Here is a 113,552-nt window from a genome sequence, read left to right on the forward strand (position 1 = left end):
TTGCCCTGACGGATGAAGACGCAGCGCGTCAGATCCAGTCCGTGGGCACGAGCAACCGCTTCGCAGGCCTCGCGTGTTTGCCGTGCCGGAAACTGGCCTCGCCAGTGCTCACCGGCTTCACGGCCATAGACAAATATCTCGACGCCCGGCCCGCCATGATCGGCACACAGCCGCACGTGATTGGCTGCGCCCTCATCAGCGAATGTTGACTGTGCGGGAAGCGGCGGATGCACCGCAAAGCGTTCGCCTGAGAAAACTCTCGACAACGCGCGCTGCGTCGCAGGCCCCTCGATGGATCGATGCAGCGTGGTCACCAGATTGGCGGGCGTCAGATGCAGCCGCCCGTCCGCCGTATCCGCCGATGGCGAGACCGTGGCCGCATTGGCGGCCCACATCGGCGAGGCCGAATACACATTCCGCAACAGCCCCGGCGCAGCCCGCGCGGCCGTTTCGACAATTTGCCTGTCAGAGCCGGAAAACCCCGCCTGCCTCAAAAGGCAACATCGGGCCGCTCCTGTGGCGGCAGTACACCTTGCACCAGTCCGGCATCGGCCAGTTGCTTCGCCTTCTTCAATCCTTCCAGCACAGCGGCCCGCGGGGCCGATGCTTCACCGCGATTTTTATCAGACGCAATATTGCCGAAAGAGAGCCCGCCATAATTGTGCGTCGGCCCGATAATACCGTCGAAATTGGCTTCTACAGCGCTCATTCAACGCCTCGAATGGCCAGACGTTCCGGCCTGGGTGCCAGCTGACTGGCCACCGGATAGGCACAATAATCGGCTGCATAATACGCCGAGGGCCGCAGATTGCCCGACTGGCCGGGACCACCGAAGGGCATGGAGCTGGCCGCGCCCGGCGTGGGCCGGTTCCAGTTGACAATGCCCGCACACGATTCAATCCGGAAGCGATCCCACAATTCTGCGTCATCACTGACCAGACCGGAAGACAGGCCATAAGCGGTATTGTTGACTTCTTTCAGGGCCGCCTCGAAACTGTCAGCCCGGATGATTTTCACCAGCGGACCGAAGACTTCGGCATCGGGGTGATCGGTACCGGTGACATCGACAATGCCCGGCGAAACAAAGGCTGAACCACGATCCATGATACGCGCTTCAAGGAGGCTCTTTCCGCCGCCATCGACAAGCTTCGCCTGTGCCTTGATGACCTGATCGGCAGCCGCCTCCGTCACCAATGGCCCCATGAAGGGTTCCGGGTCATCATTCCAGGCCCCGACAGGATACGCTTCGCGAGATCGACCAGCCGCGCCACGACGGCATCTCCGGCAGGTCCGGCGGGCAGTATGATCCGGCGCGCGCAGGAACAGCGCTGACCTGAAGTCACGAAAGCCGAAAACGCCGCAATGCGGGCCGCCGCCTCGGCGTCCGCGGCATCCCAGATAACCAGCGGATTATTGCCGCCCATTTCCAGCGCCAGCTGAACGCCGGTGCGGCCGGCGAATTTCTTGTGAATGAACTGGCCGGTATTGTGTGACCCGGTGAACAAGACACCGTCCAGCTCTGCATGATCCAGCGCCGCCGCCCCCGTCTCTCTCGCGCCCGGGATCAAATTCAACACGCCGGCAGGCAAACCGGCCTTTTCCCAGACACGAACCATCCATTCGCCCACGGCAGGCGTCAGCTCGGAAGGCTTGAATACGCAGGTATTGCCGGCAATCAGCGCCGGCACAATATGCCCGTTCGGCAAATGACCGGGGAAGTTATACGGCCCCAGTACAAACATCACCCCAAGCGGTTTGTGGCGGAGCTCTGCAGACCCGAAATCCATCTCGCCTGCGTCTCGCCGGTCCGGTCATGATAGGCCTTGATGGAGATGGTGATTTTGCCCGCCATCGCTGCGCCCTCGCCCAGACAGTCCCAGAGCGGCTTGCCGGTTTCCCGGGCGATGAGCTTGGCCACCTCATCCTTGCGCGCAACCAGCAATTCGCCAAAACGTTCCACCACCGCAACTCGGTCGGCCAGGGGCGTGCGGGCCCAGCCGGAAAATGCGGTCCGCGCGGCATTGAAGGCAGCATCGACATCGCCCTCAGATGCCGCCATTCCGGTCCAGACCGTTCGCCGCTGGCCGGGTCAACGGATCGAAGCGCTCGCCTCCTCCGTTCGTCCATCTTCCATCGATAAAACACTGGCCGGTGGTCATGATTGCGGTCTCCATACGCGGACGGTTTCGCCTTCGCCCAGTTCGAGCGCGGCCTGGGCCTCAGCCGGGATCAAAACCTTGTCATCCTTGACGGTGACCGGGGTCCGGATGCTGCGGAAATTCTGAAAATTATCGGTCGAGACGATCCTTCGACCTCACCCTTTCCCGTTGCGATCTCGAAGCGGTCACTTTCCCCTGGCGGTGCGCGCCTGACGCGTCGGAACCGACATCAACGGACCGCCATCAAAAATGTCGATATAGCCGTTATAGGTAAAGCCTTCCCATTCCAGCAAGCGTCGGGCACCGACACCATGTTCATGGGTCTGGCCGATCACCTCGCGCGCAGCTTCGGGAAGAATGTCCAGATAGATCATATGCTTGGGCATCAAATCCAGAATGAACTGATTATCCGAGGCGGCGCTCAAGCGATCCGCCTCGTCGAACGTCATCCGGAAAAACGGCTTCGACACATGATCAAAGAAGGGCGATGAGCCATCGTCGCGCACAACACCGCGCAGCTCTGCCAGCACATGCGGGCCGAAGCGATCATAATCCGCCGCGATCAACAGATAGCGCGTTTGCGCTACCAGACGGCCCGCGCCATTGCCGCGCGCCGCATCGCTCACGAACAATGTGCCAACCTCTGAACATCCGGCAAAATCATTGACCAGTATCATCGCTTTCATATCAAAGCGCCGGTCCGCTTCGGCCGATGACTGGGCCAGTGTAATGATCTTGAAATCATAATAGGGCTTGAGATGCCAACAGCGTCCTTGACCGCTGAACAGCCGAGAATTCTGCCGCTTTCGGTATCTTCCAGCATCATCTGATAGGTCGATTCAGACGGCTTTCCCGCGCTGGAAGCAAAGGCAGCTTGAGATGCCTCCAGCCTTGCCGCGAGCACATCCGGCGTGACCGAAAGGCTGGTAAAACCGGTTCCCGCCGCATCGGAGAGCGCCACGAAGGCATCAATGTCATCGCGGCGTGCCGCCCGAACTCTCAGCATCTAGGCTTCCTCCTCGCCAGTTTGCGTGCGGTTTTGGCATCAAATTCGCCCGAGGCAAACTTCATCAACATGATCGCGGACAGCTTGGCCCGTTCGGTCAGGCTGTCGAGCAGAACAATTTCGTCGTGCGAGTGAATATCCCCGCCGCAAACCCCCAGAGTGTCAACATTCGGGCATCCTGCCGCCCAGAGATTATTGCCCTCACAAACCCGCCGGTGGCATTCCATCTGATCTCGAGGCCCAGAGCCGAACCGGCCGCCTTCGTCCACTCGAACATCTGCGCATTGGCGGGCGTCATGGGTTTGGCCGGACGTGTGAAACCACCAAACAGGTCTGCAGAAATTCTCCCTACGGGCCGTTTCTGCGGTCAGACGCTCAAGATTGGCCAGCACCCAAGCCTGATCCTCCCCATCATTGACGCGGACATTGAACCGAACAACGGCGTTGGCCGGCACCACATTCGGCGGACCACCGCCGTCAATACGTGCCACGTTGAATGTCACGCCATCCTGTTGCCCGTTGAGCGCATCGAGCCCGAGCGCAAACTGGCTCGCCGCGACAATCGCATTGCGTCCCAGATGATGTTCACGGCCTGCATGCGCCGCCTTGCCGGAGACCTTCAGCGACCAGTTTCCCGACCCCCTTGCGCGCACCGGCCAGGGATCCGTCTGCGAGCGCAGGTTCATAGGTCATCCCGATATCAGCCTTTGCGCCGAGGGCATGAAGAATGGGGCCCGACCCCAGCGAACCGGTTTCCTCGTCCGGGCTGATCAGAATGTCATAGCCGATCCGGTCCTTGAGCGGGCTCCGCTCGAGCGCCAGCAGCGCATGCAGCATGACCAGCAGCCCGCCTTTCATGTCGGCCGCGCCCGGACCATTCATGATGTTATCATCGCGCATTTTCCAGCTCTGGAAGCTGTCATCGGCAGGAAAGACCGTGTCGTGATGCCCTGTCAGAACAATCCTGATCGGCGCATCGGGTCGCTGGATCAGATGAAAGGATGGCGTGAAGCCCTGCTGTTGACTTCGCCATTTTTCGACCATCGTCGTCGGCTTCAACTCCTGGGCCCGGATCTCTCCGCCCAGCTCGGTAAATGCCTCATTCAGCTTGCCACGCATGACTTCCAGGCCATCAGCATTATGGCTGCCGGAATTGGTATTCACCCAGTCGCGCAGGGTCGCGACCATATGATCCTGGCGCGTCTCGATCCAGTCGAGCGCGCTGCGCTCGTCCGGCTTCAGCTCGACTTTGTGGGTCATGCTGTTGTCCTTCTGGATTTGCCTTGCCTAGGGCTTAGACGTTTGCCAGCGCCTGTTCCAGATCGTCTATCAGGTCTTGCGGGTCTTCCAGCCCAACAGATAGCCGGACCATCGCCTCGCTATAGCCGAGCGCTTCGCGTCTGGCCGGATCAACGTTGGAATGGCTGGTCGAGACAGGATGCAGGATCAGGCTCTCGGTCCCCCCAAACTGACGGCCAGCTTGATCAATTTCAGCCCATCCAGAAAGCGGAAAGCCTCGGCACGGCCTTCGCCGACATCAAAGAGAATGTCGACCCGTTCAGGCTGGACTGTTTCCGGTGCAGCCGGCCACGACGCTCACTCACATTCAATAGCCCCGGATAGTTGAGACGGCTGACTTTTGCATGACGCTCGAGAAAGGCGGCAACCCGCTCTGCGCCATCACACGCAGCCCGCATCCGTAGCGTCACTGTCTCCAGAGATCGCGTCAGAAGCCAGGCGGTATGCGGGTCTACGACCCCGCCCAACAGGCTCCGAATACTGTAGATCTTGTCCGTGAGAGCCTTGGCACCGACCACCGCGCCCGCGAGCAAATCACTATGGCCACCGACATACTTCGTAAGCGAATAAACAACCAGATCCACACCGTGCGCCAGGGGTTGCTGGCCGACAGGGCCCAAGAGCGTGTTGTCACAGACCAGGATGGGAGCAAAGCCCTGAATATTGCCAATATGATCGGCAATTTTTCGGCAGAGGGCGAGGTCAACAATTTCGTTATGCGGATTGGTCGGCGTCTCGGTATAGAGAATTCGCACCGGCCCTTTGGCCATCGCCGATGCCGCGGCGGCGAGAAATGCCGGCTCATCGGCTTCTGCCGCAACAGCTTCGATCTGGATATTCTGCCTTGCCAAAATCCGGTTCAGGAAGGCATCCGTTCCGCCATAAAGCGGTACCGTATGCAACACCACATCACCAGCCCCGGCGAAGGCCATCAAGGTCGTGGCGATCGCCGCCATACCGGACCCGAAGGTTAGCGCCGCTTCCCCGCCATCCAGAATCGCCAATCGCGTTTCCAGAAGGTCAATATTGGGTGTCGAAAACCGGGAATACATCAACCCCACTGTATCAGGGTCGCCGGGCAAAGCCTGCTTGTTGTTAATCCGAAGAACGCCGCACCCTGCTCCGCACTTTCAAACAGGAAAGTCGAGCTATGGTATATCGGGGCCTTCACGGCCCCGAATGTGCGGCCGGGTCATAACCCTCATGTATCAGGCGCGTTTGCGCTGCGCGTGGTGTGCCTGAATTTTTACGATGGCCGTGATCCGACGCCATATACGCCTCCGAGTGTCTGGTTCGGAATTACTATCCCGGCGTCTTGGCCGGTCAAGCGATCAGACATCGGCCCAAAGAAAACGGCCCGACCAGAAGGTCGGACCGCTCTTTGGTATTAGCTAACCGTCAGACTAGCGCAGGTCTACGAGGACCTCTGCACGACGGTTAAGCGGCTCACGAACACCATCCGGTGTCTGAACTGCCGGGCGGCTTTCACCCAGAGCCTGAAGCGAGATCGCGCTCGCCGGCACGCCGAGGCGGACCAGTTCGTCACGAACCGCACGAGCACGACGCTCGGACAGGCCGACATTGTAGGCTGCAGCACCCGAGCGGTCAGCGTGACCGTCGATTGAAACGCTGGAAACGCCGCAATCACGAGCCTGATTAACCGCTTGGTTGACTACCGCACGAGCCTGATCGGTCAGGTTCGAACGATCCCACTCGTAGACCACGAAGCCGACGTCTTCACACACAACCACAGGCGGAGGTGGCGGCGGAGGCGGAGGCGGTGGCGGCGGAGGCGGAGGCGGTGGCGGCGGAGGCGGAGGCGGAGGTGCCGCGAACAGATACCGCATCGAAATCCATGCTTCATGACCGCTAACATCGCTGATGCCGGTTTCGCCACCAACAGTCGTGCCCGGGAAGGAGTTGCCGCCCTGACGGATCACGCCCGAACCGCCAACAGCGGTCGGAGTTGCCCCCGTAGTTGGTTTCACCCAGACGTACAAAACGATATTGCGTGTCGATAATGAACTGGTCAGACAGGCGCCAGCCAATACCTGCGATGAGGTTCACGATATAGGTGAGATCATCATCATTGGTCGTGACGTAGCGAGCGCCGGCTGCTGGTGAGATGATCGCCCCCAGGAATTCCGGGTGGGCCAATATCGGGCGTGCGCCCGAATCCCAGCCCGTACCGCTGAAGCTGACTTGCGCCGCACCGATACCACCACCGATGTAAGGCGAGATAAATCCGCTTTCATTGAAGTCACGATAGACATTCAGCATCAGGCTCCAGATGTGAGATCTGAGGCTGAGTCTTCGTGATTTCCGATCGCACCAAAATCATTGAAGCGATGCGCCAGCTCGGCTTCAGCACGCCAGCCATCGGCCCAGTCATAGCCGAATGCTGCATTCTGACGCCAATCACCGGTACCATTAATTTCGGCACCACGACGATAGCCGTCGACTTCCGTATCACCGAAACCGCCGTTACCAACGCCAACGCTTGCATACCAACCTTCGTCAGCGAACGCTGAACCGGTGGACGCCATCGCGATGGCACCGGTTGCGGCCGCTGTGAGTAGCCACTTTTCATTTTACCCTCCGGAGGCAAATGCCTCCATCGCGTGAAACTAAACGCCTGAAAATCTTTCAGACACAGATAAAGCGCAATAACCATACGCGCTATTCCCTTGCTACATGAAAATAATTGGAGAGGCCAGCCCAAAGCGCTTTCTCATTCGCCTTTACCGGCGTCTTTTTCAAGAAAGAAGGCCGCCCTGAAATATCGCCTGACACGCGAAAATCGTTTGTGCAGGCTTGCTATTCTATGCCGCGCTCTCGAATGGGCGTCTTTCAGGCATATTTTTCACCAAAAGTTGGTGTTGCAAATCAGCATCGGTATTTTTGATTTAGCAAATTACCGCGTGGGCCAACGCTTGATCAGCCCCGGATTCGCCAAAGATTTGAACGATGAGAGCTTCGAGCCCGGCTATTCCTGAACCCGAAACAGGGGCCAGCTCGATAGATCGGAGCCTGGCGCCGGCAAGGCCGGTAACAGGTTTGCCTCGCGCCCTCGGGCTCGCCTTGCCCGGAAAATTTCTGCAAGCGTCCGGAAGCGCCGTTTTGCTGCTATTGCCCCCTACCGCTCCAGCCTCCAGCCGCCATTTTGTCCGGCGATCAGTAATAAAAGCGTATCGTTATCATTGGCAGGCAGGTCGAGGAGAGCTGTGTAGCGGCCGGAGGCCCCACAGCTCGAGTGCGTAGCACCCGGCGGACGGCTAACCGGCGAAGTCTGTGATTTTGCCAAAGCCGCTGATCTGGAAGATGTGACAATCATTCCGAAACCGGCGGAAAGCGAAACGCTTCGCGCGGCCCTCGACCGGGCCCTGGAACGCCGGCAGGCAAACTGGATCAGTCCCAAAAGCACAACCTTGTGGCCGCAAGCAGTCCGGGTTCGCACACCGAGGCCTTCGAAAATAGAACGCAAATGCGATTTCACGGTGTTCTCGCTGATATTCAGGGCTTCGGCGATCGCCTTGTTGGTCGCGCCTTCACCCAGCATTTTCAGAACCGCGAGTTGACGCGGGGAAAGATTAGGGCTCCGCAGCCGTATTCCAGAAAACCAACCGGATCTTCAAATGTGGAGACCTCATAGCTGCCTCGGATTCGGCCAGCTATGAGCTGAAACCTTCGGTAAACAACCGGTGATCATCCACCAGAGCGATGCGAAGGATTGAGCTCATATAACCTCTGGTCGGTCCATTCGCGCATTTGCCTCAGGCTGTCTGGCGAGGCCGGAATCAACTTTCCCGGACAACTAAACCAGCCAGAGTTAGTGCAATCACATTCATCACGCATATGGCGACATGAACCCGCAGGGCACGCGCACGCCATGCGGCACTTGTTACCGAGCCGCCGCGCCGGAGGCCGCAACTGAAATACGGGAAAATGGTGAGCCGGCAGGGGTTCGAACCCTGGACCTACTGATTAAAAGTCAGTTGCTCTACCAACTGAGCTACCGGCTCCCGGGCGGGAGCGCCGGACCTATCCGCTTCGCATGGATACGTCAATAAGCAGCCATAATTTTGGGCAGTATACTGGCATGTCTCTATCAGCCGACCGGAGCGCACTCATGAACCTGACTTCGCTTTTACCTTCAATGCCTGTTATTCTGGCAATCGCGGTTTCGCTTTCCGCCTGCGCATCCAATAGCGTCACCGGCACCGGTGTGGACGAGACCCGCAGCGCCGTCAGCGATGCTGTTGGCTTGCCCCGTGATCGACCCGGCGAGATCATGGTCGATGAAGGCGATGAAACAGTCCCGACACCTTATGGCGGCGAAGGCGCGCCGCGTGTTCGACAACGGCCCGGGACATTGCCCGCCTGACCGCAGTGCTCGGGCCCGAAAACATCTATGTCCCCGAAGAATGTGAGAATGAAACCGAGGAGGAACGCAGCTGGCGGGAGCGATCCGCCATGTGGGCCAGCCGTGGCGGCGACGCGATTTCGACCGGAGCCCGCGACCTGTACCGATCCACAATCGTCGGCCTGAATCCGGCACGCCCTGTCTTGCGCTTCGTCGGCCGGGCCGGAGAGATTGAACGCGAAGCCGGGCACAACGCACAACAGCGCTCAATCGGCGCGCTTATCTGCGCGGGCTTTTGACGGCTTCGGCTGTTCAGACAGCTACCTGTCCCGCGCTTTTGACGAATACGGACTGTCGCCGGCACCGAATGGTGATTAGCGGCGCCGCGCTTCGCCTTCGGCCCATCTTGACCGGAAGTCCGTCGCAAACTGATCAAACTCGCCGGCGGCAATGGCGGCCCGCATCCGCGCCATAAGATGCTCGTAATAAGCAATATTATGCCAGCTGAGCAGCATGGCGGCGAGATATTCCCCGGCACGGACGAGGTGATGAATATAGGCTTTCGAATATTCGCGGCTGGCCGGGCAATCAATGGAGGCATCCAGTGGCGATGAATCCTCGGCAAATTCCGCCCGCTTCAGATTGACCGGCCCGTAATCCGACCAGGCCTGTCCATGGCGGCCGGAACGTGTGGGCATGACACAGTCAAACATGTCGACACCGCGCGCTACAGCCTCGACCAAATCAATCGGCTTGCCCACTCCCATAAGATAATGGGGCCGATCTGCCGGAAGCGCCGGCACCGTATAATCCAGCACCGCGCACATGGTCTCCAGCCCTTCACCCACTGCCAGACCACCGATAGCATAGCCATCAAATCCGGTTTCCACGAGACGCTGCGCTGACTCTTGCGCAAATCTTCGTAGACCGAGCCCTGGACAATGCCGAACAGAGCCTGGGTATCGCGTTCACCGAAAGCCGTCTTGCATCGCGCGCCCCAGCGCAGCGACATCTCCATTGAGTGGCGCGCTTCGTCTTCGGTGCAGGAAAATTCGTGCACTCATCCAGCTGCATTGAGATATCCGCGCCCAGCAGGTCCGCTTGGATTTTAATCGCGCGCTCCGGTGTCAAATGATGTTTCGAGCCATCAATGTGGGACTGGAATTCAACACCCTCTTCAGTCAGCTTTCGAAGCCCCGCCAGCGACCAGACCTGGAACCCGCCGGAATCTGTCAGGATCGGCCCGTCCCATTTCATGAATTCATGCAACCCGCCCAGTCGTTTCACCCGTTCGGCCCCGGGCCGCAGCATCAGGTGATAGGTATTGCCAAGAATGATATCGGCCCCGGCCTGCCGGACCTGCTCGGGGTATAGCGCCTTCACGGTGGCGGCGGTCCCGACGGGCATGAAGGCCGGTGTCCGGATATCTCCCGCGGCGTTTTCAGAACACCGGTTCGCGCCTGGCCATCGGTCGCGTGAATCTCGAAAGGAAAAGTGCTCATTTTGCAGCCTCTATCAGACAGGCATCGCCATACGAAAGAAGCGATAGTTTTCGGCTATTGCGTGCGCATAGGCCGCCTGCATCCGGTCCAACCCGGCCAGCGCCGAGACCAGCATGAACAGGGTCGATTTCGGCAAGTGGAAATTCGTCAACAAGGCATCCGTGATCCTGAAACGATAGCCGGGCGTGATGAAGATATCGGTCTCCATCGTACCCGCCCGGACGCCGTCTTTTGTTGCCAGACTTTCAATCGTCCGAAGCGCCGTGGTCCCGACCGGGATCACGCGCCGCCCGTCCAGCTTCGCGCGATGGATCAGGTCCGCGCTTGAATCAGATATTTCACACCATTCCGCATGCATCTGATGTTCCTGCACGTTTTCAGTTTTAACCGGCAAGAATGTTCCCGCGCCGACATGCAGTGTAACCGTCGCGGTCTCGACACCGCGCCACGCCAGGGCGTCCATCAGACGTTCGGTGAAGTGAAGCCCGGCGGTCGGAGCGGCAACGGATCGGGTCTTGTCAGCTGCCGCAAAGCGGGTCTGGTAATCCTCGTCATCGGCCGCATCAACCGCGCGTTTCGAGGCGATATAGGGCGGCAGCGGCAATGACCCGGCCGCCTGAATCGACGCCTCAAGCGCCGCACCGGACCTGTTGAATTGAATCAGGAAATCGCCACCTTCAGACTTTTCTTCAATGATAGCCACAAGTTCGCCAAAGACGATTTCATCGCCCTCGCGCAGGCGCTTGCCAGGCTTGGCAAACACCCGCCAGCGGTCAGCATCGACCTGCTTGTGCAAATTGACCGAGACCGCAACATCGCCACTGTCCGCGTTCCGCGCCGGACGAAAGCCGCTCAGGGCCGCCCGCATGACCCGTGTATCGTTCAGCACCAGGAGGTCGCCCGGCTGCAACAGCGCCGGCAAATCCAGCACGCCATGATCGCCCAGTCTGCCGTCTGACCCGATATGCAGTAATCTGGCAGCATCGCGCGGCCGCGCAGGGCGCAGCGCAATCCGGTCGTCCGGAAGAACAAAATCGAAATCACTTAATTGCATGGTGGCGGGGTCTATCTTTGCCGCATTGCACGGCAAGCTTACCGCTGTTCAGCGAGAGGAGTGGCGTGTGAAATCGAGATTCCGGCGACCGGCACGCCGCCTTCTTCTGGCCGATCTGATCATCCTGCCATTGATCATGGTTGTTGCCTTTCTATGGCTCGCACCTATCTGGAATTTCGCTGACCTTTACCGGCATCTTTGGCCCGTATGGGCGATCTCCGCGATGGTGGCTGTGGCAGTCATGGCCATGCTGAAGCGATGGTCGCACTCGCTATAGCGGCGATTCACCGGCTGGATTTTCGTGGCGGCGGTCACAGAATTGTGGCGCGGTCAGACCGGGCCCGACCTCACCTTTCCCAATGATCCCGTCGTCCTGAGAATTGCCACGCACAATGTGTGGGGCCAGAATTTCGATCCGGAACACACCATCGATGTTCTTCAATCTCTGGATGCCGAGATGATTGGCCTGCAGGAAGCCTTCGGAAATTCGCGCGGCATTGAATCGGCCCTGCTGAAACCCACCCTTTCCGCGCCCGATGCGACCGTCACGCGACTCGGCTGGTCTCCCGTCTGGAAATCGTCGATTCCGGCTGTCTGGAATGGCGCGACACGGATTGGCCCGACAGCCGTTTTGCGCTCTGGCGCTGGGAAGTTCCGCGAACGGTGTGGGCCCGCATCCGCCTCGACAATGGCAGCGACGTCGTCGTTGTCGCAACACACATGACCTGGCCCAACCCGCTATCCGTGCAGAATGAACAACGCCGCAATCTGGCCGACCTCATCGCCCGCAGAGGCTGGGACAGTGTCATTCTCATTGGCGACTTCAACGCCGCCGCACCGTCCGTCGCGCTGACCGGATTGAACGGGAAACCGGCCTGCAACGGCGGACTATCGGCCTTCCAACCTGGCCGTCGTCCAGAACCGTCAGCCGCCGCTTCGGCGTTGCGCTGCCAAATCTGCCGGGTCTGGTAGGTATTGACCATGTCTTCGCCAGCGAGGACTGGAACACGCTCGATACCGAGACGGGCCCCATGACCGGATCCGATCACCGACCGGTCATTGTCACACTCATCCGGTCGGATACAGTCGACTAAGCGTCGACCAGTTTTGCCGAAATGATCTTGCCGGGATTGCGCGGCGGCTCACCTGGGCAGGGCGTCCACATGTTCCATGCCGGAAATGACCTCGCCCCAGACCGTGTACTGGTTATCGAGATAGGGCACTTCATCAAGGCAGATGAAAACTGGCTGTCGGCGGAATTCGGATCGGATGCCCGCGCCATGGACATCGTGCCTCGCACATGCGGCTCCGAATTGAATTCGGCGTCAATATTCTGGCCGGATCCGCCCATGCCATTCCCGTTAGGACACCCGCCCTGGGCGACAAAGCCGTCAATCACCCGGTGAAACGTCAGCCCGTCATAGAAGCCATCAGCTGCCAACTCGGATATCCGGGCGACGTGTTTGGGCGCGAGATCATCGCGTAACTTTATGACGACATCGCCGCCGTCGAGTTGAAAAACCAGATTTTGATCAGCCATTTGAAATTACTCCGTAATACGAACGGGAACGTCGACTTCACACACATCCGGTGCCTCGCCGCCCTCGCCCTGCGCCATCAACCAGTCGGCGAAAGCTTGTGAATTGGTATCCATCACCTTAACGGTGACCTGCCCATCGAAACCGGAATCCGATCCGACACGCATCGAACGAATCGTATCCGTGTAAACCCGATCCTGACCAGCAGTGCCTACGGCAATCGCATCGACAGCATCCTGACCCGCGCGTACCCGGCCCCAAACCGTATATTGCGCATTCAGGTGTTCCGCATCGCCGCGTGTAATGTAGAACTGGCTGCCCGCACTGTTCGGGTCACTCGTCCGCGCCATGGAGGCCGCACCTTCGCAATGAAGGAGCCAGCTTTCCACCCGGCCGTCAGCGGTAATACTAGCCAAGGCTGCGGCTTGCGTGCCTGCGGGAAATCCGTTCCAGAAACCGGCACGGGCCATCGACGGATTGCTCCGCGGATTTATAACGCGATCCTGTGTTTCGAAAATCGGCGTCTCGTTCGGGTCACGGCGCATCGTGAATTCGCCGGGCACCCGGTCCATATCGGTCGAGTGCGCCGGATTGGTCCGGCTGCCACCGCCTTGCGCAACAAAGCCGTCAATCACGCGGTGCCAGACGAGAAAGTCATAGAACCGCTCATTGGCCAGCGTCGTCATGCGCTCGACATGTTGCGGCGCAAATTCCGGTGCCAGCTCCAGCACGATCATGCCGTGTTCGGTCTCGATATAGAGTAGATGATCCTGCTCGACCGTGCGCCAGACATCATCCGGAAAATCATAATCCGGCGCTTCGTCCGCGACAGCCATCGTGTCCGCTTCATCCTGAATCAGCGCCGCAAGCTGTGTTTCGGAACCCGCTTCGGTGGATTGAGAGGACTCTGCGGCCTCGCTCGCTGTCTCCGCGATATCCGCTTCCGCATTTGCAGCATTGTTTTCAGCGCAAGCACTTGCGGCCAATACGAGCGCGATCGCGCTCGACATCCAAACTCGTTTCATCACGCAAACTTCTCCAGCAACATCTTCTTGACCGACGGCGACACAAACGCGCTGACATCGCCGCCCAGCCGGGCAATTTCCTTCACCAGTCGGGAGGCAACCGCCTGGTGCCGCGGGTCCGCCATCAGGAAGACGGTTTCAATTTCCGAATTCAGACGCTGATTCATGCCAACCATCTGAAACTCATATTCGAAATCAGAGACCGCACGCAGACCGCGAACAATACTGCTGGCCCCGATTTCTTCGGCAAAATGCATCAGCAATCCGTCAAAAGGCCGGACCTCAATTTCGGTATCTGTCTTCAGGGCATCGGCGACCGCCTCGACCATGGAGACACGCTCGGACAGCGAAAACAGCGGCCCTTGTCCTCATTGATCGCCACGCCGATCACCAGCTTGTCGACCAGCTTCACCGCCCGGCCGATAATGTCGACATGGCCGTTGGTTATGGGGTCAAACGTCGGGATATAGCGCAATGCGCTTTGTCATGCCTCGCCATCACCTTCAGTTTCGGGGCCACCACCTTCGAGGTTTTCACCCTCGGCCTCGACTTCATCCTCGCCGCTATCGGCCACGCGGACAACCGAGACCACAGACTCCCGGCGCGCGGCGAGCAGCGTCACGCCCTTGGTCGCCCGTCCGGCAATCCGCACCGTATCCAGCGGGAAGCGGATCAATTGACCGCCATCGGTGACCGCCATGATCTGATCGGCATCTTCAACGGTAAAGCTGGCTGCCAGAGGCACGCCGCGTGACAAATCATGTGCGGCAACGCCCTGCCCGCCGCGATTCATCACCCGGTATTCATACCCGGAGGAGCGTTTTCCGAAGCCATCTGATGCAACGGTCAACACGAATTGCTCCGCCCCACCGAGCTCTGCAATCCGCTCGGACGAAAGCGCGGCATCCTCGCCCTCTTCGAGGGAAATTTCATCAATCTCTTCAGATTCATCAGCCCCGGACACGGCGCGCCGCATGGCCGCCGCATGCTCAGGTAAGCCCGCGCTTCTTCGGTCGTGACGCTGACATGGTGCAGCACCGCCATCGAGATCACATGATCATCCTTGCCCAGACGCACACCGCGGACGCCAATGGAATTCCGGCCACGGAAGACGCGAACGTCGGTGGCCGCAAAACGTATGGCCCGGCCTTTCCGCGTGGTCAGCAAGACATCATCTGCCTCCATGCACAGACGCACATCGACGATGCGATCTTCGCCTTCCAGCTTCATCGCGATCTTGCCATTGCGGTTGACCTGGACAAAGTCGGACAGCTTGTTGCGGCGCACGGTGCCCGAAGCGGTCGCAAACATGACGTCCAGTTTTCCCACTCGGACTCGTCTTCAGGCAGCGCCATCACCGAGGTAATGGTGACATCCTCGCCCAGCGGAAGATGTTCACCAGAGCCTTGCCGCGTGTGTTTGGCGCGCCGATCGGCAGGCGCCACGTCTTTGATTTATAAACCATTCCATCGGAGGAGAAGAATAGCAGCGGAGCATGCGTGCTCGCGACAAACAGGGTCGCGACGAAATCCTCGTCCTTCATGGACATTCCGGAGCGCCCTTTGCCACCACGGCGTTGCGCCCGGTAGTCCGACAACGGCGTCCGTTTGACGTAGCCGGCATGCGTGACCGTCACGACCATATCCTCGCGCGCGATCAGATCTTCGTCTTCGACTTCCAGCTCGACGTCCAGAATGGCGGTCCGTCGCGGAACCGCGAACTGGTCCCGGGCTTCCAGCAACTCACTCTTGATGATCTCCTGCACGCGCGAGCGTGAGCTGAGGATGTCAAGAAGATCCTTGATCTTCTCGGCCAGCCCTTGGCTTCATCGCCCAATTCCTCGGCCCAGAGCCGTCAGGCGGGCCAGACGCAGATCCATGATGGCCTGGGCCTGCTCCAGCGTCAGACGAAGCGTCTGACCGTCAGAAAGAACGGACCTTGGGTCGGCCACCAGCGCCACAAGTGACGCCACTTCCTGGGCCGGCCGGTCGCGATCCATCAGCTGTTCGCGAGCCGTCGCCGGGTTCGGGGCCTTGCGGATCGTGGCAATGACTTCGTCGATATTGGCAACGGCAAGCGCAAGACCGACAATAACATGAGCGCGATCCCGCGCCTTCTTCAGATCATGCCGGGCCCGGCGCGCCACGACCTCCTCGCGGGATCGCAGGAAGGTCTCCAGATAGCCCCGCATCCCCATAAGAACAGGACGGCCGCCGACCAGCGACAACATGTTCACGCCAAAATTCTGCTGCATCGGTGACCAGCGGTAGAGCTGGTTCAGGATGACTTCCGCATTGGCGTCCTTTTTCAGCTCGATATAGACGCGCATGCCGGTGCGGTTGGATTCATCACGCAAATCGGAAATGCCTTCGATACGCTTGTCGCGCACCAGCTCGGCAATTTTCTCGATCATGTTGGCCTTGTTCACCTGATAGGAATGGCCGTGACGATGATCGCCTGGCGATCCTTACGCACGTCTTCAATATTCGTGCTGGCCCGCATGATCACTGATCCGCGCCCCGTCGACAGACCCGCGCGCGCGCCTGTCCGGCCCACAATTTGAGCACCGGTCGGAAAATCCGGTCCCGGCACAATGTCCAGAAGCTCGGCGTCCGTGACCTCCGGATTTTCCAGCAGGGTCACGGTGGCATCAATGATTTCGCCCAGATTGTGCGGCGGAATATTGGTCGCCATGCCGACCGCGATACCGCCGCCGCCATTGACCAGCAAATTCGGATAGCGCGAGGGAGCACGACCGGCTCGCTTTCCGAACCGTCATAGTTTTCGGCAAAATCCACGGTGGACTTGTCGATATCCGCCAGCAGCGCTTCGGCCGGCTTGTCCATGCGCACTTCGGTGTAACGCATGGCGGCCGGTGGGTCGCCATCGACCGAGCCGAAATTGCCCTGACCGTCGAGCAGCGGCAGGCCCATCGAGAAGTCCTGCGCCATCCGCGCCAGCGCATCATAGACCGCCTGATCACCATGAGGGTGATACTTACCGATCACGTCACCGACGACACGCGCCGATTTCCGGTATTGCTTGTCGTGCGTATAGCCCTGTTCGTGCATCGACCAGAGAATGCGCCGGTGGACAGGTTTCAACCCGTCGCGCGCATCGGGAATCGCCCGGCTGACGATCACGCTCATCGCGTAATCGAGATAGGAAGATTTCATCTCCTCTTCGATGGAGATGGAGGTCACACCGCTCTCGAAAGGCGGAGTTTCGTCCGAGACGGGCGGTTCGTTTTCGTCGTTCAAAGCGACTTCTCCGGTCTTTCAGACACAACCGCCCGGATGGGCAATCATGGATAGGCACCGGCTCAGGAATCACCGGCAATAGATGTCGGTCAGCCTATCGTCTGCAGGGGTAATTATCAAACATCGAAGGCCGCCCGGACACAGGCAGGGAAATTCAAAATATCACCCTCAACTTGACGCCGGCTGCGCCGGCGCGTCCGCGTGGCTTCGGGTCAGGAACCGGTGAGCGGCACGAATGGACAACAACCACCAGGCAAGCGATCAGCGCGAAAGCCGGGCCGTCTATTCGTCTTCGTTAGCCAGCTGCCGTGTTCCGAGAGTGACGGCCAGCAATGCGCGATTGCGCTCGATGTTCTGCTCGACCTGCCGCTGCGCTTGGCCAGACAATTCGCGGCTTCAGCCATTCGTTCTCGGGCATTGGCGCTTCATTCGACGCTGCGATGAAAACGCTGTCCGATGCAGAGCAGACCCACCACGGAGAATACTCTCCGGAAAAGGTCTCGCCATCCTCCTGCAAGCGGTCCAGCGCGGCTTGCATCCTACTAACGTTTTCGAAAGCGGCACCGTCATCCGAGATATTCATATAGGCGGCAACATCGCCACCCGCCATGTCCGAAATGATCGCCACCGCATTGGTGGCCGACGAATCCAGACAGCGCATCGCATCATAGAGTGTCCGTGCGCGAGCGAGGAAAAACATAGACCGCCTGATCCGGATCGAAAGATGCATAGCGCCGGGCGGCCTCGAACAGATAGGCCGACGGAATGCTGTCCCGCGCCTCATAGAGCTGCTCTGCGATCTCCCGGTCGCGGGTCCGGGCTTCACCGCGTAAAACGCCCATTTCGCCGAGCACTTCGCCCCAGGCCCCATCGCCGACCACAAAATGCGTCGTGCTGCCGTCGGCCAGTTCGACCTGGGTCAGGTGGGGTTACGCGCGCCGCCGATCCCCAGCTGAGCGGAGGCCAGACCGGCAAAGGCTGCGGCGGCCATAAGGCCGCCTATAAACTGGAACACTTGATCAAAACGGTATCTCGTCATCCATGTCATCGTTCCGGAAACTGTCGCGGTTATCGGACACCTGCCCGCCGCCACCGGATTGATTGCTGGCGCGATCATAACCGCCACCGCCGGCATTGTCGCCCCGGCTGTCCAGCATTTGCAACTCGCCGCGGAACCGCTGCAACACAACCTCGGTTGTATATTTGTCATTTCCATCGCGATCCTGCCATTTACGCGTCTGAAGCTGGCCCTCGATATAGACCTTGGAGCCCTTCTTCAGATAATTCTCCGCAACCTTGGACAGGTTCTCATTGAAAATCACCACGTTATGCCATTCGGTTTTTCCTTGCGCTCGCCGGAATTTTTGTCCCGCCAGCTCTCCGACGTCGCGATCCGAAGATTGCAAACCGGGTCTCCGGAATTCAATCGGCGTATTTCCGGATCTGCTCCGAGATTGCCCACAAGTATGACCTTATTGACGCTGCCCGCCATATCCCCATCTTCCTCTGTCTGCTCAAGTCCATCCCAACGGTGGACCGGAGATAAATGTTCACATAATGTTCCCGCAGTCAAATGCGTGATTCCCCGCAGTTGAACGCACCACGAGGCCGAAGTCCATGTCCGATCCCATGAAGTATATCCGCGTTCAGGGCGCGCGCGAACACAATCTCAAGGATGTTTCGCTTGAGATTCCGCGCGACCAGCTGATTGTCTTCACTGGACTTTCCGGGTCTGGCAAATCCTCCCTCGCCTTCGATACCATCTATGCCGAAGGCCAGCGCAGATATGTGGAAAGCCTGTCTGCCTATGCGCGGCAATTCCTCGAATTGATGTCCAAGCCGGATGTGGATTCGATCGAGGGCCTGTCACCGGCCATTTCCATCGAGCAGAAGACAACGTCGAAAAACCCGCGCTCGACGGTCGCCACCGTCACCGAAATATACGACTATATGCGGCTCTTGTGGGCGCGGGTGGGCGTGCCCTACTCGCCCGCCACCGGCCTGCCGATTGAAAGTCAGACCGTCAGCCAGATGGTGGACCGGCTGATGTCGCTCGACGAGGGCACGAGACTCTATCTGCTGGCGCCTGCCGTCCGGGGCCGCAAGGGTGAGTACCGCAAGGAATTTGCGAACTGGCTGAAGGCGGGTTTCCAGCGCGTCAAGGTCAATGGCGAATTCCATTCGCTGGAAGAACCCCCGGTGCTGGACAAGAAATTCAAGCATGACATCGATGTGGTCGTGGACCGCGTCATCATCCGGGAGGGTTCGGAGCAGCGCTTTGCAGAATCGCTTGAAGCCGCTCTGAAGATCGCCGATGGCATTGCCATTGCGGAATTTGCCGACAAGGCCGAGGGCGAAGACGAACCGCGCCGCATCATTTTTTCCGAGAAATTCGCCTGTCCGGAATCCGGCTTTACCATCGAGGAAATCGAACCGCGTCTGTTTTCGTTCAACAATCCGTTCGGGGCCTGTCCGGCCTGCGACGGGCTGGGCCAGTCGCTGAAATTTGACGAGCATCTGGTCGTGCCGGATCGCGGCAAGAGCCTGATGGATGGGGCGATTGCGCCCTGGAGCCGGACCACGTCCCGGCTTTACCAGCAAACCCTCACCGCGCTGGCCGAGCATTTTGGCGCCTCCATGGTGGAGCCATGGCGCGACCTGCTGGAGGATTTCAAGCAGGTCGTACTCTACGGCACGAAGGAGAAGATCAAATTCACGTATGAGGATGGCTTGCGGACGTTCGAAACGACCAAGTCGTTTGAAGGCGTCGTCCCCAATCTGGAACGCCGCTGGCGCGAGACGGACTCCAACTGGGTCCGCGATGACCTGGCCCGCTTCCAGTCGGCTCAACCCTGTGAAACCTGCGGCGGCAAGCGCCTGAAGCCCGAAGCCCTCGCCGTCAAGATCGGCAAGCTCGACATTTCCGAAGCCAGCCACAAATCCATTCGCCTTGCGGCCGACTGGTTTGACTCCGTGGCCGAAAATTTCACGCCACGTGAAAGGGCGATTGCCGAACGCATCCTGAAGGAAATCCGCGAACGCTTGCGGTTTCTCGTCGATGTCGGCCTTGACTATCTCACCCTCGACCGGGCGTCCGGCACGCTGTCCGGCGGTGAAAGTCAGCGTATCCGCCTCGCCTCGCAAATCGGCTCAGGCCTGACTGGCGTGCTCTATGTTCTGGATGAACCGTCCATCGGCCTGCACCAGCGTGACAATTCCCGGCTTCTGGAATCGCTGCGCGGCCTGCGCGATCTCGGCAATACGGTGATTGTCGTCGAACATGACGAGGAAGCCATTCTGACCGCCGATCACGTGGTCGATCTCGGACCGTTCGCCGGCGTTCATGGCGGCGAAATCATTGCCTCGGGCAAGCCTGAAGAGATCAAGGCCAACCCCAAAAGCCTCACCGGACAATACTTGTCCGGGGTGAAGGAAATCGCCATCCCCGACACGCGCCGCAAGCCCAGGAAGGGCCGCAAGATCGTGGTTGAAGGCGCGACCGGCAATAATCTGAAAAACGTCACCGCCGAATTTCCGCTGGGGATATTCGTCTGCGTGACCGGCGTATCCGGCGGCGGCAAGTCCACCCTGACCATCGAGACACTCTACAAGGCCGCAGCCCGCAAGCTGAACAAGGCCCAGAATGTTCCGGCCCCGTATGAACGGATCAAGGGGCTCGAATTTCTCGACAAGATCATTGATATCGACCAGTCGCCGATTGGCCGCACGCCGCGCTCCAATCCGGCCACTTATACCGGGGCTTTCACCCCGATCCGCGAATGGTTTGCCGGCCTGCCGGAATCCAAGGCGCGGGGTTACAAACCCGGACGCTTTTCCTTCAATGTGAAGGGTGGCCGCTGTGAAGCCTGTCAGGGCGACGGGGTCGTGAAGATCGAGATGCACTTCCTGCCGGACGTCTTCGTGCCTTGCGATGTCTGCCACGGCGCACGTTTCAACCGCGAAACGCTGGAAGTCACCTTCAAGGGCAAGTCCATTGCCGATGTGCTGGATATGACGGTTGAGGAAGGCGCAGACTTCTTCAAGGCCGTGCCCGCCGTGCGCGACAAGATGGAGACACTCAAGCGCGTGGGGCTTGGCTATATCAAGATCGGCCAGCCCGCCACCCAGCTGTCCGGCGGCGAGGCGCAGCGTGTGAAATTGTCGAAGGAGCTGTCAAAACGCGCCACCGGCAAGACGCTCTACATCCTCGACGAGCCCACCACGGGTCTTCATTTCGAGGACGTCAACAAACTCCTCGAAGTCCTTCACGAACTGGTGGAGACCGGAAACTCGGTTCTGGTCATCGAGCACAATCTCGACGTCATCAAGACCGCCGACTGGCTGATTGATCTGGGGCCGGAAGGCGGCGATGGCGGCGGCGAAATCGTTGCCGCCGGCACGCCGGAACAGGTCGCCAGCGTCGAGGCCAGCTGGACCGGGCGGTATCTCAAACCGATGCTGGAACGCGATATCGCACGCAAGAAAGACCGCAAGAAGAGCGCCTGATCAGGAGAATGTATCTGATACGGGCCGGTTGCTCTCGTCAATCTGCAGCGCGGCATAGCTGGCGATGCCGCGCATCATGATGGCGGGCAAATGATAGATGACCTGAACAATAACGTAGAAGACAAACAGAAGTGGCCAGCCCGCCGTCTGACCGGATGTCGTCTGGCCCGCCTGATCAAACGGCATGACCCCGATCAGCCCGGCATAAAGTGCGGCAGCCATCAGCGATGCGATCACGGCAACAACAAAACTGCCCAGCAATGGCCAGAAGATCTGCCGCGCACCGCGAATACCGGCACCGATCGATATCCGGCCTTTCAACAGCCCCAGCGCCAGGACCGGCGAGAACAGCACCATAAACGCGCCGGCCATCACAAATGTGACCAGCACGACAAGGCTGCCGGCCAGCATTTCGCCGGCCGCGCCGGATGTCGCAAACAGCACCGTGATGACCACTGCGGCAATCGCAACAATCAGCATGGCACCAAACAGGATCAGGCCGAGCAGTATGCCGGTAAGGGTAAAGACGCCCTCATCCCGGCCGATCCGGAATGGAAAAAAACCGTCATCCTGTCCGCGCACGAATAGCCGCAACCAGGCGCATTCGAACAGAATGCCCAGCACCAGCGCAACGCCCATAAAAGGCAGGAGTCTGGACAAATACGCGCCGGTCACCCGGAGTTGTTCATCCTCCGATCCGATGGTGCCGCCTGCCCCGCTCGCCATTTCAAGATAGGCCGCCATCTCGTCGCCCACGGCTTGCAGCTGAAATGCGCCAAGCACCGCCCCGTACAAGATCGTCCAGACGGCCAGCGTCACGAAGGCTCTGGGGCGCGCCTGCACGACTTCAAATGCAAAGCCCAGCGCTTTTCCAACGTCAAATTTCGGCTTCATGTCCGGCTCCGGTCGGTCTGTTTCTGCGGCACAGTTTCAAACCAGTCCGGGCCCGACTTCAAGCGCGCCGTCAGTCAGATCCTGCCGGTGCCGCCAGCGGCTGGCTCGACAGGGCGGTATAGGCACCCACGCCATGCCAGATGGCGTCCACAAATGACCGGAGGATAACCGACAACAAACCCGCCGCAATCAGCGTTGAAACGGTGCCCGGCGACGTCAGCGTTTCGGTCAGCATGGTCAGGACCTGCTCGGGATTCGGCTCCTGCCCGGCCTGCGCCATGGTGAAAAACTCGCTCAATGTCGGCCACAAAGCACCGAGGAAGGCAAAGTTCAGGATCAACCCGACCACGGAGGACAGAACGAAGATGATGATCCCGGCAACGATATAGCTGCCGAGCACAGGCCAGAACACGCCCTTCGTGGCGCTCCAGCCCGGAAAGGCAATCCGCTTTTGAAGGATCGACAGGGCGGGCGCTGCCGACACCCGGACCGCAATGAACAACGCCAGGATCAGGAAAACGAGCAGGCTGATCCCGACCACCAGCCCTGCTGCAATTGCGGCCCCGGCTTCGCCGCCACCCGAAAAGGCGGCCGCTGCACCGAAAGCGGCGATGACCATCAGAAACGAGAAAGCGAAATAGGCTCCGACACCCATCGCTATCAGGCCGAGATTGGTCACAAACAGATGTAACTCGTCACTGCCGATGCGAAACGGAAAGACCGGCGCGATTTCTTCTCGCACAAGAAGGCGAAGCCAGGCGGCCTGTGCCAACAGCGAGACCACAACACCACCAATCGAAATCAGCGGCATCAACGCCATCGAACTGCCCATCCGGGCGAACAATTCCGCTTCATCAGGTTCGGTGCCGGACGCTGCAAGCTGGAACATCCAGATGTAGAAATCACCCAGCGTCACCCATGCCAGATAGACCAGTCCGCCGGTCAGGAGCGCCTGCCACAAGGCAATCCACAGAACGGCGGCGGGATTTTTCCCGGCAACATGAAAGAAGCGAAAGACAGCGCTGCCGAAATCGTATGATCGGGTGCTCATCGACACCTCCCCTGTTGTCCCACTTTAACAATCGCAGATAACGGTGAGTCTGTCAGCGGGAATGTGGGGTCAGTCGTCCCCGCCCCAGGCGCGGTAGAGCGCCGTGGTCAGCCCGGCAAACAGCGGCGTGGTCAGAAAGGCGGCCAGCCAACCATGCAGGAAGGCCAGCGGCGCATAAACCGTCCAGCCAAGCGTGAACGCGCCCTCTGCAAACAGTCGCGCGGGTTGATGGATAGGTGCATCAAATGCGTATTCGGCCACAACCCCCAGCCCGTGGACCAGCAATCCGGCCGGCACAAAACAGAGTATGGCACCCAGCACGACGGCGAAACCGCGCTTGTGCGTGATGGCCATCACCGACAATGCCTGCACCTTGCGGCGGGCGATGCTGGCCGCCGGCGCGATCAGCAAACGCCCGGCAAATCCGCCGACCAGAAGGGCGAAGACCACACCGAGGCCTATCGCGATTGTCCATTCTGCGGGGCCAAAATAGGCCCACAAATCAGGGATGTTTCCGGTCGTGGCAGGGTCTTCCGGGGTCAGGCCTGCCGCATCGCGGGAGACGATGGAAACCGCCGCCATCAGGGCCGCATATATCACCAGGGCAATACCGGCCGCCACAAATATCAGGAAAAAGATCAGCGCCCAGGAGGCCGCCAGCCTCAATTCATCCGCGCCCAGCTGATAACCCAGAAACCCTGCGGGGCGGCCGCGCACGGAAATGCGAAACATCGCGGCCTGAGCCAATGTGGTCGCGCCATACCAGCCAATGAATGCCAGAAGATAGAGCGACCAGTTGGGAGCAACCGTATCGCTTGTGACGGCACCGGTCTGCCAGGTCAGGGCAATCGCGGCGAGGCCCGGCAGGATCGCCGCCAATGCCGCCCATCCCGCATTATGCCGGAAGAAGCCCAGCGTCCGGACGATGGCCCCCGGCAGGGCGGAGAAGGAGGAAATCCGTGTCATGACCGCGAACCTATCCTGCCCGAACAATTCGGCAATGCGTCATTTGCGGCATGGGCCGGCTGTTCAGTCAGCTTCGGCATTCGCCGGATCATTCAAACAAATGTCAGGCTGGTCAGCGGCGATGAACATTCCCGATAGACAGGGCTCAAAGGTCAAAACCATATAGCCATCCAGATTTATGTAATGGCTACGAATCCGGCTGAGGCGGCGTAGAAATACGTCGCTCGGTCGCCCCGGATAGGTCAACATTGGCCGAATATCGCGTACATCTCCGCGGTGGCCAGTGCGCACATCAAAAACACCCACCACATAATGCGTCAGTGGCGCATCATAACGGATGCGAAACGGAGGAAGATCTCCGCAGCGCTCCGGATCTGTCCGGTAGGGCCGTTCAATATACGGGCTATCAAACGAAAAGATATCGTCTGGTGGATATGTCCCGAAATCAGCGGAATACTCAACGGCAACGAAACGCTGGTTCCGCGTCAGTCCGCCGGCCTCGTCATGAGCCTGCAGAGCAGCATGCATATAAAAACTGTAAGCGCGATCGCCGCGCACCAGACGCGAGAAACCGCTCGTAAACGCGAGCTGCGCCGCAAGCGGTGTCCATGCACAGCCGCGATCCGAAACCAGACGCAACGTACTGGCCGTGAGCAAAGAAACGGTTTCCAGATCGCCTTCATCCCAAGCGGCTTCCGCCGCGAAAATCAGTAAATCTTCATTTCCGGCACAATCACCGACAAGTTCAGCGGCACGAACGACGGCGTCACGTTGGCCGCTGCGGATAGCCCGGCGAACCTCTAACTGATCGACAATTGCTTCGCACTCGGCGGCAGGCGAAGCGGCCTGCAAACTGACCGCGGCAGCAAACAGGACAAGTTCGATCAATTACTTAACTCAAATGCAAATTGTGTATAAATGTTCTCGCGTCGTGTCGGCACACCGTCGACCAACATCGGCGAATATTCCCAACGCTCCAGCGCCTCCAATGCAGCTTCGCCGAATACGGGATGCGGCACAGCGTAAAGAACCTCTCCGTTCGAAACGCTTCCATCGGTTTCAACATCAAACATCACAAGCGCAATCCCCTCAACGCCTGCCCTTTCGGCATCTTCCGGATACTCAGGTGGAGATCGGCGAAGCGGTGTGCCCCCTTCAATAACAGCATCTGGCCCAAATCGGCTGACTACCCCTTGTCCATCAGCTTCCGCGGAGCAACTAAGCAACGCCGTGCCACATCCAGCTGGCTCATAACCGCTTTCCTGCAAACGCCGGATCAGATCAGGCCGGTCTCGCGCCGGAATATTGCCGCGCGCATAGCTTGCCCAAGCATTGGCAATTTCTGCCGTTCGCCCCTCGCTGCCAATGGTTTCATTGATGTAGCCGGACAGTGAAAAGTAATAGCCCGCTTCCTCGGCATTATTCCTGAAGGTCTCCGCAAGGCCGGCGAGAAACGTCAGGCTGGCCGTATCATTATTGGCCACCGGTCCGATCTCGGACAATGCCTCCATCGCTTCGCGGGCAAATCGTCCGGCCCGAATTGAATCGCCCTCATTCATGACAGAGAAGGCTGACAGCAAATTACTTTGATAAAGTCCCGCTGCGCGCGTTTCGCCCTGAGGCAATCGTTCATATCCATTGGTTGCATCCTCCGAAAGGCGATGCGCTCTCGCAAAATCCTGAGCCAAATAATAAGCTTGTGCGGCCATCCGGAGGTAATTGGCGCGTGTTTCTACATCCTCATGACGGCGGCCCATTATCTCCGCCGCGCGCTCATACGCTTCTGCCGCGCCGGCATTATTGCCCACAATCAGCGCGACCTCGCCGTAATTGGCGGCCAGAAGCGTTGTGGTCGCGGCGTCAACATCACCCGTTTCTGCTGCGCGCCAGGCGCGCTCGGAATGATAGGCCGCATCCGCCCAGTTTTCCGCATCCACAGCGGCCTCATAACCTCGATAAGCGTCAGCGACGTCTTGCGGCAAGCCTTGAGCGAGAGCCGCAGACGCCAGGATCACACTGGTCATAAATCCGATCAGAAACCGCATGGAGCTCCCCTGCCCTGAATACCTGAGCGATACCCTACACGCTGCGCTTGAAATTGCGAACAGTGCTTGGGTTGGTGGGCATCACCCGCTATATGCCGCCTCATGACACATCCAGTACACATTATCGGCGGCGGCATGGCCGGTTCGGAAGCCACCTGGCAGCTGGTCAATGCGGGCATTCCCGTCATCCTGCACGAGATGCGCCCGGTCAAAAAAACCGAAGCGCACCAGACCGATGGCCTGGCCGAGCTCGTTTGCTCCAACTCCTTCCGCTCCGACGATGCGCAGAACAATGCCGTCGGCCTGCTGCATGAGGAAATGCGGCGCGCCAACAGCCTGATCATGGCCATTGGCGACAAGGTGCAGGTGCCTGCCGGTGGTGCGATGGCGGTGGATCGCGACGCTTTTTCTCAAGCCGTCACCAAAACCCTGAACGAACACCCGCTGGTCACCATAGAACGTGGCGAGGTTGATGGCCTTCCGCCGGAAGACTGGGACAGTGTGATTGTCGCCACCGGGCCGCTCACCTCGCCGGCGCTGGCCAAGGCGGTTCTGGACTATACGGACGAGGACTCGCTGGCCTTTTTTGATGCCATTGCGCCGATCATCCAGCGCGACAGCATCAATATGGACATTGCCTGGATGCAGTCGCGCTATGACAAGGGCGAGACCGAGGCCGACCGCGCCGCCTATATCAATTGCCCGATGGACAAGGACCAGTATGACGGCTTCATTCAGGCTCTGCTGGACGGCCCCAAGACCGAATTCAAGGACTGGGAAAAGGACACGCCCTATTTCGAGGCCTGCCTGCCGATCGAAGTGATGGCGGAGCGCGGACCTGAAACCCTGCGCCATGGCCCGATGAAGCCGCGCGGCCTGACCAATGCGCATAATCCGGATGTGAAGCCCTATGCCGTGGTTCAGCTGCGCCAGGACAATCAGCTGGGCACGCTGTTCAACATGGTCGGGTTCCAGACCAAGCTGAAATACGGCGCGCAGAGCGATATTTTCCGCTCCATCCCCGGTCTGGAAGTTGCGAAATTCGCCCGCCTCGGCGGCATTCACCGCAATACCTTCCTGAACTCGCCCAGACTTCTGGATGCGCAATTGCGGCTGAAGGCGCGCCCGGCCCTGCGCTTTGCCGGACAGGTCATCGGCGTGGAAGGTTATGTCGAAAGTGCCGCCATGGGCCTGATGGCCGGCCGCTTTGCTGCGGCCCAACGTCTGGGCCAAACTTTGCCACCCCCGCCGGAAACAACCGCCTTCGGGGCCTTGATCCGCCATGTCACCGGCGGTCACATGTCCGGCCCGAAAGCCAGCTTCCAGCCCATGAATGTCAATTTCGGCCTCTTCCCCGATATAGATATCCCGCTGAAGACAGAGGACGGAAAGCGCATTCGCGGCAAGGACAAGTCCGTCGCCCGCAAGCGCGCGATGAGCGCGCGCGCCCTGACCGATATCGACAACTGGTTGCAGGCACAGCCGAAGCCCTAGAGGCGTCCCGTCATCGAAGCCTTGAGCAGGTCGAACTGGCGGGCGATTTGCGGGCGGTGAAAATCGGTCCGATAGAGATCGCTCGCTGACCGGGCGGTTTTCAACGTGGCGCGGGCCAGCCTTGCAGGCGCCAGCGCCGGAAACAGATTCGGCGGACATTTGCCGCCCGCGTCGAGTTCTGCCAGTTCGGCCTCCAGGAGGCCAGTCACGCCGGAAAAGACGGAATGCGCCAATTCGGGTTCGCGCCCGCTGGCGAGGCGATGGATGTTGAACTGCGCGGCTGTCAACGCGGTCTCCGGGATGAGCGGCATCTTGTTGCCGGCCCGGAACGCAAATTCCCGGCACCATTGCGCCAGCCCCGTTGCCCGCGCTGATGCATCCGTCAATGGATTTTCCACACCGCCGCCGCAGATCCGGACAGCGATCTGCATCAACGTGCCCCAGCGCCGGTCCATGATCGAGCGTAAAGCGGCTTCGTCCGTCAAACCCTCCGGCAGTGTGCCGTCTTCAACGGCGTCGATAATACGGGCCAGTTCACCGGCATCGATATCGATATCCCCGTCCAGTAAACTCGCCAGCCCTTCATAGGCCGTGTGGCGGCGGACTTTGCGCGGTGTCGAAAACAGGTCGGCAACCGCCTCTCTATGCCAGGCAAAGCGCATCGCCTGAATGGCCGGCTCGCGCGCCTTGAACGGAATGGATTCGATCTCCTCTGCCCAGGCATAAAGATCCGTCAACGCCCGGCGAACGCCGGCTGGCGCAAACAGCGCTGCCAAAGCGCGGTCCGGGACACTGCCGGGATATCTCGCTGCGTTCGTCATGACTTAATCACTTAAGCTTGCTGGAAATTCGGAACCAATTGCCCATATGCGGGTCGAACAATTAACGCGCTGACCGCGCGAAGTCTTGGAAGTTCATCACAAAGGATAATGATATGGCCCACACCCTCCCCGACCTTCCTTACGAACAAGATGCGCTGGAGCCGCACATTTCATCCGAGACGCTCGGCTTTCACCATGGCAAACACCATGCCGCCTATGTCAGCAAGATGAATGCCGCGATCGAAGGCAACGACAAGGCGGACCTGTCACTTGAAGATCTGATCCGCAAAGCCGCCGCTGATGGCGATCAAGGCCTCTTCAACAATGCGGCGCAAACTTGGAACCACACTTTCTACTGGAACTCGATGGCACCCGATGGCGGCGGCACGCCGTCAGGCGATCTGGGTGAGCGCATCGAACGCGATTTCGGCTCGTTTGACGCCTTCAAAAAAGCGTTCGCAGATGCGGGCGCGACCCAGTTCGGCTCCGGCTGGGCCTGGCTGGTGGTCAAGGACGGCAAGCTGGACGTGCGCAAGACGCTGAACGCCGAAACCCCGCTCACCGAAGACGGCGTCGTGCCGCTTCTGACCATGGATGTCTGGGAACACGCCTATTATCTGGATTTCCAGAACCGCCGTCCCGATTACATCGACACCTTCCTCGACAAGCTGGTGAATTGGGAATTTGCCGCGTCCAACCTGAAATCGTCAGGCCAATAGCAAACCCCGAAACGAGATCGCCCGGACAAGCCGGGCGATGACGCGACTATTTTCGTCATGCCCCGGTTTATTTCCGGGGCATCTCTTTTTGCGCCTCAGCCAAACAGGGTCTGGGCGCCGGCCATTGCCACCAGCATCGGCAGGGACAAGAGCGTATTGGTCCGCGAGAACAGCATGGCCGTCCGCGCAGCTTTCGGTTTGGCGTCGGCCTCGGCCTCGACCATCCCCAACGCGATTTTCTGGTTGGGCCAGATCACGAACCAGACATTAAAGGCCATGATCAGCGCCATCCAGATGCCAATGCCCAGGAATGAGTATTGAGCCGAATAGGTGTCAGAAAGCAGCCCGAACGCCAGCACGTCATGAAATCCGTATGAGCCGGAATACTGGCGAAGGCCGATCACGATCAATCCGGTTAGCACGGTGAACGCCGCACCCCAGCGGAACCAGAACAGGGCTTTGGGCGCAATATGCTTGCCGATGGCCGGTTTCATCTCGTCCGGAATTTCCGGCATTGTCGGGATCTGGACGAAATTGAAATACCACAGCAGGCCAATCCACATGACGCCGGCCACCACATGGCTCCAGCGCGCTGCCGCCATCCAGAAGGCTGCACCAAAACCGATGCTGTCGTATGCGAAGGCGTAGCCGACCAGGAAAATCACGGCCAGTGCCAGCGAAATATGAATAGTTGTACGCAGATTTGTCAGTATTGAAGCCATATTGGAATCCTCCCCGATTCACATGTCGGGGAGGACCATATCAGGCTCGCGCAAAAAGCGAAATCAGGCTTCAGCGCTATCGCGCTTGACCTTTGTCACCAATAGCAACGGGGCCGCCACGAAAATCGACGAATACGTCCCGATCACGATGCCGAAGATCATCGCGAAGGCAAAGCCCTGCAAGGCGGCACCGCCCAGTAGCCAGAGCGAGAACAGGGCCACAAGGGTTGTGAGGGATGTGAGGATCGTGCGCGACAGCGTCTTGTTGATCGCCAGGTTGAGAACCTCGTCCAGATCCTTTTTCTTGAACTTGCGAATTTTTTCGCGGATCCGGTCATAGACGACGACGGTATCATTCATCGAATACCCCACAATCGTCAGAATGGCGGCGATAGTGGAAAGGTTGAACTCGAGCTGCGTCACCGAGAACATGCCGATCGTGATGATCACGTCATGCACCAGAGCCAGCACGGCTCCGACGGAATATTGCCATTCAAACCGGAACCAGATGTAGGCCAGCATCAGCACCAGAGCGACGACGATGGACATGATGCCCGCCTCGACCAGCTCGCCGGAGACTTTCGGGCCCAGCACCTGGACGGAGCGATATTCAATCGTCGGATAAAGCTCGCTCAGCGCGGCCTGCACCGCCAGATTGGCGGCTTGCTGGGCCTGCTCGGCTTCCAGGCCTTCGCCTTCCTGCGGCTGCACCCGGATCAAGGCGCAATGATTGCCGTAGCATTCCGAACCTTCGGTCAATTCCGAGAGGCCCTGCAGTTCGATGGCACCGAGCCCGAGATTGTTCAGCACGCCGCGCATTTCATCAATGCGGCTGGCGTCAATCTCTTCTTCAGTACGCACTTCGAGCGTCACACCGCCGGTGAAATCAATACCGAAATTAAGGCCCATCGACAGGAAAGCCGCGATGGATGCCACAATCATCAGGGCTGAAAAGCCGAAGGCCGCAAAGCGCGCCTTGATGAAGGGAATAGACGTTGCGTCCGGGAAATAATTGATGAGTGCGAGGGACATGGGCCGGCTCCTAAATCGGGAGTTTCTTGGGCTTCAGCCCCTTCACCCACATCGCAATCAGCAAGCGGGAGAAGACGAAAGCGGTGAAAACAGAGGTGATGATGCCGATACCGAGTGTCACGGCAAAACCGCGCACAGGGCCAGCGCCGAGCATATAGAGCACGCCCGCCGCGATCAGCGTGGTGATATTGGCATCAAGAATCGCCGACAGCGCTTCGGAATACCCCTTCTCGATCGCATTGGCCGGAGATCGTCCGTTTCGCGATTCTTCGCGTATGCGCTCGTAAATCAGCACATTTGCATCCACCGCCATGCCGATCGTCAGAATGATGCCCGCAATCCCTGGCAAAGTGAGCGTCGCCTGCAAACCGGAGAGCGCGCCCAGTATGAGCGTCACATTGAGCAACAGGGCGAGATTGGAAAACACACCGAACAGCGAATAGGCCACCAACATGAAAACCATCACGCCAATGAAACCGATCACGACGGCGATGGTGCCGGAATCAATCGAGTCCTGCCCGAGACCCGGACCAACCGAGCGCTGTTCCACCACCGTGAGTTCGGCCGGCAAAGCGCCCGCCTGCAGCAGCACGGCGAGGTCATAGGCACTCTCGAAGGTAAAATTACCCTGGATCACACCAGAGCCACCCAGAATCGGTCCCAGAATCACCGGCGATGAAATCACCACATCATCCAGCACAACGGCAAAGCGGCGACCGACATTCTGCGCCGTGACACGCCCGAATGCCGCCGCGCCAGTGGTGTCAAACCGGAATTCAACGACCGGGCGGCCTTCCTGGAACGTCGATCCGGCATAGGTCAGGTTTTCACCCGACACCATCGCCCGGCGCTCAACGGCAATATATGGTTCGGACAAGTTATCCTGCTGGAGGATCATCACCCCGGGAGGCGTCCGGCCCTGACCATCAGCGCCCACGGGCACATCGGCGCGGACCAGGTGAAAGGTCATGCGCGCTGTCGTGCCGACGAGCTCGATAATGCGTTGCGGATTGCTCTCGCCCGGCACCTGAACCAGAATGCGCTCATCCCCCTGACGGGCAATGGTCGGTTCGGTTGTGCCGGAGGCATCAATCCGGCGGCGGATTACTTCGATGGACTGGGCAATCGTACGGTCGCGAATGTCGACGAGAGCCGCATCGGTCAGCGACATGCGAATCGTGCGTTCCGCATTATCGCGGCTGAACGCCACGGTTCGCGACGCCGCACCCGTCAGGCCCATGCTGCCATCGCCAATCGGCCGGGACAGGCTTTGAAGCCGGTTATAGGCCTCGTCCATATCTTCGGCACGGGCGACGCGGATGACGACTTCCTCGCCGATCACCGCATTGGCGGCCGTCGGAATGGTCGGTTGCTGCCGGAAAAGCACATTGGCTTCCTGCGACAATCCATCCAGACGTTCAGAGCGGACGCCCGGAAGATCGACCTCGAAAACCAGGTGCGAGCCGCCTTGAAGATCAAGACCGAGATTGACGGTCTGTCCTGGCACCGGTGAGAAATTCGGCAGGGCAAACCAGATGCCCAGCAAGGAAACAGCCGCAATCAGCCCGATTTTCCAATTGGCGAAATAGAGCATAAGCTCCTACTCCGAAATGGTTTTATTGGCCGGCTTTTTGTCCGACTTGGTGTCATTTGCCGGCTTCGGCTGGGTGCGGGAGCGGACTTCGGAGACCGTAGCGCGCATGACACGCACCTTCACGCCGGTCGCGATTTCCACTTGCAGCTCGGCGTCATCGACCTTGGCCACCTTGCCGACGATGCCGCCAGCAGTAACAACTTCATCGCCCTTGGACAGCGCCGCGACCATCTCGCGATGCGCCTTCATCCGTTGCTGTTGCGGACGGATCAGCAGGAAATAGAAGACAACGAAGATCAGCAGAAGCGGTGCGAACTGGATAAAGGCCCCTGCCACCCCGCCGGATGCGCCTGCGGTGGATGCGATGGAAATAGCGTCGAACATGAAGAAGCCCCTGTGGCGTGCCGGTTATTGAAAGGTCGCGGGAATATATCGGGACGCGCGTGCCATGCAACAAGGGTTGGCGGTTAACTTCCCTGCAGATGCCCCATCGGGTCTTCCGGAGTCACGCCGCGGCGGATCTCGAAATGCACCTGAGACGTATCAACCGATCCGGTCGACCCGGCTTCAGCGATCAATTGCCCCTGGTCCACCCGGTCGCCCTCGGCCACAAGAAGGCGGGAGTTGTGCGCATAGGCGGTCACCCAGCCCCCATCATGGCGGATCAGGACCAGCTCGCCATAGCCCTGCAATTCACCGCCCGCATACACCACCGTTCCGCCCGCCGCGGCCCGCACACTATCGCCTTCATTGGCCGCGATATTGATACCGTCATTGCGGCGGCCATCGGGTTTGGGACCGAATGTCGAGATGATGTCCCCGCGAATGGGCCACTGGAATGTCACCGGCCCCGCGCTCGCCGGCGGCTCGGTGCGCGCGGGTGGGTCGCGGCGCGGGGGCGGATCTGCACTTTCTACCGTGACCGGTGTTTCGCGGGTTACATTGGTACGGGGCCGGTCAGTCCGGACCGGCGGTGGCTCAAGCGAGACCGTGCGCACGCGCCCGTTTGGAATACGGATTTCCTGGCCGACCTCGATGGCATAGGGCGCGCCGATGCCATTGTGGGAGGCAAGGTCCAGATAGTTGATATTATAGCGCAATCCGATCCGGTAGAGATTCTCGCCGCGCCGCACGGTGTGCGAGGACGGGCGCGGAAATGTCAGCTCCTGACCGGCGAGCAATTCATACGGCGGATACAGCCCGTTGGCATTCGCCAGGTCCGACGTCGAGACGCCACAATCCTCGGCAATTTCCGACAGCGTGTCGCCGGACCGGACCGTATAGCGGGCACCCGGATCGCAGCGCGGGGCCGAATTCAGGACGGACGGCGACGGGCCACTGGTATTCGCGCGCCGGTAATCAATCTGCGCAGGATCCCGCGGCGACGGCGTCGCACAGGCGGCCACAAAGGCCACCAGCCATATAGATAGGATCAGACGAACGAATAACACGGTGCAATTTTCACTCTGGTAAACCGGCTACAGTAAGCCCAAGAGGCGTTAATCAGCCGTTAGCCCTGTTCGCGAATCAGAGCGTTTTTGTTTCACCATCCACCAGCGGGACAAAGCGGACATCCATGATGGCGTCCTCATCAAGCTCGCCGGTTTCGGTTCGGGTGTAGCGAATGAGTGTCTGTGTTCCACTGTCATTATTCACGGGGACCACGGCAATTCCGCCCGGCTTCAACTGCGAAAGCAGCGTATCCGGCCGAATCGGTGCTCCGGCGGTCACGATAATCCGGTCGAACGGTGCCTGCTCCGGCCAGCCCTTTGTCCCGTCACCGATACGCGTGGTGATATTGGTCAGGCGCAAGCTGGCAAACCGGGCCTCGGCTTCCTTAGCCAGGGTCCGGTATCGCTCGATCGTATAAACCCGCCGCGACAGGCGCGACAGGATGGCCGCCTGATATCCCGACCCCGTCCCGATCTCCAGCACCTTGCAGCGATCATCCACCTTCAGAAGCTGGGTCATCAGCCCGACAATCAGCGGCTGGCTGATCGTCTGACCGCAATCAATCGGCAGGGCCCGGTCGTCGAAGGCATGGTCCTGGAACCGTTCCGGCACGAAGATGTTGCGCGGCGTTCGCTCGATGGCGCCCAGAACATGGCGGTCCGTCACGCCGGACCCGCGCAAGCTCATCACAAGCTGGATGACGCGGGGCTCGACGCCGGTCATTTGCGTGGCGGCGCCCCACCCAGAAGCCCCTTCAGGCGATGGTGGGTTTCCATATGCGTGAGATCGACATGCAAGGGCGTGACCGAGATACGCCCGCCCATGACAGCGTGCAGATCATCGCCTTCCGGCGGGCTCTGCGGTGCGCCCCTGAAGCCGATCCAGTAATAATCCACACCGCGCGGATCGGTGCGCTTGTCAGCGTGCACAATCGCCTGATCGCGGCGTCCCTGCTTGGTGACCTCCACTTCCTTCACCTCTGACGGGTCGCGATCCGGGAAGTTGATATTGATCAGCACATCCTCCGCCCAGCCCTCTTCCAGAAGACGGCGGATGATTGGCGCTCCGAAGGTCTCGCAAACCTCCCAGCGCGGCTCGGCATTGGGCAGGAAGGAATAGACCTGGCTCAGCGCGATCGAGGGGATGCCCAGTTGCATACCCTGCATGGCGCCGGCGACCGTCCCCGAAAACGTCACATCTTCGGCAACATTGCCGCCGCGATTGACCCCCGACAGCACCAGATCGGGCTTCTTGTCCGTGATCAGGTCCTGCACGCCCATCAGGACCGCATCCGTCGGCGTGCCCGAAATCGCGAAGGATTTGTCGTCGATTTTGCGCACGCGCAGCGGGTCATGCAGAGTCAGGGACCGCCCGGCCCCGGACTGCTCCTCGGCAGGCGCAGCAATCCAGACATCGTCGGACAATTCCGCCGCGATCTTTTGCAGCGATTTCAGTCCGCGCGCACGAATGCCATCATCATTGGTCAGTAGAATTCGGGGGTTTTTCATGCGCTCAAAACCTCGAGCCCACCCATATAGGGGCGCAGCACGTCCGGGATGGTGATCGAGCCATCTTCATTCTGGTGATTTTCCATCACCGCCAGCATGGCGCGGCCCACGGCGACGCCAGACCCATTCAGCGTGTGCAGGAATTCCGGCTTTTTCTCACCCTCACGACGGAAGCGCGCATTCATGCGGCGCGCCTGGAAGTCTCCGCAATTGGAGCAGGAGGATATCTCGCGATACGTAACCTGGCTCGGCAGCCAGACTTCCAGATCATAGGTCTTGCGCGCGCCGAACCCCATATCGCCGGAGGACAGCAGCATCACCCGGTAGGGCAATTCCAGACGGCGCAGAATTTCCTCGGCGCAATTCGTCATGCGGTCCAGCTCCTCCTCGGAGTCCTCGGGCCGGGTCACACACACCATCTCCACCTTCTGGAACTGGTGCATGCGGATCAGGCCACGCGTATCCCTGCCCGCCGAACCGGCCTCGGACCGGAAACAGGGTGTAAATGCAGTCAAACGCGCCGGAAAATCCGCCTCTTTGTGAATGGTTTCACGGAACAAATTGGTCAGCGGCACTTCCGAGGTTGGAATGAGCCAGTAACCATTGTCGGTATGGAAGGAATCATCGGCGAATTTAGGTAATTGCCCCGTGCCGAACATCGCCTCATCGCGTACCAGATAGGGCGGACTCACCTCGGTGAAACCATGCTCTGAAGTGTGCAAATCCAGCATGAATTGCGCCAGCGCCCGCTCCAGCCGCGCCAGACCACCCTGCAGAACGGCAAAGCGCGCGCCGGACATGGCGGCGGCGCGTTCAAAATCGAGCTGACCCAGCCCCTCGCCCAGATCAACGTGATCCCTTGGCGTGAAGCCGAATTCTTTCGGCGTGCCCCATCCGCGCACCTCTTCATTGTCGGCCTCGTCCTTGCCAACCGGAACGTCGTCCATCGGAATATTCGGCAGGCCGGCGAGATGCTGGTTCAGCGCCTCTTCGAATTTCGCGGCGTCAGCACCGGAGTCCTCCAGAACCGATTTCAGGCGATCGACTTCGGCGCGCAGGCGGTTGAACTCGCCTTCATCGCCCTTGGCCTTCGCCTGGCCGATCTGCTTCGACAGCGCATTGCGTTCGGTCTCGGCTTCCTGCTGGCGGCCCACGGCCTCGCGGCGCTTCCGGTCCAGACGCAGGATTTCATCCGACTGCGGTTCCAGGAATCGCTTTGCCAGACCCTGATCAAAGGCTTCGGGATTGTCGCGGATCAAACGGATATCGTGCATGGCTGGACCTGAATCTCTGTTTCAGCGCGGGTGATAGCGAGCCGTCCTGCGGCTGGCAATGACCGGATCAGGATTCGGCGTCGGCCCCGGCCGGTTTGGGGCGCTTCTCGACCATCCGGACACCGGCAATCGAAATGCCATAGAGGGCCATAAGAACCGAACCGAGAATAAGCTGGCTGATCGGATCCGGCGGCGTCACAAAGGCTGCAAACACGAATATGCCCAATAGTGCGATCTTCCACGATCCCATCAATTGCCTGGAGCTGACAATGCCGGCGCCCCCGAGCAGCATCAGCAGCACAGGCAACTGAAAGCTGAGGCCAAAGGCCAGAATCAGGGTCGTCACCAGGTTGAGATAGTCCGACACCCGCGTCAGAAGCTGGATCGAGACCGAATTCTCGCCGCCTATCTGCTCCTGACTCAGCGCAAAGCGCATCACGAAGGGCAGGACGAAATAGTAGACAAAGGACATGCCCGCCACGAACAGCGCCGGCGCGCCGAGCAGAAAAGGCGCAAAAGCGCCGCGCTCATTCTTGTACAGGCCCGGCGAAACAAAGGCGAAAATTTCATAGGCCAGCCAGGGGAAAGCGAGGACCAGCGCCCCGAACAGGGCCAGTTTGACCTTTACGAAGAAAAATTCGAGCGGTGCCGTAAAGATCAGCTCAAGCGATAAATCCCCGTCGCGTACGCGGGCCGCGGCGTCCTCGAACGGCACCAGTAGGAAATTGTAGATCGGCTCGGCAAAGGCAAAGCAAATCCCGAAACCGATGATCAACGCGATCACCAGACGGATCAGCCGCATCCGCAATTCAACCAGATGCTCCATCAACGGCGCACGGCTGGCTTCGACTTCATCCTCGATATCGGTACCGATTTTCTCGTTCATTCCTCAACCGTCGGCTTGGCCGCCTTACGCTTGGGTTTGGTGTAGGGCTCGACCGTCGGCTGCGACGGCTCCGCCGGCGCGACCCCATCAGGCTGTTTCTTGTCGATTGTGTTATGCTGTTTTTCCGCCGCCGCATATTTGCGCTCGACGATTGTCTCGTGTTCCAGAGAGGCTAGGTCGCGCTGGACATCATCCAGCTCGCGTTTGGCTTTCGCAACCGGGTTGCCGGACTTCAGGGCTTCGATTTCGCGGCGAAGCTCGGACATCTCGGCCTCGCGGCCCATATCATCAAAGCTGCGCTGGAAATCGCGGGCCATCTGCCGCGCCTGCCCCACAAAACGGCCAACCCGCCGAAACAGCATCGGCAGGTCTTTGGGTCCGACCACGATCAGGGCCAGAACCGCCAGGACTATAAGTTCGGGAGCGCCAATGCCGGGATTCATGTCCGGGCCCTAGTTCCGCGTCTTTTCGTCCTCGCGAGAGGCCGTGGTCGTTTCCTCCGACGCAGCATTCTCGCTGATCGAGGCATTACCGCCCTCGTCCTTGTCGGTGCCGTCCTCGCCTTCTTTCAGGCCCTTGCGGAAGCTGGTGATGCCTTTGGCGACTTCACCCATCAGACCCGAAATACGTCCCGCGCCAAAGAGCAAGGCGATAAGAACGACGATAATCAGAATTTGCCAGATGCCCGGTGCCATATTTTCCTCCCGCGGGAATAATTCTCAGACAGGATTAGACGAGCGATCCGCCCGCGTCCATTTGCATGGTCAGGAAATTACGTTTCGCTGTCATCCTCGTCCATGAAATCGACATGGAAGAGATGCGCATCCTCTTCCGGGTCCAGCGGGTCTTCGCCCTCCAGGCCTTCGGACAGGCCGGGATCGGGAATTTCAAAACCGGGCGGCAGGCGCGCATCCAGAAGCCCGGCAGCTTTCAAATCCGCCTGCCCCGGCAAATCGGCAATAGAGGCGAGACCGAAATACTGCAGGAATCCATTTGTCGTGCCATAGGTCACCGGACGCCCCGGCGTACGCCGACGGCCGCGCGGCCGGATCCAGCTGAGCTCGAACAGAAGATCCAGCGTTCCCTTGGACACCGCCACACCGCGAATTTCCTCGATCTCGGCCCGTGTGACCGGCTGATGATAGGCAATGATGGCCAGCGTTTCGAGCCCGGCATCCGACAGTTTGCGCGGCTCTTCGCGAATCTCTTCCAGCAGGCCGCGCAAATCCGGCGCGGTTTCAAAGCGCCAGCGCCCCCCGACCTCTGTCAGTTGAACACCCCGCTCGGCATAATCTTCCTGCAGCTTCGCCAACAAAGCCTCGACATCGCTCTCGGCCGGCAATCGGGTCTGCAGGGTCTCGATATCCAGCGGCTCAACGGCGGCAAACAGCAAGGCCTCCATACGGCGCAATCGGTCCTGCTCGGCATTTACCGCCAGACGCGGGCCCTTTTCATGGCTGCCGGTCTCGGCCTGCCCCTGACGAGACGCGCGCTCGCGAAGCTTTTCAATCGCTTCATTAATGGGATCGGGCTTGTCCGTCATGTCTTGGGCGCGTCCTCCTTGCCTCTGACCTCAATGGGATCATAGGCTTTCGCCTGACGCAATTCCGCATGACCATCCTTGGTCACTTCCAGCGCTGCCAATGTCGAGCTCGCCAGCACAGAGCGGCGCGGCGGCGCATTCTGGCCGAGCTCCATATCGGTCGGCAACAGACTGTCCAGCGTCTTCCAGTGCCTGATCTCCGGCAGAATGCGCTCCAGCCGCGTTCGCGCGGCATCCAGCGCATAGACTTTCGGCAATTCCGGCCGGTAGTTCGTGCGGATGGAAGCCTGCCGGCGTTTGGCATAGGCGCTCAAAAGGTCATAGAGGCTGGCTTCATATTTCGAGGCGCGTAGCGTGCGCACCCCCTCCGGCATGCCGCGGGGAAAAATATCGCGCTTGTACAGCTTGCCGGCAAAGACGGCGCCGCCGGCCGCGCGCATCGCATCGAGACGGCGAAGCCGGAATGCCAGAGCCGCTGCCATCTGTTCCGGCGCGATTTCCTCGTCATCCTTGCTTGGTTTGGGCAAAAGCAGGCGCGATTTGAGATAGGCCAGCCAACTCGCCATGACGAGATATTCCGCGGCAAGATCAAGGCGTTTTCCGGCTGCATGTACAAAGGCCAGATATTGCTCGGCCAGTTCGAGAATGGAGAGCCTGGTGAGGTCGATTTTCTTCTTCCGGGCCAGCGCCAGCAAGAGATGTAGCGGACCCTCATAACCATCAAGATCGACGATCAACGCCTCATGATCGGCGTCTTCGGCGGCTTCAAACGGCAGATCTTCCTCGAACTCCTCGCTCATGTCCTCACCCCGGCCAGAAGCGACTCCAGCTTGATCAGGCCGGACTGAACATCGAATTTTTCCCGCTCTTCGCGGGCGGCCTCCGCTTTAGCCGCGCGCGCCAGCGCCTTGTCCGCCAGTAGCGGCGCGGCATCCGCAATCGCCTCCATCTCGTGACGATCACCGTTGCAATGCAGGACAATATCGCAATCAGCAGCGATGGAACGCCTGGTGCGTTCTGCGAAGGAGCCTGACAGCGCCTTCATCGACAAATCGTCTGTCATCAACAGGCCGTCAAAGTCGATCTCGTTCCGGATATAGCCGATGGCGGTTTCCGACATGGTCGCCGGCGCACTGTCATCCAGCGCGTCGTAGACGATATGCGCTGTCATCCCCATCGGAGCGTGTTTCAGCGCCGCAAAGGGCGCAAAATCAGTCTCGATCAGGAGGTCCAGAGGTTCTTTCACGCGTGGCAGGTGAAAATGGCTGTCTGCATCGGCGCGGCCATGTCCCGGCACATGCTTGATCACCGGCGCCACGCCGCCGGCCATCAAGCCATCCATGGCCGACTGACCCAGCGCCGCAATCACATCGACATCCGAGCCATAGGCCCGGTCACCAATCACGGCATCGGCGCCGTCAATCGCCAGATCGAGACACGGCGCACAATCCGCATCAATGCCGCTTGAGCGCAATTCATGCGCGATCAGGCGATGATTCAGCCAGACGGCTTCTTTCGCGGCCTCGGCATTGTCGGCATAAAGCTGGCCAAAAATCTCAGCAGGCGGCGCATCCCGCCATTGCGGCGCCCGCAGGCGCTGAACCCGCCCGCCTTCCTGATCGATGAAAACCGGCGCTTCCCGGCCCACCACATCGCGTAGCGAGACACACAGGCGGGCGAGTTGTTTGGGGCTCTCCACATTGCGGGCAAAGAGGATGAAACCCCAAGGATCGGACTCGCGGAAAAAGGCGATTTCACTGTCGCGGAGAGTCGGGCCCTTCAGGCCGAAGATTGCGGCGCGCGCACTCATCTGCGTGTGGCGTAGCAATCCTGCCCGCGCGCCTGCAAGGCCGCACAGAAGGCAGAGGCTTCATCACGCCCGGCAAAGGCCGCGATCCGCAGGCGATGATAGGTACCGCGGCCCTCGATTTCAGCAGACTGGATATCCGGCGAGGCCCCGGCAGAAATGTCGGAATAACCGGTAATGAAGTTCACCCATGCACTTTCCGCTTCATCCTCGGTCCGGAAAGAGCCGATCTGCACCACCCAGTTGCCGCTGGAGGTCGGGGCAGGAACCGCCATCGCCGCCGGCGTCTCTTCGGCAGGTTGAGCCGCAGGGGGCGGCGGCGTTGACACCGGCGTTTCGGCAGGCTCGACCGTTCTTTCCGGCTCTGTACGCTGGGGCGGCGATGTATTTGCAGCAACGTCCGTTTCAGTCGAATTGTTGCCGGAGGTATCCGATACAGTCTGATCCGGGGTCGTTTCCTCGAGGCGCAGCGCCGGACGGCCGCTATCTTCCACCGGCTCTTCCGGGCCAGCGCGCGGTGTCGTTCCACCATCGCCTGACGTATCACCGGAGATGCGCTCATAGGCCTCTATATCGAGATCAGGCGTTTCCGTTCCGCCCGGATCCGCTGGGCGCTCGCGATAAGGCGTCGAATCCGCCACAATCCGCGAGGGCTCATCACGGTCACGCACGCCCTGCTGATAAGCGCTCCACACGACGGCGATAAACAGCACAAACACCGCAGCGGCTGTCGTCAGCAGCAGCGGGCCGCGGCGCGAATCCTCGCGCGCGTCGAATGTTTCATCATCCTCGTCATACTCGCCGAGGGGGGATTGGGTATCGCGATCGCTCATAGCGTTCCATTCCTGATCGGCCGAATCACCTGACCTCTTTCAGGATAACACCAACACAAGGTGTTTCCGGGGGTCAGAAGTAGCCCTGAACTGTGAATAACCGCCGATGCTCCTCCAGAGCATACCGGTCGGTCATACCAGCGATATAATCACACACCCGGCGGGCAAGTTCCACACTCCCGGCCTCGCCTGCCCCGGCGCGAAACCGGGTCGGCAACAGTCCGGGGTCGGAGTGAAAACAGGTAAACAGCTCCGTCACCACACGTTCGGCCTGCGCCATGACCCGGTTCACCTTGTAATGCCTGTACATATTGGCAAATAAATGGCGGCGGACTTCGGCGAGACCGATCAGCATGTCATTCGAGAAGGCGGCCGTTTCCCGGCCTGCCATACGAATATCGTTGACGCTGCCCGGATCGAGTTGGTCGAGGCGCGTGCGGGTCTCATTCAGCACATCGGTCACCATCCGCCCGATCAGCTCGCGCACCATCTCGAGGATGAGAGTTTCCTCCGAAGCGTCTGGATAGCGCCGGCGAACCGAACGCAATGTCTCGCCCACCAGCGGCAATTGCGCCAATTCGTCAATATCCAGCAGGCCCGCGCGCAGACCATCGTCAATATCGTGATTGTTGTAGGCAATATCATCCGACACGGCGGCGATCTGGGCCTCCAGCGAAGCGAAAGTGGACAATTCCAGCTCCCGCCAGTGCGGATAATCGGTAATGCCCCAATTGAGCTGGCCTTCGCCCCTGGCTTGCGTCACCAGCGGGCCATTGTGCTTGACGATACCTTCCACCGTCTCCCAGGTCAGGTTCAGGCCTTCGAACTCCGCATATCGCACTTCCGACCGGGTGATTATGCGCAGCGTATGCGCATTGTGATCAAACCCGCCAAAATCCTTCATGCACTCGGCCAGCGCCCGTTCGCCGGCATGACCGAAGGGCGGATGACCCAGATCATGGGCCAGCGCCAGGGCTTCGGTGAGGTCCTCATCGGCATTGAGGGCCCGGGCAATTGTGCGGGCAATCTGCGCCACCTCCAGCGAATGCGTCAGGCGGGTCCGGTAATGATCGCCCTCGTGGGCGACAAAGACCTGTGTTTTCTCTTTCAGCCGCCGGAAGGCCGTTGTGTGGATGATGCGGTCGCGATCCCGCTGGAAGGCGGTGCGGGACGCGCTGTCCGCCTGCGGATAGACCCGCCCACGCGTCTGCGAGGGGTGGCAGGCATATTTCGCCCGGCTGCGATCTGTGGCACCCACACTCATCATCTTGTCCTTAACGGGTTTGCGTTCCGGCCAATGCGGTCCATATATCACGTAACCCGCAAACGAAAGCCGGAGCCGTCCCATGACCGCCCCCCAGATTGAACTGACCGAACGCGCCGCCAAACGCATCAATGCCATTCTCGAATCCGAGAAGGCCGGTGTGATGCGTATCTCCGTGGAGGGCGGCGGATGCTCGGGCTTTTCCTACAAATTCGGCGTTGATCAGGCCGCTTCGGACGATGATACGGTGCTGGAGCTGGACGGCGCGAAGGTCGCCATCGACAGCGCCTCCCTGCCCTTCCTGGCCGATTGCACGATCGATTTTGCCGATGATCTGATCGGCGCGACCTTCAAGATCGAGAACCCTCACGCCACGGCAGCGTGCGGCTGCGGCGTCTCGTTTTCGATCTGATGGACATTCTCGACGCGCTGCGCTCGCGCATTTCCACGCGCGGTTTTCTTGACACGCCCGTCAGCGAAGCCACCGCCCGTGCTATTCTGGAGGATGCCCGCTGGGCCCCGTCCGGCGGCAATCTGCAACCCTGGAAAGTCCATGTCGTCACTGGCGAAGCCCGGCAAGCCATCATTGATGCGGTGAAAGCAAAGCTGGAGGTCGATCCGTTCGGCGATGAGAACGCCTTCCCGGTCTATCCGGAAAAGCTCTGGGACCCTTATCGCGCGCGCCGGTATGCGGTCGGCGAGCAGATGTATGACATTCTCGCCATCCCGCGCGAAGACAAGGCCGGGCGGCTGGGTCAGGTCCTGAGAAATTTCGATTTCTTTGGCGCGCCGGTGGGTATGTTCTTCACCATCGACCCCCGGATGAATCCGAATCAATGGGCCCATCTGGGCATGTTCATCTATGCCGTCACCCTCGCCGCCGAAGGCCGCGGCCTCGCCACCTGCATGCAGGAAGCCTGGACAAGGTTTACGAAGACACTCGGCACAGCGCTGGATCTGCCGGAGGATGAACAGGTCTATTGCGGCCTCGCCCTAGGCTATGCCGATCCGGACGCGCCGCTCAATACGATGCGCACCGAACGCGCGAGCGTGGAAGAGATCGCGAGTTTCCGGGGGTTTTGATTGGCGCACATCGATGCGCTGCTCGCCTTTCTTGCCCCCGTCATCACCCGACTTATTCGGGTGATCTCTTTTCAAATGAGATTGCCCGGAACCGCGCAAGCACGGCCGGGCAATGACGCAATGGTTTGCGATCACCACCATTAACAGACGCAAGCCCTTCTGAGAGGTGATCCTCCGTGCGGACGATGCTATCCATTTGTTGTCCGTGATTTGCTCCCGCCAAAGAAAGACCGCCGATGACCATCACCATCGCCACCTGGAACGTCAACTCCGTCAAGGCACGGCTTGAAAACGTGCTCGACTGGCTGCGTGAAGCCGCGCCGGATATTGCCTGCCTGCAGGAAATCAAATGTATCGACGAGAATTTCCCGCGTCTGGAGATCGAGGACCTCGGCTATAATGTCGAAACCCACGGCCAGAAATCCTATAATGGCGTGGCCATTCTCTCGAAATTCCCGATCGACGAAAGCATTGCCGGACTGCCGGGCGATGATGCGGACGAGCAGGCCCGTTATCTGGAAGCTGTGATCTCGACCGATGACGGCGTGGTGCGCGTGGCGTCCATCTACCTGCCCAATGGCAACCCCGCTCCCGGTCCCAAATTTGATTACAAGCTGGGCTGGATGAAGCGCCTGAAGGCGCGCGCCGAAGAACTCCTCACCTATGAGGAAAATCTCGTGCTCGCGGGTGATTACAATGTCATTCCCGGTGATGCCGATGTCCACGATCCCGCCGCCTGGGAAGGCGACGCCCTCACCCGCCCGGAATCCCGCGAAGCCTTCCGCTCACTTCTGTGGCTGGGCTTTACCAGCGCCTTCGAGCAATGCGATGGCCGCGCCCATCAATACACCTTCTGGGATTATCAGGCCGGGGCCTGGCAAAAGGATCATGGCATCCGCATCGATCATCTGCTGTGTTCGCCACAGGCGGCCGATCATCTGAAATCGGTGGATATCCACAAGGCGACGCGCGGCAAGGCCAAGGCCTCCGATCATGTTCCTGTTGTCGGGACGTTCGCGTTTTAGCTTTCCGCCAGAACATTCTCGCCGAGCTCGGGCGGACGCACCATCAGGTCCAGCATGCCTGTCACCAGTTCGATCTCGCTCAGCAGGGTCCGCACGCGCTTTTCATCATCCAGCGGTTTGAACAGGCTGCCCGGTTCGAACAGGTTCCCAGTCTCGACCGCGATGAGGAGCTCGCCGCCGCCATGCCGCTCGTCAAACGCCGCGCGGACCTTCTTGCCTTTGACAGCCGTTTCAAGGGCCAGCAGGCGTTCCATGAAGGTCGGTGTCAGAAGATAGCGCGACATCACCTGATCGGTGGAATAGACCTCGAAAATCTTTTCAAATTTCGGATCGACCAGACCGACACGTTCGAGCTTGGTATTGCCGAAATTCTTCCGCCCCCAGCCCTCCAGCGCATTGAATATGCCCTGGTCGCGGGTGATGACGGTCACCCCTTCCACTGTCCGCGGAAACTCCACGCGGATCAGCAGGCCGCGAAACACCGTGACCCAGGTGGTTTTCTTGTTGGATCGGCGGCGTTGTTCCAGCTTGGCTTCATAGAGCTCGAAAACGGAGCCATGACGTTCACCGATGAAATGATCCTCGAAACTCTCGCGTTGCGAAGACGGGATCAGCCCGTGCTCGCGGAACACCTGGAAGCGCGCCGGAGCCGCCGGTTTCAGCGCATATTGCATGGCCGAGGCTTCGGCGAGGCGGTTTAAAAGCCCCACCTTCACTTCCTTGCGCAGCGCCATGAATTTGGTGCTGCCCAGATAACTCCCGCCCATGACCGCCACGATAAAGGCGAAGAAGCCCAACGGTTCGGCAGCATTCGATACAAAGAAGATGGCGGCAATGACGCCGATGACGACGCCCCCTCCAACCCCCAGAACGAGGCGCTTTACCGCATCCTTGCGGCGGTCTTCACGCTCGGACAGGAAGGGCGAGAGCTCTTCCTTCCAGATGGTTTCCATTTCGGGTGAAAGGCGTTGGGAATCAGTCATTCGGCAAAGTTAGCGCCAGCATCAGATCACGCAAATGATTTCCGGGGTCCCCGGACTTGATCCGGGGATCAATCAACTCTTGAAAGATGGACCCTCGGGTCAAGCCCGAGGGCCGCGGGGTATGGAAAGTCACCCCAGACGCGCCCGGGCCTCTTCCAGCGCCGCCTTCTGAGCGGCATAATCCGCCATCTTGGCGCGTTCCGCCTCGACCACAGCGGCAGGCGCATTGGCGACAAAGCGCTCATTGCCCAGCTTTTTCTCTAGCCGTGCAATCTCGCCGGCGGTGTTGGCGATTTCCTTGTCCAGCCGTGTCCGCTCGGCGTCGAAATCGATCACCCCTTCCAGCGGCAGCGCATAGGTCGTCTCGCCGACCACGATCTGCGCCGAGCCTTCGGGTGCCGCATCTGCCAGCGCAATACTGTCCAGCCGTGCCAGCTGGCAGATCAGGGCGGAATGGCGCTTCAGGCATTCGGCCAGCGCCACATCGCCGGAAATGGCCAGGCCGGCGGGCCGGGCCTTGGCGGGGATATTCATTTCCGAGCGTAGCTTGCGGATTTCGGTGATCAGGTTGACCAGCCAGTTCATCTCGTCCTGTGCCGCCGCATTGGCGAGGCCTTGCGGTTGCGGCCAGTCCGCAACGATCAGCAGGCTGTCCCGGCCCTCCGGCCCGGCGGTCTTCGCCCACAATTCCTCGGTGATGAAGGGCATGAAAGGGTGCAGCAGCTTCAAAGCGATTTCCAGCACATAGGCGGTTGTCGCGCGCGTCTCGGCTTTCGCGGCCTCGTCCTCGCCATTGAAGAGCGGCTTGGCAAATTCCAGATGCCAGTCGCAGAACACATTCCAGACAAAGCGATAGGCGGCGCTGGCCGCCTCGTTGAAGCGATAGGTTTCAAGGCCTTGCGCCACGGCTTTGGTGGCGGCTTCGGCTTCGCCCAGCAGCCATTGATTGACGGTCTGCTTCACCGCTTTCGGATCGAAATCCGGATCCAGCAGGCAGTCATTCATCAGGCAGAAGCGCGCCGCATTCCACAGTTTCGTGCCGAAATTGCGATAACCCTCAACGCGGTCCTTCGACATGCGGATGTCGCGGCCCTGCGCGGCGAGTGCGGCCAGCGTGAAGCGCACCGCATCGGCCCCAAATTCATCGACCAGCTCCAGGGGGTCGATCACATTGCCCTTGGATTTGGACATTTTCGCGCCGTGCTCGTCGCGCACCAGCGCATGGATATAGATATCCGGGAAAGGCACCTCTTTCATGAAATGGAGGCCCTGCATCATCATCCGGGCAACCCAGAAAAAGATGATGTCGAACGCCGTCACCAGAACGCTCGTCGGATAGAAGCGCTTCAGCTCATCGGTTTCTTCCGGCCAGCCCAGCGTCGAGAACGGCCAAAGCGCAGACGAAAACCAGGTGTCGAGAACGTCTTCGTCCTGCGTCAGCGTTTTACCACCGGCCTTGGCAACGGCTTCTTCCTCGCTATCGGCGACATAGACATTACCGTCCTCATCATACCACGCCGGAATCCGATGCCCCCACCAGAGCTGCCGCGAAATGCACCAGGGCTGGATATTGCGCATCCATTCAAAATAGGTCTTTTCCCAATTCTTGGGATGGAAAGCCGTGCGCCCGTCCTCAACCGCCGCGATGGCGTCCCTGGCCAGCACATCGGCCTTCACGAACCACTGATCCGTCAGGAAGGGTTCCACCACGACGCCGGAGCGGTCGCCAAAGGGCTGTTGCACCTTGCGGTCCTCAATCCCGTCCAGCAGGCCGAGTTCATCCATCCGGGCGACAAGTTTTTCACGTGCCTCGAACCGGTCCAGCCCGCGCCACTCCTCAGGGATACGGTCCAGCCCGTCGACCTTTTCATCGGTGATCTCGGAGATCAGCCGCGCCTCACGGTCAAACAGATTGACCATCGGCAAGCCCTGGCGCTCTCCCACCATGAAGTCATTGAAATCATGCGCCGGTGTAATCTTCACCGCGCCCGAGCCCTGTTCCGGGTCGGCATGCTCATCGGCCACGATCGGGATGTCTACATCGGCAATCGGCAGGCGGATGGTCTTGCCCACGAGGCCGGCATAGCGCTCGTCATCGGGATGCACGGCTACGCCTGTATCGCCGAGAACGGTTTCCGGGCGCGTGGTGGCAACCACGATATAGTTGCGCTCCTCCCACTCCGTGGCCTTGCCGTCCTCATCAAAGGCAATCGGGAATTTGTAGGTCGAGCCGTCGGCCAGCGGATAGCGGAAGCGCCAGAAATGCCCGTCGACTTCGCGATTTTCCACTTCCAGATCGGAAATCGCCGTCTGGAAATGCGGATCCCAGTTCACCAGCCTTTTGTCGCGGTAGATCAGGCCCTGCTGATGAAGCTCCACGAAAACCTTGAGCACGGCTTTCGACAGGCCCTCATCCATGGTGAAGCGTTCGCGGCTCCAGTCACAGGACGCGCCCAGCCGGCGTAGCTGGTTGAGGATGGTCCCGCCGGATTCCTCTTTCCATTCCCAGACGCGCTTGATGAAGGCCTCCCGGCCCATATCACGGCGCGATATATTGCCCTCTGCGGCCAGCTGGCGCTCGACCACCATCTGGGTGGCAATCCCGGCATGATCTGTGCCCGGCTGCCACAGCACGGCCTTGCCCAGCATGCGATGATAGCGAATCAGCACGTCTTGCAGCGTATTGTTCAGCGCATGCCCGATATGCAGGCTGCCGGTCACATTGGGGGGCGGAATGACGATGGAATAGGTTTCCGCTTGCGGATCATCCTTCGGCTGGAAGGTTCCGGCGTTTTCCCATTGCGCATAGAGGCGCGGTTCGGCAGCGTTCGGTTCGAATGTTTTTTCTAGCATGGCGGCGGATACATAAAGGGCGCCGACGATTTCGTCGACGCCCTATTCTTTTCTGTTTCAGTTCAGGGCCTAGCGTCGACGCGAAATGCGTTCAATTTCACCTTCGACTTTTTCTTCCACGATCCGCGGCAGATTTGCGTCGAGCCACTCTTTCAGCATCGGGCGCATCATCTCGCGCACAATCCCTTCAAGGGTCAGGCCGTCGGCGCTGGCAACACGCAGGTTTTCGGCCAGAGCATCGAAGGCGCCGGCGGCGGCCGTCGCGGCAGGCGCTCCGACAAGCGTTTCTTCATCGGCTTCCGGTTCCGGTGCCGGCTTGGGTGCGGCTTCCATCGCAGGCGCGGGTTCCGGCTCCGGCTCGGGCAATTCCACAACGGGATCATCTTCTTCGCGGTCGACAATCATCAGATCATCATCAATCGAGAGCGGATCCGTGCCGCCACCAACCTCTTCAACTTTTTCGGTCAACTCAAGAACGTCGTCTTCAACAGGCGGTTCCGGCTCGGGTGCGGCCTCTACCGCGGGCTCGGGTTCCGGTGCGGGTTCTGGCGCCGCTTCGGCGGCAGGTTCCGGCTCGGCTGCCTGTGCCTCCCCGGCCGGAGCCTCGGCTTCGCCACCGTCCTCATCCTCGTCAATGATCCGCCGGATCGATGCGAGGATTTCTTCCATGGATGGTTCGTTTTCTGCAGCTTCTGTAGGCATGAGCGGGCAATCCCTCTTCCAACGCTTCCCCTGTTGGGCGAATTAAAGCCGGTCTTCGGGCCAACTGTCCACCCGGAAACACCAGTTTTTTACGGTTAATTCCACGGCGTGAAGTCGAAATCACCGCCTGCAGCCTCGGACACATAGGGTTCCGGCTCGCCAACAATGCTCAGTGTATCCGCAGTGAGTAGCCCCATGGCTTGCAACAGCGTCAGGCCCGCGACATAGGAATCACGCTGGGCGCTGGCCAGAGTCAGGCGCGCATCCAGCAATTCCTGCTCCGCATTCAGAACATCCAGCGTTGTGCGCAGGCCGACAAACGCTTCCTGCTGTACCCCTTCCAGGGCGATTTCATTGGCTTCAACCGATTGCTGGCTGGAGGCAATCACCGAGCGGCTGGCCACCAGATTATTGAACGCCGTAGTGACGACTTCGGTAACCTGACGGCGCGCTGCCGTCACCCGCATCCGCGCCTGATCCGCATTGAAAACGGCCTGACGCACGCGCGAGCGATTGAGGCCGCCGGTGAAAAGCGGCACCGACACCTGGGCGGCAACCGATACCCGGTCGGTCTGATCGCCGGATATCTGCTGATCCCGTCCGCGGCTGGCCGATGCCGAGAGCGAAACATCGGGCACATACGCACCGCGCGCGGTCTGAATGGAGGCACGCGCCGAGTCTTCGGTGAAAGCCGCTGCGCGAAGCGTCGGGCTGAAATCGAGCGCGATTTCCAGAGCGTCTTCAAGGGCTTCCGGCAATTCCGGAAGGGGTGGTTCGGCGGCCAGCGTCGCCGGATACTGACCGACCAACGCCGCATACCGCGCGCGGCTGGCGGCCAGTTGCGAAAGTGCGGCGGCAAACTGGGCCCGCGCACTCGAGAGCCGCGCTTCGGCCTGCGAGACATCGGTGCGCGTAATCTCGCCCACTTCGAAGCGATCTTCGGCCGCATCGAGCTGCGCCAGCAGCACTTCGACATTGTTGCGGCGAATTTCCACGATCTCGACATCGCGGCGGACATCCAGATAGGCAGTTGCCGCCTGAAGGAGGATGGTTTGTTCCGAGCCCCGCAATTGCTCGCGCGTCGCTTGCACATTGGCCTCGGCCTGACTGATCGCGCCATTGATCTCGCCGCCGCGCCAGATCGCCTGACTGGCATCAATCCGGTAGGTCTGTGGGGTCACCGTATTGGACTGGTTGAAGAACCCGCCCGAACTTTCCGTCGTCGTATTGCTGATTCCGGCCGAAGCCGAAACATTGGGCAACCATCCGGACCGTGCCTGGGTGATAGATTCTTCTGCGGCCCTGAGGCCAGCGCGTTCTGCCTGCAATGTCGGATTGGAGCGGTAGGTCAGCTCCAGCGTTTCCTCAAACGTTTGGGCTTGCGCCGGAAGCGTGAGCAAGGCAGCGGCGAGCGCGCCGGTGGAGATGATTTTTCTGAACATGTGCAACCCTCGAATTCCACCCCAGTTTATACAGGAATGCGTGCAGGCATAGTGTCGGCTTTGTAAGGTTCGCAAAACCACCGAGCAGTGAACGCTGTTCAAGTAATGAACGCGTCCGGAAATTCAAGTGACGCATTGCCGCATCAAAAGACGAAACCGGCGTCCTTTTCGAAACCCGGAATGATTCGCGGTGTTGAATCGAAAACCACGCGCTGACCAATGCTGTCGCCGGATCGCGTGTAAATCATCGCCTTGCCAATGGATCCCCGGCGAACAATCACCGCCAGACGGCCTCCGTCTTTCAATTGGTCGAACCAGACGCGCGGCGTTTCTTCAACTGCACCTTCGACAAAGATCACATCGTAAGGACCCTGCCCTGGCGCGCCCTTGAGCGGATCGCCTTCCAGCACGGCGGTATTATCGCATCCGGCATCGGCGAGCGCGTCGGAGGATTTCTTCACCAGTGTTGCGTCCGCCTCCACGCAAACAACGGTTTCCGCCATGCGAGACAGCACGGCAGCGGCGTAGCCGCGGCCGCTGGCAATGTTGAGCACCAGCTCGTCCGGCTGCACATGCGCGGCATGAATCAAAAGGCCCAGATCCCGCGGACGCAGCATCCAGCGGCCAGCCGCCGCTTCGACTTCGCAATCGGCATAGGCAATGGCCGCTTTGCTTTTCGGCATGAATTTATGGCGCGGCAAGGTGCGCAGCGCTTTCAGAAGACGGCGATCGGTGACGTCAGCTGTGTGGATCTGGCTGTCGACCATTGCATCGCGTTCACGGGAAAAATCCGGCACGTGGGCCCCCTCTGATTTACCAAGGCGTGGCGCTTATATCGCGCGTTGAAAGCTTGCGGCAACACCTGATGACGGCAATCGTGCGAGAACACGTTGCCGGAACGTTTTGGCTCGGTTACAAACCGCGCTCACCGCAGGGATGGCTCCGTGGCGGAGTGGTGACGCAGCGGATTGCAAATCCGTGTACCCCGGTTCGATTCCGGGCGGAGCCTCCAACACTTTCAGCCGGAAACGAAAGATTACTCGGCCGCCGGCGACGCGACACCGGCGCGCTGCAATTGCGATTCGAGCTTTCCGGTCATGGCCAGAAACAGCATGTGATAATCGCCGCGTAGCGACCAAAGCGGATAAGTGAAGGTCGCCGGCTTGTTCTTTTCAATGAAGGCATGGCTGACCCAGGCGAAGAAATAGCCCGAGAGCGGTACCGCCAGCAAAAGCCACCAATTCATCGTCGCCAGCGCAAAGACCAGCACACCGATAGCCAGAATCGAGCCGATATAATGAAATATCCGCGTTTCCGGCTTGGCGTGTTCTTGTAGGTAGTAGGGAAAGAAATCGCCATATGTTGTGTATTCACGCATGTTTCCGCGCCTCCCGCTAAGACTTCTGCAATCAGGTTGAATCTTTTTCGACCAAAAGGCCAGAGCGTTAACCTCGCATTTACCCTCTTCTGGGAATGTATGTAGGTCTTCCCGTGAAGACACCCCACCATCCACCCAATGCCTTGTCGGGAGCCTCACTGGCTCCCGATTTTTCTTTGTGCATTTGTTGGAGCATCAAGGCTTGCCGCCGGAACAAATCCAGTGGTATAGCCCCGGCCTCATTGCTAAGGCTTTTCCCTGGTAGCTCAGTTGGTAGAGCAGGTGACTGTTAATCACCGGGTCGGCGGTTCGAGCCCGTCCCAGGGAGCCAGCAATGAAACCTCCCGCATCATAAATTGCCGCTCAAAATTGAAAAACACTGATCAATTTTGATGTTCGGTCTGTATTCCGTCGCAAAATCGGCCTATCTCGCACATGCAACATGGCCTGCGGGCGAAACGGACGGATACCCACTATGCGCTTCAATGGCCGCTATATCGCTGCTTTCGCCATCATCATCATTGTCGGATCCTTTTTCCTGTTCGGATCGCTGTTCAATAATCGCGACAGCGGACCGGCCGCAGAAGACGGACAGGCCCCGTCGCGGGCCCCCCGTGTTGTCTATGAAATCTTCCATGCCGACGAACAGCCCGGATATATTTCACTGCGGGGCCGTACCCAGGCGGTCCGCGAAGTATCGGTGCGTGCGGAAACCGGCGGCCGCGTTGTAGAGGCTCCGGCACCGGAAGGCGCACGGGTATCGGAGGGCGATCTGCTATGCCGCCTGGAAGTCGATGCCCGCCAGGCCGCTCTGGACCAGGCCCGGGCCGATCTGCGCGCCGCGCAGCAGGAATATGAAGGCGCTGTCACCCTCAGTGATCGCGGCTATCGCTCGCAGAATTCGGTCTCCGCGCTTGAAGCTGCGCGGGATGGGGCCCGGGCCCGGCTCGAGGCCGCCCAGCAGGAAATGGCGAACATCTTCATCCGCGCGCCCTTCGACGGATGGTTTGACAGCCGCGACGCGGAAATCGGCGATTTCCTGTCACCCGGCCAGCCTTGCGGCACCGTGCTGGAGCTCGACCCGCTGCTGGCGGTAGCTCAGGTCGCCGAGCGCGAGGTCGGCGCGCTGGAGGCCGGCATGGCCGGACAGGTCCGCCTCATCACCGGGGAAATCGAGAATGGCACCATCCGCCGCATTTCGCGCCAGGCGGATCCGGCGACCCGCACTTTCCGGACCGAACTCGCCATTTCGAATCCTGATGGCGAATTGCGATCCGGTATTACCGCCGAGATCATCATTCCATTGCCGCCACGACCCGCCCACCTGGTGCCGACCACAGTTCTGGCGCTGAACGAGGACGGCAATATCGGCGTTCGTATTATTGACGCCAACGACCGCGTCAGCTTCGTCGAGGTTGAATGGCTGTCGGATGAATCCGGCGGCAGCTGGGTGTCCGGTCTGCCCGACCCTGCCCGCGTCATCGTCCAGGGTCAGGATTTTGTCGAGGACGGCGCAGTGGTTGAATCGGTGACGGCACAATGACCGGTATCGTCGATTTTGCCGTCAACCGGGTCCGGATGATCCTCGTCATTTTCGGCGTGTTGCTGATGGCCGGGCTGGTCTCCTATGTGACCGCGCCGAAGGAATCAGACCCCGATGTCCCGATCCCCTTCGTAGGTGTCATCGTCCCGCTGGAAGGGCTGTCCCCGGAAGACGCCGAACGGCTTATCCTGCGGCCGGCAGAGACAGAGCTTCGCGCCATTGAGGGCCTCGAGGAGCTGAACACAACAGGTCAGCTGGGGGCCGGCTCGATGGTGCTCGAATTTGACGTCACCTTTGATGCCGATCAGGCCATCCTGGATGTCCGCGAAGCCATCGATCTGGCGCGCCGCGAATTTCCCGAGGATGCCCGCGAGCCCGTCTTGCGGGAAGTCAATGCCGCGCTGGCCCCGGCAATTGTGGTCCAGCTTTACGGCGATGTCCCCGAGCGCGCGCTCTATCGCCTGGCGCGCGATCTGCAGGACGAGCTGGAAAGCCTGCCTTCCGTTCTGGAAGCCAACCTGGCGGGGGCCCGCGAGGAATTGCTGGAAGTCATTATCGATCCGGCGCGTCTGACATCCTACGGCATTTCGTCCGCACAGGTGATCAACGCCGTCCAGTCCAACAATCAGCTGGTGGCCGCCGGTGCGCTTGATACGGGCGATGCGCGTTTCCAGGTCAAGGTGCCCGGCCTGTTTGAATCCGCCGAGGATGCCCTGTCTCTGGTCGTTGCGCGCAATGGCGATTCTGTTGTCACGCTGGCGGATCTGGCGGATGTGCGCCGGACCTTCAAGGACCGCGACGGCTTCGCCCGCTATAATGGCCGTCCGGCCTTCTCGCTGCAGGTCGTCCGCCGGCCCGGTGCCAATGTCATCGACATGACGTCCGAGGTGCGCGAAGCGGTAGGAATCGCCGCCGGCAACTGGCCGGAATCGGTCGGCCACGCCTTTTCGCTGGATGTGTCGACCTATGTACAGGACAGCCTCAACAGCCTGACCAGCTCGATCACGCTGGCGATTGTTCTGGTGATGATTCTCGTAGTCGCGGCGCTCGGTCTGCGGTCCGCCCTGCTGGTGGGCATCGCCATACCGTCCAGCTTCCTGTTCTCGTTCCTGCTGCTGAGCATTTTCGGCTATTCGGTGAATTTCATGGTGATGTTCGCCATGGTGCTGGCCGTGGGCCTCTTGGTCGATGGTGCCATCGTCGTGGTCGAATATGCCGACCGGAAACTCGCCGAAGGCACGCCGCGCCGCGAAAGCTATGCGCTGGCTGGCAAACGGATGTTCTGGCCGATCGTGTCCTCGACCGGCACCACACTCGCCGCTTTCCTGCCCTTCCTGTTCTGGAACACGATTCCCGGGCAATACATGGCCTACCTGCCGACAACGCTTATCTTCGTTCTGTCGTCGGCCCTGGTGATGGCGCTGGTTTTCCTGCCCGCGCTGGGCTCGGTTATCGGCAAACAGCCGATGAAGGGCGATCCCGGCACGTTGGCCATGTTGTCAGCCGAAAGCGCTTCCAAGCCAACAGAGCTGCCCGGTGTGACCGGCCTGTACGCCCGGACCATCGCCTCGCTCGTGCAGCGGCCGCTCACCGTTGCAGCGGTTACGCTCGCCGTGGTGATCGGGACCGTTTTCTGGTTCGGCGCGACGCCGCACCGGACCGAATTCTTCCTCGATACCGAACCGGAGCAGGTCTATGTTTTCGTGCGGGCGCGCGGCAATCTCTCCCCAGCCGAACAATACGGCCTCGCCGTTCAGGTGGAAGAACGTCTGGATAATATCGACGGTATCCGCGGCTATTTCACCACCGCTGGTTCGGCGGCCCAGTCAGGCAGTTTCAATGATGGGGTGTCCGGCGCACCGTCGGATGCCGTAGCCCGCATTTTCATCGAATTCTTCCCGCATGGGCAACGCCGCGATGGCCGCGACATCCTCGCCGATATCCGCGAGGCTGTCGCCGATATTCCGGGCCTCGTGACCGAGGTGCGGCCGTTCGAGAACGGGCCGCCCGTCGGCAAGGACGTTCAGGTGGAATTGCGGTCCGACAATTTCGAAGCGCTGGATGCCGCCGCCCGGATGGTGCGCGCCCGCCTCGACCAGACTGACGGGCTCGTCGATATCGAGGACACACTGCCCCTTCCGGGCCTCGAATGGCGCTTGCAGGTCGATCGCGAGGAAGCCGGCCGGTTCGGCGCCGACATCGCCCAGATCGGGGCCGCTGTTCAGCTCGTCACCAATGGTGCGCTGGTCGGACGCTATCGTCCCGATGATGCCGATGAGGAAGTCGATATCCGCGTCCGCTTCCCCGCCGAGTATCGGGGCATTGATGCACTGGACCAATTGCGTGTGAATACGCCCGAAGGCTCCGTTCCGTTCAGCAATTTTGTGACCCGCAGCGCGCATCAGCGCGTCGACTCTATCAATCGCCGCGATGGCAAGCGGGTCATCGAGATCCGTGCCAATGCCGATGCGGGTTTTGCCGCCAATCTCCTGCGCGATGAGTTGCGGTCCTGGATCGATGCCGAACAGGCCGCAGGCCGGATTTCAACCGATGTCGACATCCGCTTCAGGGGTGCGGACGAGGAAACGGCAGAGGCCGCCGAATTTTTCGCCGTCGCCATGCTGGCCTCGCTGTTCATGATGGCGGTGATCCTGTTGTGGCAATTCAACAATTTCTGGCACGTCTTCCTGACGCTTCAGGCCGTCGTCCTGTCCGTTGTCGGCGTGATGATCGGTATTCAGCTCTCTTTCTCCTACATTTCCGTGCTGTTTGTGGGGACGGGTGTGGTGACGCTGGCCGGAATTGTTGTGAACAACAATATCGTGCTCATCGACACCTTCCATCGCCTGCGCGAATCCGGTTTCGGCATCGATGACGCCATCGTCCGCACGGCGGCCCAGCGACTGCGCCCGGTGATGCTGACAACCATCACCACGATATTCGGCCTTCTGCCCATGGTCTTCCAGATCAATGCCAATTTCGGGACGGGCGTGATCGGCATTGGCGGACCGTCATCGGAATGGTGGGTGCAGCTGTCCAGCGCCGTGGTCTGGGGGCTGGGCTTTGCCACCCTGCTGACCCTCATCCTGACGCCGGTTTTCCTGGGCGCCCCCTTGCGCATGGGCAATTTCCGCCGCCGCATGGTGGGGCTGGTGCGGGAGCGTCTCGGCCGGGCGTCGCCTTCGCCGGAGACGAAACCCGCCGGTTAAAACTGGTAATTGCGAAAGCGCCATGGCAATCTCCTCAATCTGACTGGGGAGATCACCATGCGTGCAATCATCACAATCCTGCTTCTTGCTCTGTTGCCCACCGCCAGTTTTGCGCAGGATTATGCCATCGAGGCGATGTCGGAAGCCCATATCCGGCAAAGTATCGAGGTCGCATGGACCGCCGCGGATGAAACCGGAAGCATGATTGAAATCCGCCCTCTGGAAGAGGGTGCCCGGCGTGTGGCCTATTCCTACCTTCAGACGAACCCGGAATTCATCGAAGCTCCCGAACAGCCCGGCGACTATCTCCTGGTCTTCACGCATGGTGGCGAGGTCGTCGCCAGTCAGCCCCTGAGCGTGGTCATGGCCGAAGCGACAATTGCGGCTCCGGAAACAGCGGGTGCAGGCGAATCCATTGAAGTCAGCTGGACCGGTCCGATCAGCCGCAGCGACATGATCACATGGGCCGAGCGCGATGGTGAGGCCATTCGCGGGTCATCCTACGGATATGTCGGAAATTCACCGGAAGGCTCCCGCAGTCTGCGCGCACCGGCGGATGCTGGGGAGTATGACGTTGTTTACCGGACGGGCAGCACCATTCTGGCGCGGGCGCCCGTAACAGTGGGCAGCATATCTGCAACCGTGACCGCGCCTGCGACCGTCCATGCGGGCGGCAGCATCGACGTCACGTTCGAGGGCCCGGAAAATTCCGGTGACCTCGTCACATTCGGTGATCGCGATGGCGATTCGCGGAGCGGTATCGGCTCCTATGTGTATGTCGGAAACGCGACCGGCAACAGCGTGTCGCTCCGCGTTGGCGAGACATTGGGCGAATTCGACGTCGTCTATGTCTCCAATGGACGGGTCATAGGGCGCTCCCCCATCGATATCGTCGAAGCCAGCGTTGAGATCGACGGGCCCGGCGAAGTCCATGCCCGGTTTCGCTTCGACGTCGCCTGGGAAGGGGCCGGCAATGGCGGCGACATGATTTTCATTTCCGATACTGACGGCAACAGTTTCGATTACAGCTATGTTGACCCCGCCTCGGCGACTGTCGAGCTTGTGGCACCTGAAAATATTGGCGACTACAGCCTCGTTTACCGCACGCGCGGCGCCGCCATCATGGATACCGAACCCCTGTCAGTCACCCCGGCACCGAATCCGCCCGGCGAACTGATCGTCACACAAAACCGCGCGGCGCTTGGATCCGGCGATGCCGTCGAGATCATCCTCGATGCGTCCGGCTCCATGCTGCAGCGCATTGGCGGTGACCGCCGCATTGAAATCGCAAAGACGACGCTCACAACGCTCGTCAACGAGACGATTCCCGAAGGCACCGGCTTCGCCCTGCGCGTGTTCGGACATCGTGAGGCGGATAGCTGCCGCACCGATCTGGAAATTCCGCTCGGCCCGATGGATGCCGCAGCGGTGACCTCAACCATCGCCGGCATCAATGCCATGAATCTGGCCCGCACACCCATCGGTGCGTCCATCGCCCATGTCCGCACCGATCTCGCGGGCGCGACGGGGCAGCGCGTGCTCGTTGTCCTGACCGATGGCGAAGAGACCTGCGATGGCGATGCGGCCAGCGAAATTGCCGCTCTGCGGGCGCTGGGATGGGATATCCGCGTCAATATTGTCGGCTTTGCGATTGATGATGCCGATCTGGAACAGACCTTTGAAAGCTGGGCCGCCGCCGGCAATGGCAGCTATTTCAGCGCTGTCGATGCAGAAGGTCTGGCGGACGCCATGACCCGCGCTGTCGCCACGCGGTTCGAGGTGATCGACGCGGAGGGCAACACTGTGGCCTCGGGCCTGACCGGAGGCGATCCGATCACGCTGCCGACAGGTGATTACACAATTTCCGGCGGCGGCCGCGAAGTCAGCGCCGCCATTCTGTCGGAAGAATTGACGACGGTCGGACTGGACTAGTCGGACACGCCCGGTTCCGATGCGGTCTCGGCCTGACGCCGCCACATCTGCGCATACAATCCGTCTTTCGCAAGCAGCTCGGCATGAGTACCGCGCTCGGCGATCCGGCCGGCTTCCAGAACCAGGATCTGGTCGGCCCCGGCAATGGTCGACAGGCGGTGCGCCACGGCCAGCGTTGTTCGCCCCTTCGCCGCTTCGGCGAGTGCGACCTGCACCTCGCGTTCGGTTTCGGAATCGAGCGCTGACGTGGCCTCATCCAGGATCAGAAGCCGCGGATTCTTGAGAATGGCACGCGCCACACCGACGCGTTGCTTCTCGCCGCCCGACAGCTTCAGACCGCGTTCGCCCACACGCGTTTCCAGACCCTCCGGCAATTCCCGGATAAAAGCGCCCAGCTGGGCCCGGTCAGCGGCTTCCATCAGCTGCGCTTCGTCGGCGTCCGGATCGCCATACTGGATATTGGCGCGCAGCGTGTCGTTGAAAAGAACAACATCCTGCGGCACGAGTCCCAGTTCGGCGCGCAACGAGTCCTGTGTGACGTTGCGAATATCCTGACCGTCGATCTCGATTCTTCCCGATGCCGGATCATAGAAGCGGAAAAGAAGCTTCAAAAGGGTCGACTTGCCGGCGCCCGACGGCCCACACACGCCGGTAAAGCTGCCGGCGGGCAGAACAAAGCTGAGCCCGTCAATCGAACGATCACGCCCCTCATGGGAAAAGCTGACGTCATCAAACTGCACAGCCCCGCCCCGATCCTCCAGCGCAATGGCACCATCCGCATCCGCGACGTCCGGCTGAATCGCCAACGTCTCGAACAACCGCTCCATATCCACCGCCGCCTGACGAATTTCCCGGTACGCCCAGCCCAGAATGTTGAGCGGTTGATAGATATTCATCAGGATCAGCGTCACGGCCGCGATATCACCCGCACCCATGACACCATTCCAGGCTTTCCATCCGGCCACGACCGCCATGGCCAGCAAGCCGAGATTCATGATCAGGGCCTGCAAGCCGTTCAGAAGGGCCAATGAACTCATCGAGCGCGAGGCCGCGTCGGCATAGCGCGTCAGGGCCTCGTCATAACGGTCCGTTTCGCGGCGTTCGGCGGCAAAGGATTTCACCGTCTCGAAATTCATCAGCGCATCGACCGCGCGCGCGCTGGCTTCATTGTCGGCTTCATTCATGTCCCGGCGCAGCTTCACGCGCCATTCGGTGACCGCCAGCGTCGACAATGCATAGAGCGCAACCGTCACGACGGCGATCACCGGGAACTCCCAGCCATAGGCAATGCCCATGACTGACGCCGCCAGCAGCAATTCCACCACGGTCGGGCCGATATTGAAGACAAAGAAGCGCAGGAAGAAATCAATCGCCCGTGCGCCGCGATCAATGATCCGGCTGAGCGCACCAGTGCGCTTGGTCTGGTGATAGCCGATGGATAACCGCTGAACATGGCCAAAGGCGCGCACAGCCATCAGCCGCTGCGCATCCTGGCTGACCGGCGCAAAGAAGGCATCCCGCAATTGCGGTGCGCCAACACTCAGGAAGCGCGCGCCGGCATAAAGGATGAAGGCGAGGACAAAGCCCCAGATCGCCGTCTCGGCCGTTCGCTCGGTGATCGCATTGACGCCCTCGCCAAACGCCACCGGTGCCGTCACGGCGAATACCTTGGCGATCAGGGTCAGGATCAGGGCCAGCGCCATCCGGGGACGCCAGCGGCGCATATCGTCCGACAGTAGCAGTTTGAAGAGCCGGCCCAGCGCTTTTTGAAAATCGCCCTCGGGCGGCTTTGTTTCGGTCGGTGTCATGAGCGTCAGATAGGATGAACGCAGCACAATAACCAGAGCCAAAAGAAAACGCCGCCCGGGTTTCCCCGAACGGCGCTTCTTCAACCGAAGTTGAAAGACTGACTTAGATGTCTTTCAGGCCAGCTGCCGGACGGAAAGCCGCCGACGTCTTGGCTTTGGACATCATCGTCTCGCCGGTGCGCGGATTGCGAACCTGACGAGCTTCACGATGCTTGGCATAGAAGGTGCCGAAACCGGCCAGCTGGACATTGTCCTTGCCTTTGACGGCACCAACGATGGCTTCGATCGTAGCATCGACAGCTTCACCGGCTTGTGCCTTGGACATGCCAGTGGAGTCGGCGACAGCCTTGGCGAGATCTGATTTGTTCATTTTGGGTCTCCCCCAGAGTGTTGATTTGGTGCCCTGCAAACGGACGCCTGCAAGGCGCAACAGAACTGTTGACGACCCAATTGAGGACGCAGGCGACCTATAAAGCAAGGCCAAACCGCTGGATTTCGCCGCTGCAGCAAGGGATTCCGGCACTTTTCCGCTGTTTTTTGCAGTCCGGCACGGCTTTTGCGGTTAACAATTCATTATGAGCCGCAATGAGCCACCCATGAATACTGCCAACGCCCTGCGGATGATTCGCCTGATTCCCGCCCCGATTCTCGCGGCGGTAGCCGGATTCGCCCTGCTGAAAGCCCTCGGCCTCGATGGTCCCTGGCCCGAACTCGCCGGCGCCATCGCCGGCGGCTATGTGCTGGGTGTGATTGCCCGGCGCGCCAAAATCAATTCCCGGTAAGCGACACGCCGTAGGCTTCCGCCAACGGCCTCAGATCATCTGGCCTATACAGCGAGAAGAGATCGCGTATCGCCGCGGCCGGGTCCGCCGCGTTTTGATGATAATACTCGCAAATCTGAAATCCCATCCAGTAGCCGATCTGCGGCGGCCACTCGGCGTGATCCGGATGACTTCCGGCAAACCACCCGGGCACGGAAAACGGCGGCGCATCCATCACGGCTTCGAATTCCGACCACAGCGCCAACTCATTGGCCTCTCCATAAATATGCCGGTCTCCCAGACGCCAGCCGGACGCCAGATACGTCAGATATTCCGCGCAGCCTTCGCGCACGGCGACCGCCAGCATGCTGCCGCCCTCTGGGTTATAGATAGAGCGATAGGCCTCAAGTCCGCCTTGCGAGGCAAGCTGCAACACATGCGCATTTTCATGAACGACAACCTGGGGCAGGTCGCGGGCATTGGCCCGGCCACCGGTTCCGTCTGGAAATTCTGTCATGTCAGTGTCAGCTGTCAGCGCGATCATATCCACCGCTACGGCAATATTGATCCGCGGTCTGGCCTCACCTGGTGTCAGAACCGGTGTCCCACCGGCCCGTTGATCGGCCACCAGGAAATAGGTCGGCACGACCTCGCCCGCCGGGGCCATCGCTTGAAGGCGGCTCAGCGCTAAAACGATCTCGTCTTCGCGCATGGAGATATAGGCTTCCAGCGCCGGAAGGCCGCTATAATAGTTCGGGCGCTCGGCATAAGCATCAGCGATGGACGCCGTGCTGGTGTCATAGCGCTCGGCATACGCCTGAAATGCCGGGCTGGCCTGCGCGACATATGACTCCATTGCCGTCAACGGGGATTCACCAGCCTCGATAGCTTGCAACGCCGCATTGAATTCCTGCAAGTCACCGAAGTGGAGTTCGGGGTCTGCATAAGCCGATGCGCCCCACACCAGACTGAGGCAAAAAGCGGTTTTGATCATTTTCATTGTGAGCTCTCGTTTTCAATCAACCGAAAAAGAGATGCCCAGAAGACCGCGTTCGGATGCAAGCAGTCGATTGTAGGCCGCCTATCCCGCGCCGCCATTATTGATCATGTAATAGGCATACCCCATGCCCAACAGCCCCATGACAATGCCGCCAATGAAAACATAGATCATGGTGACGGCGGCGAAGATACCTCCCTTCAAAACTGTACCGGTCATCGTCATGGCCATGACCCCGCGCGCGCCCCTCACGAAGAAAAGCCAGTACGATAAAAAGATAATCAGCGGCACCCAGCTATACAATGCCATACTCGACGACAGCGCCGTAATAATCATGACTAAAAGCCCGACAATCGTGCCACCTGTCAAAATCGCGAACGTCAAATTCACCCTCGCGACCCAGCTCAGCGACCTGTTGAAAGCCCCTACCAGAAAAGCCGAAAGAGCAGTGAAGCCGCCAACGACAATGGCATGCAGAAATGTGGCGGCATTGCCGTAATGCTCAGCAATGTCCTCGATCGAGGCATTGAACAGCCCCTCCATTCGCGGAATGGTTTCGGGCTGGGTCTGCCACTGACTGACCAGAAGCCCCGCATAGCCGCCCCACAGGAAGGATATGAGGACCTGCAAGGCAATCAGACCTACGAACAACCGAACGGCGGGCGTATAGGTCACCCGGTCATTCACAGCATAAGACGCAAAAACAACATTCGGCCGGATGACGATGTCCTTCAGCGTTTTCAGTGCGCGAAAATTGACGCCGAACGCGTCTTCCAGCGTGTTATCGATTTCCTCGCGCTGGCGGGAAGGCGGCGTATCATCCGGATCCCGGCTCATACCTTCACCAGCATCTTTCCGGTATTGGCGCCCGTGAACAAGCCGAGGAAGGCGTCGGGCATGTTCTCGATTCCCTCGACAATCGTATTGCGCGGCTTGACCTTGCCTTCGGCCATCCACTTGCCGAGATCGCCAATGAAGGCGGGCAGGAGGTCGAAATGGTCCGAGACGATGAAGCCCTGGATCCGCAATGACTTGCCGACGATATAGGTCAGATTGTCGGTGATTTTCGCACCCGGATCATTATAGCGCTGGATCATGCCACAGGCAGCAATCCGGCCTTTCGGCTTCAGAACTTCCAGCGCCGCGGTCCAGTGGGTGCCGCCGACATTTTCAAAATAGGCATTCACGCCGCCGCCATTCGCTTCGGCCACAGCCTTGTCGAGCCGGTCCACGGCCTTGTAATCCACCGCCGCATCGGCCCCGATGGACAGGCAATACTCCACCTTGTCCTGTCCGCCGGCTGTGGCGACGACCTTCGCGCCCATCGCCTTGGCAAACTGGATTGCGGCTGATCCCACCGCCCCGGCCCCGGCGGAAACCCAGATGCTCTCGCCCGCCTGCAGATCGATGCAGCGCTTCAGCCCGACATAGGCGGTCATGCCGGTCAGCCCGGCAATGCCCAGATAGTCTTCCGGAGCGATATGCGTGGTATCGATCTTGTTCAGGCCGGTTCCGTCCGAGATATAGGCTTCACGCCAACCATGCATGGAATTGACCCAGTCGCCTTCCTTGAACTTCGGATTATGGCTTTCCACCACCTGACCGACGGCACCGCCATCCATGACGGAATCCAGCGCAAACGGATCGACATAGGTGCGCACACCGCTCATCCGCCCGCGCATATAGGGGTCGACCGACAGGAATTTGTTGGCCACCAATACCTGCCCCTCACCGGGGGCGCCGATATCTGTTTCTGCCATTTTGAAATTGGCGGCGGTCGGCTCGGTCTTGGGATAGGCGGTCAGGTGAATTTCGCGGGATTTCATGAATTCTCACTCTCTATGGCGTGTTCGGCACTGATCCGGAACAGATCGATGACTGACATGTCGTATGTATTCTGCAACACCAATTCGGCAATGCCGTACTGGCCGATCATCATGATGATAAACATGGGAATGACCATGAAGACCAGCCCGGTCACCTGCAGCGTAACAGCGAGCGCACTGCGTCCGTAGAAACGCAACAGCACCCACACCGCCGAAACGAAATACCAGATCAGAGATCCCACAAAGGCCCAGAAGTAGAGCGTAAATTCGGTTTCCTCGCCAATTCCCGGCAAGAGACCGATCAGCGCCACAATGGCCATCAGCAGAAACAGCGCCAGGAATGACGCATTCACCGGTGCCAGATAAGCGAGCACATGACCGAAAAAGCTGCGGCTGGGCCGGTAAGCCTTGAGCAGCAGGACAAACGGCAAGGACGACAGAAAGACCAGGAGCGTGGTGGTCAGCCCGGCGGCATTCTGCAGCGATGTGTTGACCGCCTCATAACTCTGGCCGGATTCGGCCAGCCAGGCATTGATCGTCAGCGCCGCATCGTCGCTGCTGCGCGCCAGTGCATCGAGGCTGAACCCGGCCGGAATATCGAAGAAGGCCATGACCGCAAACTGCAAACCGAACAGCACCAGAAACAGCCGGATGATCGGCACATATTTTTCCCGCTCACCGGCATAGGCCGCTTCCAGAACGCGCGGCGTGTGCAGGAAGGTGTCCCTGATAGTGGTGAAAATACGCGTATCCACGCCGATGGCGGCATCTGCCACATCATCGACATCGGCCCGCGACGGGCGGGCGTCCTTCTCCTCGTTCGGATTGGTCATCCGGTCCCTCCTGCCGCATACCCTATTCCTCATGCCGATTCTCACAAGAGGCGACGCGCGGAAAAGTCCGGCAACAAATATTGAAGCGCCTGACTGCACCGTTTCCTTGCCGGTAAGGTCTTGCCTGCTAGTCAGCGCGCATGAGTATTCACGATACCCAGATGACAGCGGGCGTGATTGGCGCTGGCGTTTTCGGCGGCCACCATGCGCGCAAATATGCCGCCTCAGACCGCGTCCAGCTGATGGGCGTGTTCGACGTCGATGCCGAGCGCGCCGAAATACTGGCCGCCCAGCTGGAAACGCGCGCCTATACCGATCTCGACGCCCTGATCGCCGATTGTGACGCGGTCACCGTCGCCAGCCCGGCCGTGAATCACTATGCCGGCGTGAAAGCGGCGCTGGTGGCGGGCAAGCATGTTCTCGTCGAAAAGCCACTGGCGGATACCGCCGCCCGGGGCGAAGAGCTGATCCGGATCGCCCGCGCGCGAAATCTCGTATTGCAGGTCGGCCATCAGGAACGCTTCGTGTTCAACGCCATGGGCGTGTTTGACATCGACGAAGCGCCCCGCCGCATCGCCGCCCGCCGCATGGGCCTGCGCTCGACGCGCAATCTGGATGTCTCCGTCACGGTCGATCTGATGATCCACGATCTCGATCTGGTAATGGCGCTGGCGCGAGCCCCCCTCACCAGCCTTGAGGCCAATGCCAGTAAAATCTTCACAGGCCTGCCCGATGCCGCCGATGTGCGCATGGTCTTCGAGGACGGTTTCGAGGCCGTTCTGGAATCCAGCCGCGCCGCTGATGCTCTCGATCGCGTCATGCGCCTGGATTATGAAAGCGGCTTTCTGGAAGTCGATTTCGTCGCCAAAACATTCGTCAATGAAACCGGCTTTGATCTGAATGCCGATTTTGCCGACGACCCGAAGGCAAGGGATTCGCTCGGCGCCAACGTCAACGCCTTCATCGAGTCCGTGCTGGATGGCACACCGGTCGCCGTCCCGGCCGAAGCCGGTCTGGCCGCCCTCGCTCTTGCGCGGGATATCGACCGGGCTGCGGCGCTCTGACTTCGCGCTTGAACCTGCGTCCGCGCAGGGCTAGATCGCGCCCATGACAACGCTGCGAATTGCTTCCGCCCAGCTGAACCCGACGGTCGGCGATGTTTCCGGAAATCTGGAAAAGGCGCGGGCCGCCCGCGCCGAGGCCGCCGCGGGCGGCGCAGACCTGATTGTCTTCCCCGAACTCTTCATCCTTGGCTATCCGCCCGAGGATCTGGTGCTGAAGCCGGCCGCTGTCGAGGCCTGCCACGACGCCATCGAGGCTTTCGCAAAAGAGCCCGGCATCGCCGCACTGATCGGCACACCCTGGCGCGAAGACGGCAAGCTCTACAACGCCGTCGTCCTGATTGATGAAGGCAAGGTTCAAGCCGTTCGCTTCAAGCACGACCTGCCCAATTACGCCGTCTTCGATGAAAAGCGCGTCTTTGCGCCCGGCCCCCTGCCCGCGCCGGTCGACTGGCGCGATATCAAGCTGGGTCTACCCATCTGCGAGGATATCTGGCTGGAAAACACCCCACGCGCCCTGGCCGCGGCGGGGGCCGATTTCTTCATCTCCATCAATGGCTCGCCCTGGCGGCGCACCATCGAAACCGAACGCCGCGAGGCCTTCAGGAACTGGTCCGATCTCAACGTGCCTCTGGTCTTCGTCAACCAGGTCGGCGGACAGGACGAGCTGGTCTTTGACGGCGCATCCTTTGCGTGGAATCCGGATGGCGCGGAAATCCAGCGCCTGCCCGCCTTTGAAACCGCCATCGCCTTTTCCGACTGGACCAAGACCGACTCGGGCTGGACCGGCGCCAGCGATCACGCCTCCAGAGTCCTGACCGATCTGGAAGCCGACTGGCAGGCCACCTGTCTGGCGCTTGGCGATTACGTCAACAAGAATGGCTTTCCCGGCGTCGTGCTTGGCATGTCCGGCGGTATTGATAGTGCCATCTCGGCCGCCATTGCCGCCGATGCGCTTGGGGCCGATCGCGTGTGGGCGGTGATGATGCCGTCGAAATACACGTCCGATCACAGCCTTGAAGACGCCAGGGCCTGCGCCGAGGCCCTCGGCGTGCGCTATGACATCATTGATGTCGAGCCCGCCATTGCGGCCATGGGCGGCATTCTCGCCGATGCCTTCAGGGGCACCACGCCCGATGCGTCCGAGGAGAACATCCAGTCGCGCATGCGCGGCGTCGTGCTGATGGCGCTCTCCAACAAGTTTGGTCCGATGGTCCTGTCGACCGGCAACAAGTCGGAAATGGCCGTCGGCTATGCCACCCTCTATGGCGACATGAATGGCGGCTATAACGCGCTGAAAGACATCTATAAATCGGAAGTCTATCAGCTCGCGCGCTGGCGCAATGAACAGAATGCCTCGCCCGGCCTCGCTCCGGCGGGAACCGTGATCCCGGAACGCATCATCACCAAGGCGCCGTCCGCCGAGCTGAAACCCGATCAAACCGATCAGGACAGCCTGCCCGACTATGACGTGCTGGATGAAATCCTTACCGGCCTGATCGAAAACGAGTACGGGCCGAAGGAAATCGCGGCCCAAGGCCATGATCCGGCGCTGATCGCCCGCATCGAGAACATGCTCTACCGCGCCGAATACAAACGCCGGCAAGCGCCGCCGGGCGCCAAGATCGGGCGCAAGAATTTCGGCCGCGACCGCCGCTACCCGATTACGAACAAGTTCCGGTCGGTGAGGTAATGGCTGAGCCGGTCATCGAGGTGCTCAATCAGAGCATCATCGACGTCGACACTGACGTGATCATCAACGCAGCGAACAAGTCTTTGATTGGCGGTGGCGGTGTCGACGGTGTCATTCATCGCGCAGCCGGGCCGGATCTGTTGGCAGAATGCAAAACGCTGGACGGATGCGAAACCGGGCAGGCCAAACTCACAGGCGCGCATGATTTACCGCAGAAAGCTGTTATCCATGTGGTCGGCCCGATCTGGCGGGGCGGCAATTCCGGCGAGGCCGCCATGCTTGCGGATTGTTACCGAAATGCCCTTTTGCTGGCGGATAGCCACGAATTCAAATCGATAGCCTTCCCTGCGATATCGACAGGTGCGTACAGCTACCCTCCTGATCAAGCGGCCCGGATCGCTATCCAGACATCGTTGGAGACGATCGACCAGCTCAAATGCGTCGATCGAATAGTATTTGCATGTATGGGAAAGCACTCGGCAGGCCTCCACCGAAAGGCGCTCGATCACGCCCGTTCGTCGTCAGGACAATCCTAACTTTTCCCGTCGAAAGACGGGCGTATTTCGCGGGTTAGGGGTTTTCGGCCATCTTGTCGCCAAGATGTGAAAGCCAATTGCCAAGCGAAAGGTTCAAAACATGCTTCGACTACTTGGCGTAATTTTCGTTCTCATGAGTGCAACCGCAACGGCGCAGGAAGCCGAAGACTGGCCACCTCCACCGGGGCCGATTTGTGGAGAAATCGAGTCCGGCGTGGAAGCTGATTTCCGTTTCCATGAGTTGCAGCTCACCGCGGAAAACTACCGACAAGACATGGACGCGATGAATAGCCACGTTCGCCGATGGATTTATCAAAATAGTGAAGCCGGTCGCGAAGCCTTTTCGTGGGAAGTTCAGATGGCTTGGCACAATAATATGACTGCCATTCACCTTTATGTCTTGCGGCTTGAGGCAATGAGTGCTGAGGGCGAGGATCAACAATTGGCGATCGATCGGTTCTGTGATGCGCTCTCCAGCGCATTCATTATGGATTAGCAGCACAGTCCATTTGCTATGCCCTGCGGCGAACGCAGGCGGGGATGCTGGCAATTGAGTTTAATTCGTCATCCCGGACAGCCCGAAGGGATAATCCGGAACCCACTCTGGAACGGCAGCATTGCGGAATGGGTCCCGGGTTCGTGCTATCGCGGGCCCCGGAACGACCGCCCCCAACCGCCCCTCACCCTTGCCGCAATCGCGCATCAGCGCTAAGCCGCGCGCTTCTGTTTCAGCAGGTAGAGTCCATGACCACCAAAGTCCGTTTCGCCCCCAGCCCGACCGGCAAATTGCATGTCGGCAATGTCCGTACCGCTCTGACCAACGTGCTGCACGCACGCCAGACCGGCGGTGTCTTTGTGCTGCGGATTGACGATACGGATCTGGAGCGCTCGACCAAGGCGTTTGAAGACGGCATCCGCGCCGACCTGACCTGGCTGGGCCTGACCTGGGACGAGACCTTCAAACAGTCTGACCGCTTTGATCAATATGATGCCGCCGCGCAGAAGCTGAAGGATAAGGGCCTTCTCTACCCGGCGTATGAAACCGGCGAGGAACTGGACCGCAAACGCAAGATCCAGCGCGCGCAAGGCAAGCCGCCCGTCTATGACCGCGCCGCTCTGAACCTGACCGAGGACCAGAAGGCCGCCTATGACGCCGAAGGGCGCAAGCCGCACTGGCGCTTCAAATTGTCGGGCAAGCCGGTCAGCTGGAATGATCTCATTCGCGGCGAAACGACGATTGAAACCTCATCCCTGTCCGATCCGATCCTGATCCGCGAGGATGGCTCCTATCTCTACACCCTGCCCAGCGTCGTCGATGATATCGATGCGGGCATCACCACGATTATTCGCGGTGAAGACCACACCACGAATTCGGGTGCGCAGATCGAGATTTTCCTCGCCCTTGGCGGCAAGGCCCCGGAATTCGGTCACCAGGCCCTGCTGGTCGGTGCCGATGGTGGCAAGCTGTCGAAACGTCTCGGCACGCTGGCCATCGAGGATTTGCGCGAAAGCGAGGGCATCGAGCCGATGGCGATCCTGTCCCTGCTCGCCAAGATCGGCACGTCCGATCCCATCGACGCCTATACGAACATCCAGACCCTGATCGACCAGTTTTCATTCGAGAAGTTTTCTCGCGCACCGGCACGGTTTGATCCGGAAGAATTGAAGCGCATCAATGCCCGCGTCCTGCATCAGCTCTCCTATGCCGAGGTGAAAGACCGCCTTCAGGCCATGGGCGCGGATGGTGGCGAGGCTTTCTGGCATGCCGTCGCGCCCAATCTGGAACGCCTCTCGGACGCGAGGAGCTGGCACACCCTGATCGAGGGACCGGTCACACCTGTTATCGAGGATGCCGATTATATCGCCGCCGCCGCCGCCAATCTGCCAGCGGGTGAACTGACCGGCGAGAGCTGGGGCACATGGACGGGCGTGCTGAAAGAGGCCACCGGACGCAAGGGCAAGGACCTCTTCATGCCGCTGCGTCTCGCCCTGACCGGCGAAAAGCACGGCCCGGACATGTCCGAACTCCTGCCGCTTATCGGCCGGGATCGCGTTCTGGAGCGGCTCTCCGCCTAACTTTCGAGTTTGGCCAGCAGATGATCAATCGCCTCGCCGGCATCGGTGTGGACGCTGACATGGTCGTGAAAGCCATCCGGCGTGAAGCCTTCCTGCTCGGTCCGGTAAAGCAGTTTGAAGAAGGGCTCCCAGAAGGCCTCGACATCTAGAAAGGCCACCGGCTTGTCATGCTGGGACAGACGCTGGCGTGACAGAACATCGAAGATTTCTTCCAGTGTTCCCACACCGCCGGGCATGATCAGGAAAGCATCGCTCTCCTCGATCAGCATGTTCTTGCGGATCGACATGGTGGTAACGATCCGGGTCTCGGCGGCCTCATAGAGGCCTTCGGTCGCGATCATGAATTCGGGAATCACGCCCAGCACCTTGCCGCCGGAGTCCAGCGCCGAATGGGCGGCTTGCCCCATCAGACCGACATCTCCCCCGCCATAGACCAGGCGGCAACTGCGATCGGCGATGGCTTTACCCGCAGAACGCGCCGCCGTGACATAGGCAGGGCTGCGCCCGGTAGCTGAACCGCAAAAAACACCAATCGACCGTAGTTTCGCCATTTCTATGTGCCCTTGTGACTGTGAAAGAGATCATAAGCCGCGATTGTACATGTTGCGACAGTCGATGGCCGTGGTAGACCAGTAAAAAAAGGAGTTCGGCATGACCGCCATGCGGTCCCTCATTCTTGCCGCCATTCTTGGCGCTCTCGCAATCGGCGCAGCCGCCGTTTTCGTGCTCACGCGCGCGCCTGCCCCTGTGGAGGTCGCGGATACATCCGCGCCAGCCCAATCAGCGGTCAGTGACGACATGTTGCCGACAACGCCTGCGCCGACCTTCGACATCGTTCGTATCGATCCGGCTGGCACCGCCGTCATTGCGGGCCGCGGCGTGCCGGAATGGACACTGGAAATTCTCGCCGATGGCGACGCCATTGCCGAAGCCGATATTGATGATCGCGGGGAGTGGGTGATTATTATCAACCAGCCATTGCCCGCCGGCTCGATCGAGCTGTCACTGGCCATGCAATCCCCGACCGGCGAAATCATTACCTCAGAACAAACCGTTCTGGTGTCGATCCCGGAATCCCGGGACGAAATTCCGCTGGTGATCATCACGCGCCCCGGCGAGGCCAGCGAAGTCCGCCAGGGCCCCATGTCTGGCGTTTCGACCGGACCGCTTTCTCTTGAAACCGTCGACTATGATGATGAAGGCGCTGTGATTTTCGCGGGCCGCGCGACGCCGGGCAATCGCGTCCGCGTCTTTGCCAATGGCGCCATTGTCGGCGAAACCAGCGCCAATCCGGATGGCCGCTGGTCCATGCGCGCAGCGGAAACCCTCGCCCCCGGCGTCTATGATCTGCAGATTGATATGCTGTCGGTGGATGGTCAGGTTGTAGCCGTCATCGCCCTGCCCTTCGAGCGCGTCGCTCCGGAAGATATCCAGCTTGGCGAAGGCCGTGTCATCGTCCAGCCCGGAAACAGCCTGTGGCGGATAGCCCGCCGGGTCTATGGCGAGGGCTTGCGCTACACCGTGATCTATCGCGCCAATCAGGACCAGATCCGCGACCCGGACCTCATCTATCCGGGCCAGGTTTTCTCGACACCCAGTCAGGGTGACATTCCGCAGGATGAAAACGACGACGGCTAGGCAGCGCGGGAGCTTCCCGTGCGGGCCGCCGTCAGTGCTTCAGCGATCCGGAACGCCATGTCCAGCGCCTGATCCGCATTCAGCCGCGGATCGCAATGAGTGTGATAACGCGACGACAGATCCGCTTCGGTCAGCGCTTTGGCACCGCCAACGCATTCGGTCACATCCCGGCCCGTCATTTCAAAGTGCACACCACCCGGATAGGCGCCCTCGCCGGATACGGCCTGCATGAAGCCTTCCAGCTCATTCAGCACGCGGTCGAAATCGCGGGTCTTATAACCACTATCCGTCTTCACCGTATTGCCGTGCATCGGGTCGCACGACCATACAACCGACCGGCCTTCACGCTCGACAGCCCGCACCAGATGCGGCAGGCGATCCCGCACACGATCAGCCCCCATGCGGCTGATCAGCACGATCCGGCCCGCCTCATTGTCGGGGTTCAGCTTGTCCAGCACCGGGAAGAGATCATCCGGCTCCATGGTCGGGCCGCACTTCATTCCGATCGGATTCATGACACCGCGCGCAAATTCAACGTGAGCGCCATCCGGATGCCGTGTCCGCTCGCCAATCCACAGCATGTGGGCGGAGGTTGCCAGCCAGGCGTCACCCGTGGAATCCCGCCGCGTCAGCGCTTCCTCGAACGGCAGGTGCAGGGCTTCGTGACTGGTGTAGAAATCAACGCTCTCCAGACTGCGCGCGGCATCCCCCGTCACGCCGCAAGCGCGCATGAAGGCCAGGGCTTCCGAAATCCGCCCGGCCAGCTCGGTATAACGGTCACTCGCGGGCGAATCCTTTACAAACTCCAGCGTCCACTGATGGACATTGCCGAGATCGGCAAAACCGCCGGACGCAAACGCCCGCAACAGGTTGATCGTGGCCGCTGATTGCTCGTACGAGCGGATCAGACGCTGCGGATCCGGACGGCGCGCCTCTGGATCAAACGCCATGTCGTTCACGCTGTCGCCGCGATAGCTGGGCAATTCCACCCCGTTCTGCATTTCGAACGGATTGGAGCGGGGCTTGGTAAACTGACCGGCAATCCGGCCCACTTTCACGACCGGCTTGGCGGCCGCAAACGTCAGGATGACCGCCATCTGCAGAATGACACGGAATGTATCTCGCACATGATCAGCCGAAAACTCCTTGAAACTCTCGGCGCAATCTCCGCCCTGCAGCAGGAAGGCTTTGCCCGCCGCGACATCCGCCAATTGCCGTCGCAACCGCCGCGCTTCGCCGGCAAAGACAAGCGGTGGCTTCGCCGCCAGCTCACCCTCGACGCGCTGCAGGTCAGCGGTATCGGGATAATCCGGCAGCTGTGCGGCCGTCATTTCTCTCCAGGAGGCAGGTGTCCAGCTCATGCGATTTCCGGCGGTGTCCATTTTTCCTTGAGCGTCACCAATTCCTCGGCAACGGTCGGGTGTACGGCGCAGGTGGCATCAAACTGCGCCTTGGTCAAACCGGCTTTCACGGCAATGCCGACAGCCTGAATGATTTCCGGGCTGTCATCGCCGGCCATGTGCACTCCGACGACACGTTGATCATCCTGCTTGACCACCAGCTTGACCAGAATCCGGCTTTCGGATCCCGACAGCGCATTTTTCATCGGCTTGAAGGTCGCCTTGTAGATATCGACCTCACCATAGGCTTTGCGTGCCTCATGCTCGGTCAATCCGACGACGCCAACCGGCGGCTGCGTGAAGACAGCGCTGGCCACATCGGCATGATCGAAGGCGGTCGGCTCGTCGCCGAACACGGTCGCCGCAAAGGCCGCGCCTTCGCGGATGGCCACGGGCGTCAGATTGATCCGGTTGGTCACGTCACCCACCGCATAGATATTGTCGACATTGGTCTTGGAAAAACGATCCACAATTATGGCCCCGTTTCCGGATGTCTCGACGCCGGCTTTCGCCAGCCCCAGGCCTTTGGTATAGGCATCCCGCCCCACCGCCTGAATGACGACGTCCGCTTCCAGCTCTTCGCCGGTATCGGTGAAGACCCGGCGCTGATCATTCGGTGCCTCTTCGATGCGGACGATGTTGGCATGGGTCATGACGCGGACACCGGAGCGTTTCAATTCGCCATGGATATGAGCGCGAATGTCATCATCGAAGCCGCGCAATACGGTATCGCCGCGATATATCTGGCAAACATCGGATCCAAGACCGGCAAAAACCTGCGCGAACTCGCACGCAATATAGCCGCCCCCCGCGATCACGACCTTCTGCGGCCGTGACTTCAGCAGGAAGACCTCATTCGACGATATGGCCAATTCAGCGCCTTCGATGTCCAGGCTGGCCGGCGAGCCGCCAACGGCCACCAGAATGTATTTCGCCGTTATGGTTTTACCGGCATTGACCAGACGGACCGTGTGTCTGTCTTCCAGCTCAGCGCGATCCTGAAAAATCTCGACACCGGAATTGGACAGGTTTTTCCAGTAGATGCCGGACAGACGGTCAACCTCATCATGAAGATTGGCGCACAGCTTCGACCAGTCATGACTGACATCGCCAACGTTCCAGCCATAACCCGCAGCCTCCTTGATGGCCTTGCCATAGGCTGCGGCATAGACGAGGAATTTCTTCGGCACGCAGCCACGAATAACGCACGTACCACCGACGCGATATTCCTCTGCGATGGCGACTCGGGCACCGCGCATGGCTGCCATACGCGCCGCCCGGACGCCGCCGGACCCCGAGCCAATTACGAAAAGATCGTAGTCAAAATCTGTCAAAAGCCTGATCCGTTATCGGTTGGCGAGCATTTCCTGGATGCGCGGGAGGGCATTACTCATAGCCTCTGCGCCATACGCCTCGCCCAGAGTATTGGCGTCGCGATTGATCAGCGGCGTGACCTCGGTCAGCCGCCCGTCCAGCGTGGTTTCCGGATTATCAAGCATCTCGCGAAGCTCGCTGGCAGTCAGGTGCTGCGCAATCAGCGCCGCATAATCGTCCGCGAAGCGCGGCATCAAAGCGCGCATTTCGTCCATAAAGAATCCCATGATTTGCTGACCTTCCTCTTCGGTCAGGTCGGGGATATTCGTCCGGAAGGCCTCAATAATCATGGGTGACGACGTTTCAATTCCCGTCATCACCGCTTCTGTGCCGCCAAATTCAGCCACAAATGTTTCGGCAAGTTCCAGATGGCTGTCCTGCGCCAATGCCGGCGGGCCCGCAAAACCCACCACCAGGGCGATTATCAAATAAACTATCGACTTCATCTAAAGCTCCATAATCCGTGCGCCACGATCTTCACCGACGATGACGACACGCGCCAGACCGATGAACAGACCGTGTTCCACAACGCCGGGAATGTGAACAAGCCGGTCGGCTAAACCCGGTGCATCCGGGATGGCCTTGCAGGCGCAATCGAGGATGTAGTGCCCGCCATCCGTGATGAAAGGCTCAAGCCCATCGCCACGGCGCCGCAGATTCACCTCGCCACGCGCAATTCCGGTGGCACGCAGCCCATCAAAAATCTTCTTCGCCGTAATCGTAAAGGCAAACGGGTCCACTTCGACCGGCAACGGAAATTCGCCCAATTGCTCCTTCAACTTGGTCTCGTCGATGATGACGACCATCAAATCCGAAGCGTGAGCGATAATCTTCTCGCGCAGAAGGCAACCGCCGCCGCCCTTGATCAACTGAAACCGGCCATCGACTTCATCAGCCCCGTCAACGGTGACATGGATCCGGTCGACATGGTCGATGGGTTTCAGTGCGATCCCGACCTCGGTTGCGAGCTGCGCAGTTTGCTCCGACGTTGGCACACCAATAATGCTCAACCCGCCCCGAACGCGTTCGCCCAGCAGCTGGACAAATACTTCGGCGGTCGATCCGGAACCGAGTCCGACCGTCATGCCATCACTGACATATTCAAGTGCGGCACCGGCGGCATTGATTTTCTGCTGCGACGCGCTCACGAGTTTACGCCGGCCAGAAGGACGTATTTCAGCTCGGTGAATTCCTCGACACCCCACTTGCCGCCTTCACGGCCGATGCCGGATTCCTTCATGCCGCCAAACGGCGTTGAGGCCGAGCCAACCATCGGCGCATTCACGCCGACCATGCCGTAATCGAGCCCTTCTGACATGCGGTGTACCCGACCAATATCCCGTGTGTAGAGATAGGCGGCCAGCCCGTAGGGCGTATCATTGGCAAGGTCGATGATCTCTTTCTCGTCCTTGGCGCGGTAAACCGAAGCGACAGGACCGAAAATCTCGCTCCGGGCAATCGCCTGATCGAAATCACCGCCTTCCAGAAGGGTCGGCGCATAGAACGAACCGCCCAGCTCATCGGCCAGGGGCTGTCCGCCGACACGCACGCGAGCGCCTCCGGCGACAGCATCTTTCACCAACTGGTCAACCCGTGCGACGGCCTCGTCATGGATCAGCGGGCCGATATCACTGCCGGTGTCGAAGCCGTCTCCGGCCTTGATCTTCGCAATTTTCGCCTCGAGCAATTCGAGAAACGGATCAGCCGCACCATTCTGGACGATGATACGGTTTGGCGAAACACACGTCTGTCCGCCCGACCGGAATTTGGCCTGCGCCACACCGGCCGCAGCGGATTCGAGATCCGCATCATCCATGACGATAAAGGGCGCATTCCCGCCCAGTTCCAGCGCAACGCGTTTCACGCCATCCGCAGCCTGACGCATGATCAGCTTGCCGACTTCCGTGGAGCCCGTGAACCCGACCATGCGCACTTCTGGCGAACCGATCATGACGGGGCCGAGGTCTTCGGCATCGCCGCAAATGACGTTGAAGACACCGGCAGGAAACCCGGCACGGTGCGCCAACTCGGCCAGGGCCAGCGCCGTCAGGGGCGTTTCCGGCGCTGGCTTGATCACAATGGAACACCCTGCAGCGAGCGCAGGCGCAGCCTTCCGCGTGATCATCGCCGACGGAAAATTCCAGGGCGTAATGCAGGACACAACACCCACGGGCTGGTGAAGGGTCCAGCCACGCGTGCCGGGAAATGGCACGGTCACGGTCTCCCCGTGGATGCGGACCGCTTCGTGTGCCGACCATTCGATGAAGGCAGATCCATAGGCAACCTCGCCTTTGGCTTCGGCCCAGGGCTTGCCCATTTCGGACGTGATCAGCGTTGCCAGATCGTCGGCATTTTCATTGATGAGGTTATACCATTTGATCAATATCCGGGTGCGCTCGAAGGGTGAGGTTTTGCGCCAGATCTTGAACCCTTCGGAGGCGGCTGCGATCGCCGCTCGGGCACCGTCAGCCCCGACATCCACCACATCAGCCAGCTTGCTACGATTGGCCGGATTGTCGACAGCGAAGGTCTTGGCACCGGAATGCCACTCCCCGCCGAAATAGGACTGGGTCTTGAAAAGGGTCTTGTCCTTCAGCCGATCGGACAGATTCATTTTTAACGCTCCGCTTTTCGCTTCTGCATCGCCGCGCGAAAACGCGACGCCCAGCCATTCTTGTTTACCTGCTTGGCGCGTCCCAACGCCAGGGCATCTTCGGGCACGTCTTCCGTCACCACGCCTCCGGAGCCGGTATAGGCCCCTTTGCCAATGGTGACCGGCGCTACCAGAGACGAATTCGAGCCCACGAATGCGCCGTCGCCGATAACGGTCTGATGCTTGCCGAAACCGTCATAATTGCAGGTGATAGTGCCTGCCCCGATATTCGCCTTCGCACCGACTGTTGCATCCCCGATATAGGAAAGGTGATTGGCTTTTGCACCCGGACCAAAGGTCGATTTCTTGACTTCAACGAAATTTCCGATCCGTGCGCCCGGCCCGATGTCCGCCCCGGGGCGGAGACGCGCATAGGGGCCGATATCCGCACCGGACCGCACGATGCAACCTTCGAGATGGGAGAAAGCGTGAATCGTCGCGCCATCCTCGACCGTCACGCCGGGGCCAAAAACAACATTCGGCTCGATGATAACGTCGCGGCCGATTTGCGTGTCATGCGCGATGAAAACCGTCTCGGGTGCGGTCAGTGTGACGCCTGCGCGCATCACTTCCTCGCGGCGGCGGCGCTGCCAGCTGGCTTCGGCTTCGGCCAGATCCACGCGGGAATTCACACCCAGCACTTCCGCTTCATCGCCTTCAACGGCAATCGCTTTCAGCCCCCGCATGCGGGCAAGCCCGACGACATCCGTCAGGTAATATTCGCCGTTGGCATTGTCGTTTGTGACTTCGCCGAGCAATTCGAACAGAAGTGGTGCAGGCGCGGCCAGAACACCCGAATTGACGAATCCGATCGCGCGTTCTTCCTCGTTGGCGTCCTTGAACTCGACAATCCGGTCGAGAATCCCGTCCTTCACCACCAGACGCCCATAAGCCCCGGCGTCCGCGGGCGTAAAGCCCAGCACCGCGACTGAAGCGCCCGATTCCAGAGCCGCAAAAACCTTCTCGACCGTCGCCGCCGTAATCAGCGGCGTGTCGCCATACAGAACAATGACATTACCGATAAACCCGGCCATGGCCGCTTCGGCGCATTGGACGGCATGTCCGGTTCCCTTAGGTGGATCTTGCAAAGCCGTCAGCGTGTTGTTCGCCTCGCCCAACGCGCCGATTTGCGGGGATTTGTTGCCATAGACCGATACGACACGCTCCGCGCCTGTTTTGCACGCCAGCTCAATCGACCATTCCAGCATCGGACGTCCGCCAACCTGATGCATACATTTTGGCAGATCGGACTTCATGCGAGTGCCGAGGCCAGCGGCGAGAATAATCGCGGCGCGCGGTGCGGTCATATGCGGCTCCTGATCCCTACTGCGTTGCAAATCGGATAACGCGCTATAGACCATTCAAATACAGGAAGCGACCGCCTGTTTGGGGGAGATCGCAGACTTGAGGGTCAGGAATGATGACAGACTGTTTCCAGGGTGCCGGGATTGCCTTCGATCTGGACGGAACGCTGGTTGATACCGCACCGGACCTTGTACGAGCCCTCAATGAAGTTGTGGCTGCCGACGGTCTGGAAAATGTGGCCCTGAACGATGTACGGGCGATGGTCGGCCGGGGCGCCCGCGTCCTGATCGAGAGAGCCTATGCCGCTCAACGGCGGAAGATTGAGTCCGACGCCGTCGATCAACGCGTTGCGGATTTCATCTCGGTCTACAAATCAGGCATCGCCAATCTCAGCCGCCCCTTCGACGCGGCGGTCGAGGTTCTGGAGATTCTGAAGGCGCGAGGGTCACGTCTTTCAATATGTACAAACAAGCCCAGCGAGCTTGCGGATGCTTTGCTCGAAGCGCTTGAACTGACAGACTATTTTGAACGAATTATAGGCCCGGATCGCACGCAGGCCAAAAAACCCGACGCCGCCCATTTCTGGAGCGCGGTCGGCAATGCAGGGCCCAATCTGGCCCTCATCGGCGATTCCATAACAGATGCGGAATGCGGACAGGCAGCCGGTATACCGTGCGTCATTCTGACCCACGGATACAGCGAAATACCGCATCAGGCGCTAGGCGCTGATGCGGTAATCGATGATTTCAGAAGCTTGCCCGATACGCTGGAAAAACTCTGGCAGGACCGGTGATCAGGCCGAGCGCAGTTCCGGCATACGGTCATTGGCCGTCCGACGATCAGGCGTCGAATCATTCGCAGCGCTTTGACGGCGCGGCATGCCATTGACCATGTTCGAGCGAACGTCGGTCCGTGCCGACCGCATGGCCGGCATGAATCCGGCATCCACCAGTTCAATATTCACATCATAGCCCCGGTCAGCCCAGTAGGCTTCGATCCGTTGCTTCAGTCGACGCGCGCCTTCCGGCGTGCAGAGGTCATTACTCATAGCGATACTCCGAACCGGCGGGCCATTCCCGCCTGGGTTACGTGCGCTCCCCTCTTGGAAAACGGAGACTGCGTGAAAAACACTGCCTCTCCGCACCACCTGATAACAGGCTGGGCGGCTCTATGACGATTTCATGTCGCTGCGTCAAGCCGTTCCGGCCAATTATTTATAAAAATTTAGAATTGCCTCTCCAATTGTTTGCGACGCTTGACCAGCAAGGCAAGCTCGGCCTATACGCCGCGGCTCTGGAATGGGCGATTAGCTCAGCGGGAGAGCACTGCCTTCACACGGCAGGGGTCGCTGGTTCAATCCCAGCATCGCCCACCATTCCCGTTCAATCCATTGATTTCATTACCCGCATTAAAGGGCTCACGCAGCTGTATTCCGGAGCGCTGCATTTCGCCGCAGGCGAACTACTTGCGAAACATTCGCAAAAATGTAAGTGACAGGCTCAGAGATTACGGAGCTCATCATGACCCGCCTGATATTATCTGCGATCATCGCTTTTTCGGCTGTTGCCTGCAGCCAGCCCGACGAGACCGAAATCGTGAACGTCTATTCTGCTCGCCACTATGATTCGGATCAGGTGGCCTACGAGCGGTTCACGGAAGAAACCGGCATCGAGGTTCAACTGATCGAGGCCAGCGGCGATCTTCTGATCGAGCGGATCCGGACGGATGGCGACCGCAGTCCCGCTGATGTGGTGATCACCGTGGATGCGTCCCGGCTGCAACGCGCCGAGGACGCCGGACTTTTCGCCCATACCGATTTCTCGTCCATCGCGGCTGGCGTCCCGGATCGCTTTATTGATCCGGACGGATACTGGGTCGGCTTCGCGCTTCGCACCCGCGTCATTGCCTATGCCGAAGATCGCGTGGATCCCTCCGAAATCACCAGCTATCTGGATCTGGCCGATCCGCGCTGGCAGGGTCGCATCTGCATCCGCAGTTCGGACAATGCCTATAACCAGTCACTTCTGGCTTCCATCATCGCCCATCACGGCGAAGAGGTCGCAGAGGCCTGGGCACGCAGCGTCGTTGCCAATTTCGCCCGCCCACCCCAGGGCGGCGACACGGATCAGCTGCAAGCCATTTATGCCGGTGAATGCGATGTCGCCGTGGTCAATCACTATTATTATCTGCGCCTGAAAAATTCCGATAATCCCGACTATCAAAATGTTGCGGACGCGGTCGGTCTGATTTTCCCGGCAGGTGAATACGGTACGCACGTCAATATTTCCGGAGCGGGCATCGCCGCCAATGCCCCCAACCGCGAAAATGCAGAGGCTCTGATCAGCTTCCTGCTCAGCGAACAAGGGCAACGAATTTATGCCGAACTCACAAACGAAATTCCGGCGGTGACCGGATCCGAGTTCGACAACCCGGCCCTGAATGATCTGATGGGATTTCAGGCCGACACCCTGAACATGTCGACCCTTGGCGATAATAGTGAAGCGGCCCGCCGGGTATTTGACCGCGCCGGATGGCCCTGACCCCCCGCATGGCCAGATCCAGATCGGGTCCCGCACTCATTGGCAGTCTGGCCGCCCTTGTGGCGGCCGGACCGATTCTGGCCGTCGCCTGGATTGCGATCACCGCTCCCTGGGGCGATTATCTCCTTCATCTGATCGAGACGCGGCTCGCCGGTTATGTGCTGCATACGATTATCGTCACAGCCACGGCCATAGTGCTCGCAGGATTTGTCGGTACAGCGGCGGGCTGGATCATCGCGCGTCTTGAATTTCCCGGACGCGGAATTTTTGCCTGGGCGCTGGCGCTGCCTTTGGCGGTTCCCGCTTATGTTGCGGCTTATGGCTGGCTCGATCTGACGCAGGCCGCAGGACCGCTTCAGACACCATTGCGGGACGCTGGTCTGGCCGGACTTGCCGACCTTCTACCGGTCGTCAGAGGCCCCATTGGCGCCGGATTTGTCTTTGCCGTGACGCTTTACCCTTATGTCTATCTGATGGCCCGTCAGGCCTTCTCGGATCAGCATCCCGACATGCAGAATGCAGCACGCACGCTGGGCGCGTCTCATTGGCAGACCCTGACCGGCGTCACGCTTCCACTGGTCCGCCCTGCGCTTGCCGCCGGACTTGCTCTGGTGGCAATGGAATCGATGGCGGACTTTGGTGCTGTCGCGCATTTGGGAGCGCCAACCCTGACCGTTGGCGTTGTACGGGCCTGGGCCGGCGCGGGGTCCGTTCCGGATGCGGCGCGACTGGCCGTCTTGCTCGCCTTCTTCGCCTATCTCGCCTTTGCCCTGGAACGCCAGAGCCGGGCCCGTGCCCGCTTCGGCCAATCCAGCGGAGGCCGGCAGCACACCCAACGCATTCAGCTCGGCGCCGGACAAACCGTCATCGCCCTATTTGCGTGCCTTCTCCCCATCATACTGGGGCTGGCGCTGCCCCTGGGCCGCCTGCTTTATCTGGCCCTGACCGAACCGGCCGCACGCGGCGTTTTGGACGCGCTTCGGCACTCACTCACGCTGGCCAGCATCACGGCCGTCCTCGCCGCCATTCTCGGACTGGGTGCCGCCTATGCCATCCGTGGCGGAACGCGGTTCGGCATTCTGTCAGCCCGGCTGGCCAGTCTGGGCTATGCCGCTCCGGGTGCTGTGGCTGCTGTGGGTGCACTTGTTCTGTTTGGCGGGCTCCAGAATGTGCTCGATGGGGTCTGGGACGGGCAATTCCCGGTCTTGCTGTCCGCGACCGCAGGTGCGCTCATTTTCGCTTATCTGTCCCGGTTCGCAGCGGTCGCGATCGCGCCCAGCGAAACAGCGCTGGCGCGCGTGACGCTTCGCCTGGACGAGGCTGCCAAGACGCTCGGTGCAAAACGCCGGCGCATCGCCGTGGAAATTCATTGGCCTTTGATACTTGGCGGCGTTGGCATTGCCGCGCTGATGGTGTTCGTTGAGGTCATGAAGGAATTACCCGCGACCATGATTCTGCGCCCGTTCAACACCGACACGCTCGCTGTGATCGCGCACAACTATGCCGCTGATGAAAGACTGGGACAGGCGGCCCTGCCCTCCCTGATCATCGTGCTGGCCACCATTCCCGCCATGATCCTCGCCGCCCGCTCGCTGACGCGGGGGACTGACCGATGAACAAACCCATACTGTCGGTTCGTGGCGCGGAAAAGTCGCTGGGCGGCAACCCCGTTCTGAAAGGCGTCGATCTTGATCTTTATTGCGGTCAGGTGAGCGCCGTTCTCGGGCCTTCGGGTGCCGGAAAATCCACGCTGCTGCGCAGTATCGCCGGTCTGGAAAAGCTGGAAGCCGGCCAGATCAATTCAGGTGCCGAGGTCTGGGATGATGGCAAGCACGCCACGTCGGCCGAAAAGCGCCGCGTCGGCGTTGTGTTTCAGGATTATGCGCTTTTTCCACACCTGACGGTGGGCCGCAACATTGCTTTTGGACTCGCAGATCAGAAAGACAAGGTGGCGATCGCTGATCGCGTGATGACGCTCATGGAATCCGTCGAGATCGGACATCTTGCACACGCTTACCCGCACGAATTGTCCGGCGGCGAGCAGCAACGGGTCGCCCTCGCGCGCGCGCTCGCACCGCGGCCGGACATCATCCTGCTGGACGAACCGTTTTCCAGCCTCGACCGGCGGCTGCGCGCGGATCTGCGCGCGCAAACCATGACGGCTATCCGCGAGGCCGGGGCGGCGGCCCTGATTGTGACCCACGACGCCGATGAGGCCTTTGAGACCGCCGACACCCTGTTCCTGATGGAGGATGGCCGCATCATCCAGTCCGGCTCACCGGCAGACGTCTATTGCCGCCCTGTTTCGATATCTTCTGCCCGCTTGCTCGGCGACATCAATGTCGTGTCCGGGACGATCGAAAACCACAGGATCTCTACCCTGTTCGGTGCAATCGCAGCGCCGGACTTCAGCAACGGGGCGGCAGTGGATCTGCTCGTCCGGCCCGAAGCACTGCGGGAATCTGGAACCGGCACCGATTTCACTGTCGAGGACATCCGGATCCGTCAGGGCCGCCAGCGCCTGCGTGCCACGGCCTCCGACGGGTCGCTCTGGATTGCCGAGCTTCCCCTCGCTCACCCCATCAAAGCGGGCGAGACCTTGCGCCTTGCGCTTGATGAAACGGCCATGACCTTGCTGCCGGCCTGAAAGCCATTATCTGCAAAACAGGTTGGAGCGCCGCGCCCTTCCGGCCCCTCGATTGTTGATTGCAGCGCGGCAGAGACGGGGAACATCAGCGCCGGCCCCCACGTTGACCCTGTGCGCCTTTTGGGCGCAGGGTTTCACAAATAGTCAGCTGGACGCGTCGCCATCGGGGCGCTGTTCTGACGTTTCGGGTCAATCAAGGAAGAGCGAATAATGTCCTACACAATAGACCGTACGTTTCCTGACACCGATATCGATACTGTCGACGCACGCACACGCGAAGCGTTGGCGGCACATGGTTTCGGCGTCCTGACAGAAATTGACGTTACGGCGACCATGAAGAAAAAGCTGGATGTCGAGATGCCGGGCTATCGCATTCTTGGGGCCTGCAATCCGGGCATGGCGCATCAGGCCATCGGAATAGAACCACGGGTCGGCGCGATGCTGCCCTGCAACGTCATCCTGCGCACTGTCGGTTCCGGAGTGGAAGTCAGCGCTATTGATCCGGTGGCCTCAATGCAGGCCATCAACAATGCTGATTTGCATGCCGTTGCGGGACAGGTGCGGGATATGCTGGCCAAGGCGGTGCATGCGATCTGACTGTATCGCAGCACCCCGTCGCCAGACATCCACCCGTAAAAACCTGACTGGCCTTATCTTTAAGCTGCGGCGGCTTTGGCAGCAGCCGCTTCTTCCAGACGGGCACGCGCCATTTCGTCGGCAACGACATTGGACGGCCGGCCTTCGTTTTCGGCGCGGTCGAGAATTTCGCCCAGTGTTGCTTCCAACCCGACCAGCTTGCACTTGACCCAGGACGGGTCGAAGTCGCCACGGATTTCGCCCATCACATTGATGATGCCACCGGCATTGATCACATAATCAGGCGCGTAAAGGATGCCCCGCTTTTGCAACTCCGCACCCATTTCGCGAGTCGCGAGCTGGTTATTGGCCGCACCGGCAACCATCTTCACTTTCAGGCGGTTGATTGTATCGGGATTGATAATCGAACCCAGCGCGCAGGGTGTGAAAACGTCCGCGTCCTGATCGTAGATGGCCTCCTTGTCGACGATGACGGCACCAAAATTGTCGACGTGCTTTTGCAAGGCCTCGACATTCATGTCGGCAATGATCAGCTCGGCACCGGCCTTTGAAAGATGTTCACAAAGATAGCTGCCGACATGCCCGGCTGCGCCCTGAACGGCGACACGAATTCCCGTCATATCTTCAGATCCTGTCGCACGCTTCACGCAGGCGCGAATACCCCGGAACACGCCTTCAGCCGTCACCGGTGATGGATCGCCAGAGGCCGCCTTGCCTTCCGGCAGTCCGGTGACGTGGGCGGTTTGCTTATGGACGCTGACCATGTCGGCCGGGCTGACGCCGACATCTTCGGCCGTGATATAATTTCCGTTGAGCGCATCGACGGCGCGGCCAAAAGCCTGGAACAGGGCATCCCGGTCAAACGGACCATCCGGCTTCATGATGACGCTCTTGCCACCGCCAATCGGGAGGTCCGCCATTACATTCTTGTAGCTCATGCCCTGTGACAGCCGCAGCGCATCCTGGAGCGCATCCGAAGAGCTGTCATACGACCAGAAGCGGCAGCCGCCGCAGGACGGGCCACGCGCAGTCGAATGTACGCTGATGATGGCTTTCAGCCCGGTTTTTTCATCGGTAGCAAACAGGACTTTTTCGTGATTGTCGAAAGAAGGGTGTTCAAAAACACTCATGAGCCTATCCGTCGTATCTGGCCGGCTTTTCCGGCATCGCACCAGCCGGGGAGAATTCGGCGCGAGGCGGCGTGGGGATAGCTTTCCTTGACCTATACGGCAAGCACCGGACGCGCCTATTTCAGAAGAGATTCCATATTGCGCTGCACCATTGCCAATAGCTCGTCTTCGAACCAGAGATGTCGTTTCAGCCAGGCATTATTGCGCCATGACGGGTGTGGCAGCGGCACGTAGCGCGGCGCATATTCCCGCCATGCCGCGACGGTTGCGGTGACCGTCCCCTTATACCTTTCCCGAAGTACAAATTTCTGGGCATAGCCGCCGATCAGGAAAGTTATTTTTACGTTGGAAAGCTCCGCATCGAGCTGGCTTTGCCACAGGCGTGCGCATCGGGTCCGGGGCGGTTTGTCTCCGCCTTTGGCATCAAGACCCGGAAAACAAAATCCCATAGGCGTGATGGCGACAATGTCCGGATCATAGAATTGATCGTCGCCGATATTCAGCCATGCGCGCAACCTCTCGCCCGACGGGTCCGTAAAGGGACGGCCAGACGCGTGAACACGGGTGCCGGGGGCCTGACCGATAATACGTATCCGCGCCGCGCGCGACGCCTGCAATACTGGGCGCGGCTCTGGTATTTCACCCTCGCAAGCCCGGCAAGCCCGAATCTCTTTCAGGAGCGCGTCCAGTGACATTACGTTTTCAGGGTAATGCGGTAGACGCCCTTGAAGTCGGCCGGGCCCACCGGTTTGCCTTTACGCAGGATCTCGACCCGGCCCGCTTGTGCGAGACGGACAGCACCCTGTTTCACCGCGCTCAGCCGGCTGCGCCAGTTTTCCGCATCCAGTGCCTGCGCCGCTTCAGCCGGGCTGATTGACTTGCCAGCGCCGCTCGCTTCTACAAGGGACAGGATGGTATTATCGACGGTGTCATCATTCATGAGCGTCTTCTAACCTGTGAAAGCCGATATGCGAAGAGACCACCGCCCCTACTGGATGCACGCTGCCTGGGAAAGCTTCGAAAACGCCTGGGCCCGGCACTTTCTGGCGCCCCATTTTGACCGCCTGGGACCGGCCGCCAAACTCACCCAGCCATGGCACATTGAAGCCTTCGGTCCGAACATATCCATCGGCACGGCTTTGCATATTGTTGCGACCGCGGACCAGAAGGTGCGCCTGACGGTGTGGTCGCCCGCCGACCAGGGCGGAAAAATCGAGATCGGTGATGCCGTCTTTATCGCGCCCGGCACGCGCATTCAGGCGACCCGGTCCATCACGATCGGACATGCCTGTCTGTTTGCGGCCAATACGACCGTGACCGACAGCGACTGGCACGGCCTCTATAACCGCGTCGATCCGGCTCCAGAAGGGCGTCCTGTAAAACTGGGCGACAATGTCTGGGTGGGAGATGGCGCGTTCATCGGCAAGGGCGTCACCATCGGCGACAATGCCGTCATTGGCGCCCGGTCTGTCGTGACAAGAGATGTCCCGCCTTATGCCGTGGTGGCAGGCGCGCCGGCGAAAGTCATCAAGATGCTGGATGAAAACACCCCCATGCAGACCCGGCTCGATCTCGTCGGTGAAAGCCGCAAACTGTCCGGCTTCATGGACAATGCCTACCGCAAGGCCCTTAAGGGGAATTCGACGTTCGGATGGCTGAGGTCAAAACTCTTTCCGCGCCGAGGCGATTAGCTGAACAGGCTTAGCGGCAGCGTGCCGATGACCGCCCCGGTCATCAGCGTGGCAAATGTTCCCGATATGAGTGCTTTGGGTGCGAGCCCCAATATGTCCTCGCGGCGGCTCGGCGCGATCGCCAGCATGCCGCCGATCAGAATTCCGACGCTGGAGAAATTGGCAAAGCCGCAGACGGCGTAGGCCATGATCAGATGGCTGCGCGGCGACAGATCATCGCCCAGCGCGGCCAACCGCTCATACGCGATGATTTCGTTGAGCGCCGTTTTCAGTCCCATCACGGCGCCGGCATCTGTTGCTTCAGACCAGGGCACGCCTGCCAGCCAGACAATCGGCGCAAACGCCCAGCCCAGAATCCGGTCGACCGAGAGCGGCAGACCACCAACATCGGGCAAGCCGCCGAGCATCATGTTGACGAGCGCCACAATCGCGATGAACACCAAGAGCATGGCGATGATGTTGATGAACAGCCTCACGCCATCTGTTACACCGGTGGTCAGGGCATCCATGGAGGAATGATAGACGGTCGTCGGGATTTTTTCCGTCGTCCGGTCTTCATCGCCATCCGCATCGGCGGGATGCATCAGCCGGGCGAGCAATACGGCCGCCGGTATGGAAATGAGAGACGCCGTCACAATATGCCCGGCCGCGCCATCTATCACATCGCTCAATTGGCCAACATAAACCGCCATGACCGACCCTGCGACCGTCGAGAACCCCACCGTCATGATCAGGAAGAGATCGCTGCGGCTGATTTGCGGCATGCGTGGCCGGATCAGCAGGGGCGATTCGGTCATGCCGAGGAAAATATTGGCGGAGGCCCCGAGACTGGCGGCACCTGACAAGCCCAGTGTCTTCCGGAAAGCGAATGCGAAGCCACGGACCACAAGCTCCAGAATGCGCCAGCGCCAGAGCAGCGCGGAAAGCGCTGATAAAACAATGACCATCGGCAGAGCCTGGAAGGCGAAGATGAACGTCCGCCCGGCACTGCTTTCGTCGATAACAAACGGCGCGCCACTTCCGGAAAGGTAGCCGAAGACAAAATCGACGCCCTCCATCGTGGCGGTCTGCAGGGCCTGAACCACGCCCGTCAGCGATCCGAGAAAGGCACGTGTCGGCGCGAAGGAGTAAAGGGCTATGGCGATCAGGAACTGGAGCGCCAGTGAACCGCCAATCAGCTTTACCGGCACTGATTTTCGAGGCCCCAGAGCCCAGCAGATCGCGATAAACGCGAACAGGCCCAGAAAGCTGCGCAGCTGCAATCCCGGATCGTCCATGAATCCCCCCACTTGGCTATCGCAACCTATTCCCTGTTCTGGCAAACGGGCAATGCTTGCGTGCACGGCGCAGCGCGCTAGATATGCACCGCATGAGCATCTGGTCGCCCTGCGTTAAAGTCTGTTTCGTCGATCCCGACGCTGCGATCTGCGTGGGGTGTTTTCGAACCTTGCCCGAACTGGCGCAATGGACACGGTTTTCAGATGCCGAGCGCGAAGCAATTGGCGCTGAATTGCCCGAGCGAAAAAAGCAATACCAGGAAAAGAAGGCTCGTCCGTCCTGACGATTTAACCGCCGACGAAGGCCTCCCGAAGCAGGCTCACTGCCGTCGCAATCAGACCCAGTGCGAACAGGCGGCGCAATAGTTTCTCGGGCATGGAATGTGCCAGCCGGGCACCGATCGGCGCGATAAAAAACGCCGAAGCTGCCAGGATCAGAAAGCCGAGCGTGTCCACATATCCGAGCGCGGTCGGTGTTCGCCCCGGCTCGTCCCAGCCCCAGATGATGAATCCCAGCGCACCCGGAACGCCTATGGCCACGCCAAAACCTGCGGCTGTTGCAACGGCCTGGCGAATGGACTTGCCGCAGAGCGTCATCAGGGTGACGCCAAAGACGCCTCCGCCAATGCCGAGCAGAGACGACAAACCGCCGATCATCGCCCCCAGCCCCGCTCTGACAACGCCGCCCGGCATGTTTTCCGCCACACGCCAGTCGAGGCGGCCAAAGAAAAATTGCGCCGAAAGCAGCAAGGCCACGACACCGAAAAGCCCGGTCAGGCCGCGGCCGGGAATGGCATCCGCCACATAGCCGCCAATCAGGGCCCCGGCCACAATCCAGGGCGTCCATGTTTTCAGGATCTCGAAATCAACGGCCTTGTGCCGTGCATGTGCCGAGACCGAGCGGAGCGACGTCGCCACGATAACCGCCAGGGAGGTACCCACCGCCATATGCATGCGCGGGCCGTCTTCATAACCCATCGCGCCCAGCACAAAATAGAAGGCCGGCACCATCACAACACCGCCGCCAATTCCGAAAAGCCCGGCAATCAGACCGGCAAACAAGCCGGTTGCGATCAGCGCCGCCGCCAACCCGATCAGCTCGGCGCTCATGCGGTCGCCAATGCAGGCGATGTGGCAGAAAGCGCGGCCATCACAACATCAAGGCCCGCCCCGTCCTTCACGGCGTTCTCGGACAGTGTGCGCCGCCATTGACGTGCGCCGGGGCGGCCGTGAAACAGGCCGAGCATGTGACGCGTCATCGCGTGCAACCGCACGCCCTTTGCCAGCTGATTTTCGATATACGGCAGATAGGCCAGAACGGCTTCATCTGGCGCACTGAAGCGACGTTCGGCACCATAAATCAGCGGGTCGACACCGGACATCTCCCAGGGCGTATGATAGGCGGCCCTGCCCAGCATGATGCCGTCCAGATTTTGCTGTGCCTCGAGTCCCGATTGCAGCGTCTCCAGCCCGCCATTGAGAATGATTTCCATATCCCGAAAGGCGGTTTTCATTTGATAGACGAGCGCGTAATCAAGCGGCGGAACGCTCCGGTTTTCCTTCGGACTCAGCCCTTTGAGCCATGCCTTTCGGGCATGGATGATCGCCGTGAAGATACCGCGTGACCGGACAAGCTCCAGCAAGTCCGGCAACGCAGCAGCAGGGTCCTGATCGTCGACGCCGATCCGGCACTTAAGCGTCACCGGAACGCTGACCGCATCCTGCATCGCCGAAAGGCAATCCGCGACGAGCTCCGGCTCGCGCATCAGACAGGCACCAAATTTGCCCGATTGCACACGATCTGATGGACAGCCGACATTCAGGTTGATTTCGCAATAACCCAGATCCGCACCAATCCGCGACGCCTGTGCGAGCTCGCCCGGATCGGATCCGCCAAGCTGAAGCGCCACCGGTTGCTCCGCCGCGTCAAAGCCGATCAGACGATCAACATCACCATGCGTTACCGCAGCGCTGGTCGCCATTTCGGTATAAAGCAAGGCGTGACGTGTCAGGACGCGGTGGAAGGCCCGGCAATGCCGGTCGGTCCAGTCCATCATCGGTGCCACGCAAAAGCGGCGATCGGGTTTCGCAAACGTCGTCATGGCCGCTCCCATAGCGCGCGCGAACAAAATCAACAAACCGAACAGACGGCTTAACGCTGTTCTAAGGCCATTTTGCTAGCTTTTCGCCGAGTGACCGGAGCAGACCGCCATGGCAAAAGCCCATTTTCACAAGCACCAGCGCGTTTTTGTACGCCCCGTCGGCACGTGGGCCCTGATCGAGCAGGTCAAGCCGCATTGGGTCAAAGGCATGGATGAACCGGTCAGAATTTCCTATGATTGCGGTCTGGGCCGTGACTTCACTACGGATGAATTGTCGGAGGAAGAGCGCGACGAGCAGGACACCGGCCGCTGGCGCCTGATGCGCGCCAAAAACAAATGGCAATCTCCTGATGAATGCGCTCACCATCCTTTTCCAGGCACATTCCCAATTATCGTTACCGATGAACAGGATTGGGGAGGCTGGCGAGTACCCGGCGCGGAATATGACCGCGATCCGCAGCTCATCGAATTTCAGGCCCGTATCATCACAGCTGCGCCGACCTTGATGAAGCTCGCGGAAAAACTCGCCGAACAAGCCGAGAAGCCGGACGAATTGCCGGACGATCTCAGAGAGATTGTGGAGGTGGCGCGCACCACGCTCAAACGCATCAAATCGCGGCCATCTGAGTCAGCCCCTTCCGGCGCGCGCGCTGCTTAACGTCGGCCTAACCGTTTTGTGCTAATTTGCCGCTTCAATTAATCACGGTTGAGCCGATGGCTGCAGATCTGAACAAGCTTTCCTTCCTGATTGTCGATGACAATGCGCATATGCTGAAGATCGTTCGCACTTTGCTGAATGGTTTCGGCGTTACAAAGGTCTATGAAGCGTGCGCGGGGCAGGAAGCGCTGGAAGTTTTGCGAAACGAGAAAATCGATATCGCGATTCTCGATTTCCAGATGGACGGCATGGACGGCTTGGAACTGATCAAATACATGCGCGACGAAGATCGCAGGGAAAATCCCTTCATGCCGATTGTCATGCTCTCCGCCTATGCTGAGAAAACCAGAGTGCTGGCCGCGCGCGATGCCGGCGCCACGGAATTTTGCGCCAAACCGATCACCGCCACCGACCTGTATCGCAAAATCGGAGCGGTTATTGACCGCGCCCGCCCCTTTGTCAGAACAAAAGTTTTCTTCGGTCCGGACCGTCGCCGGCATGACCCCGACAAGTATAAGGGACCGGAGCGCCGGTCTGATGACCCGGCGCAGCCCAATACCGGCTGATTGGCTGCCAAAATGTTGGTCGACAGCCTGCCCATTGGGTCTCTAATCTGGGCAGAATGATTCGCCGTGATTCAGCCCCGCCCGCAAGGGCCAGAAATGTTCGCCCGAAGAGGCGAGGGAAAGCTGCCAGCGAAAAAGCAAATTCATTCTCGGGTGAAGTCCGCGGCGTGGTCTGGATCGTGCTGTCCGTCATCCTGTTTACCGCCATGTTTGGCGGCGTCATCGGCTTCAAGCTTTATCAGGAAAGCGTCTCTGCAAGATCAGAGGCTCAGGAAAGCCATTCGCGCGAAGCGGTCTATCGCGCCGACGGGGCAGCGGCGGTCCTGCGTGAAACCCTGACGGCTGTCCGCGTCGCCATTTCAGATTCCGATGCCATCGCGGCGGAGCAGTTTCGCGCCATACTCGAACAGCGGCTGGATCCGGTCCGGTCTATCAGCGCGGTTCGGGAAGTGATCTATCTGGCGCCGGGTGAAAACATACCCGCCAACCTTCAATCGCTGGCCGGTGCGGCGCTTGCTTCGCCGTCCGGGGTTTCATCAGTGGTTTCAAATCTGGACGGGATTCCGGAAATTGCCGCCGCCATTCCCGTGCGCACCCGATCAGGTGAAGTCGGGGCCATTCTTGTTCGGCTGGATCCGGCGGCCTTGCTGCCGGTCGCTGACCCTTCGCATGTTGCGATCCTGTTGGGCGCTGATGGTCGCGCACTGGCCATGCAGCCCCCCCGCTCTGACGGCCTCTTTGCTGAACCACTGTCGAGGCGCTTCGGTTTGAGCGATGGCAGAGTTCAGCAGATTGCCCGATCGGGCGAAGCGTTGACAGATATCCGGATCGGCGAGCGGGAAATGGTGCTGGCGGCGGCGGCCTTGCCCTATGAAGGCCTGACCATCGCCGTCATCGGCGTACCCAATATCAATCAGGGCGCATGGACGCGGACGCGTATTTTATACGGGCTTCTTTTTGTCGCGCCGGTCATTTTCGCCATCGGATTGTCGGCCGCACTTTCCACACAGATGAATAGTCTCAAATCTGCCCGCCTGGCACTGGGCGATAGTGAAAAGCGGTTCCGCCTCGCCATCGAAGGGGCGCGCTGCGGCGTGTGGGACTGGGATCGAAATCGCGACACGGTCTATCTGACGGATTCCTTTGCGCGCATCGTCGGCCGGAATGAAGCCATGATGCTGTCCGGTTCGGAATTTCTGGCGCTCTTCAGTCAACATGACCGGCAACGGATTGCGGCGGCCATTCGCGGTTCCAGCAAGGCCGGGGATATTGATATCGAGGCCCAGGCCAGCGGCTTGCCGGTCTGGTTTCACTTGCGCGGACGCCCCTGGGGCGAGATGCAGGACGGCCTGACGGACCGTCTCGTCGGTGTGGCGATCGATATCACGGAACGCAAGGGCGCTCAGGCGCGTGTGGCCGCCGCTGAAAACCGCCTGCGCGCCGCACTGGAATCCATGTCGGAATCCTTTGTTCTATGGGATCCACGACGGCGTCTCGTGATGTGGAATCGGAAATTCCGTGATTTCTTCGACTTCACCGAAAACGGGCTGAAGCCGGGAATGTCCTATGGAGATGTGGAAGCCGATGCCGGCCTGGCCATCCGGTCTGTGCAGGGCGGAGCGAATTCCGGTGAAGCCTACGAGATGGAATTGAAGGACGGTCGCTGGCTTCACTATTCCGAGCGAGCCACCAGCGATGGCGGCCTGGTCAGCGTCGGTGCCGATATCACCGATCTCAAAAATCAGGAACGCGCCCTCAAGGATTCCGAACAGCGTCTGCGCAACACTGTCGAAGATGTCCGCAAGAACCAGCAACGCATTGCCGAACTCGCAAACAAGTATGAGCAGGAAAAAATCCGCGCCGAGGAAGCCAATCGGTCGAAGAGCGAATTCCTGGCCAATATGAGCCACGAACTGCGCACACCGCTCAACGCCGTCAACGGTTTCTCGGAAATCATGTTGCGTGAAATGTTCGGTCCGCTCGGCGACAATCGCTATGTCGATTACGTGAAGGACATCCACACATCCGGGCAGCATCTGTTGTCGCTGATCAACGACATTCTGGATATGTCCAAGATCGAGGCCGGCAAGATGCAGCTCCAGAAAGAGCCCGTCAGCCTGTCGGACATCGTCGAGCAGAGCACCCGTCTGGTCAGGGCACGCGCCGACGAGAAATCCATCCGTCTGCTGACGGAATTGGACGACACGCTCCCGGACATGACAGCCGATCCCCGCGCCTTCAAGCAGGTCATCCTCAACCTGTTGTCCAATGCGGTGAAATTCACCCCCGAAGAAGGCCGCGTCACGATCCGCAGCTTCGAGTATGAGAGCCGGCTAGCCATACAGGTCGCCGATACCGGTATCGGCATTCCAAAAGAAGATTTGCCACGTCTTGGCCGGCCATTCGAGCAGATAGAAAGTCAGCATTCCAAGAGCCATCAGGGCACGGGTCTGGGGCTCGCCCTCTCAAAATCTCTGGTCGAGATGCACGGCGGCGAAATGAAGATCGATAGCGAACTGGGCGAAGGCACGTCCGTCACGATCATCGTGCCATTCGATGGCGGAGAATCGGAAGACAGGCTGGCGTCCGATGAACAACCCCGGTCATTCAGCCAGGCCAAAATAAACGCCGCCTGATCAGAAACGATCAGGTGGGGGTCTGCGATCATCGCCGCGCGTTCCGCGTCGATGCGGCGGCGGGCCGCGTCGGCCAGCTTGCATCGCGCGCATTCTTTCCTCTGTCGGCAAATCGGCAATGACGTCCAGCACGACCGCTTCAAACGCACTTTCGATGGCGAAGCGTCGTTCACGCAAATCATTCAACGCGGCAGCCGCCGCCTCCGGATCATAGGGCGTTGCCGACAAAGCCCGTTCCGCCGCCAGCTGGGCGTCGCGGGCGTCGATCATCAGCCCGCGTATGGTTTCGCGTTCCGTCTCGAATCGGTCGCGGGCAATCTCCCGCTGTTCCTCCGGCAGGTTGCGCATGAAGGCCCGGATGTTGAAGCCCGGCCCGCTTTGCCGGACCTCGCCTTGTGGCGGCCTATGGCCATCATGTGGCCGGCCACTGTCAATGCGGGGGCCACCGACCACCTGATGCAGAACAAGCCCGGTCATCACGCCGTTGGCGGTGAGCGAAATCAACAGAGCGACAATCCAGGGCAAGGCGCGGGTCATGCGTCACTCCATTCCCATGCTGACCAGTCTTCCATCAGACCATCGAAGGCATCGGCATATTCCAGAGACATCGTGTCGTCGTCCTGCGCCGGTACAAGCGTGCCGCCGGCAAATCCACCCATTAGACCGATCACCAGCGCGGCAGCCGCCGCGACTGCCGGGCGGCGCCAATCGGCATCGAAAGCCGGTTTGGGAAAAGACCGCAGGATACGGCGCTCCAGCAAATCGCTGGTTGTTACCGGCATCTCCCCGGCCAGAATGGCATCCAGTTGCGCGGCCTCACGGAGACAGGCTGCGGCGGAAGGTTCAGCCTCAAGAAACGCCGCGGCTTCCGAGCGCACCTCTGCCGGCCAGCGCGATATACTATCGCCCCAGCTATCCGCCAGCGCTTCAAATCTCTTCATGTCCATCACATCACCTCCGGCGTTGACCCTGTCCGACGGGACAGGCTGGACATCAACTCTTCTCGTTGTGGCATAAGTAATGCCTTTAAAGTTCGCCGTCCCCGCGCCAGCAGGGATTCAAGCGCATCGACGCTGATCTCCAGGCGCTCGGCGGCTTCGATATTGCTGAAATCCTGAAAATGGCAGAGCTCCAGCGCCAATCGTTGCCGCTCCGGCAGAGTCCCGATCGCGTCGGTCACACTCAATCCAGCCTGGCTCGCCACCAGGACATCGTCGGCAGCAATAGCGCCGTCCTGCATCTCCGGTGGCGTTTCCATTGTGGTCTCACGCTTTTTTCGTAACCGGTCCAGACACAGATTGGTCGCAATCCGGCACATCCAGCTCTCCAGTCTTGCCTGACCCGGCTGCCAGCTCCCGGCGGCCTTCCAGGCTCTCACAAATGTATCCTGCGCCAGATCCTCGGCTTCAATCGGGTCCCGCAACATTCTCCGCCCGATGGCCAGAACCGGCTTGAGAGACCTTTCCATCAATTCACGACCAGCATCCCGATCGCCCGAAGCGATGCGGCGCATCAGCGCCGCATCTGCCTCGAAGTCAGGCTGTATTCGGCCGTGTGAGGGAAGTTCAGGCATAAATGCTCAGCAACCTTTCATCCCCTCAAAAGCCGGGAAGTTACATCAGTCACGCCACCAGAAACGGCGATTTTCACGCCGATTGCTGGCCGATTCGACAGCGGCATCCAGCTCGTCCGGCGAGATTATGCTATCATTATTGGTGTCGAGACGTTCAAAAATGCGGCTCTCGCCCCCCATGAATTCATCACGCGATATCTGGCCATCGCCATTTGCATCGCGGCCTTCATTTCCACCCGGACCGCGTCGGCCATGATGTCGTCCGCGTTGACGGTCTTCGCTTGCACCTTCGGCTTCGTGGATCGCCATCAAGCGTTGGTGCATTGGCGAGCGATCGGCCGCCGACAGGACACCATCGCCATTGCGGTCCATCCAGTCGAACATTTCACCCTGCAAAGCGCGAACTTCGGCCAGAGTGATATTGTTGTCCTGATTGGCATCGGATGCGCGGAGCATCATCATGACATGTCGGGGACCATGGTCACCACGGCCGCCATGTTCGCCGCGGCCACCCGGGCCGCGATGCTGCGCGTCTGCGGCAGCAGCGAATACAAGTGTTCCGGCCAAGCCGGCAAGAATAAGGAAGGATTTCATTTCAGTCTCCAGATTGTGGCCTCGCACTCCATACAACGAAGCGTGGCGGCTGATCCGTCGCCTCCTCCTGCAATTTTCCAAGGCAGGTTTCAAAAATTGTCCGAATGCCGTCGGCGCGAAGCTCGACGAACTCACCCAATGCCCGGATATCGCTCTGGCCGGCCACGTCCGACAGCCTTTGGGCAAAAGCTCTGGACGCTGAATAGGGATCAAATCCGCTGCCGTGGGCCGTCCGGATGATCTGCGAAAGGTTGAGCCAGAGCCGCATGGACTGGCGCAAGGAATGCGCCTCCTCTGCTGTCAGCAGGCCGGCGGCCTCAAGCGCGGATATCTGAGCGGCTGTATCCACGCAGCGTTGATATTGCCCCCGCTGAGCCAGCAATAGCTGTCCGGTCTGGGCCAGAAACTCGATATCGAGGATTCCCCCCGGCCGGCGCTTTAAATCCCATGCCCCTTTGGCCGGACGCTCCCGCTCGAGGCGGCGCCGCATGTCCAGCACATCCTGGACGATCTGTTCTGGCTCGGCCTCGCTGGTCAGCGCGCGCTCGATGTCTTCGCTGATCCGCTTCGTCAATTCCGCAGAACCCGAAATCACGCGCGCGCGCGTCAACGCCATGCGTTCCCAGGTCCACGCGCTCGCCTGATAATATTCCCCGAAACTCGACAGCCGAACGGCAACAGGCCCCGACTTACCCGAAGGGCGAAGCTGCATATCCGTGTCATACATGCTGCCCTCTTCCGTCGGCGACGACAGAGCGCTGACAAGGCGCTGCGTCAGCCGGGTGAAATAGGCCGGAGCAGCTCCGCCCTGGCCCTCGGCCGGATCGTAGATCACCATGATGTCGAGATCGGAATCCGCCGCCAGTTCATGACTGCCGAGTTTGCCAAGCCCCAGCACCGCGAATTCGCCGGGCGGCGGGCCATAGCGTTCCGTAATCTGTTTGCGCGCAACATCAGCCATCGCCCTGATCGCTATATCCGCCAACTGGCCAAAGGCCGCGCCGGCCGATTTCGCATCGGCCCGCCCGACCAGAAGCTGCGACCCGATACGAAAGCGCTCCTCGCGAACCAGCCGCCGCCCGCGATTCATTGCGTCTTCGGTATCCACTGCCTCCGCCATCTGATAGGCCATACGGTCCGCCAACTCGTCGGACTCATCCTCGCCAAGGGGAGTCGAAAAGCGCGTCTCCATCATGACATCCATGACAGCAGGGCGCTGCGCCAGTGTCGTCGCCATCCGCGGTGCCAGCCCGATAATCGCCACCAGCTCTCGCGCCAGAAGAGGCTCGTTTTCCAGCATCGACAAGGGCTGGACCCCCATCGGCAAACCCTCAATGAACGCGGCAAAGCGCGTGAAGGCCGAATCCGGTTCGCTCGTGTAGGACATGGCTCTCAAAAGGCGCGGCGCGACGCGCGTGAGCACTTGCCGCGCCCTGTTGGTACGCAGCGCCCTCGCCTTTCCCGCCAGCCAGGCATTCATGCGCGCCCAGGCCGTCTCCGGAAATTCGAAGCCCAGAGCGGACAGGGTCTCCAGGGTTTCCGCCGTCGGTTCCACGCCGGTAAAGACCAGACTGCCCGACTCATCGGCCAGACTGTCTTCATGGGAGAACTGACGGGAGAACGCCGCATGGACGCCCTGTAACGTCTCGACGATTTGCGAATCCAGCGCTGCCACTGACGGCAACCCGGCCAGATATGCGATGGCGGTCCGGCGCTGATCATCAACGGGCAGAGTCTGCGTCTGTTCGTCCGCAATCATCTGAATGCGGTGCTCGACCATGCGCAAAAAGCGATAATGGGTCTGGAGCACATCGGCGCTATCCCGATCAATGACATCGGCATCGGCCAGTGCGGTCAGCGCCTGATAGGGCGACCCCAGCCGCAAGGCCGGCAGCCGCCCGCCCATCACCAATTGCGGCACCTGCGCATAAAATTCGATCTCGCGAATTCCGCCCCGGCCCAGCTTGAGGTCGTGGCCCCCCGGCCGGATTTTCGCGCGGTCCCCGACCGCCTGAATTTGGCGGGCCAGGGAATGGATATCCTCGACCGCCGCATAATCCAGCGTGCGCCGCCAGATGAAAGGCCGCATATCTTCGAGGAAATGACCGGCCGCTTCCCTGTCGCCAGCACAGGCTCTTGCCTTGATATAGGCAGCACGTTCCCAGTTCTGCCCGAGAGATTCATAGTAATTCATCGCTGCCGTCACCGACATGATGGGCGGCGTCGCGGACGGGTCCGGACGAAGGCGAAGATCAACGCGAAAGACATATCCGTCGGGCGTATTGTCCTCCAGCAACCGCACCAGCGATTTGATCAGGCGCGGCAATCTTTTGCCCGGGTCTTCCGCGACAGGTCCGGTCAGGAGGTCCGGATCAAAAAGGGCAACAAGGTCGATATCGCTGGAAAAATTGAGTTCGCTCGCGCCCAGCTTCCCCAGAGCCAGAATGAAAACGCCCGGAATCGGGTTGTCCGAGTCTGAATACGGTGCAAACTTTTCCGCTTCCGCGCCCAGTCGGACCAGTCCGGCCAAACCGGCCCTGACACAGGCATCCGCAAATTCCGAAAGAATGGAAGCCGCCTTCATCACCGCCAGCGCGCCGGATATCTCTGCAAGACCAAGCGCCAGATGGGCATCGCCTTTCAGCGCGCGCAGACTGGAAGCGAGCTTTTCCTCGGTCGCGGCGGTCTCGGCCGCTTCCATGACCTTGCGGGATAATCCGCCAAGAACGTGGCGGACATTCTGCTCTGCCAATTGCGCCAGCAAAGCCTCGCGCGTTCTTGCCAGCCGGGCAAGATAGGGCGAGTTGGCAAACACCGTATCAAGAAAACCCATATCAACAGGGCGCAAGGCCTCCGGATAGCGACACGGCCGTTCGTGAAGCTGAACGTCGATCGGGTTGAATGAGCGAAGTGCGAAAAGAGTGTCAGCGAGTGTCATAAGACGAAGCCTTACTGCTTCGCGCTCAATTTCAAGCCCTCTATTCGTCAGCCGGGAAGATCATGGCAATCCGCAAGCCCGGTCCATGACCATCGACGCCGCCGGCACCTTCATCCAGCATCAGCGCGGCACCGTGCACATCGGCAATGGCCTTAACGAGACTCAATCCCAGGCCGGAGCCGGGCTGATTGCGCGATTTTTCGAGACGGACAAAGCGTTGGGTCACACGTATGCGATCCGCTTCAAGGATGCCCGGACCGGTATCGGTGACTGAAATCTCCACTCGGCCATCGCTGCACCGGCGCAAGCGCAACTGGATCGCCCCGCCTTCGGGCGTGTATTTGACGGCGTTATCCAGCATGTTCGCCATGGCCTGGGAGACGAGACTCTTATCGCCCCGGATTTCAAGTCCCGCTTCAACCTGCATGCCAAAACTGTGACCGCTATCCTCGCAAACGGGTTCGTAGAGTTCACCGATATCTGTCACCAGTGGCGCAGCATCGAAACTCTGGAAGGAATCGCGGCGCTCACCCGCTTCAATACGCGAAATGCTCAGGATCGCATTGAAGACGCCGAGCAATTCATCGGAATCACTGAGGGCCTGCTCCAATGCGGCCTGGCGGCTCTGATGATCACCATCATCGCGCAAGGCATCTTCCAACCGGTTGCGCATTCGCGTGAGAGGAGATCGCAAATCATGCGCGATGGAATCGCCGACATTGCGCATCCTCTGCATCAGCTCTTCCAGCCGCTCCAGCATGCCATTGAAGTTGGCCGACAATTCATCGAGTTCGTCGCCGGATCCATTGCGCGGGGCGCGCGGTGATAGATCACCGCCCTTCACCGTTCGGGCCACGGCGTTGATGGCATCAAGGCGGCGCGAAAACCGGCGGCTGACGACAACACCCGACGCGATACCCAGCGCGATAACCAGCGCGGATGCGATCAGAATGGCGCGCAACATCCGGCCGATCAGCCGGTCTTCGTCTTCAAAATCCACGCCGATGAAAACGGAATAACCGTCTCCGACCTCTACCAGCCGGGCCCGGGCCCGGCGGCTGTCGCGGGCATCATCTTCCTCGCCGGCCGGGGCCCGCCCATAGACGAAATCCAGCCAGCCCTCACTATCCGGCAGAGTATCCGGCATCCCGTTGAGATTGCCGGACAAAACGCGGCCATTCGGGTTGATCAGCAGATAGAGGAAATCACTTCCGCCAACGGTTCGTTGCAGAATGTAGCGATTAACCCCGTCTATTCCGGAAGCCTCGAACCGCCGTTCAACTGCAGCAAATTCATCCAGAATGACGGCGTCCGTGCGCCGCATCGCGGCACCCGCCGACGCAGCATAGACAAAAGCGAGAATCAGAAAGCTGGACAGGGCAAACAGCGCCGCCGACAACAAGGTCAGACGGAAAGCAGTCGTTCTGACGAAAGACGGCAGGTGCCGTGTCATGCTCTCACGCTCCGGGCTCAGGCCTGAAGCCGATACCCTGCCCCGCGCACGGTGTGAAGCAAAGCGTCATCAAACGGTTTGTCGATCTTGGATCGCAAACGCGAGATATGCACATCGATGACATTGGTCTGGGGGTCAAAATGATAATCCCATACCTTTTCCAGCAACATGGTGCGCGTCACGACCTGACCGGAATGCTTCATGAGAAACTCCAGCAGTCGAAATTCGCGCGGCTGCAGCAGGATTTCCTCACCACCGCGAACAACGGTCCGCGCCAGAAGGTCCATTTCCAGATCGCCAACAACCAGCTTGGTCCGCACCGCTTCCGGATCACGGCGGCGGGCCAGCGCTTCAACGCGAGCCAAGAGTTCTGCGAAGGCATAGGGCTTGACGAGATAGTCATCGCCGCCTGCCTTCAGGCCTTCGACCCGGTGATCAACTTCACCCAGCGCCGACAGGATCAGGACCGGGGACGAGACGCCTTCATCGCGAAGGGATTCAATGACGGAGAGGCCATCCAGTTTTGGCAACATGCGGTCAACGACAAGAATGTCGTATTCCGCCGAGCGCCCCATGGCGAGGCCCTCCTCACCATCCGCAGCATGATCGACCACATGGCCGGATTCCTTGAGACCCTTGCGGATGTAATTCGCTGCCTCGCGGTCATCTTCGATGATCAGGATACGCATTTTTCCGGCCTTTTCTGTTGTTAGCGCTAAACGCGATCCAGCGTCAGCGCGACATAGCGCTGGCCGGTGTCGTTCTGAACAAGGAGAAGAATGGCTGTGCGGCCATCTTCGCGCGCTTCATCAATGGCATTTTGCAAATCATCGAGGTCGGAGAGGTCTTCTCCCCCGGCTTCCAGGATGACATCGCCCGGACGCAAGCCTTTTTGCGCGGCTTCACTGTTTGGCTGAAGGTCCACGACAACAATACCCGTCTCGGCCGTCACACCGAGGCGATCAAGGCCCTCCGAACCTGCGGGAACCACCTGCATTCCGAAGAAGACCGTCTGGGGCGCATCATCCGGCTCGATCGACTGCATCGTACTCAGATCAGTTTCCGCAGGACGATCGCCCAGCGTGGCGCGAACAACGACATTCTCTCCGTCGCGAATGACATTGAAGGTCACCTCGGTTCCGGCACCGATACTGCCCACGCGGCGCGTCAGTTCAGCAGAGCCGTCAACACTTTGACCATTGACTGCGGTGATCACGTCCATCCGCTCGAAGCCGGCATCATCCGCCGGACCACCCGCGACAATGGACGACACGATCGCGCCGCGTTGTTCATCCAGCCCCAGACCTTCAGCAATATCATCGGTGACATTCTGGATCTGAACGCCCAGCCAGCCGCGCGCAACGCGGCCATCGGCCAGCAATTGATCGACAATGTTGGCCGCAATATCAGACGGAATCGCAAAACCGATCCCGACATTGCCACCGGAGGGCGAGAAAATCTGGGAATTCACGCCTACCACTTCACCATCAAGGCTGAAGGTCGGGCCACCGGAATTCCCGCGATTGATCGGCGCATCCACCTGCAGGAAGTTGTTATAGACGCTGGAGGGAAGCTCACGCCCCGTCGCCGAAACGATACCCGCCGTTGCCGTGCCACCAAGGCCGAAAGGGTTGCCGACCGCGACAACCCAGTCACCGACGCGGATCGACGGATTGCGATCCAACACCACGAAGGGGAAATCTGGCGTGTCATCGGTCTCAACGCGAAGCAGAGCGATATCCGTCAAGGGATCTGTGCCGATCACTTCAGCGGGGTATTCTTCGCCATTGGACAAAGACACGGTAATTTCAGCTGCATTTTCGACCACGTGGTTGTTTGTGACAACATGACCTTCAGCTGAAACAAAAAAGCCTGACCCGAGCGAGCGGCCTTCGCGCTGTTGTGGCTGATTGGGGAATTGGCGCTCAAACCATTCGCGAAATTGCGGCGGCATGCCCTCGACATTCGGGACGGCGTTGCCCTGCGGGCCCATCGGCGCGGTGATCCGCGCATTGATCGACACAACAGACGGGCTCACATCTTCAATCAGATCGGCAAATGACATCGGCGCGCCCGCCGGAACCGCCGCCGCATAGCGTGGCGCGTCTTCCGTCTGTGCAAAGGCCATAGGGCTGGTCAGAGCCAGAGCGGCAATGGCGGCCGGGATGATCGAGAAATGGCGAAGTCTGGAAAACATGGGATTTCAGTCCTCTCGCAGGTTTGAAGTTCTGTCAGGCAATGTGTCGCCTCGCGGATATCATCGAGATGTCCGCTTTCTTACGAAAACATTACCAATGGTAGTCGTGTGAGCTCAATCGACAAGGCGGGATCGCACCTTGACCTCGGAATGAAGCGTTTTTTGAACCGGACAACGGTCCGCTATCTCCAGCAATCTCTGCCGCTGCGCTTCATCCAGCCCGCCTTCGAGCCGGATGGTTTTATCAAACACATCAATCTTTGCATCCTTGCCCTGCTCGCAGCTTTCACAATCCTCGGCGTGGCTCTTGTTGTGGACGACCGTCACCGTGACCCGGTCCAGAGGCAATTTCTTGTGCCGCGCATACATACGGATCGTCATGGAGGTACATGCCGCCAGCCCGGCGGACACGTAGCCATAAGGCGTCATGCCGGAATTATCACCGCCAACAGAGCCCGGCTCATCGGCGAGCAGGGAGAAATCCTGATTCACCACCCAGTTCTGGAACTTGCCCAACCCGGTTTCCTGCACCACGACGCCATCCCTGACCGGCTTGGGTGGCGCGGGAAGCGGGTCCGCCGCCGCATAGCGTTCTGCCCACGCCGAAATCACATCGGCAACGTGAACGGCATCGCTTTCACGCGTCAGCAAATGGTCGGCGTTATCCAGACTGAGGAAACTTTTCGGGTGCCTCGCGGCAACAAACAGACGTGAGGCGTTATCAATGCTGACCGTCTGATCAATCGGCGAATGGCAGATCAGGATCGATGCCTTCAGATTGCCAACAGCCTCTTCCAGCGTGTGGCCGGCTATGTCATCCAGGAATTGTTGTTTGATCTTGAAGGGGCGTCCGGCCAGCGACACCGTCGCCTCACCCTTCTCGTTGATCTCGTCCAACGAGGCGGCGAACTGGTCCGTGATGTGTTCGGCATCAGCAGGCGCGCCAATTGTCGCGACAGCTTTGACAGAGGAAATACGATGCGCGGCGGCGATAACGGCAGACCCCCCGAGACTGTGGCCGATCAATATCGCGGGCGCTTCATATTCGGAGGCCAGATGTTCCGCCGCTTTCACCAGATCATCGATGTTGGACGAAAAATTCGTATTGGCGAAATCACCTTCGGACTGTCCCAGCCCGGTAAAGTCGAACCGGAGAACCGCAATGCCTTCCCGCGTCAGACGGCGGGCGACGCGGGAGGCTGCGTGAATATCCTTGGAACAGGAGAAACAGTGCGCGAAAAGCGCGTAGGCGCGCGGCTTGCCATTCGGCAATTCCAGCCTCGCAGCCAGCGTGTCGCCCAGCGCACCCTGGAATTCGATTTTTTCGGATTGCGGCATGAATTGTCTCCTCGGTCCTGCCGAGGGATTTGGGCCCTATCGGGTCCGCCTGCAAGTCAAACCGCTATAACACTTTCGTCACTTCCTGCGCGAAGCAACGCCCACCAGCGTCGCTCCGATCAGCAAGAATACCAGCGGGACGATGTAAAGCGGTGCCGTTCGTGCCGACAGGCGGGGCCGCATCAGCACCTCGTCACCATATCGTTGAGCCAGGGCGATACGGATCGAATCGGGTTCGGCACCGAGGCCGATCTGGGTCCGGACAAACAGGCGCATATCCTGCGCCAGCGCCGCGTCGGAATCCGCAATCGATTGCCCGTCGCAAACAACGCAGCGAATCTCCTGCATCAGGTGTGCCGCTTCCATTTCCTCGGCGGGCGTCAACTCAACAGATTGAAGCAACAAGGCCAATGCCATCATCTTCAACATGTTTACGCCTCCAGTCGCTTTGCGCTCAACGCCCGGCCAACAGACGCCATCAACCCGCCCAGCACGATCAGCACGGCACCAAACCCCAGCAACCAGACCATCGGATTGAAGGTGACCCGAACCTCATAGGCTAACTCTCCGGTGTCGCGGACTCTGGGCTCACCCAGAGAGACATAGAGATCGCCCGCGAACCCGGATCGGATCGCGACTTCCCGGGTTGTCGTATCAGCAGCGGCATAGAACCGTCTTTGTGGCAGAAGCTCGGAAAGGCGGCCATTATCGACCACGAGGCGCGCTTCATCCGCCAGATAGTTCGGGCCGTCAGCGCGCCGCACGCCATCCAGCGTCAGTGTGAAATCCGGGATCTCGATCTGCTCGCCTTCGGCCAGCGCCTGCACCGTCTCGGGGGCGCCGGTCGAGTCTGCCACTGCTCCCAGAGCGATCGCGACAACGCCGGCATGCGCCAGAACGCGGCCGGCCAGGCTGAAGCGATTGCCTAAGCCTTGCAGCACGCGATGTTGCCAGAGATCGGTAAAAACGCCGGCAATCGTCCATCCTGCGAAGGCCGCGGCGGCGATTGCCACCGGCGAGGCATCGATCAGAAACGCCCAGAGGCCGGCGAGCACGCCCGGTAAAATCCAGGCCGCGGATCGGAGCGCCAATCGCCGGTTAAAACCGTCCTTCTTCCAGGGCAGAAAGGGTGCCAGAGGAAGGAATATCAGGAGCGCCGCAAGGAAGGGCGTCGCCGTCGCATTAAAATACGCCGCGCCAACCGAAATGCCGGTCACGCCGAATGCCGTCATCACCAACGGGTAGAGTGTGCCGAACATGACCGTACCGGTCACCGCAGCCAGGAGCAGATTATTGACGCCGATAAAGGCTTCCCGGCTAGTCAGGGCAAATCCATCTCCCGCCCCCAGCTTTCCGGACCGGACAGCAAAGAGCGTCAGCCCACCGCCGGCCAGAATGGTCATGATCGCGAGGATCCAGAGCCCCCGCTCGGGATCGAGCGCAAATGCATGGACGGATGTCAGAACACCGGAACGTACGAGAAAGGCGCCCATCGTCGACATGGTGAAAGCCATGATGGCAAGGAAAGCTGTCCAGCCGGCAAAATTACCGGATTTCTCGGTCGCTATGGACGAATGGATCAGAGCCGCCGCGATCAGCCAAGGCATGAAGCTGGCATTCTCCACCGGGTCCCAGAACCACCATCCACCCCAACCAAGCTCGTAATAGGCCCACCATGCTCCCAGCGCGATTCCACCCGTCAGCGCCGTCCAGGCGATCAGCGACCAGGGTCGCAGGGCCGTCGCAACAGCACGACCACCTCGCCCCTCGATCAGTCCGGCGACCGCCAGGGAAAAGGCTGCGGACAAGCCAACATAGCCGATGTAGAGCGTCGGCGGATGGATGGCGAGCGCGGGGTCCTGGAGGATTGGATTGAGGTCTGCCCCCTGAATGGGCACGTCCAGCAAGCGGTCAAACGGATTGGACGCAAAGGCCAGAAATCCGAGAAACAGGATCTGGAGAATGGCCTGAATGGACACGGACCGGTTCTTCAACTGATCATCATGCTTCAGGGCAAAGCGGGCCAACGCAGCACCAACCCCCACCAGCATGACGCACCAGAGCAACATGGAGCCTTCATGGCCACCCCAAGCGGCGGCGACCTTGTAAAAGAGCGGTTTGTCGACATGGGAATGCCCGGCCACATAGGCCACGGAAAAATCCGACTGCAGAAAGAGGACAATGAGAAGGCCAAAGGCGATCACTGCTGCGGCGAGGGCCGCATAGGCAGCGCGCGCCGACAGTTTTGCCATGGCTGCGGAGCCCGCAGAAGCAGCACGCCAGCCCGCAAGGCATTGAACGAAGGACAGCGCAAACGCCAGCGCAACCAGGAATCGGCCGATTTCGGCAATCATTCCCCGTCCTCACCTTGCCAGACACCGCTATCGCGCAGCGCCTCCGCCACTTCGGGCGGCATATAGGTCTCATCGTGTTTGGCCAGAACAGAACTGGCCGCAAAGTCTCCCGACGGCACAAAGGCGCCTTCGGCCACAACGCCCTGCCCTTCACGGAACAGGTCTGGCAAGGATCCCGAATAGGTGACGCGGATAGTGGCCGCACCGTCGGTGACGACAAAATTGGCACCGCCGTCTGCCGGGCGCTCCACGCTGCCCTCTTCAACCAGCCCGCCAATGCGGATACGTTCTCCGATGCCGGGATGTTCAGCCGCAACTTCGCTCGGGCTGTAAAACAGCACGATCGCATCGCGCAGGGCGACAAGCGCCAATCCGACCGCAGCAACCAGCACCACGCCAGCAACCGCAACCATGACCAGTCTTTGAGAACGCGCTCTCATTCACCTTGTCCTTCATCGGACTGGAGGGCTGCATACAGCAGGTCCAGTATCGTCATCGCACCGGCCCGGTCGGCAAAGCGGGCCCGTGCGTCTGCCAGAGTGGCCATGCCCCCCGGATCATCGCCGACCATACCGCGAACCCGGATCAAACGGAGATAATCCGCAAAACCGGCCTCACCACTTTCGACCCGCATTTCGAGACGTTGAACCATTGCGGCAATACGCGTGCCCGGATCAAAATCCGCAGACGCAGCAGCAGCCTCGACGGCTTCCGCGTTGACCTGAGGCTGCGAGAGCAGCTGAAAGGCCTGCTCGGCAATAAGGATTTTGTAGGGGTCGCTGTCCTCCAGCCTTTCAATCAGGTCAAGCCAGACCGCTTCGGCTTCATCGATATCACCGGATTGAAAAGCGCCCAGTCCCAGAAAAAAGGACGGCTCCGGCATATCAGGGTCCAGCCGCTGGGCTTCCACAAAAGCGGCTCTCGCTTCATCTGTTACGCGCCCGTCATTCAAATTCATGAAGGTCTGACCGAGATCAGACAGGGTCCGCGCATTCAGGTCGAGCCGCAAGGATCTCTGAAAGGCATTGATGGCTTCCAGCTCCCGTTCTGAACGCGCCAGCATTCGGCCCAGCTGTGCCCATGCCACCGCATCTGTCTCGTCTTCCCGCAGGATATCTCTCAGACGCTCCATTTGAGCATCACGGCTGAGGTCTGCCGGATTGGCGGCTCTTCGCTCAGCCGCCGCTTGCTGATACGGGACGCCCGGTGCCTGTGGCTGCCCACCCGCGAGATAGGTCGCGCCAGCCAGAACGATGAGACCCGCCATGATCGCCGGAGCCAGCCATCGCGGCTGCAAGCGTGCAGCCGGCCAGACGGTATAGCCGACAATCGCAAATCCGATGATGGCAAGAATGACGGATAGCCAAACCATTATTCAGACCTGCTGAAAATCAGGGACAGATTATTCGACGGCATATCGATCCGCTTCTCGAGTTGAAATCCGTGCGCAGCAAAAAGCGTTTTCACATCCGCCAGGGCGCGAACGCCCCATTCCGGGTTTCTGGCCTTCAGACTGGAATCAAAATCCAGGTTCGATGGCGCAGATGCCGTCCCCTCCAGAAAAGGCCCATAAAGGAAAACCCGCCCCTCCGGATGAAGAATATCGGCTGCACCGCGCGCCAATCCCTTCGCTGTCGCCCAGGGGGAAATATGGATCACATTGCAGCAAACCAGAATGTCGACGTCCGGCAATTCATCGCTCCAGCCAGGTCTGGACACATCCAGATCAAGTGGCATTTGCATCCCGTCAGACTCTCGCGCGCGGGCCGCCTGACTTTTCCTGGAGGTCACATCCGGATCGCTTGGTGTCCAGAGAATATCTGGGCGGCGCCGGCAAACCGCCTCACCATGCTCGCCGGTTCCCGAGCCTATTTCGAGCACAAGCGCATGGCTTTTCAGAAGCGGGCACAAAACGTCGGCGATAGGCCCTGAGTTGCGCGCAGAACTTGGCGAAAAGAGCTTCTTTTCCACAGCCTCACGAGCTTCCATCGCAATCGTTTTTCCGGAAAGTTTTCTATCCATACCTGCGGGATAGGCAGGACAAGCCGTTTAGGCAAGACGCATCACGCGGCGCTTGCCCGTACCGCGACACTCCGCCGCTGGATCAGATCGGCGTTTTCGTCGTCATTGAATGCGTGCATGTAGCGAACGCAGATATCGAGAGCAGCCGTCGCCTTTTCGACATCCTCGCCTTCCGCCGCACGCAAGATTTCCAGAAAGGCGCGCACGGTATCATCCATTTCCTGACGAACGGCATCGGCGGCATGTTTCTGGGAACTGCCGACCGCCGCCTGTGACGACCACTCCGTCGCAACGGCCAGGAGCCGCAATTGGGCTTCAGTTTTCAGAATGATATCTTCTTTCGGCAGGGAGCCCGGCTTCGCCAGACCACGGCTTCCCTTCGAAACGTGGGGCAGTGCCCGGGGAAAGTCGGTTTCAACCTTCTTGAAAAACTCCTCCAGCGCCGTGGAGGCTTTGGCCCGAATGGCAAACAGCGTCTTGCCCCAACGGCCATCCTTGCGAATACCGAATTCCCGCGTCATTCCCACCGAAACTTTCACAAATTGTTCCAGTGCGTGCCCGGCCGCATCGGCTTCCTCTATTGTCATGGGAGATTTATTGAACTGCCCGGCGTAAAAGTCGGCATTCGCCAATACAAGATCGCCGACATCTGCGAGATCTGTCTTCGATACCAGAGCATCGTCGCTCTTCCGGCCGATTTTCTCGATAACCCGGAATATCTGCGCGGTTCTGGTCAGACGGGCTGTCAGTATCTTGAGGAACCAGAGGCTAGCCTCCGGGGCTTCAGAACAAATGTCATCATAGGAATCGCGCGCCCGTGTCGCGAGCTCGGGCGTCAAATCCGTAATCACCGGATCAAATGGCTTCAGCGCAGCGCTCAATTGCGCATCATGCGACAGGAGACAGGCGGCATCTTCAATCAAGAGCGCAAACCCGGCACCAAAAGCCGCCGTCAACCGGGCTTTCAGTTTTTTATCCGCTTCAGCCCTGTCAATCAGCCCGCGAAGGCGCAGTGCCGCTTCATGTTTCCATGCCTGCATGGCATCCGGACCCGCGAATTCATTTGGCGCGGGTAATAACGACAGGTCGGCTTCCGCCACGAATTGGTCCAGAATCTCCCGGGTGAAACGCGCATGGGAGGGCGGGTCGGAGACTTGCCCGGTGACGTCAGCGAACAAGCTGAATAACCGGGACGGATCTACGTCTTTACCGGCAGTCTGGTTGCGATTCTTTTCAAGGCTTTTCAGAGTTTCCGCCAGACGCCCCTGATTACCCGCTGCTACCAGTAGCTGCTGGCGGATTTTCTCCGGCAAGCCCTCCCAGAGGGAAGACAGACTTTTCAACTGGCTATCAGTTAACGGTTTCATCGCATTCACAGACTTTCCAGTCTGAAATCATACGCGAATAGGGTTAATTGGGCTTTATCGTTGCCGTCCGGGTAAATGCAGCTCTGCCGACAAGCCCCCGATCTCCGAAACGCCAAGCTTCAGCTCCCCGCCATAGACGCGCGCGAGATCGACAACGATCGATAATCCAAGCCCGGTTCCGGGGGTTTCTTCATCCAGACGCACGCCGCGCTTCAACGCGGACTCCCGCTGTCCGGCATCCATTCCCGGTCCGTCGTCTTCCACTCTCAGGAATATCTGGCCATCATCGCGCAGACCGGCCTTTAGCTGCACGGTTCCTTCTGCCCATTTGCAGGCATTGTCGCAAAGATTACCGACCATTTCCTCCAGATCCTGCCGTTCACCGCGAAATATCAGATCCGGTTCGCAGGCGGCCGAAATGGACTTCGCCTGCCGCGCATAAATCTTGTTCAAGGTCCGCGTCAGATCATCCACGACCGAGGTCACATCACAGCGCGCACCGATGGCCTTGGCATGCGCCGCCGCGCGTGCGCGCCGGAGATGATGATCAACTTGCCGGGACATGGTCTCGGTCTGTCGGCGGACCAGCAGCGATAGCTCGCCAGTATCAGACGACGTCTCGTTCAGAAGCACCGCAATCGGCGTCTTCAATGCATGCGCCAGATTCCCTACATGCGTTCGTGCCCGCTCGACGACTTCCCGCGAATGGTCCAGCAGGGAATTCAACTCGACACTCAGCGGCTGCAGTTCGACCGGATAATCGCCTTCGACCCGTTCGCTTCGCCCTTCGCGCACCTCCGCAACGGCATCGCGCATCTTGAAAACAGGATCGAGGCCAATGCGAACCTGCACGATTACACCGGCGGCCAGCACCACGCCAAAAATCAGAAACACGCCAATGGAAACGAAGGCAAAGCGGCGCACTTCGGCGTCCGCGGGGCGACGGTCCTCCGCAGCAATTGCGAGAATACGTCCGACCTCGCCCGGCAGCTCCACACCCTGGATCACGACCCGAAGCGACTGATTGTCCGGACCTTTTGTGTTGTAGGATACGGGCTGACCAAAGGTGGCGAGCGCGGCTTCAAAGGCTCTGGGCGATATGTAGATCACCTCGTCCAGCAGGGATTCGGATTCACCGAGCACATCGCCCGGCTCACCTTCATCAATGTCGTTGATTTGCCAGTATAACCCTTGGAACGCGCGGTTATACCGGCTGTCCAATGGCGGTTGTGCGGGAATAATCCGCCCGGTCGGCGTCCGCTCGGCAGTTGCAATCACGGTCAATGCCACGGCTTCGAGCCGGTCATCGAGCGTCCGCAGGACAGAGTTCCTGAAAAGCGTCGTGAGCGCGAGCGCGACCGCGATCAGGGCAACAAGTGTCCAGACCGTCGCAGTCAATACGAGACGGCGAAAAAGTGATCTGGAACGGGTCTTCACGCGGCCTTGGCGTCAGGATCGATCAGGCGGTAGCCAAGTCCTCGAACGGTCTCGATACGATCTGATCCGATTTTCTTGCGCAAACGGCCGACAAAGACCTCGATCGTGTTGGAATCCCTGTCAAAGTCCTGATCATAGATGTGCTCGACCAGCTCGGAGCGGGAAATCACCCGATCCTGATGATGCGCCATATAGCTGATCAGGCGAAACTCGTGAGAGGTCAGCTTGACCGGCGCGCCATCAATAAAGACCCGCGCACCGCGCGTATCCACTGACAGCGAACCGCAATCAATACTGGAGGAGGCGTGCCCGGCCGCACGGCGGGTCAGGGCCCGAAGCCGCGCCAGCAATTCCTCTGTATGAAAGGGCTTGGTCAGATAATCATCGGCTCCGGCATCAAAGCCGGCGACTTTTTCGCTCCACCGGTCTCGGGCGGTCAGGATCAGAACCGGGAAAACCCGCCCGTCCTGGCGCCAGCGCTCCAGAACGGTCACACCATCAATCTGCGGCAAGCCCAGATCCAGCACCACGGCATCATAGGGTTCTGTATCACCCAGAAAATGGCCCTCTTCGCCATCGGTTGCGACATCAACGGCATAACCGGCATCGGTCAATGCCCGATTGAGTTGACGGTTCAGATCCGGATCATCTTCTACGACGAGTACACGCATGTTTTCACCTATCGCTCGCCAATTATCTGGCCGGTC

At 59.9% G+C, this 113,552-nt stretch carries 109 protein-coding genes, 4 tRNA genes and 9 pseudogenes (2 of these 122 only partly in view); 34 read left to right on the plus strand and 88 right to left on the minus strand.

Annotated elements, in window-relative coordinates; all coding sequences use genetic code 11:
• The 13 genes and pseudogenes from astB to HXX25_RS06815 all read right to left on the minus strand — a co-directional run.
• A pseudogene (gene astB / locus HXX25_RS14375) lies at positions 1-709 on the minus strand (N-succinylarginine dihydrolase); it reaches 629 nt to the left of the window's first position.
• A pseudogene (locus HXX25_RS14380) lies at positions 706-1,787 on the minus strand (succinylglutamate-semialdehyde dehydrogenase). The pseudogenes astB and HXX25_RS14380 overlap by 4 nt, the downstream one beginning before the upstream one ends.
• Entirely contained in the window at positions 1,742-2,059 is a 318-nt protein-coding gene (locus HXX25_RS14060) for an aldehyde dehydrogenase family protein (RefSeq protein WP_255466988.1), read from the minus strand. The pseudogene HXX25_RS14380 and the gene HXX25_RS14060 overlap by 46 nt, the downstream one beginning before the upstream one ends.
• 285 nt (positions 2,060-2,344) lie before the next feature.
• Positions 2,345-3,165: pseudogene (locus HXX25_RS13750) on the minus strand (arginine N-succinyltransferase).
• Complete coding sequence (locus HXX25_RS13760) at positions 3,159-3,851, minus strand: peptidase dimerization domain-containing protein (protein WP_233346961.1); 693 nt, start codon at positions 3,849-3,851, stop codon at positions 3,159-3,161. The pseudogene HXX25_RS13750 and the gene HXX25_RS13760 overlap by 7 nt, the downstream one beginning before the upstream one ends.
• The gene (locus HXX25_RS13765; RefSeq protein ID WP_233346962.1) at positions 3,751-4,425 is read right to left on the minus strand and encodes a M20/M25/M40 family metallo-hydrolase; all 675 of its coding nucleotides are present in this window, start codon (positions 4,423-4,425) and stop codon (positions 3,751-3,753) included. The genes HXX25_RS13760 and HXX25_RS13765 overlap by 101 nt, the downstream gene beginning before the upstream one ends.
• A gap of 34 nt (positions 4,426-4,459) precedes the next feature.
• The gene (locus tag HXX25_RS14385; RefSeq protein ID WP_370543762.1) at positions 4,460-4,654 is read right to left on the minus strand and encodes a PLP-dependent transferase; all 195 of its coding nucleotides are present in this window, start codon (positions 4,652-4,654) and stop codon (positions 4,460-4,462) included.
• Position 4,655: 1 nt separating this feature from the next.
• Positions 4,656-5,516 carry an aminotransferase class I/II-fold pyridoxal phosphate-dependent enzyme gene (locus tag HXX25_RS06800; protein WP_187167691.1) on the minus strand — a complete coding sequence of 287 codons (861 nt, stop codon included), beginning with the start codon at positions 5,514-5,516 and terminating at the stop codon, positions 4,656-4,658.
• Positions 5,517-5,867: 351 nt separating this feature from the next.
• Complete coding sequence (locus tag HXX25_RS13770; RefSeq protein WP_233346963.1) at positions 5,868-6,209, minus strand: OmpA family protein; 342 nt, start codon at positions 6,207-6,209, stop codon at positions 5,868-5,870.
• Between the two features lie 124 nt (positions 6,210-6,333).
• A complete protein-coding gene (locus HXX25_RS13775) occupies positions 6,334-6,744 on the minus strand; it encodes an outer membrane protein (RefSeq protein WP_233346964.1) in 411 nt (136 codons plus the stop codon).
• On the minus strand, positions 6,744-7,010 hold the full coding sequence (locus HXX25_RS13780) for a hypothetical protein (protein ID WP_233346965.1): 267 nt from the start codon (positions 7,008-7,010) through the stop codon (positions 6,744-6,746). Before HXX25_RS13780 ends, HXX25_RS13775 begins: the two co-directional genes overlap by 1 nt.
• 590 nt (positions 7,011-7,600) lie before the next feature.
• Positions 7,601-8,074, minus strand: a complete 474-nt coding sequence (locus HXX25_RS06810; RefSeq protein ID WP_370543763.1) for a response regulator transcription factor — start codon at positions 8,072-8,074, stop codon at positions 7,601-7,603.
• Between the two features lie 336 nt (positions 8,075-8,410).
• Positions 8,411-8,486: transfer RNA gene (locus tag HXX25_RS06815), tRNA-Lys, on the minus strand.
• 107 nt (positions 8,487-8,593) lie between these two features.
• On the opposite strand from HXX25_RS06815, the gene HXX25_RS13785 reads away from it, so the two are divergent.
• Together HXX25_RS13785 and HXX25_RS13790 are read left to right on the plus strand one after the other, a co-directional pair.
• The gene (locus HXX25_RS13785; protein ID WP_233346966.1) at positions 8,594-8,848 is read left to right on the plus strand and encodes a hypothetical protein; all 255 of its coding nucleotides are present in this window, start codon (positions 8,594-8,596) and stop codon (positions 8,846-8,848) included.
• Between the two features lie 89 nt (positions 8,849-8,937).
• On the plus strand, positions 8,938-9,126 hold the full coding sequence (locus tag HXX25_RS13790; protein ID WP_233346967.1) for a hypothetical protein: 189 nt from the start codon (positions 8,938-8,940) through the stop codon (positions 9,124-9,126).
• Between the two features lie 75 nt (positions 9,127-9,201).
• Here the strand turns inward: HXX25_RS13790 and tgt are convergent.
• Both tgt and queA read right to left on the minus strand, forming a co-directional pair.
• Positions 9,202-10,329, minus strand: a pseudogene (tgt, locus tag HXX25_RS14390) (tRNA guanosine(34) transglycosylase Tgt).
• Positions 10,326-11,383, minus strand: a pseudogene (queA, locus tag HXX25_RS06830) (tRNA preQ1(34) S-adenosylmethionine ribosyltransferase-isomerase QueA). Before queA ends, tgt begins: the two co-directional pseudogenes overlap by 4 nt.
• A 67-nt stretch (positions 11,384-11,450) precedes the next feature.
• Here queA and HXX25_RS06835 point away from each other — a divergent pair.
• From HXX25_RS06835 to HXX25_RS06845, 3 genes are read left to right on the plus strand one after another with little or no spacing between them, the layout of a single operon-like run.
• Entirely contained in the window at positions 11,451-11,660 is a 210-nt protein-coding gene (locus tag HXX25_RS06835; RefSeq protein ID WP_187167694.1) for a hypothetical protein, read from the plus strand.
• Between the two features lie 24 nt (positions 11,661-11,684).
• Positions 11,685-12,107, plus strand: coding sequence for a hypothetical protein (locus HXX25_RS06840; protein ID WP_187167695.1), 423 nt, complete (start codon positions 11,685-11,687; stop codon positions 12,105-12,107).
• A complete protein-coding gene (locus tag HXX25_RS06845) occupies positions 12,104-12,355 on the plus strand; it encodes a hypothetical protein (protein ID WP_187167696.1) in 252 nt (83 codons plus the stop codon). Before HXX25_RS06840 ends, HXX25_RS06845 begins: the two co-directional genes overlap by 4 nt.
• Before the next feature lie 170 nt (positions 12,356-12,525).
• Here the strand turns inward: HXX25_RS06845 and HXX25_RS13800 are convergent.
• From HXX25_RS13800 to ssb, 7 genes and pseudogenes are all read right to left on the minus strand, one after another.
• Positions 12,526-12,923: pseudogene (locus HXX25_RS13800) on the minus strand (peptidylprolyl isomerase).
• 6 nt (positions 12,924-12,929) lie between these two features.
• Entirely contained in the window at positions 12,930-13,946 is a 1,017-nt protein-coding gene (locus HXX25_RS06855; protein WP_187167697.1) for a peptidylprolyl isomerase, read from the minus strand.
• A pseudogene (gene coaD / locus HXX25_RS06860) lies at positions 13,946-14,434 on the minus strand (pantetheine-phosphate adenylyltransferase). The gene HXX25_RS06855 and the pseudogene coaD overlap by 1 nt, the downstream one beginning before the upstream one ends.
• A pseudogene (gyrA, locus tag HXX25_RS14395) lies at positions 14,431-17,206 on the minus strand (DNA gyrase subunit A). The pseudogenes coaD and gyrA overlap by 4 nt, the downstream one beginning before the upstream one ends.
• A gap of 295 nt (positions 17,207-17,501) precedes the next feature.
• Positions 17,502-17,906 carry a hypothetical protein gene (locus tag HXX25_RS06870; protein ID WP_187165212.1) on the minus strand — a complete coding sequence of 135 codons (405 nt, stop codon included), beginning with the start codon at positions 17,904-17,906 and terminating at the stop codon, positions 17,502-17,504.
• The gene (locus HXX25_RS06875; RefSeq protein WP_187165213.1) at positions 17,872-18,087 is read right to left on the minus strand and encodes a hypothetical protein; all 216 of its coding nucleotides are present in this window, start codon (positions 18,085-18,087) and stop codon (positions 17,872-17,874) included. Before HXX25_RS06875 ends, HXX25_RS06870 begins: the two co-directional genes overlap by 35 nt.
• Before the next feature lie 138 nt (positions 18,088-18,225).
• Positions 18,226-18,698, minus strand: a pseudogene (ssb, locus tag HXX25_RS14400) (single-stranded DNA-binding protein).
• Between the two features lie 125 nt (positions 18,699-18,823).
• Between ssb and uvrA the strand changes: the two are divergent.
• Positions 18,824-21,712, plus strand: a complete 2,889-nt coding sequence (gene uvrA / locus HXX25_RS06885; protein ID WP_187165214.1) for an excinuclease ABC subunit UvrA — start codon at positions 18,824-18,826, stop codon at positions 21,710-21,712.
• Here the strand turns inward: uvrA and HXX25_RS06890 are convergent, their stop codons facing one another.
• From HXX25_RS06890 to HXX25_RS06910, 5 genes are all read right to left on the minus strand, one after another.
• Entirely contained in the window at positions 21,713-22,606 is an 894-nt protein-coding gene (locus HXX25_RS06890) for a hypothetical protein (RefSeq protein WP_187165215.1), read from the minus strand.
• A 70-nt stretch (positions 22,607-22,676) separates the two neighbouring features.
• Positions 22,677-23,657 (minus strand): hypothetical protein, encoded by a 981-nt coding sequence (locus HXX25_RS06895; RefSeq protein WP_187165216.1) that lies wholly within the window; start codon positions 23,655-23,657, stop codon positions 22,677-22,679.
• Positions 23,658-23,726: 69 nt separating this feature from the next.
• Positions 23,727-24,623, minus strand: a complete 897-nt coding sequence (locus HXX25_RS06900; RefSeq protein ID WP_187165217.1) for a hypothetical protein — start codon at positions 24,621-24,623, stop codon at positions 23,727-23,729.
• Between the two features lie 63 nt (positions 24,624-24,686).
• Positions 24,687-25,475: a hypothetical protein gene (locus HXX25_RS06905; protein ID WP_187165218.1), complete on the minus strand. Its 789-nt coding sequence runs from the start codon at positions 25,473-25,475 to the stop codon at positions 24,687-24,689.
• A gap of 32 nt (positions 25,476-25,507) precedes the next feature.
• Positions 25,508-26,668, minus strand: a complete 1,161-nt coding sequence (locus tag HXX25_RS06910; protein ID WP_187165219.1) for an energy transducer TonB — start codon at positions 26,666-26,668, stop codon at positions 25,508-25,510.
• Between the two features lie 102 nt (positions 26,669-26,770).
• Between HXX25_RS06910 and trmFO the strand changes: the two genes are divergently transcribed.
• On the plus strand, positions 26,771-28,162 hold the full coding sequence (gene trmFO, locus HXX25_RS06915) for a methylenetetrahydrofolate--tRNA-(uracil(54)-C(5))-methyltransferase (FADH(2)-oxidizing) TrmFO (protein ID WP_187165220.1): 1,392 nt from the start codon (positions 26,771-26,773) through the stop codon (positions 28,160-28,162).
• Here trmFO and HXX25_RS06920 read toward each other — a convergent pair.
• Positions 28,159-28,983 carry a squalene/phytoene synthase family protein gene (locus tag HXX25_RS06920; protein ID WP_187165221.1) on the minus strand — a complete coding sequence of 275 codons (825 nt, stop codon included), beginning with the start codon at positions 28,981-28,983 and terminating at the stop codon, positions 28,159-28,161. The genes trmFO and HXX25_RS06920 overlap by 4 nt on opposite strands.
• A gap of 113 nt (positions 28,984-29,096) precedes the next feature.
• Here HXX25_RS06920 and HXX25_RS06925 point away from each other — a divergent pair, with 113 nt between their 5' ends.
• Positions 29,097-29,702 carry a superoxide dismutase gene (locus tag HXX25_RS06925; protein WP_187165222.1) on the plus strand — a complete coding sequence of 202 codons (606 nt, stop codon included), beginning with the start codon at positions 29,097-29,099 and terminating at the stop codon, positions 29,700-29,702.
• A gap of 95 nt (positions 29,703-29,797) precedes the next feature.
• Here HXX25_RS06925 and HXX25_RS06930 read toward each other — a convergent pair whose 3' ends face one another.
• The 16 genes from HXX25_RS06930 to HXX25_RS07005 all read right to left on the minus strand — a co-directional run bounded on the left by HXX25_RS06930 (position 29,798) and on the right by HXX25_RS07005 (position 43,617).
• Positions 29,798-30,424, minus strand: a complete 627-nt coding sequence (locus HXX25_RS06930) for a urate hydroxylase PuuD (protein WP_187165223.1) — start codon at positions 30,422-30,424, stop codon at positions 29,798-29,800.
• Positions 30,425-30,487: 63 nt separating this feature from the next.
• Complete coding sequence (gene secF, locus HXX25_RS06935) at positions 30,488-31,456, minus strand: protein translocase subunit SecF (RefSeq protein ID WP_187165224.1); 969 nt, start codon at positions 31,454-31,456, stop codon at positions 30,488-30,490.
• Between the two features lie 10 nt (positions 31,457-31,466).
• Positions 31,467-33,050 (minus strand): protein translocase subunit SecD, encoded by a 1,584-nt coding sequence (secD, locus tag HXX25_RS06940; RefSeq protein ID WP_187165225.1) that lies wholly within the window; start codon positions 33,048-33,050, stop codon positions 31,467-31,469.
• A gap of 6 nt (positions 33,051-33,056) precedes the next feature.
• The gene (gene yajC / locus HXX25_RS06945) at positions 33,057-33,434 is read right to left on the minus strand and encodes a preprotein translocase subunit YajC (RefSeq protein ID WP_187165226.1); all 378 of its coding nucleotides are present in this window, start codon (positions 33,432-33,434) and stop codon (positions 33,057-33,059) included.
• An 83-nt stretch (positions 33,435-33,517) separates the two neighbouring features.
• The gene (locus tag HXX25_RS06950) at positions 33,518-34,501 is read right to left on the minus strand and encodes a M23 family metallopeptidase (RefSeq protein WP_187165227.1); all 984 of its coding nucleotides are present in this window, start codon (positions 34,499-34,501) and stop codon (positions 33,518-33,520) included.
• A 76-nt stretch (positions 34,502-34,577) separates the two neighbouring features.
• Positions 34,578-35,225, minus strand: a complete 648-nt coding sequence (locus tag HXX25_RS06955) for a protein-L-isoaspartate(D-aspartate) O-methyltransferase (protein ID WP_187165228.1) — start codon at positions 35,223-35,225, stop codon at positions 34,578-34,580.
• Positions 35,222-36,010, minus strand: a complete 789-nt coding sequence (surE, locus tag HXX25_RS06960) for a 5'/3'-nucleotidase SurE (protein ID WP_187165229.1) — start codon at positions 36,008-36,010, stop codon at positions 35,222-35,224. Before surE ends, HXX25_RS06955 begins: the two co-directional genes overlap by 4 nt.
• A complete protein-coding gene (serS, locus tag HXX25_RS06965; protein ID WP_187165230.1) occupies positions 36,007-37,284 on the minus strand; it encodes a serine--tRNA ligase in 1,278 nt (425 codons plus the stop codon). The genes surE and serS overlap by 4 nt, the downstream gene beginning before the upstream one ends.
• Before the next feature lie 67 nt (positions 37,285-37,351).
• Positions 37,352-38,170, minus strand: a complete 819-nt coding sequence (tatC, locus tag HXX25_RS06970; protein WP_187165231.1) for a twin-arginine translocase subunit TatC — start codon at positions 38,168-38,170, stop codon at positions 37,352-37,354.
• The gene (gene tatB / locus HXX25_RS06975; RefSeq protein ID WP_187165232.1) at positions 38,167-38,613 is read right to left on the minus strand and encodes a Sec-independent protein translocase protein TatB; all 447 of its coding nucleotides are present in this window, start codon (positions 38,611-38,613) and stop codon (positions 38,167-38,169) included. Before tatB ends, tatC begins: the two co-directional genes overlap by 4 nt.
• 9 nt (positions 38,614-38,622) lie before the next feature.
• The gene (locus tag HXX25_RS06980; RefSeq protein ID WP_187165233.1) at positions 38,623-38,865 is read right to left on the minus strand and encodes a twin-arginine translocase TatA/TatE family subunit; all 243 of its coding nucleotides are present in this window, start codon (positions 38,863-38,865) and stop codon (positions 38,623-38,625) included.
• A gap of 77 nt (positions 38,866-38,942) precedes the next feature.
• Positions 38,943-39,713: an SMC-Scp complex subunit ScpB gene (gene scpB / locus HXX25_RS06985; RefSeq protein ID WP_187165234.1), complete on the minus strand. Its 771-nt coding sequence runs from the start codon at positions 39,711-39,713 to the stop codon at positions 38,943-38,945.
• On the minus strand, positions 39,710-40,513 hold the full coding sequence (locus HXX25_RS06990) for a ScpA family protein (RefSeq protein WP_187165235.1): 804 nt from the start codon (positions 40,511-40,513) through the stop codon (positions 39,710-39,712). The genes scpB and HXX25_RS06990 overlap by 4 nt, the downstream gene beginning before the upstream one ends.
• A complete protein-coding gene (gene nagZ / locus HXX25_RS06995) occupies positions 40,510-41,523 on the minus strand; it encodes a beta-N-acetylhexosaminidase (RefSeq protein ID WP_187165236.1) in 1,014 nt (337 codons plus the stop codon). Before nagZ ends, HXX25_RS06990 begins: the two co-directional genes overlap by 4 nt.
• The gene (locus tag HXX25_RS07000) at positions 41,520-42,353 is read right to left on the minus strand and encodes an SPOR domain-containing protein (protein ID WP_187165237.1); all 834 of its coding nucleotides are present in this window, start codon (positions 42,351-42,353) and stop codon (positions 41,520-41,522) included. Before HXX25_RS07000 ends, nagZ begins: the two co-directional genes overlap by 4 nt.
• 73 nt (positions 42,354-42,426) lie before the next feature.
• Positions 42,427-43,617: a deoxyguanosinetriphosphate triphosphohydrolase gene (locus HXX25_RS07005; RefSeq protein ID WP_187167774.1), complete on the minus strand. Its 1,191-nt coding sequence runs from the start codon at positions 43,615-43,617 to the stop codon at positions 42,427-42,429.
• Positions 43,618-43,699: 82 nt separating this feature from the next.
• Between HXX25_RS07005 and HXX25_RS07010 the strand changes: the two genes are divergently transcribed.
• From HXX25_RS07010 to HXX25_RS07020, 3 genes are all read left to right on the plus strand, one after another.
• Positions 43,700-44,029: an iron-sulfur cluster assembly accessory protein gene (locus HXX25_RS07010; RefSeq protein ID WP_187165238.1), complete on the plus strand. Its 330-nt coding sequence runs from the start codon at positions 43,700-43,702 to the stop codon at positions 44,027-44,029.
• Positions 43,999-44,700 carry a nitroreductase gene (locus tag HXX25_RS07015; RefSeq protein WP_233346581.1) on the plus strand — a complete coding sequence of 234 codons (702 nt, stop codon included), beginning with the start codon at positions 43,999-44,001 and terminating at the stop codon, positions 44,698-44,700. The genes HXX25_RS07010 and HXX25_RS07015 overlap by 31 nt, the downstream gene beginning before the upstream one ends.
• Before the next feature lie 236 nt (positions 44,701-44,936).
• Positions 44,937-45,725, plus strand: a complete 789-nt coding sequence (locus tag HXX25_RS07020; RefSeq protein ID WP_187165239.1) for an exodeoxyribonuclease III — start codon at positions 44,937-44,939, stop codon at positions 45,723-45,725.
• Here the strand turns inward: HXX25_RS07020 and HXX25_RS07025 are convergent.
• The 5 genes from HXX25_RS07025 to HXX25_RS07045 form a co-directional block, all read right to left on the minus strand.
• Complete coding sequence (locus HXX25_RS07025; RefSeq protein WP_233346582.1) at positions 45,722-46,708, minus strand: DUF3137 domain-containing protein; 987 nt, start codon at positions 46,706-46,708, stop codon at positions 45,722-45,724. The two genes, HXX25_RS07020 and HXX25_RS07025, sit on opposite strands and share 4 nt — an antisense overlap.
• A 129-nt stretch (positions 46,709-46,837) precedes the next feature.
• Complete coding sequence (locus tag HXX25_RS07030) at positions 46,838-49,561, minus strand: valine--tRNA ligase (RefSeq protein WP_187165240.1); 2,724 nt, start codon at positions 49,559-49,561, stop codon at positions 46,838-46,840.
• 69 nt (positions 49,562-49,630) lie between these two features.
• A complete protein-coding gene (locus tag HXX25_RS07035) occupies positions 49,631-50,263 on the minus strand; it encodes a DUF2497 domain-containing protein (RefSeq protein WP_187165241.1) in 633 nt (210 codons plus the stop codon).
• Between the two features lie 95 nt (positions 50,264-50,358).
• On the minus strand, positions 50,359-51,705 hold the full coding sequence (locus HXX25_RS07040; RefSeq protein WP_187165242.1) for a TolC family outer membrane protein: 1,347 nt from the start codon (positions 51,703-51,705) through the stop codon (positions 50,359-50,361).
• 143 nt (positions 51,706-51,848) lie between these two features.
• Positions 51,849-52,502 (minus strand): protein-L-isoaspartate O-methyltransferase, encoded by a 654-nt coding sequence (locus tag HXX25_RS07045; protein ID WP_233346583.1) that lies wholly within the window; start codon positions 52,500-52,502, stop codon positions 51,849-51,851.
• Between the two features lie 141 nt (positions 52,503-52,643).
• Between HXX25_RS07045 and HXX25_RS07050 the strand changes: the two genes are divergently transcribed.
• A tRNA-Cys gene (locus HXX25_RS07050) sits at positions 52,644-52,717 on the plus strand.
• Positions 52,718-52,741: 24 nt separating this feature from the next.
• Here HXX25_RS07050 and HXX25_RS07055 read toward each other — a convergent pair.
• On the minus strand, positions 52,742-53,083 hold the full coding sequence (locus tag HXX25_RS07055; protein ID WP_187165243.1) for a DUF962 domain-containing protein: 342 nt from the start codon (positions 53,081-53,083) through the stop codon (positions 52,742-52,744).
• A 255-nt stretch (positions 53,084-53,338) separates the two neighbouring features.
• Here HXX25_RS07055 and HXX25_RS07060 point away from each other — a divergent pair.
• From HXX25_RS07060 to HXX25_RS07075, 4 genes are all read left to right on the plus strand, one after another.
• Positions 53,339-53,414, plus strand: a tRNA-Asn gene (locus tag HXX25_RS07060).
• Positions 53,415-53,558: 144 nt separating this feature from the next.
• Positions 53,559-54,626, plus strand: coding sequence for an efflux RND transporter periplasmic adaptor subunit (locus HXX25_RS07065; RefSeq protein WP_187165244.1), 1,068 nt, complete (start codon positions 53,559-53,561; stop codon positions 54,624-54,626).
• Entirely contained in the window at positions 54,623-57,835 is a 3,213-nt protein-coding gene (locus HXX25_RS07070; RefSeq protein WP_187165245.1) for an efflux RND transporter permease subunit, read from the plus strand. Before HXX25_RS07065 ends, HXX25_RS07070 begins: the two co-directional genes overlap by 4 nt.
• A 57-nt stretch (positions 57,836-57,892) precedes the next feature.
• Positions 57,893-59,767, plus strand: a complete 1,875-nt coding sequence (locus HXX25_RS07075; protein WP_187165246.1) for a VWA domain-containing protein — start codon at positions 57,893-57,895, stop codon at positions 59,765-59,767.
• Here HXX25_RS07075 and HXX25_RS07080 read toward each other — a convergent pair.
• Positions 59,764-61,617: an ABC transporter ATP-binding protein/permease gene (locus tag HXX25_RS07080; RefSeq protein ID WP_233346584.1), complete on the minus strand. Its 1,854-nt coding sequence runs from the start codon at positions 61,615-61,617 to the stop codon at positions 59,764-59,766. The genes HXX25_RS07075 and HXX25_RS07080 overlap by 4 nt on opposite strands.
• A gap of 61 nt (positions 61,618-61,678) precedes the next feature.
• On the minus strand, positions 61,679-61,945 hold the full coding sequence (locus HXX25_RS07085; RefSeq protein ID WP_109260761.1) for an HU family DNA-binding protein: 267 nt from the start codon (positions 61,943-61,945) through the stop codon (positions 61,679-61,681).
• A gap of 226 nt (positions 61,946-62,171) precedes the next feature.
• Between HXX25_RS07085 and HXX25_RS07090 the strand changes: the two genes are divergently transcribed.
• A complete protein-coding gene (locus HXX25_RS07090; RefSeq protein ID WP_187165247.1) occupies positions 62,172-62,357 on the plus strand; it encodes a hypothetical protein in 186 nt (61 codons plus the stop codon).
• Here HXX25_RS07090 and HXX25_RS07095 read toward each other — a convergent pair.
• The 4 genes from HXX25_RS07095 to HXX25_RS07110 form a co-directional block, all read right to left on the minus strand.
• The gene (locus HXX25_RS07095) at positions 62,344-63,336 is read right to left on the minus strand and encodes a hypothetical protein (protein WP_187165248.1); all 993 of its coding nucleotides are present in this window, start codon (positions 63,334-63,336) and stop codon (positions 62,344-62,346) included. The genes HXX25_RS07090 and HXX25_RS07095 overlap by 14 nt on opposite strands.
• An 81-nt stretch (positions 63,337-63,417) precedes the next feature.
• Positions 63,418-64,170: a DUF3667 domain-containing protein gene (locus tag HXX25_RS07100; RefSeq protein WP_187165249.1), complete on the minus strand. Its 753-nt coding sequence runs from the start codon at positions 64,168-64,170 to the stop codon at positions 63,418-63,420.
• Positions 64,167-65,159, minus strand: coding sequence for an NADP-dependent oxidoreductase (locus HXX25_RS07105; protein WP_187165250.1), 993 nt, complete (start codon positions 65,157-65,159; stop codon positions 64,167-64,169). The genes HXX25_RS07100 and HXX25_RS07105 overlap by 4 nt, the downstream gene beginning before the upstream one ends.
• Complete coding sequence (locus HXX25_RS07110; RefSeq protein ID WP_187165251.1) at positions 65,156-65,992, minus strand: hypothetical protein; 837 nt, start codon at positions 65,990-65,992, stop codon at positions 65,156-65,158. Before HXX25_RS07110 ends, HXX25_RS07105 begins: the two co-directional genes overlap by 4 nt.
• Before the next feature lie 140 nt (positions 65,993-66,132).
• Between HXX25_RS07110 and HXX25_RS07115 the strand changes: the two genes are divergently transcribed.
• From HXX25_RS07115 to gltX, 5 genes are all read left to right on the plus strand, one after another.
• Entirely contained in the window at positions 66,133-67,056 is a 924-nt protein-coding gene (locus HXX25_RS07115; RefSeq protein WP_187165252.1) for a Gfo/Idh/MocA family protein, read from the plus strand.
• A 43-nt stretch (positions 67,057-67,099) separates the two neighbouring features.
• The gene (locus HXX25_RS07120) at positions 67,100-68,746 is read left to right on the plus strand and encodes an NAD+ synthase (protein ID WP_187165253.1); all 1,647 of its coding nucleotides are present in this window, start codon (positions 67,100-67,102) and stop codon (positions 68,744-68,746) included.
• Positions 68,746-69,282 (plus strand): macro domain-containing protein, encoded by a 537-nt coding sequence (locus tag HXX25_RS07125; RefSeq protein ID WP_187165254.1) that lies wholly within the window; start codon positions 68,746-68,748, stop codon positions 69,280-69,282. Before HXX25_RS07120 ends, HXX25_RS07125 begins: the two co-directional genes overlap by 1 nt.
• Positions 69,283-69,382: 100 nt before the next feature.
• On the plus strand, positions 69,383-69,778 hold the full coding sequence (locus HXX25_RS07130; RefSeq protein WP_187165255.1) for a hypothetical protein: 396 nt from the start codon (positions 69,383-69,385) through the stop codon (positions 69,776-69,778).
• A gap of 248 nt (positions 69,779-70,026) precedes the next feature.
• A complete protein-coding gene (gene gltX / locus HXX25_RS07135; protein WP_187165256.1) occupies positions 70,027-71,358 on the plus strand; it encodes a glutamate--tRNA ligase in 1,332 nt (443 codons plus the stop codon).
• Here gltX and HXX25_RS07140 read toward each other — a convergent pair.
• Positions 71,355-71,909, minus strand: a complete 555-nt coding sequence (locus HXX25_RS07140; RefSeq protein WP_187165257.1) for a TIGR00730 family Rossman fold protein — start codon at positions 71,907-71,909, stop codon at positions 71,355-71,357. The genes gltX and HXX25_RS07140 overlap by 4 nt on opposite strands.
• Positions 71,910-72,009: 100 nt before the next feature.
• Here HXX25_RS07140 and HXX25_RS07145 point away from each other — a divergent pair, with 100 nt between their 5' ends.
• The gene (locus tag HXX25_RS07145) at positions 72,010-72,996 is read left to right on the plus strand and encodes a LysM peptidoglycan-binding domain-containing protein (protein ID WP_187165258.1); all 987 of its coding nucleotides are present in this window, start codon (positions 72,010-72,012) and stop codon (positions 72,994-72,996) included.
• On the opposite strand, the gene HXX25_RS07150 is transcribed toward HXX25_RS07145, so the two are convergent.
• Genes HXX25_RS07150 through glmU form a run of 6 tightly spaced genes read right to left on the minus strand, consistent with a single transcriptional unit; the run spans position 72,993 to position 79,730 of the window.
• Positions 72,993-74,357, minus strand: a complete 1,365-nt coding sequence (locus HXX25_RS07150; protein WP_187165259.1) for a class II 3-deoxy-7-phosphoheptulonate synthase — start codon at positions 74,355-74,357, stop codon at positions 72,993-72,995. The two genes, HXX25_RS07145 and HXX25_RS07150, sit on opposite strands and share 4 nt — an antisense overlap.
• Positions 74,354-75,730 (minus strand): glutathione-disulfide reductase, encoded by a 1,377-nt coding sequence (gene gor / locus HXX25_RS07155; RefSeq protein WP_187165260.1) that lies wholly within the window; start codon positions 75,728-75,730, stop codon positions 74,354-74,356. Before gor ends, HXX25_RS07150 begins: the two co-directional genes overlap by 4 nt.
• Positions 75,731-75,742: 12 nt before the next feature.
• A complete protein-coding gene (locus HXX25_RS07160) occupies positions 75,743-76,216 on the minus strand; it encodes a DUF2059 domain-containing protein (RefSeq protein ID WP_187165261.1) in 474 nt (157 codons plus the stop codon).
• Complete coding sequence (gene rpiA / locus HXX25_RS07165) at positions 76,217-76,918, minus strand: ribose-5-phosphate isomerase RpiA (protein ID WP_187165262.1); 702 nt, start codon at positions 76,916-76,918, stop codon at positions 76,217-76,219.
• A complete protein-coding gene (locus HXX25_RS07170) occupies positions 76,915-78,384 on the minus strand; it encodes an NAD-dependent succinate-semialdehyde dehydrogenase (protein WP_187165263.1) in 1,470 nt (489 codons plus the stop codon). The genes rpiA and HXX25_RS07170 overlap by 4 nt, the downstream gene beginning before the upstream one ends.
• Before the next feature lie 2 nt (positions 78,385-78,386).
• The gene (gene glmU / locus HXX25_RS07175) at positions 78,387-79,730 is read right to left on the minus strand and encodes a bifunctional UDP-N-acetylglucosamine diphosphorylase/glucosamine-1-phosphate N-acetyltransferase GlmU (protein ID WP_187165264.1); all 1,344 of its coding nucleotides are present in this window, start codon (positions 79,728-79,730) and stop codon (positions 78,387-78,389) included.
• A gap of 110 nt (positions 79,731-79,840) precedes the next feature.
• Between glmU and HXX25_RS07180 the strand changes: the two genes are divergently transcribed.
• Positions 79,841-80,521: an HAD-IA family hydrolase gene (locus tag HXX25_RS07180; protein WP_187165265.1), complete on the plus strand. Its 681-nt coding sequence runs from the start codon at positions 79,841-79,843 to the stop codon at positions 80,519-80,521.
• On the opposite strand, the gene HXX25_RS07185 is transcribed toward HXX25_RS07180, so the two are convergent.
• A complete protein-coding gene (locus HXX25_RS07185) occupies positions 80,522-80,776 on the minus strand; it encodes a phosphoglycolate phosphatase (RefSeq protein WP_187165266.1) in 255 nt (84 codons plus the stop codon).
• A gap of 252 nt (positions 80,777-81,028) precedes the next feature.
• Between HXX25_RS07185 and HXX25_RS07190 the strand changes: the two genes are divergently transcribed.
• The 5 genes from HXX25_RS07190 to HXX25_RS07210 all read left to right on the plus strand — a co-directional run bounded on the left by HXX25_RS07190 (position 81,029) and on the right by HXX25_RS07210 (position 85,512).
• Positions 81,029-81,103, plus strand: a tRNA-Val gene (locus HXX25_RS07190).
• Between the two features lie 145 nt (positions 81,104-81,248).
• Entirely contained in the window at positions 81,249-82,268 is a 1,020-nt protein-coding gene (locus tag HXX25_RS07195) for an extracellular solute-binding protein (RefSeq protein WP_187165267.1), read from the plus strand.
• An 8-nt stretch (positions 82,269-82,276) separates the two neighbouring features.
• On the plus strand, positions 82,277-83,884 hold the full coding sequence (locus HXX25_RS07200; protein WP_187165268.1) for an iron ABC transporter permease: 1,608 nt from the start codon (positions 82,277-82,279) through the stop codon (positions 83,882-83,884).
• Positions 83,881-84,915, plus strand: a complete 1,035-nt coding sequence (locus tag HXX25_RS07205; RefSeq protein WP_187165269.1) for an ABC transporter ATP-binding protein — start codon at positions 83,881-83,883, stop codon at positions 84,913-84,915. Before HXX25_RS07200 ends, HXX25_RS07205 begins: the two co-directional genes overlap by 4 nt.
• A 210-nt stretch (positions 84,916-85,125) precedes the next feature.
• Complete coding sequence (locus HXX25_RS07210) at positions 85,126-85,512, plus strand: DUF302 domain-containing protein (RefSeq protein ID WP_187165270.1); 387 nt, start codon at positions 85,126-85,128, stop codon at positions 85,510-85,512.
• 59 nt (positions 85,513-85,571) lie between these two features.
• On the opposite strand, the gene HXX25_RS07215 is transcribed toward HXX25_RS07210, so the two are convergent.
• The 3 genes from HXX25_RS07215 to HXX25_RS07225 all read right to left on the minus strand — a co-directional run bounded on the left by HXX25_RS07215 (position 85,572) and on the right by HXX25_RS07225 (position 87,582).
• Entirely contained in the window at positions 85,572-86,642 is a 1,071-nt protein-coding gene (locus tag HXX25_RS07215; protein WP_187165271.1) for a Glu/Leu/Phe/Val dehydrogenase, read from the minus strand.
• Positions 86,643-86,758: 116 nt separating this feature from the next.
• Positions 86,759-87,337: a uracil-DNA glycosylase family protein gene (locus tag HXX25_RS07220; RefSeq protein WP_187165272.1), complete on the minus strand. Its 579-nt coding sequence runs from the start codon at positions 87,335-87,337 to the stop codon at positions 86,759-86,761.
• Positions 87,337-87,582, minus strand: a complete 246-nt coding sequence (locus tag HXX25_RS07225) for a DUF3253 domain-containing protein (protein WP_187165273.1) — start codon at positions 87,580-87,582, stop codon at positions 87,337-87,339. Before HXX25_RS07225 ends, HXX25_RS07220 begins: the two co-directional genes overlap by 1 nt.
• A 28-nt stretch (positions 87,583-87,610) precedes the next feature.
• Here HXX25_RS07225 and HXX25_RS14170 point away from each other — a divergent pair, with 28 nt between their 5' ends.
• On the plus strand, positions 87,611-88,333 hold the full coding sequence (locus tag HXX25_RS14170; protein ID WP_304607825.1) for a DapH/DapD/GlmU-related protein: 723 nt from the start codon (positions 87,611-87,613) through the stop codon (positions 88,331-88,333).
• On the opposite strand, the gene HXX25_RS07235 is transcribed toward HXX25_RS14170, so the two are convergent.
• Positions 88,330-89,610: a NupC/NupG family nucleoside CNT transporter gene (locus HXX25_RS07235; RefSeq protein ID WP_187165274.1), complete on the minus strand. Its 1,281-nt coding sequence runs from the start codon at positions 89,608-89,610 to the stop codon at positions 88,330-88,332. The genes HXX25_RS14170 and HXX25_RS07235 overlap by 4 nt on opposite strands.
• Positions 89,611-89,666: 56 nt before the next feature.
• Between HXX25_RS07235 and HXX25_RS07240 the strand changes: the two genes are divergently transcribed.
• Positions 89,667-89,894 carry a DUF1289 domain-containing protein gene (locus HXX25_RS07240; protein ID WP_233346585.1) on the plus strand — a complete coding sequence of 76 codons (228 nt, stop codon included), beginning with the start codon at positions 89,667-89,669 and terminating at the stop codon, positions 89,892-89,894.
• A gap of 4 nt (positions 89,895-89,898) precedes the next feature.
• Here HXX25_RS07240 and HXX25_RS07245 read toward each other — a convergent pair whose 3' ends face one another.
• Positions 89,899-90,720: a sulfite exporter TauE/SafE family protein gene (locus HXX25_RS07245; protein ID WP_187165275.1), complete on the minus strand. Its 822-nt coding sequence runs from the start codon at positions 90,718-90,720 to the stop codon at positions 89,899-89,901.
• A complete protein-coding gene (gene dusA / locus HXX25_RS07250) occupies positions 90,717-91,712 on the minus strand; it encodes a tRNA dihydrouridine(20/20a) synthase DusA (protein ID WP_187165276.1) in 996 nt (331 codons plus the stop codon). The genes HXX25_RS07245 and dusA overlap by 4 nt, the downstream gene beginning before the upstream one ends.
• A 109-nt stretch (positions 91,713-91,821) precedes the next feature.
• Here dusA and HXX25_RS07255 point away from each other — a divergent pair, with 109 nt between their 5' ends.
• The 3 genes from HXX25_RS07255 to HXX25_RS07265 all read left to right on the plus strand — a co-directional run bounded on the left by HXX25_RS07255 (position 91,822) and on the right by HXX25_RS07265 (position 95,572).
• A complete protein-coding gene (locus HXX25_RS07255) occupies positions 91,822-92,370 on the plus strand; it encodes a hypothetical protein (protein ID WP_187165277.1) in 549 nt (182 codons plus the stop codon).
• A gap of 56 nt (positions 92,371-92,426) precedes the next feature.
• A complete protein-coding gene (locus HXX25_RS07260; RefSeq protein WP_187165278.1) occupies positions 92,427-92,936 on the plus strand; it encodes a response regulator in 510 nt (169 codons plus the stop codon).
• A 167-nt stretch (positions 92,937-93,103) separates the two neighbouring features.
• Positions 93,104-95,572 (plus strand): PAS domain-containing sensor histidine kinase, encoded by a 2,469-nt coding sequence (locus HXX25_RS07265; RefSeq protein ID WP_187165279.1) that lies wholly within the window; start codon positions 93,104-93,106, stop codon positions 95,570-95,572.
• Here HXX25_RS07265 and HXX25_RS07270 read toward each other — a convergent pair whose 3' ends face one another.
• The 18 genes from HXX25_RS07270 to HXX25_RS07355 all read right to left on the minus strand — a co-directional run.
• Positions 95,573-96,109 (minus strand): periplasmic heavy metal sensor, encoded by a 537-nt coding sequence (locus tag HXX25_RS07270; RefSeq protein WP_187165280.1) that lies wholly within the window; start codon positions 96,107-96,109, stop codon positions 95,573-95,575.
• Positions 96,106-96,519 carry a hypothetical protein gene (locus tag HXX25_RS07275; protein ID WP_233346586.1) on the minus strand — a complete coding sequence of 138 codons (414 nt, stop codon included), beginning with the start codon at positions 96,517-96,519 and terminating at the stop codon, positions 96,106-96,108. Before HXX25_RS07275 ends, HXX25_RS07270 begins: the two co-directional genes overlap by 4 nt.
• Entirely contained in the window at positions 96,519-97,145 is a 627-nt protein-coding gene (locus tag HXX25_RS07280) for an RNA polymerase sigma factor (protein WP_187165282.1), read from the minus strand. Before HXX25_RS07280 ends, HXX25_RS07275 begins: the two co-directional genes overlap by 1 nt.
• A gap of 45 nt (positions 97,146-97,190) precedes the next feature.
• The gene (locus HXX25_RS07285) at positions 97,191-97,739 is read right to left on the minus strand and encodes a hypothetical protein (RefSeq protein WP_187165283.1); all 549 of its coding nucleotides are present in this window, start codon (positions 97,737-97,739) and stop codon (positions 97,191-97,193) included.
• A 1-nt stretch (position 97,740) separates the two neighbouring features.
• Positions 97,741-100,677: a bifunctional [glutamine synthetase] adenylyltransferase/[glutamine synthetase]-adenylyl-L-tyrosine phosphorylase gene (locus tag HXX25_RS07290; RefSeq protein WP_187165284.1), complete on the minus strand. Its 2,937-nt coding sequence runs from the start codon at positions 100,675-100,677 to the stop codon at positions 97,741-97,743.
• Positions 100,678-100,717: 40 nt separating this feature from the next.
• Entirely contained in the window at positions 100,718-102,130 is a 1,413-nt protein-coding gene (locus HXX25_RS07295; RefSeq protein ID WP_187165285.1) for an ATP-binding protein, read from the minus strand.
• 17 nt (positions 102,131-102,147) lie between these two features.
• Positions 102,148-102,819, minus strand: a complete 672-nt coding sequence (locus tag HXX25_RS07300; protein ID WP_187165286.1) for a response regulator transcription factor — start codon at positions 102,817-102,819, stop codon at positions 102,148-102,150.
• A gap of 26 nt (positions 102,820-102,845) precedes the next feature.
• A complete protein-coding gene (locus HXX25_RS07305; protein WP_187165287.1) occupies positions 102,846-104,327 on the minus strand; it encodes a Do family serine endopeptidase in 1,482 nt (493 codons plus the stop codon).
• Positions 104,328-104,441: 114 nt separating this feature from the next.
• A complete protein-coding gene (locus HXX25_RS07310) occupies positions 104,442-105,665 on the minus strand; it encodes a bifunctional alpha/beta hydrolase/OsmC family protein (protein WP_187165288.1) in 1,224 nt (407 codons plus the stop codon).
• A gap of 78 nt (positions 105,666-105,743) precedes the next feature.
• Entirely contained in the window at positions 105,744-106,094 is a 351-nt protein-coding gene (locus HXX25_RS07315; RefSeq protein ID WP_233346587.1) for a cytochrome c-type biogenesis protein, read from the minus strand.
• Between the two features lie 2 nt (positions 106,095-106,096).
• Complete coding sequence (locus HXX25_RS07320; protein WP_187165289.1) at positions 106,097-108,019, minus strand: heme lyase CcmF/NrfE family subunit; 1,923 nt, start codon at positions 108,017-108,019, stop codon at positions 106,097-106,099.
• A complete protein-coding gene (gene ccmE / locus HXX25_RS07325; RefSeq protein ID WP_187165290.1) occupies positions 108,016-108,459 on the minus strand; it encodes a cytochrome c maturation protein CcmE in 444 nt (147 codons plus the stop codon). The genes HXX25_RS07320 and ccmE overlap by 4 nt, the downstream gene beginning before the upstream one ends.
• On the minus strand, positions 108,456-109,391 hold the full coding sequence (locus tag HXX25_RS07330) for a hypothetical protein (protein ID WP_187165291.1): 936 nt from the start codon (positions 109,389-109,391) through the stop codon (positions 108,456-108,458). The genes ccmE and HXX25_RS07330 overlap by 4 nt, the downstream gene beginning before the upstream one ends.
• Complete coding sequence (locus tag HXX25_RS07335; RefSeq protein ID WP_187165292.1) at positions 109,391-110,041, minus strand: DUF938 domain-containing protein; 651 nt, start codon at positions 110,039-110,041, stop codon at positions 109,391-109,393. Before HXX25_RS07335 ends, HXX25_RS07330 begins: the two co-directional genes overlap by 1 nt.
• Positions 110,042-110,082: 41 nt before the next feature.
• Positions 110,083-111,408 (minus strand): hypothetical protein, encoded by a 1,326-nt coding sequence (locus HXX25_RS07340; protein ID WP_187165293.1) that lies wholly within the window; start codon positions 111,406-111,408, stop codon positions 110,083-110,085.
• Positions 111,409-111,462: 54 nt separating this feature from the next.
• On the minus strand, positions 111,463-112,845 hold the full coding sequence (locus HXX25_RS07345) for an ATP-binding protein (protein ID WP_187165294.1): 1,383 nt from the start codon (positions 112,843-112,845) through the stop codon (positions 111,463-111,465).
• A complete protein-coding gene (locus tag HXX25_RS07350) occupies positions 112,842-113,516 on the minus strand; it encodes a response regulator transcription factor (RefSeq protein WP_187165295.1) in 675 nt (224 codons plus the stop codon). Before HXX25_RS07350 ends, HXX25_RS07345 begins: the two co-directional genes overlap by 4 nt.
• 8 nt (positions 113,517-113,524) lie before the next feature.
• Positions 113,525-113,552: the 3' end of a PepSY domain-containing protein gene (locus tag HXX25_RS07355; protein WP_187165296.1), read on the minus strand. Its footprint extends 233 nt past the window's final position; the window shows 28 of its 261 coding nt (coding positions 234-261); the start codon falls outside the window, past its right edge; its stop codon occupies positions 113,525-113,527.

The sequence above is a fragment of the Hyphobacterium sp. CCMP332 genome (genome assembly GCF_014323565.1).
Classification (GTDB): Bacteria; Pseudomonadota; Alphaproteobacteria; order Caulobacterales; family Maricaulaceae; genus Hyphobacterium.

What these genes read in the sequence shown, in the direction of transcription:
- HXX25_RS06800 (WP_187167691.1), bottom strand. Translation starts at nt 5,516, where the DNA reads ATGTATTCCCGGTTTTCGACACCCAATATTGACCTTCTGGAAACGCGA.
- HXX25_RS06895 (WP_187165216.1), bottom strand. Translation starts at nt 23,657, where the DNA reads ATGAGCACCCGATCATACGATTTCGGCAGCGCTGTCTTTCGCTTCTTT.
- HXX25_RS07090 (WP_187165247.1), top strand. Translation starts at nt 62,172, where the DNA reads ATGAATACTGCCAACGCCCTGCGGATGATTCGCCTGATTCCCGCCCCG.
- yajC (WP_187165226.1), bottom strand. Translation starts at nt 33,434, where the DNA reads ATGTTCGACGCTATTTCCATCGCATCCACCGCAGGCGCATCCGGCGGG.
- scpB (WP_187165234.1), bottom strand. Translation starts at nt 39,713, where the DNA reads ATGACGGACAAGCCCGATCCCATTAATGAAGCGATTGAAAAGCTTCGC.
- HXX25_RS07130 (WP_187165255.1), top strand. Translation starts at nt 69,383, where the DNA reads ATGCTTCGACTACTTGGCGTAATTTTCGTTCTCATGAGTGCAACCGCA.
- HXX25_RS07180 (WP_187165265.1), top strand. Translation starts at nt 79,841, where the DNA reads ATGATGACAGACTGTTTCCAGGGTGCCGGGATTGCCTTCGATCTGGAC.
- HXX25_RS06900 (WP_187165217.1), bottom strand. Translation starts at nt 24,623, where the DNA reads ATGACACGGATTTCCTCCTTCTCCGCCCTGCCGGGGGCCATCGTCCGG.
- HXX25_RS07300 (WP_187165286.1), bottom strand. Translation starts at nt 102,819, where the DNA reads ATGCGTATCCTGATCATCGAAGATGACCGCGAGGCAGCGAATTACATC.
- HXX25_RS06930 (WP_187165223.1), bottom strand. Translation starts at nt 30,424, where the DNA reads ATGGCTTCAATACTGACAAATCTGCGTACAACTATTCATATTTCGCTG.
- HXX25_RS07100 (WP_187165249.1), bottom strand. Translation starts at nt 64,170, where the DNA reads ATGAGCCGGGATCCGGATGATACGCCGCCTTCCCGCCAGCGCGAGGAA.
- HXX25_RS07010 (WP_187165238.1), top strand. Translation starts at nt 43,700, where the DNA reads ATGACCGCCCCCCAGATTGAACTGACCGAACGCGCCGCCAAACGCATC.
- trmFO (WP_187165220.1), top strand. Translation starts at nt 26,771, where the DNA reads ATGACACATCCAGTACACATTATCGGCGGCGGCATGGCCGGTTCGGAA.
- HXX25_RS07025 (WP_233346582.1), bottom strand. Translation starts at nt 46,708, where the DNA reads ATGACTGATTCCCAACGCCTTTCACCCGAAATGGAAACCATCTGGAAG.
- HXX25_RS07185 (WP_187165266.1), bottom strand. Translation starts at nt 80,776, where the DNA reads ATGAGTAATGACCTCTGCACGCCGGAAGGCGCGCGTCGACTGAAGCAA.
- HXX25_RS07030 (WP_187165240.1), bottom strand. Translation starts at nt 49,561, where the DNA reads ATGCTAGAAAAAACATTCGAACCGAACGCTGCCGAACCGCGCCTCTAT.
- HXX25_RS07320 (WP_187165289.1), bottom strand. Translation starts at nt 108,019, where the DNA reads ATGATTGCCGAAATCGGCCGATTCCTGGTTGCGCTGGCGTTTGCGCTG.
- HXX25_RS07170 (WP_187165263.1), bottom strand. Translation starts at nt 78,384, where the DNA reads ATGAATCTGTCCGATCGGCTGAAGGACAAGACCCTTTTCAAGACCCAG.
- HXX25_RS06870 (WP_187165212.1), bottom strand. Translation starts at nt 17,906, where the DNA reads ATGTTTTTCCTCGCTCGCGCACGGACACTCTATGATGCGATGCGCTGT.
- surE (WP_187165229.1), bottom strand. Translation starts at nt 36,010, where the DNA reads ATGAAAAACCCCCGAATTCTACTGACCAATGATGATGGCATTCGTGCG.
- HXX25_RS07305 (WP_187165287.1), bottom strand. Translation starts at nt 104,327, where the DNA reads ATGTTTTCCAGACTTCGCCATTTCTCGATCATCCCGGCCGCCATTGCC.
- HXX25_RS07205 (WP_187165269.1), top strand. Translation starts at nt 83,881, where the DNA reads ATGAACAAACCCATACTGTCGGTTCGTGGCGCGGAAAAGTCGCTGGGC.
- HXX25_RS13790 (WP_233346967.1), top strand. Translation starts at nt 8,938, where the DNA reads ATGTGGGCCAGCCGTGGCGGCGACGCGATTTCGACCGGAGCCCGCGAC.
- gltX (WP_187165256.1), top strand. Translation starts at nt 70,027, where the DNA reads ATGACCACCAAAGTCCGTTTCGCCCCCAGCCCGACCGGCAAATTGCAT.
- HXX25_RS14170 (WP_304607825.1), top strand. Translation starts at nt 87,611, where the DNA reads ATGCGAAGAGACCACCGCCCCTACTGGATGCACGCTGCCTGGGAAAGC.
- HXX25_RS07125 (WP_187165254.1), top strand. Translation starts at nt 68,746, where the DNA reads ATGGCTGAGCCGGTCATCGAGGTGCTCAATCAGAGCATCATCGACGTC.
- HXX25_RS13780 (WP_233346965.1), bottom strand. Translation starts at nt 7,010, where the DNA reads ATGGCGTCCACCGGTTCAGCGTTCGCTGACGAAGGTTGGTATGCAAGC.
- HXX25_RS07055 (WP_187165243.1), bottom strand. Translation starts at nt 53,083, where the DNA reads ATGCGTGAATACACAACATATGGCGATTTCTTTCCCTACTACCTACAA.
- HXX25_RS07150 (WP_187165259.1), bottom strand. Translation starts at nt 74,357, where the DNA reads ATGAGCTGGACACCTGCCTCCTGGAGAGAAATGACGGCCGCACAGCTG.
- HXX25_RS07270 (WP_187165280.1), bottom strand. Translation starts at nt 96,109, where the DNA reads ATGACCCGCGCCTTGCCCTGGATTGTCGCTCTGTTGATTTCGCTCACC.
- HXX25_RS07340 (WP_187165293.1), bottom strand. Translation starts at nt 111,408, where the DNA reads ATGAAACCGTTAACTGATAGCCAGTTGAAAAGTCTGTCTTCCCTCTGG.
- secF (WP_187165224.1), bottom strand. Translation starts at nt 31,456, where the DNA reads ATGTCCCTCGCACTCATCAATTATTTCCCGGACGCAACGTCTATTCCC.
- serS (WP_187165230.1), bottom strand. Translation starts at nt 37,284, where the DNA reads ATGCACGATATCCGTTTGATCCGCGACAATCCCGAAGCCTTTGATCAG.
- HXX25_RS07005 (WP_187167774.1), bottom strand. Translation starts at nt 43,617, where the DNA reads ATGAGTGTGGGTGCCACAGATCGCAGCCGGGCGAAATATGCCTGCCAC.
- tatC (WP_187165231.1), bottom strand. Translation starts at nt 38,170, where the DNA reads ATGAACGAGAAAATCGGTACCGATATCGAGGATGAAGTCGAAGCCAGC.
- HXX25_RS07285 (WP_187165283.1), bottom strand. Translation starts at nt 97,739, where the DNA reads ATGAAATCCTTCCTTATTCTTGCCGGCTTGGCCGGAACACTTGTATTC.
- HXX25_RS07275 (WP_233346586.1), bottom strand. Translation starts at nt 96,519, where the DNA reads ATGGACATGAAGAGATTTGAAGCGCTGGCGGATAGCTGGGGCGATAGT.
- HXX25_RS07220 (WP_187165272.1), bottom strand. Translation starts at nt 87,337, where the DNA reads ATGTCACTGGACGCGCTCCTGAAAGAGATTCGGGCTTGCCGGGCTTGC.
- HXX25_RS07295 (WP_187165285.1), bottom strand. Translation starts at nt 102,130, where the DNA reads ATGACACGGCACCTGCCGTCTTTCGTCAGAACGACTGCTTTCCGTCTG.
- HXX25_RS06855 (WP_187167697.1), bottom strand. Translation starts at nt 13,946, where the DNA reads ATGAAACGAGTTTGGATGTCGAGCGCGATCGCGCTCGTATTGGCCGCA.
- HXX25_RS06920 (WP_187165221.1), bottom strand. Translation starts at nt 28,983, where the DNA reads ATGACGAACGCAGCGAGATATCCCGGCAGTGTCCCGGACCGCGCTTTG.
- HXX25_RS13760 (WP_233346961.1), bottom strand. Translation starts at nt 3,851, where the DNA reads ATGAACCTGCGCTCGCAGACGGATCCCTGGCCGGTGCGCGCAAGGGGG.
- HXX25_RS07210 (WP_187165270.1), top strand. Translation starts at nt 85,126, where the DNA reads ATGTCCTACACAATAGACCGTACGTTTCCTGACACCGATATCGATACT.
- HXX25_RS07140 (WP_187165257.1), bottom strand. Translation starts at nt 71,909, where the DNA reads ATGGCGAAACTACGGTCGATTGGTGTTTTTTGCGGTTCAGCTACCGGG.
- HXX25_RS07255 (WP_187165277.1), top strand. Translation starts at nt 91,822, where the DNA reads ATGGCAAAAGCCCATTTTCACAAGCACCAGCGCGTTTTTGTACGCCCC.
- HXX25_RS13765 (WP_233346962.1), bottom strand. Translation starts at nt 4,425, where the DNA reads ATGACCCACAAAGTCGAGCTGAAGCCGGACGAGCGCAGCGCGCTCGAC.
- HXX25_RS07330 (WP_187165291.1), bottom strand. Translation starts at nt 109,391, where the DNA reads ATGGTTTGGCTATCCGTCATTCTTGCCATCATCGGATTTGCGATTGTC.
- HXX25_RS07120 (WP_187165253.1), top strand. Translation starts at nt 67,100, where the DNA reads ATGACAACGCTGCGAATTGCTTCCGCCCAGCTGAACCCGACGGTCGGC.
- HXX25_RS07065 (WP_187165244.1), top strand. Translation starts at nt 53,559, where the DNA reads ATGCGCTTCAATGGCCGCTATATCGCTGCTTTCGCCATCATCATCATT.
- HXX25_RS07020 (WP_187165239.1), top strand. Translation starts at nt 44,937, where the DNA reads ATGACCATCACCATCGCCACCTGGAACGTCAACTCCGTCAAGGCACGG.
- HXX25_RS14060 (WP_255466988.1), bottom strand. Translation starts at nt 2,059, where the DNA reads ATGGCGGCATCTGAGGGCGATGTCGATGCTGCCTTCAATGCCGCGCGG.
- HXX25_RS07160 (WP_187165261.1), bottom strand. Translation starts at nt 76,216, where the DNA reads ATGAAGTCGATAGTTTATTTGATAATCGCCCTGGTGGTGGGTTTTGCG.
- HXX25_RS06955 (WP_187165228.1), bottom strand. Translation starts at nt 35,225, where the DNA reads ATGACCGGCGTCGAGCCCCGCGTCATCCAGCTTGTGATGAGCTTGCGC.
- HXX25_RS07035 (WP_187165241.1), bottom strand. Translation starts at nt 50,263, where the DNA reads ATGCCTACAGAAGCTGCAGAAAACGAACCATCCATGGAAGAAATCCTC.
- HXX25_RS06925 (WP_187165222.1), top strand. Translation starts at nt 29,097, where the DNA reads ATGGCCCACACCCTCCCCGACCTTCCTTACGAACAAGATGCGCTGGAG.
- HXX25_RS06990 (WP_187165235.1), bottom strand. Translation starts at nt 40,513, where the DNA reads ATGAGCGAGGAGTTCGAGGAAGATCTGCCGTTTGAAGCCGCCGAAGAC.
- HXX25_RS13785 (WP_233346966.1), top strand. Translation starts at nt 8,594, where the DNA reads ATGAACCTGACTTCGCTTTTACCTTCAATGCCTGTTATTCTGGCAATC.
- HXX25_RS06980 (WP_187165233.1), bottom strand. Translation starts at nt 38,865, where the DNA reads ATGGCACCGGGCATCTGGCAAATTCTGATTATCGTCGTTCTTATCGCC.
- ccmE (WP_187165290.1), bottom strand. Translation starts at nt 108,459, where the DNA reads ATGAGAGCGCGTTCTCAAAGACTGGTCATGGTTGCGGTTGCTGGCGTG.
- HXX25_RS07145 (WP_187165258.1), top strand. Translation starts at nt 72,010, where the DNA reads ATGACCGCCATGCGGTCCCTCATTCTTGCCGCCATTCTTGGCGCTCTC.
- HXX25_RS07310 (WP_187165288.1), bottom strand. Translation starts at nt 105,665, where the DNA reads ATGCCGCAATCCGAAAAAATCGAATTCCAGGGTGCGCTGGGCGACACG.
- HXX25_RS06910 (WP_187165219.1), bottom strand. Translation starts at nt 26,668, where the DNA reads ATGCGGTTTCTGATCGGATTTATGACCAGTGTGATCCTGGCGTCTGCG.
- HXX25_RS07235 (WP_187165274.1), bottom strand. Translation starts at nt 89,610, where the DNA reads ATGGACGATCCGGGATTGCAGCTGCGCAGCTTTCTGGGCCTGTTCGCG.
- HXX25_RS06890 (WP_187165215.1), bottom strand. Translation starts at nt 22,606, where the DNA reads ATGAAGCCGAAATTTGACGTTGGAAAAGCGCTGGGCTTTGCATTTGAA.
- tatB (WP_187165232.1), bottom strand. Translation starts at nt 38,613, where the DNA reads ATGAATCCCGGCATTGGCGCTCCCGAACTTATAGTCCTGGCGGTTCTG.
- HXX25_RS07280 (WP_187165282.1), bottom strand. Translation starts at nt 97,145, where the DNA reads ATGCCTGAACTTCCCTCACACGGCCGAATACAGCCTGACTTCGAGGCA.
- HXX25_RS07070 (WP_187165245.1), top strand. Translation starts at nt 54,623, where the DNA reads ATGACCGGTATCGTCGATTTTGCCGTCAACCGGGTCCGGATGATCCTC.
- HXX25_RS07225 (WP_187165273.1), bottom strand. Translation starts at nt 87,582, where the DNA reads ATGAATGATGACACCGTCGATAATACCATCCTGTCCCTTGTAGAAGCG.
- HXX25_RS07245 (WP_187165275.1), bottom strand. Translation starts at nt 90,720, where the DNA reads ATGAGCGCCGAGCTGATCGGGTTGGCGGCGGCGCTGATCGCAACCGGC.
- HXX25_RS07215 (WP_187165271.1), bottom strand. Translation starts at nt 86,642, where the DNA reads ATGAGTGTTTTTGAACACCCTTCTTTCGACAATCACGAAAAAGTCCTG.
- secD (WP_187165225.1), bottom strand. Translation starts at nt 33,050, where the DNA reads ATGCTCTATTTCGCCAATTGGAAAATCGGGCTGATTGCGGCTGTTTCC.
- uvrA (WP_187165214.1), top strand. Translation starts at nt 18,824, where the DNA reads ATGTCCGATCCCATGAAGTATATCCGCGTTCAGGGCGCGCGCGAACAC.
- HXX25_RS07095 (WP_187165248.1), bottom strand. Translation starts at nt 63,336, where the DNA reads ATGAAAATGATCAAAACCGCTTTTTGCCTCAGTCTGGTGTGGGGCGCA.
- HXX25_RS07195 (WP_187165267.1), top strand. Translation starts at nt 81,249, where the DNA reads ATGACCCGCCTGATATTATCTGCGATCATCGCTTTTTCGGCTGTTGCC.
- HXX25_RS07040 (WP_187165242.1), bottom strand. Translation starts at nt 51,705, where the DNA reads ATGTTCAGAAAAATCATCTCCACCGGCGCGCTCGCCGCTGCCTTGCTC.
- HXX25_RS07085 (WP_109260761.1), bottom strand. Translation starts at nt 61,945, where the DNA reads ATGAACAAATCAGATCTCGCCAAGGCTGTCGCCGACTCCACTGGCATG.
- HXX25_RS07335 (WP_187165292.1), bottom strand. Translation starts at nt 110,041, where the DNA reads ATGGATAGAAAACTTTCCGGAAAAACGATTGCGATGGAAGCTCGTGAG.
- HXX25_RS07315 (WP_233346587.1), bottom strand. Translation starts at nt 106,094, where the DNA reads ATGTTGAAGATGATGGCATTGGCCTTGTTGCTTCAATCTGTTGAGTTG.
- HXX25_RS07115 (WP_187165252.1), top strand. Translation starts at nt 66,133, where the DNA reads ATGAGTATTCACGATACCCAGATGACAGCGGGCGTGATTGGCGCTGGC.
- HXX25_RS07200 (WP_187165268.1), top strand. Translation starts at nt 82,277, where the DNA reads ATGGCCAGATCCAGATCGGGTCCCGCACTCATTGGCAGTCTGGCCGCC.
- HXX25_RS06845 (WP_187167696.1), top strand. Translation starts at nt 12,104, where the DNA reads ATGACCTGGCCCAACCCGCTATCCGTGCAGAATGAACAACGCCGCAAT.
- dusA (WP_187165276.1), bottom strand. Translation starts at nt 91,712, where the DNA reads ATGACGACGTTTGCGAAACCCGATCGCCGCTTTTGCGTGGCACCGATG.
- HXX25_RS07105 (WP_187165250.1), bottom strand. Translation starts at nt 65,159, where the DNA reads ATGAAATCCCGCGAAATTCACCTGACCGCCTATCCCAAGACCGAGCCG.
- HXX25_RS13775 (WP_233346964.1), bottom strand. Translation starts at nt 6,744, where the DNA reads ATGCTGAATGTCTATCGTGACTTCAATGAAAGCGGATTTATCTCGCCT.
- HXX25_RS07110 (WP_187165251.1), bottom strand. Translation starts at nt 65,992, where the DNA reads ATGACCAATCCGAACGAGGAGAAGGACGCCCGCCCGTCGCGGGCCGAT.
- HXX25_RS07290 (WP_187165284.1), bottom strand. Translation starts at nt 100,677, where the DNA reads ATGACACTCGCTGACACTCTTTTCGCACTTCGCTCATTCAACCCGATC.
- HXX25_RS07000 (WP_187165237.1), bottom strand. Translation starts at nt 42,353, where the DNA reads ATGAGCGATCGCGATACCCAATCCCCCCTCGGCGAGTATGACGAGGAT.
- nagZ (WP_187165236.1), bottom strand. Translation starts at nt 41,523, where the DNA reads ATGAGTGCGCGCGCCGCAATCTTCGGCCTGAAGGGCCCGACTCTCCGC.
- HXX25_RS07350 (WP_187165295.1), bottom strand. Translation starts at nt 113,516, where the DNA reads ATGCGTGTACTCGTCGTAGAAGATGATCCGGATCTGAACCGTCAACTC.
- glmU (WP_187165264.1), bottom strand. Translation starts at nt 79,730, where the DNA reads ATGACCGCACCGCGCGCCGCGATTATTCTCGCCGCTGGCCTCGGCACT.
- HXX25_RS07075 (WP_187165246.1), top strand. Translation starts at nt 57,893, where the DNA reads ATGCGTGCAATCATCACAATCCTGCTTCTTGCTCTGTTGCCCACCGCC.
- HXX25_RS07260 (WP_187165278.1), top strand. Translation starts at nt 92,427, where the DNA reads ATGGCTGCAGATCTGAACAAGCTTTCCTTCCTGATTGTCGATGACAAT.